Here is a 115,343-nt window from a genome sequence, read left to right as displayed (position 1 = left end):
GCCTATGCCATTGCCCTGCAGCTAGTTATCTTAATTGCAAGCATCGCCCTTATTAGCGCCTTGACCGGCATTGGCCTGGGGTGGATCACAGGACAAGGCGGTGCGGCCTCCATCCGCTCATGGCTTTCGACCTCCACCGCCGTAGGCGTGGGTACCGGCTTCATTGGAATGCTGCTGGGTCTAGGTGACCACACCGAAGCGATTCTCACCGTTACCCGTACCTTTGGCGTGCTGGTGGCAGTAGCTTTCATGGCCCGCATGCTCTTTGCAACGTTGCGCGGCCGCATCCACCCTGTGGGAGGACTCGGCACCGCCTCCTTAGTGCTGGTTATCTTCTTTCCCGTCGTCCATCCGTGGTACATCCTGTGGGCGGTACTGCCTTTGGCCGCATGGGCCAACCGGCTTATCTTCCGTTTCTGCGTCGTGGCTTATTCGGCAGCTATGAGCTTCTTTGTGCTGCCACGCGGCCTCGGGTTGCCGCCCAGCACCATCATCGTCATCTACGTGTCGGCAGCCTGCACTTTCGCCGTCATCGCCGCCCTGTGGTGGGTTGCAGTGCGGCGCAGCGGAATCCGTGTCCTAAACTAATCCCACGTGAATTCCATTTCAGCCGATCGCCCAGCCCTCACCTTGGACAACGTGGTGAAAAAATATGGCTCCACCACCGCCGTTAATGGTCTGAGCCTTAGCGTTGCCGCAGGTGAGATCTTTTGCCTCCTTGGCCCCAATGGCGCTGGAAAGTCCACGACGATTGAGATGTCAGAGGGTTTTATCCACCCCACCAGCGGCACTATTGAGGTTCTAGGACTAGACCCGAGTTCCGCACCGGACAAGGTGCGCGAAAAGGTCGGCATCATGTTGCAGGGTGGTGGTTCCTACTCCGGCATCCGTGTTCTGGAGATGCTAGAACTTACCGCGAGCTACAGTGCTCATCCCCTCTCCCCGCACTGGTTACTGGAAACGCTCGGGCTTGAAGGAGTATCCCGGACTCCCTATCGCAGGCTTTCCGGCGGGCAACAGCAACGGCTTTCCCTTGCTTTAGCAATTATCGGTCGGCCCGAGCTAGTTTTTCTCGATGAGCCCACCGCCGGCATGGATGCACAATCCCGTTTGGCGGTGTGGGACCTTGTTCGAGCCCTAAGGCGCGATGGCGTCACCATTGTTCTTACCACCCACCTCATGGATGAAGCGGAGTCACTAGCGGACCGAGTAGCCATCATGGATCATGGCGAGCTGGTAGCCCACGGCACCCCCGCGGAACTTACCTCGCAGTCGGACTCGGCAGGACTTAGTTTCAGCACCGATATCGATGTTGATGTGGAGGCTTTGGCTGAGGCTGGAATTCGGGCGACCAAATCCCGGCCGCTGCATTACCGCTTGACCCAAGCCGGCACGCCCGAGACCATCGCTACGCTTACCGCCGAACTTGCCCGCCAAGGAGTCCTGCTGCGGCGCCTAGACGCGGCTCACCGCAACTTGGAGGAGGTCTTCCTTGACCTTACCGGCCGCCATTTGCGCAGCTAGCTGCCCCCTCCGACAGGATAGAATTCAATCAACCGCGTTGCGGAAAGAAGCCACCACATGAGCACTACCTTTAACCCCGGAACTTTTACCCCCGCCCCCAAACGGGCCAGCGCCGGCGCCATGTTGCTTGCGCAAGGAAAGATGGAAGCAAAACTCATGCTGCGCCACGGCGAGCAGCAATTACTCAGCGTCATCATACCGCTGGCCTTGCTCATTGGCGCGGCACACCTGGAGTCGCTCACCGGACACGGCTTGCACGAGGTATTTCCCATGGTGCTTGCAGTAGCGGCCACCTCCGCAGGCTTTACCGGTCAGGCCATTTCACTTGCCTTTGACCGGCGCTACGGGGCCCTTAAACGCACCGGCGCGTCCGGTGTGCCAGCATGGGCCATTATTGGCGGCAAGATCCTCGGCGTGCTCACCATGGTGGTATTCCAAATCCTCGTCTTGGGCATAGCTGCCTATATCCTGGGTCTCCGTATCAGCCCGGGCGGGGTGCTGCTCATGATCCTTTCGCTATTTTTTGGCGTTGCGGCTTTTACCGCCATGGGGCTGCTACTCGGCGGAACCCTCAGCTCTGAGGTAGTACTCGCACTGGCTAACCTCATCTGGTTCCTGCTCCTCGGCGTAGTCGGGTGGACCCTCTACTCCCAGGGCCTTGGCAATAATGGCGTCCTCAACGCAGTGCCGACTGTCGCCCTAGCAGGCGCGCTTACCGACGCCTCAAATTCCGCCTTCCCCAGCCTCGAGCTCCTATCCTTGTTGGCGTGGCTTGCGGTGACGTCGTTCGCGGCGGTCCGTTGGTTCCGCTTCGATGGCTAAATGTGACTTTTGTCCGGTTCCTTTCGAAACGAGAGGAATTTTTAGGCCCGAAATCTTCCGACTAGTAGGATGCTATGCGTGAATTACTGGACGAAGATCAAGCGCTTCTTTAAGGAAGCCGCCCCTACACTGCAACAGCAGCGCCTCATCGCGCTCATCCTTCTCTTGTGCCAGGGTGGCATCACCGTGTCTGGTTCCATTGTCCGCGTGACCGGCTCGGGATTGGGCTGTCCCACCTGGCCGGAATGCCAACCAGGCTCCCTTGTCCCTATGGAAGGCGCTGCGCCTGCTCTCCACCAGGCCATCGAGTTTGGTAACCGCCTGCTTACTTTCGTCGTAACCGCAGCGGCTGTCGCCGCCGTCATTGCCATGCGCATGGCGCGTCGCCGCGCAGAGCTCAAGGTATACGCCTGGCTCAACGTCGCCGGCATCGTCCTGCAGGCGATCATCGGCGGTATCTCTGTCCACCTAGACCTACGCTGGTGGTCGGTGGCACTGCACTTCCTGCCTTCCATGCTCTTGGTATGGCTAGCGGCAATGCTCTATTCCCGCATTTTGGAACCCGATGACGGAACGCCACGCGCTCGCTTCCCTCAGGCGATTCGCCTCCTTGCAGCGGTCGCAACCGTTGCCCTGAGCATTGTGCTGATCACCGGCACGATGGTTACCGGTTCGGGCGTTCACTCTGGCGATTCCGGGGTGGGAATGGAAGGCCGCCTGCAGGTAGATACCGAAGCCATGGCTGTCACCCACGCCATGTGCATGTACGTCTACCTGACGCTAACGGTTATTACCGTCTTCCTGCTTTATAAGAACCGCGCACCTCAAGACGCTAAGAAGGCTGGCTGGGTCCTCGTTGTATGCATCCTCATTCAGTGGGCAGTAGGCGTTTACCAGTTCTACATGAGCATTCCGCGCTGGACTGTCCCCTTCCATATTGGTCTCTCCTCCTTCGTCACCGCGTATACCGCCCTGCTTTGGGCGCACGGTGTACGCCGCACCGACGGCACCGCGGATCTCATCACCGGCTCTCCCAGCGGCGATGAGAAGTACGCGGCGCGCCAAGCATCACTCGAACAAGAGCGAGCGACCGCTTAACCCGTAATACTCCCAGCCGGCCGAAGTACTGCACTCGGCCGGCTTTTTGCGCTAGCCTGACCATATGCACGCAATTCAGGTCACAGAAACCGGCGGACCAGAAGTGCTTCGCTATACCGAAGTTCCCGCCCCCACCCCTAATGACGATGAGGTATTGGTGGACGTCATCATGGCTGGCGTCAACTACATCGATACCTATTATCGTGAGGGTATCTATAACGCGGCCACCCCGTTCATTCCCGGGTTCGAAGGCACCGGACGCGTAGTCCACGACCCCAAGGGGGAAATTGCCGAGGGCACAATGGTGGCCTGGAACCAGGCTTTTGGCTCCTACGCTGAGCAGGTCTGCGTCCCACGCGAGGCACTAGTAGCGGTCCCGGATGATTTCCAGCCAGAGGTCGCTGCCTCTATGCTGCTGCAAGGCATTACCGCACACTATTTGGCGCATGGCGTTTATCAACTGGGTGAAGGCGCTTCCTGCCTGATTACCGCCGGCGCCGGCGGTGTAGGCCAGATCCTCACCCAAATGGCATCGTCGCTCGGCGCTACCGTCTATACGGTGGTCTCCACGGACGAAAAGGAAGAACTCTCCTACGCAGCCGGTGCGGATAAGGTATTTCGCTATGGCGACGGACTCGCCGAGCAGGTCCGTCGCTACAACGGTGATCGGGGTGTTGACGTGGTCTATGACGGCGTCGGCAAGGCGACCTTCCAGGAATCGCTCGAAGCGGTGCGCCCCCGTGGCACCGTTGCGCTATTCGGCGCCGCCTCTGGCCCAGTCGAGCCTATCGACCCGCAGCTGCTGAACAAGCATGGGTCTATCTTCCTCACCCGGCCTTCCATCGGTGCATGGACAGCCCAAGAAGGCGAGTTCCAAATGCGTGCCCAGGCGGTCGTCCAAGCTGTGATCGACGGCGATCTGAGCTTCAACGTCACGGCCTCCTACCCACTGGAAGATGCCGCTGCGGCCCATCGCGACCTTCAGGAGCGCAAGACTACCGGTTCCATTGTGCTGCGCGTCCAAGCTGGCGATAAAGCCTAAACCCACCCACAAACGCCAAAAGCGCGGGAAAAGCAGCTGTGCTTTCTCCCGCGCTTTCGCTTTATCCTTGGGTAATTGGGCGCTGTTAGAATAACGTGGCCGACCAGCCGAGCATCCGGCCTAATGGCTCCCAGCCCAATACTGCGTCGATGGACAGCCCAATAAAGAGCACCGAAAGGTAGTTATTGGAGTAAATGAACAGTCGCATCGGCTTAACCTTGGCGCCGTTTTTGACTCCCTTGTGCAGGCGGATAGCCATCCACAGGAATACCGCGCCGGAGGCAAGTGCTGCGACCAAGTAAATCCACGATGCAGCGGGGACGATAAGTAGGGTCACGATAACCGTGCCCACGGTATACCACACGATCTGTCGAGTGACTTCCTTCTCATCAGCAACTACGGGCAGCATCGGCACGCCGGCCTTGCGGTAGTCTTCCTTGTACTTCATGGCCAGCGCCCACGTGTGTGGCGGAGTCCAAAAGAAGATGATGAGGAAGAGCACGATTGCCTGCCACCAGCGGTCAGGCTCTCCAGCAGGAGCATTATCACGGATAACCGCCCAGCCGACCATCGCGGGCATGCAGCCGGCCAAGCCGCCCCAGACGATATTTTGAGCATTGCGCATCTTCAAAAACTTGGTGTAGACGAAGACGTAGAAGAAGTTCGTCAAAACCACGAAAAAGGCCGCCAGCCATGAATGAGCAAGGACTCCCAACCACAGCACGGAGATGATCAGCATTACCCAAGCGAAAATTGCTGCATTCCGCTTAGAAATCGTGGCCCTTACCAGCGGGCGGGCCCTTGTGCGCTGCATTTTTTGATCCAGCTCGTAGTCCACGACGTTATTAAACGTGTGGGCGGCAGCAGCACCCATCCAACCGCCGAAAATGGTCGACACGATAAGCCAGATATTGTCTGAAACGGCCTCCACGCCGCGTTGTGCTTGGAGCATCGCCGGGATTGCGGCCACGAGGAGGAGTTCAATGATCCTCGGTTTCGTTAGCGCAAAATAGGCCTTGATGGTCTCCAAGGGATTCCTCCACTATCTGAACGTTGGTGAACTGTGCCCCGCACACTCCCTGCGCGCGGTCACCCCTAGCGGTCGCACAGGCCCGTGAAAAAGTTCCAGTTCTCTCACTCACAATTTTCGGCGCAAGGGCGAAAGACTACAGGCCTACGGCCGCTAGATTCAGTGCGCGCTCTAGCGCCCACGCGCACTCCACTTAGCCATGCCAGCATACCGTTTATGCCGAGCTTTCTATAATTGCGCACCGCCGGTTAAAAAATTACTAGACTGAATAAAGTTAAGTACTTTTTGCCTAGACGTAAGCGAGGCTTTCCTGTGTCGAAAGATAAGTTGTCCCCAGAACTCCAAACTATGGTCGAGCGCCGTCATCCGGAGGATTGGTCGGAGTTTGACACCCGCGCCGTCGACACCGTGCGAGTACTAGCCGCAGATGCTGTACAAAAATGCGGTTCCGGCCACCCCGGCACCGCTATGTCCCTCGCGCCCCTCGCCTACACCTTGTACCAGCGTGTCATTAACCATGATCCCGCCGATGTACACTGGGCCGGCCGCGACCGCTTCGTTCTGTCAGTTGGCCACTCTTCCCTCACCCAGTACATCCAGCTTTACCTGGGCGGCTTTGGCTTGGAAATGGACGATCTCAAGCAGCTGCGCACGTGGGGATCGCGCACGCCTGGCCACCCTGAGGTGCACCACACCGATGGCGTGGAAATCACCACCGGACCGCTTGGCCAAGGCCTTGCTTCCTCCGTGGGCATGGCAATGGCGGCACGGAAGGAGCGCGGCCTTTTCGATCCTAAGGCACCGGCCGGCGAGTCTCCCTTCGACCACTACGTCTACACCATTGCTTCCGATGGTGACCTACAGGAGGGCGTTACCGCCGAGGCCTCTTCCCTGGCGGGTACGCAAAAGCTCGGCAACTTGATTGTCTTCTGGGACGATAACCGCATCTCTATTGAGGACGATACGAATATTGCTTTCAACGAAGACGTGGTAGCCCGCTACGAGGCCTACGGCTGGCACGTCCAAACGGTCGAATCCGGAGAAGACGTCGTAGCCATTGAGGAGGCTGTCAAGGCCGCTCAGGCAGAGACCGAGCGCCCTTCCTTCATCCGCGTGAAGACCGTCATCGGCTACCCGGCCCCGAATAAGATGAATACCGGCGGCGTTCATGGCGCTGCACTGGGCGATGACGAGGTAGCTGCCACCAAGGAGGTCTTGGGCTTCGACCCCGAGCGCAGCTTCCACATCGACGACGAGGTCATCGAACATACCCGCAAGCTGCGCGAGCGCGGCGCCGAGAAGCACGCCGCGTGGCAGAAGAAGTTCAACGAATGGGCTGCAGCCAATCCGGAGAACAAGGCACTCTTTGACCGCATGCAGGCGCGCGAATTGCCGCAAGGTTTCGACGCTGAATTGCCGGTGTGGGAACCGGGTGAATCTTTGGCCACCCGCAAGGCTTCTGAAGCCACCATCCAAGCATTGGCCGCTTCCCTTCCTGAGATGTGGGGTGGCTCTGCTGACCTTGCCGGCTCCAATAACACCGTGATTAAGGGCGCGGACTCCTTCGGCCCCGCAGCCATTACCACCGATATGTGGTCGGCTCAGCCATATGGCCGCAACCTCCACTTCGGCATTCGCGAGCACGCGATGTCTGCGATCATGAACGGTATTGCTCTGCATGGCAATACCCGCGTTTACGGAGGCACCTTCCTTATCTTCTCCGAGTACCAGTACCCCGCTGTGCGCCTGGGCTCGTTGATGTCTACCGATACCTACTATGTCTGGACCCACGACTCCATTGGCTTGGGCGAGGATGGCCCAACCCACCAGCCGGTAGAGACCCTTTCTGCCCTTCGCGCTATCCCGAACCTGTCCGTTATTCGCCCGGCCGATGCCAACGAAACCGCTCAGGCCTGGGCTGCAGCTCTCGAGTACAAGGCTGCGCCTAAGGGCCTGGCACTGAGCCGCCAAGGACTGCCGGTACTGGAAGGTACCAAGGAAAAGGCTCATGATGGCGTGCGCCGCGGCGCTTATGTTCTGGTGGAAGAGTCCAAGGAAACACCAGACGTGATCCTCCTCGCTACCGGCTCTGAGGTGCAGCTTGCTGTCGCCGCCGCTAAGGAACTGGAGGCCGCCGGAACAGCCACCCGCGTTGTCTCCGCACCGTGCCTTGAGTGGTTTGATGAGCAGGATGACGCATACCGCGAGTCCGTGCTTCCTAGCGAAGTGCAGGCCCGCGTTTCCATCGAAGCCGGCATCGCTATGCCGTGGCACAAGTACACCGGTTCTTTCGGCCGGACCATTTCCATCGAGCACTACGGCGCCTCTGCTCCTGCGGGCGAACTCTTTGAGAAATTTGGCTTCACCACTGCAGCGGTTGTTGAAGCGGCAAAGGAATCGCTCGCTGCCGCGAAGAAGTAAACCTCCAGGACTGGAAAAGGAGTAATCATGAACCACATTTCCGAACTTGCCCAGCTGGGAACCTCAACCTGGCTCGATGATCTTTCTCGCGAGCGCCTAGTTTCGGGCAATCTCAAGGAGATAATTTCCGCTAAGTCCATCGTGGGAGTTACCACCAACCCGGCGATCTTCGCCGCGGCGATGACCAACGGCACCGCCTACGACGCCGAGCTTTCCACGTTGAAGGAGACCAAGGCCACCGCCGATGAAGCGGTGTACGCATTGGCCATCGAGGACGTCAAGAATGCCTGCGACCTCTTTGCGGATATCTACTCCTCTACTAACGGTGCAGATGGCCGCGTGTCCATCGAGGTCGACCCACGCATTTCTGATGACGCGACTGCCACCCTTGAACAGGCGCGTGAGCTGTGGTCAAAGGTCGATCGTCCCAACGTAATGATTAAGATTCCGGCCACGACCGGCTCCCTCCCGGCCATCGAAGATGCCTTGGCAGAGGGAATCAGCGTCAACGTCACCCTTATTTTCTCCGTGGATCGCTACCGCGATGTCATTGAGGCTTTCCGGACCGGACTCAAGCGTGCCGCCGAAGCCGGCAAGGACGTCTCTACCATTCACTCCGTGGCTTCCTTCTTTGTTTCCCGTTTGGATACCGAAGTAGATAAGCGCTTGGAAGCCATTGGCAGCGAGATTGCTCTGGCACTGCGGGGTAAGGCGGGCGTCGCCAATGCACAGCGCGCCTATGCCCTCTTCCAGGACGCCTTGCTTGACGACGCCGACTTGCCCGAAGGCGCCCACCTCCAGCGTCCACTGTGGGCTTCTACCGGCGTAAAGAATCCGGAGTACCCAGCCACCTTGTACGTATCGGAGCTGGCTGGACCGCATACGGTCAACACCATGCCAGAAAAGACCATCGATGCGGTTCTTTCCGAGGGCAACCTTCACGGCGACGCCCTGTCTGATAGCCGCGAGGCTGCAGAGGACGTCTTTGCCCAGCTAGAAGAGGTCGGCATTGATTTCGATGATGTCTTTGCAGTGCTGGAGCGCGAGGGCGTAGATAAGTTTGTCGCTGCGTGGGAGGAACTGCTTGCTTCCATTCAGGAGCGACTCGCGTAAACTAGCCGTGTGACTTGTGCCCCGCCGAGAATTCGGCGGGGCATTCTGCCGCTAAAATATTAGCGAGCTTAAAGCCCATAAACTCAGGAAGGATTCTTCGTGACCGACTCAGCCGCTTGGGTCAACCCCTTGCGCAATGCCAGCGACAAGCGATTGCCGCGAATCGCAGGACCCGCGGGCATGGTCATCTTCGGCGTTACCGGTGACCTAGCATATAAAAAGCTACTGCCCGCCATCTACGACCTAGCGAGCCGTGGTCTCCTCCCCGCTGGCTTTACCCTTGTGGGTTATGGTCGCCGTGACTGGGACAAGGTCGCATTCTGTGACTACGTTCGCTCAGCCGTCATCGCTGGCTCACGTACCGAGTTCAATGAAGATGTCTGGCAGCATTTATCCCAGGGAATCGAATTTGTGCAAGGTTCCTTCGATGATGCTGGATTCGATCGCCTTTCGGCGCGTTTGGGCGAGCTTGATCGCGAGCGCGGCACCGGAAGCAACTGGGCATACTACCTTTCGGTTCCCCCGGAGTTCTTCTCCAATATCTGCCACCAGCTGGAGCGGGTGGGTATGGCCAACTCCGTCGAGGACTCGTGGCGCCGGGTAATCATTGAGAAGCCTTTTGGCCACGATCAAGAGTCTGCCCGCAAGCTCAATGAGATTGTCAACGCCGTCTTCCCCGAGTCCGCGGTCTTCCGCATTGACCATTATTTGGGCAAGGAGACGGTGCAAAACATCATGGCTTTGCGCTTTGCCAATCAAATTTTTGAGCCCATGTGGAACGCCCACTACATCGATCACGTCCAAATCACCATGGCCGAAGATATTGGCCTGGGCGGCCGCGCTGGCTACTATGACGGCATCGGTGCGGCTCGCGACGTCATCCAGAACCACCTGCTGCAGCTTTTGGCTCTGGTTGCGATGGAAGAACCCTCCTCCTTCGAGCCTGAGGCCCTGCAGGCAGAAAAAGTCAAGGTGCTGCGCGCTACCCACGCCGTGCACCCACTCAATAAAACAACTGCTCGCGGCCAGTACTCCGCCGGCTGGCAAGGCTCCGAGTTTGTCAAGGGCTTGCGCGAAGAAGAAGGCTTCGATCCGGAGTCCACGACGGAGACCTATGCAGCCTGTACCTTGGAAGTAAACTCCCGCCGCTGGGGAGGAGTACCTTTCTACCTGCGCACGGGCAAGCGCTTGGGCCGGCGCGTGACCGAGATTGCGCTGGTATTCAAGGCAGCGCCAAATCAACCATTCGTTGACGGCCAGACCGATGCGCTGGGACGAAACGCAGTGGTGATCCGCGTACAGCCGGATGAAGGTGTCACCATGCGCTTTGGCTCCAAGGTGCCCGGTTCCACCATGGAGGTCCGAGACGTCAATATGGACTTTGCTTATGCTGAGGCCTTTACCGAGGAATCTCCGGAAGCATACGAGCGCTTGATTTTGGATGCCCTCCTCGATGAGTCCTCGCTCTTCCCCACCAACGAAGAGGTGGAACTTTCCTGGTCGATTTTGGATCCCATCATCGATTACTGGGCCGAAGCTGGTCAGCCGGAGGAATACCGCGCTGGCACATGGGGCCCGGAATCCGCCGATAGAATGTTGCGCCGCCGGGGCCACTCCTGGCGCCGCCCATAGGAGGGACGCAGACAATGATTATTCCATTGCCCAACACCACTACGCGGGAAATCTCCAAGAAGCTAGTAGAGGCCCAAGAGCATTACACCCTTACTACCGGCCGAGTACTTACCCTAATCGTGGCTGCCCGCGAGGACGATGATCTGGAAAACATCCTGGCCTCCGTGCGCGATGCCTCCCACGAGCACCCGTCGCGCGTTCTGGTCGTCGTGACGGGCGACCCGCAGGCAGATACCCACCTGGACGCGCAGCTTCGCGTGGGTGGTGAAGCGGGTGCTTCTGAGATGGTCATCATGAAGTTGCACGGCGCCTTGGCAAACCAGGACGAGGCAATCGTTACTCCACTGCTGCTTCCCGATACCCCCTTGGTCGCCTGGTGGCCTACCTTGTGCCCGCCCGATCCAGCTGCCAGCTCTGTGGGCAAACTGGCTCAACGCCGCATCACCAACGTTGCCCATGACGGACGCGTCACTGGCGAAGATCTGCGCACCTTATCCGCCGGTTACACGCCGGGCGATTCCGATATGTCCTGGGCCGCCATCACTTTGTGGCGCGGCGTCGTGGCCTCCGCATTGGACCGCCATCCTCACGAGCCCGTGCAGTCCGTCGAGGTGGCGGGCCCTGCGGGCCACCCAGCGCCAGACTTCGCGGCCGGATGGCTCCTCGATCGTTTGGCAGTCCCCGTCCACCGCACTGTGACCGATTCTCAGGAGCTGCACTTCCCAGTGACCCACTTGCGGTTTAATCGGGAAACGAGCCACGTCGACGTTGATGTCGTCGACGAGCGCACGGTGCGGGTGTGCGTTCCAGGTTCCCCGGATTCCTTGGTGAGCCTTAGCAAGCGCTCCCAAGCTGAGGTTCTCTCTGAAGAATTGCGCCATCTGGATGCTGATAAGACTTATGCGCAAGCGCTCCGTGCGCTCGCCCAAGTAGACTACAGTAAGCAGTAAAACGGCTTAACTCTGATTCTTTGCAAAGGATAGCGATACCTCATGGTAACTCTTCACCGCGTAAGCGATGTGGATGACCTTATCTCCCAGGCCGCGCTGAAATTCGTGGATACCGTAGCGCGCATCCAAGCCGCCGGTGGCGGGCTCCACCACGATGGGGTCGCGCGAGTTGTCCTAACCGGCGGTGGCGCTGGAATTGGCGTTCTTCACGAGCTAGCTCGTTTGGATTTCGCGGCACAGCAACAAGGCGAGAATTTTCCCGCCCAACGCATCGATTGGTCGCGCGTTCACGTCTTCTTCGGCGATGAGCGTAATGTACCCGTCTCTGATGCAGATTCTAATGAGGGTCAAGCGCGCAGTGCCCTGCTCAACCACGTAGATATTCCAAACCAGAATATCCACGGTTTTGATCTGGGCGCGGTGTCTATGGAAGCCGCGGCGAGTGCGTATGAGCCAGAGCTGAAGGAATTTGCCCCGAACGGCTTCGATCTCCATCTGCTGGGCATGGGCGAAGAGGGCCATATCAATTCCTTGTTCCCCCATTCTGAGGCGGTTCGGGAGCAAGAAGAGCTAGCTGTTCCCGTTCATGACTCTCCCAAGCCGCCGAGCGAGCGCATCACCCTTACTCTTCCCGCAGTCAACAAGTCTGATCGGATCTGGCTTCTTGTAGCAGGCGAGGCCAAGGCGGAAGCTGCCAAGCACGTCGTTGAAGGCGCTGATCCTGAAGAATGGCCAGCTGCAGGCGTGCACGGTAAGGAAGAAACCATCCTCTTCCTTGCCGATGACGCTGCCTCCGAATTGTAGACACGGCTTCCTAGTGCGCAGCCGAGCTGAACTTGTGGCTCGGCGCCACGCAAAAAGCGCCGGTACCGCTTCCCCACCTACAGTTCCTACAGGAAACCAGGAGGTTGGAAGCCGGTACCGGCGCTTTCGCTATTCCAGCTGGTGGCTTAAGCGAATGCTTGGATGAGGTTGAGGCCTACGATGCACGCAAGCCAGATAATTACCATGACCACGGTGTAACGGTCCAGGTTCTTTTCCACGACGGTCGAGCCGGACAGGTTCGACTGCACGCCACCGCCAAAGAGGCTGGACAGGCCACCACCTTTGCCCTTGTGTAGCAGCACGAAGATGGACATCAAAATAGCTGCGATGACCAAGATGATTTCCAGTGCCAAGACCATGAGGATAATCCTTATATCTAACGTGCGCCCTGCGGGTAACTCTCGCCACCCGCTAGCGCGGAATCGTACTTTTAGGCTTCGCGTAGAGCGAAGCAATCACACCGGCCCACTGTACACGATGGCGCGGGCTGGAACCATTCCAACCCGCGCCTTAGCGCGAACCTGTGACGGGTGATAACTGCTGTTAGCTCAGGGCATTAGCTGCGTTGGCAGCCAACTTGGCAAACTCCTCGCCGACCAAGGAAGCGCCACCGATAAGGCCGCCATCGACGTCAGGCTTGCTGACGATCTCTGCAACGGAATCAACCTTGACGGAACCACCGTAGAGAATGCGGATACCTGCAGCAACCTCCTCGCCTGCGAGCTCCGTTACGAGCTCACGGATGGCGGCGCAGACTTCTTGGGCATCGTCTGCGGAGGCAACCTTGCCGGTGCCAATCGCCCAAACTGGCTCGTAGGCGATGACAGTCTTGGCAAGCTGGTCTGCGCTCAGGCCGGCCAAAGAATTGCGGGTCTGGTTAACCACGTAGTCCACATGGGTACCGGCCTCGCGTACAGCCAACGGCTCGCCTACGCACACGATGGGGCTGATGCCATTGTCCAATGCTGCAGCTGCCTTCTCTGCAACGAGCTTATCGGTCTCGCCGTGGTACTGACGGCGCTCCGAGTGGCCCACAACCACCCAGCTGCAGCCGAGCTTGGCCAACATCTTGCCAGATACTTCACCAGTGAATGCGCCGGACTCGTGCTTAGAAATGTCCTGCGCACCGTAGGTGACCTGCAGCTTGTCGCCCTCTACCAGCGTTTGGATAGTGCGGATATCAGTAAACGGGACCATGTAGGCCACGTCAACCTTCTCGTAGTAGTCCTTTGGCAGGGAAAAGGCGAACTTCTGAACGGAGCCGATGGCCTCGACGTGGTCGAGGTTCATCTTCCAGTTACCTGCGATAAGTGGGGTGCGTGCCATGAATTTTTCCTCTCTTTCTGGCAAATTAAGAAGGCAGTTTTAGGCTTCCAGGACAGATACGCCCGGAAGCTCCTTGCCCTCGAGGTACTCGAGGGAGGCACCGCCGCCGGTCGAGATATGGCTGAAGCCATCCTCATCCAAGCCAAGCATGCGCACGGAGGCAGCGGAGTCGCCGCCACCAACGACGGAGAAGGAACCGTTCTTTGCGGTGGCGTCGATAATAGCCTGCGCTACACCAGCAGTGCCCTTGGAGAAAGCTTCCATTTCGAATACGCCCATCGGGCCGTTCCAGAAGACGGTCTTGGAGGAAGCAAGCACCTCTGCAAACTTTTCCACAGACTTTGGTCCAATATCCAGGGACATCCAGCCTTCAGGGATGCTATCGAGCTCGACCACCTGGGTCTCTGCATCCGCTGCGAACTTGCTTGCAGCAGCGAGGTCAACCGGAAGCACCAGCTTGTCGCCAAAGCGCTCGAGCAGGTCCTTGCAGTTTTCGATCTGATCTTCTTGCAGCAGGGACTCTTGGACGTTATAGCCCTTGGCGGCCAGCAGGGTGTAGCACATGCCGCCACCAATGATGACCTTGTCTGCCTTGCCGGCCAGTGCTTCAATCACGCCGAGCTTATCCGAAACCTTGGCGCCGCCGAGGACAACCACGTACGGGTGCTCCGGCTCCTTGGCTACGGTGGACAGAACCGACAGTTCCTTTTCTACGAGCTTGCCCGCGTAAGCCGGCAGGCGCTTAGCGACGTCATACACAGATGCCTGCGCACGGTGGACAACGCCAAATCCATCAGAAACAAAAGCGCCGTTATCGGCTGCCAGAGCAACGAGCTCTTCAGCGAACTGGTCGCGCTCAGCCTCGTCCTTGGAGGTCTCACGGGGGTCGAAGCGGACGTTTTCGATCAACATCACATCGCCATCGTTGAGGCCGTTGGCACGCTCATGAGCGTCTTCTCCGGTGACGTCGCCGGCTAGGGCAACGTACTGGTCAAGCGCTTCAGACAGCGCTTCAGCTACTGGAGCCAAAGAGAACTTAGGGTTTACCTCACCCTTTGGACGACCCAGGTGTGCGGAAAGAATGACCTTTGCACCACCCTCTACCAGTGCTTTGATGGTCGGAAGAGAAGCGTTGATGCGTCCGGGATCGGTAATGTTTCCCTCTTCATCAAGTGGAACATTGAAGTCAGAGCGGACGAGGACGTGGCGGGATTCGACGCCCTCCTTGAGAAGATCGTCAAGAGTCTGGAAAGCCATTATTTACTCCTTAAACAATTCGGACGGGTTAAAAGGCTATAGATAAAAGAATACCGGCCGCGACGCAGCGCCGTTTAGGCTTGCATCGCGGCCGGATCCTCATTGCTAGAGCTCTAGTTTAGAGCTTGTCTGCCACCAGGTTGGTCAGGCGAACGAGCTGGGAGGTGTAGCCCCACTCGTTGTCGTACCAGCCCAGAACCTTGACCAGGTTGCCGTTGGAAACCTTGGTCATGCCGGAGTCGAAGATGCAGCCGTGCGGGGAAGTAACAATGTCGGTGGAAACCAGCGGATCCTCGGTGTATGCGAGGGTGTCCTTGAGCTCGCCCTCAGCAGCTTCCTTCAAGGCAGCGTTGATTTCCTCGGCAGTGACGTCGCGGGAAGCGGTGAAGGTCAGGTCGGTAGCGGAGCCGGTGATAACCGGAACGCGCATTGCGTAACCATCCAGCTTGCCGTCCAGCTCAGGCAGAACCAGGGATACGGCCTTAGCAGCGCCAGTGGAGGTAGGCACCATGTTTACTGCAGCGGCACGGGCGCGGCGCGGGTCCTTGTGCGGAGCGTCCTGGATGCGCTGGTCGCCGGTGTAAGCGTGAACGGTGGTCATCAGGCCCTTTTCAATGCCGAACTTGTCATTGAGAACCTTTGCCATCGGTGCCAGGCAGTTGGTGGTGCAGGATGCTGCAGAGATGACGTTGTGGTTTGCCGGATCATAGGTGTCAGAGTTGACGCCGTAGACGAAGGTTGCGTCTACTTCCTTGCCCGGGGCGGAGATGATGACCTTCTTGGCGCCAGCCTCGAGGTGAGCCTTGGCGTCGTTGCCGTTGGTAAAGCGGCCGGTGGACTCGATGACGAGGTCTACGTTGTACTCGCCCCACTTGAGCTGCTTCGGGTCCTTTTCTGCGGTTACCACGATGCGGTGACCATTAACGGTAATGGACTCATCGTCGTGAGTAATTTCGCCATCGAAGCGGCCCAGCACGGAGTCGTACTTCAGCAGGTTAGCCAGCGTGCCGTTGTCGGTCAGGTCGTTTACTGCAACAACTTCGAGGTTGTTGTCACCCTGAGCGACTGCACGGAAAAAGTTACGGCCAATGCGGCCAAAGCCATTGATACCTACGCGGATAGTCACTGTATTTCTCCTCAAAGAGTCGAGTAAATGTGTGTACGGGTATGTGCGCGGGTCCTTCGATGAAGCCTGTGTTTGAGAAGCGCCCGAGCGTTTTCCCTTACATGGCCGATACTACCGAGCGTTTTTTGTCAGCGCAGGCTCCCAGCGACCTTAAGAACTAGTGGATGACAGACTTTCCAAAAGCGCGTACACTCTTTCCGATCCTTTTTATTTCCCACATACATAACCGCTGGATAGGCCCGAACACGTGGGTTTATGTTGGGTTCACTCTGTTACCATGAGATATATCACTACTACACTTTAGGGGTTGCGCCCGCTTCTGTCCGATCGGACATTGAGAAATGCTGCCGTTGACTCCTATCAAGACGACCGTATTCTTTCCGTGACGCCCACCGCACGATATGCTTTCTTTACTCACTGGCTCACAAAGCGTTTAAGGCAACCCTTCCTGCTCTAGCGCCACCGTTAGTCACCGTGAGAATGCTTCAGGTGCCCGTAATTTCCTACGGGCAAGACCACCGTAGAAACCAAGGACTTCTCTTGTTCGAAATAAATACCTCTGCTGTGGGTGACAGCCTCGGGCTTACCGCCCTGGTGGCGATTCTCCCGCTCATTGCATTCTTTATCATGCTGCTTGGGGTTAAAGCACGCGCGCATACTTCTGGCGCCGTTGCCCTGGCAGTATCCCTCATTATTGCCATCGCCGGCTTCTCCATGCCGGTAGATATGGCTTTGTCCTCCGCCGTACGTGGCGGCCTATTCGGGCTCCTACCCATTGTCTGGGTCATCATTACCGCAATCTGGTTCTATGAAATCACCGTAGCCTCCGGGCGCTTCGAGGACCTGCGCAAGACCTTTGACCTTTTGGGTGACGGCGATATTCGCATCCAGGCTATCCTCATCGCCTTCTGTTTTGGCGGTTTGTTGGAGGCCCTCGCCGGTTTTGGTGCCCCCGTAGCCATTACCGCGACCATGATCATGGCCCTCGGTGTGAAGCCACTGCGCGCGGCTACAGTAGTTCTGATTGCTAATACCGCTCCGGTTGCTTTTGGCGCGGTTGGCATCCCGGTAACCACTGCGGGCGAGGTTGCCGGTCGCAGTGCCGAGCAAACCCACGACATTGCAGCACTTATCTCCTTGCAGGTGCTGCTCATCGCCGCCATCGTGCCATTCCTCATCGCCTTCATCTTGGACGGCTTCCGCGGTGTCAAGGAAACTGCCCCGGCCGCTGCCGTGATTGGCATTTCCTTCGCGTTGGCTCAGTGGTTGGCCGCGACTTTCTTTGCGTACCAGCTCACCAACGTCATCGCCTGCATCGTCTCTTTGGGCTGTGCTTTCGCCTTCCTCCGGGTATGGAAGCCGAAGGGCGTCAAGGAGTTGCGCGAGCGTCTCGAGCTTCCTGCCGCCGAGTCCACCACCGATCTCAACGGACGCCGTATCTGGATGGCGCTGCTTCCCTACGCCGTAGTGACCGTGGTCTTTGCCGTGGCCACCGCCGCCCCCGCTATCTTCGGATTCCTCAAGCTGCACTTTGCCTGGCCTTTGCTTGATGACGCGATTGTCGACGCCGACGGCAATCTCATGGATACCAGCTTCAGCTTCAATGTCTTTGGCAATCCAGGTACGCTCCTGCTGCTCTCGGGCATTATCGTTGCGGTTGTCTACCACTACTTCAATGAAAATGGCCGCTACAGCCTAAGCTTTGGGCAACCGGTGAGCGCCTTTGGGGACGTCGTCAGCCGCATGAAGTTCTCGGCCCTTACCATCATCTTGGTGCTGGCCTTGGCCTACACGATGAACTACTCCGGCCAGACTATTGCTATTGGTGAGTTCGTCTCTTCTGCCGGCAGCATCTTTGCGCTCTTCGCCCCAGTCCTGGGCTGGATTGGTACCGCGGTTACTGGCTCCGATACGTCTGCTAATGCCCTCTTTGCCAACCTGCAGGTTGCAGCGGCAGAGCGAATCAGCGTGAATCCTGACCTTATGCTCGCGGCCAATACCGCAGGCGGCGTTGTGGGCAAGATGATCTCCCCGCAGTCCCTTGCAATTGCGGCTACCGCCGTCAATATGGAGGGCAAGGAATCAGTCATCCTGAAGAACGTAGTGGGCTACTCCGTGGCTTTCCTAGCCATTGTATGCGTCATCGTGTTCTTGATGACCAACGTCCTAGGATTCCTCGTGCCCTAGTTCTTTAACGCTTCTGGCTAGCCGGTTGCGCACCTGCTAGCCGGGAAGGCACTAGAAATCTCCCCGCAGCTGCGTCTACCGCTTTGGTATCCGCACTGCGGGGAGTTCTTTTAATGTAAGCGAATCCGAGGGTCAGGATTCGTTGAAGAGGTCATCTGTAATCGCTTGGTTGGTATCGGGGATATCCAGCTCCTCGGCTCGCTTATCGGCCATCGACAGCAAGCGGCGAATACGCCCAGCTACTGCGTCCTTAGTCATAGGAGGCTCGGCCAAGCGACCCAGCTCTTCGAGCGAAGCCTCGCGGTGCTGAACTCGCAAGCGGCCCGCGTCTGCCAAGTGCTCAGGAACATCGTCACCTAAGATCTCCATGGCGCGGTCAACGCGCGCTGCCGCGGTAACCGCAGCGCGAGCAGAGCGCCGAAGGTTGGCGTCATCAAAATTGTCCAAGCGCCGAGACGTATCGTGCGCCTCCCGCTTAACTCGCTTCTTTTCCCAGCTCAATCGAGTCTCCTGAGCACCCATACGCGTAAGAAGCGCCCCGATAGCATCACCATCGCGTACAACGACGCGATCTTCACCGCGAGTTTCCTTGGTCTTCGCAGAGATACCAAGGCGGCGGGCGCAGCCCACCAGTGCCAACGCAGCCTCTTGGCACGGGCAGGTAACTTCCAGCGCGGAAGAGCGGCCTGGCTCCGTGAGACTGCCATGGGCAAGGAAGGCTCCGCGCCATGCTGCTTCGCTATCGGCGACGGTGCCGGAGATGACCTGCGGCGGCAGACCCACTACTGCATGGCCGGAGCGGGTGATAAGACCCAGCCGACGGGTCAACTCTTTCGCGCCGGTGGAAATGCGAACCGTTACGCGAGTCTTCTTGGTGGTTCCTGCCGGGCCGGCAACATGGCTATCGGCAGTGATCCCATAAAGGTCATCAAGAGCGTTCATGAAGCGCCGCGCAATGGCGTGGCTTTCTAGCTCCAGCTCATAGGACATGCTGTCACCGGAAATATCTAGTTCGCCGGCGAATCGCAACATCGCCGCCAGTTCGGCAGCGCGAGCGGACTGGCGTGGCACGACGACAGCCGTCAATTCTTCTTTGACCTGGTCGGTCAATGGTGTGGTCACCTAGTTCGCCCCATTTCTATTCTCACAGTCACAAAGTACGCATACCGGCTAGAGCCATTGCTTCCAGCCCAGTGCGGTGAAAGGATTTCTGACATCATACCGCGCGGGCTCGATCGCCGCGCGGTCGGTCGAGTGCGGCCGCTCGCACGATACCGCGGTGAATTAGCGCGCCGGTTCTAATCGCGAGTGCTGCGATAGTCCGAATATAGGTCCAAGAGCGCCGCAGACAGCTTTTCCGGATCGTGCTTATTGATGCTGCGACCATTGGCATCAACTTGGCTCACATCCGCGAAGGTAGCGCGAGCGCCTAGGGACTGCGCGGCGCGCTGAATATAGACGCGCTCACTATCGGTGGGCAAAGCCGCCTCGTCCACCAAAATACGGTCAATCCGCAGATCAGGGGCGTGCTGCGCGAGCACGTGCAAGTGACGCTCTGCGGAGAAGCCATGAGTTTCGCCCGGCTCGGCCGACAGGTTCAAAACAACGACGCGCAACGCATCGGAAGCAGAAATCGCATCCACTACCTGCGGCACGAGAGTATGCGGCAATACCGAGCTAAACCACGAGCCTGGGCCGATGGTAATGAGATCCGCGCGCTGGATGGCATCAAGGGCATCCGGATTCGCGCTGGGTTGTTCGGGCACGATGCGCACGCGCCGCACCTGGCCCGGTGTGGAAGCGACCGCAACCTGGCCGCGGACCTGGCGCATGACACGGGGGTCGTCGTCAAGCCCGGCAACATCCGCCTCAATCTCTAAGGCTTGATTGACCACTGGGAAAACTCGCCCCTGGGAATTAGTAAGTTCTGCGATGGTATCCAGGGCAGCTTGATAATCGCCGAGCACATCCGTTAATCCCGCAATCATCAGATTGCCCACCGCATGCCCTGCCATAGCGCCATTGCCACCGAAACGGTGTTGCAAGGTTCGCGCCCACAAGTCCCCCACTGGGTCACTATTGGCCAAGGCAGCCAGCGCCATGCGCAAGTCACCCGGGGGAATGATTTCCAGCTCGCGGCGCAAACGGCCAGAGGAGCCGCCATCATCCGCGACGGTAACGATCGCAGAAATATCGGTCGCCTCGCTAAAGCGTGCGGACAGAAGGGTTTGATAAAGTCCATGGCCGCCGCCGAGGCAGACCATGTGTGAAGGATTGGTCATAAAAGCGTTAAAACTCCTGTGCTCTAGCCTCGTGCGATATCCCTATGCAAGGTGCTGACGTCCAAAGTGTCATTGTCCCGCAGTCGCGCCGCTATAGCCTCTGCGATGGCGACGGAACGGTGGTGGCCGCCCGTGCAACCGACGCCAAGCGTGATGAAGTTCTTGCCCTCATGGCGGTAGCCATCCAGCATGGTAGAAAACATCTGCAAGAAAGTATCCACGAACTCCTGCGCCGCTGGCTGCGAGAGCACATAGTGGGCAACCGGTTCATCCGTGCCGCGGTATCCCCGCAGTTCTGGAACCCAATAGGGGTTGGGCAGGAAACGCACGTCTACCACTAAGTCAGCATCGCGGGGCGAGCCATTCTTAAATCCAAAGGACTCAACGGTGACATGTTGCTTTTCATTTTGCATCTCACCAAAGGCCGCCTCAATGGCGCGGCGGAGATCATGAATGGATAGGTTCGTCGTATCAATAATCATATCCGCATGGGAACGCACGTCTGCCACCGCCCGACGCTCGCGTTGGATACCTACTTTGAGCGTGTCGCCCTCCTGCAGTGGGTGGGTGCGACGCACCGAATCAAATCGGCGAATGAGCACATCATCACGAGCATCCAAAAAGAGCACGGTGGGCTTCATATTTAGTTCCGTAAGCTCATCCATAATCTCTAACAAAGACCCTGGAAACATGCGCGAGCGCACATCCGTTACGGCTGCTACCTTGCCCACCGGAGTTCCCTCTTGGTTGCACAGCTTGAGCAGGTCAACAATGGCGCGAGGCGGAATATTGTGGGCCACGTAGTAGCCCTTGTCCTCAAACACTTTGGCAGCGGAACTCAACCCGCCGCCGGACATGCCGGTTATCAAAATGGGTGGAGTTTCGAAATGCGTCATGCCCAACAGTCTAGCGCTTTAGGATTCGCCGCTTCTAGGAGAACTCCACTTAGTTGCCCGAAGAATCATGCAAAGTCTCGTAGACGGTCTGGGCCAGTTTTGGACCGAAGCCGTTTACCTCGCAGATCTCATCCACAGTGGCGGCCTTGAGCTTCTTCACCGAACCGAAATGCTTAACCAGATCGGTGCGCCGCTGCGGTCCCAATCCCGGCACGGAATCAAGAACTGAGGAACGCATCCGCTTTGAGCGCTGCTGCCGGTGGTAAGTAATGGCAAAGCGGTGGGCTTCATCGCGAATCTGCTGCAAGAGGAATAGCGCTTGCGAGTTTCGCGGCAGAATCACCGGCTCATCATCGCCGGGAACCCAGATTTCCTCGAGGCGCTTGGCCAGGCCCACCAGGGTTACATCCACGATGCCTAACTCATCAAATACCTCTTGAGCTGCGGCCACCTGGGGCGCGCCGCCATCCACAATGAAAAGCTGCGGTGGATACGCAAAGCGGCGCCCCGCCTCGGCGGATTCTTCCGCCACCTTCTCCTCTGCAAAGGACGACTCTTCTACTTCCTCATCCGGATGGGCCAGCTTATCTTGCTTGTGACGCTTAAACCGACGGCGCGTAATCTCTGCGATAGAACCGACGTCATCCGAGCGGCCATCACCAGCCGCTTCCTTGATGCGGTAGCGCCTATAGTCCGACTTCTTGGGCAGGCCATCTTCAAAGACCACCAGGGAAGCAACCACATCTGTGCCTTGAATGTGGGAGATATCAGTACATTCGATGCGCAATGGGGCTTGCTCCATACCCAGAGCTTCTTGAATATCCTGCAAGGCCGCCGAGCGTGCGGTGAGATCTCCTACCCGCTTGAGCTTATGCTGACGCAACTGCTCCTTGGCGTTTTTCTCCACCGTGGCCATAAGCTGCTTTTTATCGCCGCGCTGGGGAACGCGCAGGTCTACTTGAGCACCGCGCAGCTCCTCCAACAACGCGACGACCTGCTCCGGTTCATCCGGCAGGGCCTGAACCAAAATCTGGCGTGGAATAACCTGCACGCGGCGGGATTTCATGTGCGATTCTTGGTCCACCCCGCGCCGCTTCACGTCCGCGGCGAGCGCAGCGTCTTCCTGCGCTTCTTGCTTCTCACGCTCTACTGCATCGGAATAGAACTGGATGAGGAAGTTCTGTACCAACGCTGGCAGCGCGGGATCAGGCTGCCCCTCTTCCAAGGGCTCTGAGTTTGCCTGATCGCCAGCGCGTTCGACTACCCAACCGCGCTGACCACGAATGCGCCCATCGCGGACATGGAAGATCTGCACCGCTGCCTCAAGTTCATCGGAGTTAAAAGCAATGAGATCAGCATCCGTGCCGTCTGTGAAGACCACGGCCTGCTGTTCCATGATCTTGTCAATCGCGCCCAAGTCATCGCGCAGGCGCGCCGCGCGTTCAAACTCTAGGTTCTCGGCGGCCTGCTCCATGTCCTGGGTGAGTTTGCGGCGCACTGAACCGGTGTTGCCATTCATGAAGGACACGAGATCGTTGACCGTCTCGCGGTGGTCTTCCTTGCTTACTCGGCCAATGCAGGGTGCATCGCATTTGCCGATGTATCCCAAAAGGCACGGACGCCCGAGCCGCTCATGCCGGTTATACACACCCTTCGAGCAGGTGCGCATGGGAAAGATGCGGGTAAGCAAGTCCAAGCTTTCGCGCACGGCCCAGGCATGGGAATAGGGGCCGAAATAGCGCACGCCCTTGCGCCGCGGGCCACGGTAGAAAAAGGCACGAGGGACCGTCTCCCCGACCGAAACCGCGAGCATAGGATAGGTTTTATCATCGCGGTACATGACGTTGAAGTGTGGATCAAAACGCTTGATCCACGTGTACTCCAACTGCAAGGCTTCCACCTCGCTGGCAACTACCGTCCACTCCACCGAGTTGGCGGTGAGCACCATTTGGCGAGTACGCGGGTGCAGTTGCGTGATGTCCTGAAAATAGTTAGACAGCCGAGCGCGCAAGTTCTTGGCTTTGCCCACGTAGATAACGCGGCGGTTTTCATCGCGGAACTTATAGACGCCCGGGTCGGTGGGAATGGTTCCCGGAGCTGGGCGGTAGGTGGTGGGGTCAGCCAATTGTTAATCCTGGGGCATGTACTTGGCTTCCACGTCGCGGAAGCGGCGGACGTTGTCAATGACGGTGTCCTTATCGCCGGACTGCAACGCCCAGACGGGAACGAACTCGAACTCGGGCAGCTCAAGGCGTGCCATACGCTGGCCTACGGGGAAGGAAAGTCCGTAGACCACCTGCCACGGATAAAAGCGGGTGCCCACGATATTGCGGACCTCTACCCCATCCTCATTTGCGCGCAAGCGTGGACGGTTAAGAGCGATCCAGGACAAAACGGAAATGAGAACACCAACGCCAGGGAAGGCGAATTTGTCGATGGTAGTCACGTGCGCACCGGTAAAAGACACATCCAAGGTGATTCCCATGAAGATATGGATGGCCAGAACGAGGATCACCCAGGCGATAGCCACCTTGCGCAAGAAGGGCGAGGTCGCCGTAAATTCCCACGGTTTAGAGGTGGTCTGTGCGAAGGGATCGGCACTGGTATAGGCCAATACTTCGGCGTCGCTAAGCTGGTGGCTGTGCTGCGGGTTCTTTGGGGCCTGCGCCTCGTTCATGTGCATACTCCTTTGGGGCGCGCCCCGCCGGCCACCTTAGTGGTCAAGCATCGGGCGCTGACGCATTGCTAGAGGTTACTTCTGTGCTGCGTTTAGTGTACGCAACTGCAGCGCGGTATCTAAAGCCGCAATCATGGCTTCGGCGCCCTTGTTTTCTACCGAGTCTGCAAATCCGGCGCGGTCGATAGCTTGCTGCTGGTCGTTAACGGTCAGGACGCCGTTAGCTACCGGGGTGGATTCATCGAGGGAGATGCGGGTCAGCGCCTGGGTGACGGAATCGCATACGTAGTCAAAGTGCGGGGTGCCGCCACGGATAACGCAGCCTAGTGCCACCACGGCATCGTAGGCGCGGGCTGCTGCTTGGACGACAACGCCAAGTTCCAGGGCACCTACAACTCGGTATTCGGCAACCTCGGCACCATTATCGGTAGCGGTCTGCACTGCCTGGGCATGGAGCTGGTCGCAAATTTCTGCGTTCCACGTAGCAGTAACCACGGCAACGCGCAGTCCGCTGCCATCTACCTGGGCAATATCAGGTAGTCCTTCTTTACTCATCGCTATCCTTTCGATTGGACGTCAAAGTTCTACTTATGTTCGGCGTCCCACTGGGCAACCTGCGGAAGGTCGTGGCCCATGCGGTCGCGTTTAGTACGCAGGTAGTCAATATTATCCGCGTGGGCAGGGGTTGCCAGCGGCGTGTGGTGGCTGGCGTCCACTCCAAAGCCACTCAGCCCCTCGCCCTTATGCGGATTATTGGTTAAGAGGTTTGCGGATTCTATGCCGAGATCGCGAAGGATCTGCCCGGCCACGGAATACTCGCGGGCGTCCTCGGGCAGTCCCTGCTCCAGGTTGGCATCGACGGTATCCATGCCCGAATCCTGCAGGCGGTAGGCCTTCAACTTATGCAGAAGTCCGATTCCACGGCCCTCTTGACCGCGCAGGTAGATGACCACGCCGCGGCCTTCTTGGCTGATAAGGCGCATGGACTCATGCAGTTGGGGCCCGCAATCGCAGCGCCGTGAGCCAAAGGCATCACCAGTTAGGCATTCGGAATGGACGCGCACCATGACGTCGCGTGCGCCGCGCAGTTGGGCGGGATCCCCTGCGACCAATGCAACGTGTTCCTGCCCGTCTACCTCATGGCGGTAACCGATGGCGGTGAAGTGGCCGTATTCGGTGGGGAGCTCAGTGGCAACCTGGCGGGTGACCTGCGTTTCATTATGGCGGCGCCACTCGATGAGCTGCGCGATAGAGATCATGGAGAGTCCATGCGTATCGGCAAAGCGACGCAACTCTGGTGAGCGCGCCATGTCCGTGGGGTCATCTTCGGAGACGATCTCGCACAGCACACCGGCTGGGCGCAGGCCCGCTAAGCGGGCCAGATCAATGGAAGCCTCAGTATGTCCGTCCCGCTCCAGAACGCCGCCTGGGCGGGCGCACAGCGGCACGACGTGGCCTGGGCGGGTGAATTCGCCGGGCGTGGTGTTTGGGTCTGCCAGACGCCGGATGGTTTCTGCGCGCGAGGTCGCAGAAATACCGGTACTACCCGTCGCTGCATCCACGGTCACCGTGTAGGCGGTGCCGCGAACATCCTGGTTGACCGCCAGCATCGGCGGTAGGTTCAGCCGGTTGCAATCTTCTGGCAGCAAGGGTGCACAGATATATCCAGAGGAATAGCGCACCATGAAGGCCACAAGTTCCGGGGTGGCTAGCTCTGCGGCGAAAATCAGATCGCCTTCGTTTTCGCGATCCTCATCGTCGATGACAACAACCGGCTTACCAGCGGCGATATCCGCGATGGCCTGGTCGATGGAATCAAGACGGATGGAATTCTCACTCGCGCTCATAAGGTAGCAGTCTAGTCCTTAGCCTCAGGGGGTTTAGCTTCGGGGTGAAGCATCTTTTCTACATACTTGGCCAGCACATCCACCTCGAGGTTTACCTCTCCGCCCACTGGCAAGGCGCCATGAATGGTATCGCGCAAAGTGGTGGGGATAAGGGATACTTCGAACCAGTCGGGGCCCACGGCGCTCACGGTCAGCGAGGTGCCGCTCACGGCAATGGAGCCCTTTTCCACGACGTACCGGGAAAGCGCGGACGGCAAGCTAAACCGCAGCACATCCCAGTTCTCGGAGCTAGTTCGGCTCTGGAGCGTCGCGGTGCCGTCCACGTGTCCTTGCATGATGTGCCCACCCAGCCGGGTGGTGGGAAGCAGTGCCGGCTCTACATTGACCGGATCGCCCTCGGCAAGGCGCCCCAGGGCGGTGCGGTCAAGGGACTCCTGCATCACATCCGCACAGAATGTATCCGCAGACAGATCCGCCACGGTAAGACATACGCCGTTAATAGCAATGGAATCACCCAGTGCGGCCTCCGCAACGGTACGCGGGGCACGAATGCTCAACCGCAGCGCGTCTGCATGCGGTTCCATTGCCTCCACGGTGCCCAACTCTTGTACTAGACCAGTAAACACGTCCAACCTTTCTCGCTCACTGCTATGTCCAGCGCCTAGCGCACGTATTCAATAAGAACGTCATCACCCAGGGCCTTCATTCCCACCCGGTGGAAACGGGTGGCCCCTGCCAGCGTCTGGGTCACGGGGTGCGCGAGCACGCCACGGCCTTCGCCCAGCAAAAGCGGTGCAATATAGGCAGAGATCGCATCCACCAAGTCGGCCTTGAGGAAGCTGCTGGCCAGGCCTGCGCCTCCTTCCACGAGGACGTCGCGGGCCCCGGTGGCGTAGAGCTCGTAGAGAGCTTCTTCGATGCTGTCGTACTGCTCGTACCCTAAATCGCGCAGGTGGCTTGCTGCATCGCCCGCCGATTCCAAATCACGCTTGCCTATGACCACCCGGCGTGGCTGGTGCGCGCGCAAGCTGCCGTCGTTAAAGCGTGCGGTGAGCGAGGGATTATCAGCCAGCGCCGTGCCGGTGCCCACCACGATGGCATCGCGGTGCGCCCTATCGGCATGCACCCAGTCGCGCGCTTCCTCGCCCGTAATCCATTGGCTGGTTCCATCGGCCGCGGCCGTGAAACCGTCCAGCGTTTGCGCGAACTTCAAGGTGACGTGGGGACGTTGGGTGCGCACGGCGAATAGCCATGGCACCAAAGCATCCTCGGCGTGCGGGGGCTTTTCTAGCTTGGCGACGTCCACTCCAGCCTCCGCCAACACTTCTGCTCCACCCGCAGCCTGCGGGGTGGGATCGGCGTGGAGGTAGTACACGCGAGCCACGCCGGCATCGATAAGCGCCTGCGCGCAGGGACCCGTACGGCCGGTATGCGCGCAGGGTTCCAAGGTGACCACGGCCGTGGCCCCGCGTGCCTTACCTCCGGCCTCCTGCAACGCCATGACCTCAGCATGCGCGCCTCCCACGGGCTGGGTGGCGCCGACGCCCACAACCTCCCCAGCTGGGGACACGATGACCGCGCCTACCGGTGGGTTAGGGCTCGTGGTTCCACGAACTTCAGCACCCGCGGCCATTGCGCGCAATAGCGCTGCGGAGATGCTGCTGTCTTGTAACTCCGCGCCCATTAGGCACCAGCCGCCAGATCACGCAGCTGCTTGACGACGCCGGCGGGATCGTCCGACTTGAATACGGCTGAGCCTGCCACGAAAGCGTCGCAACCCGCCTCGGCGGCTGCCCCGATGGTCTCGGGTGAAATGCCGCCATCGATCTCGATGACGGTATCAAGGCCCTGCTCATCAATGCTGCGGCGCAGCTTACGGACCTTCTCCAGCATCTCCGGCATGAACTTTTGCCCGCCGAAGCCAGGCTCGACAGACATCACGAGCACCTCATCGAAATGGTGCAGCTTATCCAACCACGGCTCGATGGCGGTGCCTGGCTTGATGGAAAAGGCCGCACGCACGCCCAAATCGCGGATGCGCTGGGCCAAGTCCACTGCCGCTTGGTCATCGGCGACGGCCTCCACGTGGAAGATAATCGTATGCGCGCCCGCCTTGGCATAGGTCTCCACCCACTTTTCGGGTTCCTCAATCATGAGGTGGACATCTAGTGGCTTATCGGTGCTGCGATGGACCGTGGCCGTGATATCTGGGCCGAAAGACAGGTTGGGCACAAAGTGCCCATCCATAATGTCCACATGGACCCAGTCTGCGGTATCAATCGCCGCTAGTTCCTCGCCCAAGCGAGAAAAATCGGCGGCCAGGATGGAAGGGGAAATAATCGGTGCGGACATGCCCACCAGTCTATCGCGATTAGTCGGCTGCGCGGCGAAGGGCCGCAAAGAACATGGCGTCGGTACCGTGCCGATGCGGCCACATCTGCACGGATTTCTCATGGCCTACATCGCCCATATCAGGAATGAGAGCATGTGCGTCGAGTTCTTCCGCGCCAAGTTCGCGCACAGCGCGGTCAACGATGCCCCGGGTTTCGCGCAGATCTGGCGAACAGGTGGAATAGATGACCACGCCACCTGGACGCACTAGGTTTAATGCGGAAGACAAGAGCTCGAATTGCAGCTGGTTGAGCTCGGTAATGTCAGACTCGGACTTGCGCCACCGCGCCTCGGGGCGGCGACGGAGGGCACCGAGGCCGGAACAGGGGGCATCGACAAGCACGCGGTCAAAGCCCTCCCCCACGCCGGGATTGCGGCCATCTGCCACATGGACGTCCACAGGTAAATCGCTCACCGTCTTCCCAATCAGCGCCGCTCGGTGCGGGGATACCTCCACTGCATCGACGTGCGCGGAGTCGATGCGGGCAAGCGCGCCCATCAATGCCGCCTTACCGCCGGGACCGGCGCAGAGATCCAGCCACCGGCCGGTATCCTCGCCCTCGAGGGGCGCCTCGCATACCGCGCGAGCAATCAGCTGCGAGCCCTCGTCCTGCACGGCCGCCAATCCTTGGCGCACGGGTTCCAATTGGCCGGGGTCACCGGATTCCATGTACACCGCATAAGGGGAATAGCGCCCCTCCTCATTGCCGGTCATCAGGGCCAATTCCTCGGCCGAGATTTCCCCAGGGCGCGCCACCAGATGCACCGAAGGTCGATCCGAATCTGCCGCCAGGGCAGCCTCCAACTCCCCTAGGCCCAACACGCGGCTAAACGATTCCGCAATCCAGGTGGGGTGGGCATGCTTAAAGGCGATGCCGGCGATTTCCCCCTGTGGAGCGAGCTTGTCCAGCCAGGTCTTAGCTGGCGTGCGCGTAATGGTGCGCATGATGCCATTAGCAAAGCCCTTGGCTTTGACTTCACCGGCGGCTTCTACCAAACGAACGGTGGTATCAACCGCCGCGTGTGGCTCCACGCGGGTATAAAGAACTTGATAGGTGCCTAGGCGCAAGGCATCAACCACGGCTGGGGAAATGGCCTCGAGGCCGCGCGAAGAGCACTCTGCGATGACGGCATCAACTACGCCAAGGGTGCGCAGCGTCCCGTAGGTGATTTCGGTGGCGAAGGCGGCATCGCGCCCCTTGAGCTTTTGCTTGCGTAGTGCCTTGGGCAAAATGAGGTTGGCGAAAGCATCATCCTCGCTTACCCTGCGCACCACGTCGAAGGCGACCGCACGCGGCGCATCCACGCCCGCAGCCAGCGCGGCCTGAATCAGTCCGCTTTCCTGGCGCTTGCCGGGACGCTGGCCCTTAGCAGCAGCCTGCCGGCCACTGTGCTGCCCACCGCGGCTACCATGCTGCTGCCGTTGCGGGCGGCCGCCGCGACCCTTCACACCAGCGGATTTGTGGGAGTCCTGCGGCTTACCCGCCGGCGACTTATCCCCGGACTTGCTGCGGGAACGGAAACCACCACTCATTGAAACTTCACCTCGGCATCCTTGCCTAGTCCGCGGGCCCAATCGGCCGCGTTCATCATCTTCTTTCCCGGAGGCTGGATTTTACCCAGCTGGACTGGCTGCGTACCGGTACCGATGAATACGGCATTCTTGGCAATGTGCAGCTGCCCTGGTTCTAGTTCCTGTGGAACCGCCGCCTCATCTTTGAGGCTAACCGGTCCAATCTTCACGCGGGCCTCGTCCCACATGGTCCATGCACCCGGACCAGGCGTATGTGCGCGAATGTGCCGATCGATGGCAAATGCCGGTTGGGTCCACTCCACGCGGGCCTGCGCGGTAGAGATTTTCGGCGCATAGGTAGCCTCACCCTGCTGCGGTTGTGCCTCCAGCTGCCCCGCCGCTAAGCCATCCATGGTGGCCACGAGCAGATCGCCACCGGAATAGGCAAGGCGCGTCAACAGGTCATCAGCAGTATCGGTGCCTTTAATCTCCTCCGTCACGGTGCCGAGCACCGGGCCGGTATCAAGGCCCTCTTCAATGCGGAAGGTTGATGCGCCGGTCACGTCATCGCCTGCGGCAATGGCCGCCTGCACTGGTGCCGCGCCGCGCCATGCCGGAAGCAAGGAAAAATGCAGGTTTACCCAGCCATGCTGTGGTAGTTCCAGCAGGTCCTTAGTTACCAGATTGCCGTAGGCCACCACCGGAATCGCCTCTGGTTGCAATTCCTTTAAGCGGGAGCGCAGCGCCTGACCATCCTCCGAGTCAGGGCGCAGGGTGGTTGGAGTCAATACTTCAATGCCGCGTTCCTGGGCGAGCGCCTTCACTGGGCTCGGGTGAAGAGTGCGGCCGCGGCCCTTCTTCGCGTCTGGGCGAGTGATTACCGCCACCACCTCGTGCGACGAGGCAAGCAGCTTTTCCAAGGCCACAACGGCTGGCTCAGGGGTACCGGCAAAAATAATCCGCATGCGGGGAAACTCTCCTCTTAATGTCGTTCAAAATACTAGGCTACAACGCCGCAACGCTGCCGCCACAGCGAGCGGGCTACGAGGCGTTAAACCACTCGGATTCACGGATGGCGCGCATGGCCTCCTTGCGCACTAGCGCCTCCAAGCGTTGTAGGAAGAGCACCCCATCGAGGTGGTCCGTCTCATGCTGGATGCACCGAGCCATCAGTCCTGAGGCCACCATGGACACAGGGCGCCCCTCAATATCCTGGCCAGTCACAAAGACCTGGTTGAACCTCGTGGTTTCCGCGCTAATTCCCGGAATGGATAGGCATCCTTCCGGGCCTGTTTGCTGCTGCTCTCCCACCGGAGTCCAGACCGGATTGACAAGTGCCCCGCGCAGCCCAGATTGGGTATGCGAGCAGTCATAGACGAAGATTCGCTTCAAAATCCCCACCTGATTAGCCGCTAGCCCTACTCCCCCAGCTTTGTCCATGGTCTCGAGCATATCGCTCGCCAGAGCACGCAGACTAGCATCAAATTTACTAATCTCCTCCGCGCGGCTGCCCAAGACTGGGTCGCCGTAGATACGCAGCTCTCGAAGGGACATGGCAATCACACCTTTCTCATGGCACCGAGACCAAGCCGGCCGGCGGTGGCGGCTTCCTCCGTCGAGATTAGCGCATGAGCGCCTATGGCCCCGATATGGCTAACCCACGTGGATAGGGTCAACCACAATGCGCAAAGGCAGGTCATCCTTGCGGGCGCTGCGCGCGGCGTTGGCGCTGCGCAAAGCCCGCCCCAATTGGGACCGCGGCCCCAGCGGGGTGCGCACGACCAGCCGCTGCGGTGGGCCAAAGCGCTGGCTATCGTAGTCACCAGGCAGGCTCTGCCCCGGCGGAAGGGGAACTGGTCCTAATACCTCCGCGTGGTCTGGAAGATCCACAAGCTCGGCAAAGCCATCTAGGGATGCATCCGCACCGTCGATGGCAGCAAAATGCACCGCGGGTGGAAAGCGCACTTCGCGCCGGGCAGCAAGCTCTGCCGCGGCCGCGCCCACCATATCCCAACGCAGGAAATGCTGGACTACGGTAAGCGAGTCATCGGCCGCCAGGATTACTCGACCACCCTTGAAATGCGGCTGCACCAAGGTAGCCGCCTGCGCCCACTTCGCTAGGGTATCCTCCGTGGCGCGCAGGTCTTGCCGGTTGAGCAATGCCCCGGCATCCAAGAGCAACGCCGCGCCATAGGCTCCATCTTTTACTCTCGGTTCCGCACCAGGGGTGGCAATGACCAGCGCCGGCGCATTGTCCACCGCATCGAGCACCTTGTTTCCGCCTGAGACCACCACCCGCGTATTGGGAAAGGCTCGGCCCATTTCTTCCGCAGTGCGCTCCGAGCCCAACACGATGGCCCGCAGGCGCGGAGACCCACATTCGGTGCACCGATGCCGCGCCTCAATGCGACCGCACCAGCGGCAGGTAGGCATTCCCGCTTCGTCCGAGCCTGCGCTTGCCGACGCCCCCTTGGGCGGCAGCCCCAATGGCCCATTGCAATGCCGGCAGCGAGCCGGCGCTCGGCACTGGCCACAGGCCAAAATGGGCGCATACCCCTTGCGCGGGACCTGCACCAACACGGGCTCTCCTCTATCCAGCGCTTGGTGGGCGGCTTGGAAGGCCTGCGCCTGTACTTTTGTGGTGCCGCCCTGGAGGTCGCGGGCGATAGACAGACCGAACGACCCCACCGCCTCGATAGCCGGGCAACGCGCCGATATGGTCTGCTCTTTGGCCACCACGTCGTGCGCCCATCCTGATTCCACGAGGAGCTGTGTCTCCGCCGTCCGCGAATGGTTGGCCAAAACCATGCTGCAGCCTTCGAAGGCTGAGCGGGTGGTAAGTACTTCCCTCGCGTGGACATAGGGCTTGAGGTTGTCGACCAAATTATCATTGCCATCATCGAGGATCACCGCCAGTTGCAGGTCTTTGACCGGGGCAAAAGCGGCGGACCTGGTACCAATGACCACGCGGGCTTGGCCCACTAGAGCGGAGAGATAGCGGCGATAGCGCGCCTGCGGGCCCATGCTATTTGTCAGCACCGTAATCTGCTTTGCCCCAAGTACCTGGCGAAGCGCGGCATCTAAAGCATCAACGCCCTTCTGGTCCGGGGCGACGAGGAGAACCCCTCCTCCCCCAAGCGCCACTTTGGCAGCGAGTGCAGCCAGCGCATGTGCCCAATCATCGCCCGGGGCGATTTGCCAGGCGGCACGGGCGAGCTTGCCGGCCAGAATCGAGTCGACGAAAGCCTCGCCATGTTGATAGGCCGACCATCCTGATAGGTCGGGCTCGCTCGTGGTGCCGAGCTCCTCCCACGGGGTTTCTAGGTCGGATTCCTCCGCCTTGGCGTGCCGCGGCGGGATGGCGGAGCGGATAATGTCTGAGCGCACCCCGCCGTAGCGGTCAGCGAGGGCGTCGACAAGCCGGGCCAGTTGCGCCGGATAAACCTGGAAGGGTGAGATGATGCGCTCGATAAAGCGCAGGTTGCCGCCAAATTCAGAATCATGCCGGCGTTCTATGACAATCGCGTCCACCAAGCGCCCGTTGAAGCGGATGCGCACTTTAATCCCCGGTTGGACTTCTTCCGAGTCTGCCTCTTCAACGAGGTAATCAAATCCTCGGTCCAGGTGCGCAACCCCTAAAAGAGGCAACACCCGCGCAACCGGCTTCCGGGTGGCGGGTGTTTTCTTAGGCATAGGCCTCGATTCTACAGACCAGCGGCAGCACGCAATGCTTCCACTCGGTTCAACTGCTCCCACGGCAGCTCAACGTCGGTGCGGCCAAAGTGTCCGTAGGCCGCAGTTTGCGCATAGATGGGACGCAACAGGTCGAGCTCGCGAATGATAGCGGCCGGGCGCAGGTCAAATACCTGATTCACCGCAGCCTGGATATTCGCATCGCTCAAGCCTTCCTTGGCGGTACCGAAGGTCTCCACGTACAGACCCACCGGCTTGGCGCGGCCGATGGCGTAAGCCACCTGAACTTCAGCGCGATCTGCCAAGCCCGCGGCGACGATATTTTTAGCCACCCAGCGCATGGCATAAGCAGCGGAACGGTCCACCTTGCTTGGGTCCTTGCCGGAGAAGGCGCCGCCGCCGTGGCGAGCCATACCGCCGTAGGTATCGACGATGATCTTGCGGCCGGTAAGACCGGCATCGCCCATCGGTCCGCCAAGAATGAAGGAACCGGAAGGGTTGACCAACAAGGTCGTCTCTTCGGTGTAGTACTTGTCCAAGCCGGCGTCCTTGATAACCCATTCAAGGACCTCACTGCGCAAGGGACCTTCCAACCAAGCGCTATCGACCTCGGCATCGTGCTGCGTGGAAATGACCACGGTATCCAGGTGGGACGGCTCATTGTCGTCGGTATAGGCAAAGGTCACCTGGGTCTTGCCATCCGGGCGGAGGTGATCGACGATGCCTTCCTTACGTACCTGCGTCAGGCGGCGGGACAGGCGGTGCGCCAAAGCGATAGGCAGTGGCATGTACTCAGCGGTCTCATTGGAAGCATAGCCGAACATCAGGCCCTGGTCGCCTGCGCCAGCGGTATCGTTTTCGGCATCATAGTCCTCGTCATGGGCGCGGGCTTCAGTGGAGTTATCTACGCCCGCGCCAATTTCCTGGGACTGCTCGCCGATGGCGATATTCACACCGCAAGTGTTGCCATCAAAGCCGACTTCTGAAGAAGTAAAGCCGATGGATTTAAGGGTGTCACGCACCAGCGCCGGGATTTCTACGTATGCCTCGGTGCGAACCTCGCCCACCACGTGGACCTGGCCGGTGGTTACCAACGTCTCAACGGCCACGCGGGATGCTGGATCCTTTTCTAGCAGGGCATCAAGGATGGCGTCAGAAATGGCGTCACAAATCTTATCGGGATGGCCTTCCGTAACGGACTCGCTGGTAAAAAGACGAGTTGCCACTGCAGCGTTATCAGTCACAAAAACTTCCTTATGTTCTCACTGTTGATTCGATGCTGTGGGTTTTCTACGCCCAAGCCTAATACCTCGCAAGCCTAGACCAAGCGGTCTATAAAAGCAATTTTAGTTGCCTACCCTTGAAACATTTCATTCACGGCCGAAAGAATCTGAGCGGCGACAACCTGCTTCGAGCCATGCTCCACGCGTTGCGGCGCGGAATCCGGGCGCAAGATCCACCCCTCGCTGGACTTTTGACCAAAAGTCTTTCCGCGCCCGACCTCATTGGCCATGAGCACATCGCAGCCTTTACGCGCAAACTTTTCCTGGGCGTAGTCTAAGGCGGACTTCTGAGCATCACCGGTTTCGGCGGCGAACCCCACAATTACGCACTCGGCAGGGATTTCCGAGCGGTTGCGCGCAGCGACAAGCCCTTTGAGCACATCCGGGTTTTCCACCAGATGGAGCGTCGAGAGTGCATCGTCTGCCTGCCCCTTCTTCATCTTTGATTCGGCGACCACCGCCGGACGGAAGTCAGAGACTGCAGCGGCCATGATCACCACGTCCGCATCGCGGGACTCCTCGCGCATGGCGTCCTCCAACTCACGGGTGGAGACAATGTGCCGGAGCTTCGCGCCGCTTGGCACAGGAAGCTGGGCGGTATTACCCGCAACGAGGGTGACCTTGGCCCCCATCTGGGCGGCCCATTCCGCGAGCGCGAATCCCTGCCTGCCGGAAGAGCGATTACCCAAGTATCGGACCGGATCCAGCTCTTCCTGGGTACCGCCGGCTGATATGACGACTTTCTTGCCCTGCCAGGTGTGCTGCACTCGATAGCCTGCTAGTTCAGTACGGATAATCTCCGCGATTTGTTCCGGCTCCGGCAAACGACCCGGGCCAGAATCCTTGCCGGTAAGGCGTCCGTGGGCGGGCTCGATGACGGTAATACCGCGGCGCCGCAAAGTAGCCACGTTGTCCTGCGTAGCGGGGTTATGCCACATCTCAGTGTGCATGGCCGGGGCCACAATAACCGGGCACGTCGCGACCAATACGGTGGCCGTGAGCAAATCGTCTGCTCGGCCTGCAGCCAACCGCGCGATAAGATCCGCGGTGGCAGGCGCAATGACCACTGCATCCGCATGCTGTCCTACGTTGACGTGCTGCACCTCATCCACGGCCTGAAACACACTCGTGGCGACGGGATGGCCGGACAGTGCCTCAAACGTGGCCGCGCCCACGAAGTTCAGTGCACTTTCCGTGGGGACAACGCGGACGTCATCGCCCGCTTCTTTGAGGTGGCGCACGAGGTGGCACGCCTTGTAGGCAGCGATGCCGCCAGCGACGCCCAGAACAATATTGCGAGAGGTATCTTTATCAGTCACACCGCACGATGGTACCTGCCAACATAGACAAAGGCTCCACCCGCCGCGACCAAGAGGTGCACCCTAATTCGGGGATGCACATCCGTGGCGGCGCGTGGAGCCTTAAAGCTATTACACGCTTAGTGCTAGCTACTTGCCTTCCTCGTGGTCAAGCAGGCCAGCATCAATCTCGCGCAATGCGATGGACAAAGGCTTTTCGCCTGGCTCTGGGGTAACCAGCGGGCCTACGAACTCGAAGACACCTTCATCCTGCTCTTGGTAGTAGCTATTGATCTGGCGTGCGCGCTTAGCGGCAAAGATGACCAAAGCGTACTTAGAGGAAACCTTGTCCAAAAGCTCATCGATCGGGGGATCAGTAATGCCGATCGGATCATCAAATACTGGTTCCGCCTTTGCGGCTTCAGTGTTAGAAGGGGTGGTCACGTTAGTCACATGCACCTTTACATTGATTGAAGATGGTCAAAAAGGAGGTCTATGCCCGCAGGATATCACTAATGGCAGATACTGCCTCGTCCAGATCCTCGTTCACAACGACGTGATCGAACTCGTCCTGTGCGGCTAGTTCCTCATGCGCAGTTTGCAACCTACGGTCAATGACGTCTTGCGGCTCAGTACCGCGGCCGGTAAGCCGCTCCACAAGTACCTCCCATGACGGGGGTGCCAAAAAGACCAGGTCTGCCTCCGGCAGCGCTTTCTTAACACTCCGGGCACCCGCGAGATCCACCTCAACGAGTACCGGGCGGCCAGCGGCCAAAGCTTCCTCTACCGGCTGGGCGGGCGTTCCAGAGCGCTGCAATCCGCCGTGGATATCAGCCCATTCGAGCATCTCCCCGGCATCAATTCGCTCCTGGAAGGTTTCTGGGGTGACGAAGAAGTAGTCGACACCGTCCTGCTCCCCGGGGCGGGGCTGGCGCGTGGTCATAGACACGCTGAAATACAGCCCCTCGACGTCACTGCGCAGACGCGAAACTACGGTGGATTTTCCCACTGCGGAAGGCCCCGCCAATACGACGAGGCGCCCGCGTGCAGTTGCGTCAGCCATGGTTGTGACTATTCGCCGTAACCGAAACGCTCGAGGAGAGCACGACGCTGACGCTCACCTAGGCCGCGCAGACGACGGGTCTGAGCAATCTCCAGGTCCTCCATGATTTCCTTAGCCTTGACCTTGCCAACCTTCGGCAGAGCCTCGAGGAGTGCAGAAACCTTGGTCTTGCCGATGATCTCATCGGTCTCAGCCTTTTCGAGCACGTCCTTCAGGTCGGTCTCGCCGCGCTTGAGCGCAGCCTTGAGCTCGGCGCGAGCCTTGCGGGCCTCAGCGGCCTTTGCGAGAGCTTCCTTGCGCTGCTCATCAGTCAACTTTGGAAGGGCCACGGGTTTCCTCCGATTCATTAGATTGATTCTGTTACGTCTAGTACTTGGTACCAGATTACGGTTGCCTAACGCAGTTAATACACCGCGGAAAGTTATTAATAACCTTCGAGCAAACCGACTTCTGGCAATCCTAGCACTGCTCATTGAACGGTGACGATTAGCGGGTCCAAAAGCACGCCTATTTTAGCACGTCACCGCACATACCTTAAACAAAGTACCAGGTAAACGGCGCGGCTGTTAATCAGCCACGCCGCCCGTTCTAGTCCCGGAACTCCGCTGCCACCTGAGCAACTGCTTTGCGCAGGTCAGCGACGTCAGGACCTTGCTCCAGCACTGCTCGGGACACATTGGCGAATCCCAGCGATGGATGAGCAGAAACAATGCCGTGCACCTGCTTTGGGCCAGCGCCCTGGGCGCCGACACCGGGCAGAAGAACTGGACCATTGAGCGCATCGAGGCGCGGCGGATTGTCCAACGTAGCGCCGACGACTACGCCGACATCGCCAGGCTTGTCGGCCTTGTTCGCCTCGACATTGAACGCGGCGCATTCATCGACGACGCCCTGAGCGATAGTGCTCTCCTCGCCCACCGGGACCGACTGGATGTCACGCGCCTCCGGATTGGAGGTAGCGGCGAGGACGAATACACCGCGGCCAGTTTCTTCGGCCTTGGTGAATACCGGCCCCAGTGCGCCAACGCCTAGATAAGGCGACACGGTCACAGAATCTGCGCGCAGCGGCGAGCTATCGCCGAGCCACGCATCTGCATAGCCGGCCATGGTGGAGCCAATATCGCCGCGCTTGGCATCGGCAACAGTAAGGCACCCCGCTTCCCGCAAGGAAGCCAAGACTTCTTCCAGGACCGCGAAGCCCTGAGAGCCAAAGCGCTCAAAGAAAGCGACCTGTGGCTTTACCAAGGCGGCGGTATCGCTAAAGGCTTCAACGCAGCGCATGCTAAAGGTCCGCAGACCTTCAGCGGTGGGCTCCAGCCCCCATTTCTCCAAGAGATATGGATGCGGGTCGATGCCAACGCACAGGCGCCCACGTTCCTGCCCGGCTTCTTCTAGCCGCTCGCCAAATCCTTTAGTGCTGTGGGCCATGCTCAAGCTCCTGGAGTGCGCGTACCTGCAGGTTGCCAATACGCATCGCTTCGATGCCCTGGACGGCTGCGGTTACACCCTGCACGGTGGTCACCAGCGGGATCTCCATGTGTACGGCGGCGGCGCGGATATCGTAGCCATCGTGGCGGGCACCGGCGGAGCCGGCCGGGGTATTGAGAATCCAGTCAATCTCGCCGTTGAAAATCTTATCCACGATGGACTCTTCGCCTTCCTTGGCCTCAGAGACCTTGGCAGCAACCTCGCACTCGATACCGTTGCGGCGCAGCATCTGGGCGGTGCCGGCGGTAGCGACGATGTTGTAGCCCATGTTGGCTAGGCGCTGAATCGGGAAGATCAGGGTGCGCTTGTCGCGGTTGGCAACAGAAACGAAGACGGTGCCCTCCGTGGGCGGTACGGCAAAGGCTGCGATTTCGCCCTTGGCATAGGCCGCGCCAAAGTTGGTAGCCAAGCCCATGACCTCACCGGTGGACTTCATCTCTGGCGAGAGCAGCGTGTCGAGCAGGCTACCATCGGGACGGCGGAAGCGATTGAATGGCAAGACTGCTTCCTTGACGGCAATCGGGTGCTCCAGCGGCAAAGAGCCACCGTCGTATTCGGAAGGAATCATGCCTTCGGCACGCAGATCCGCGATGCTCGAGCCCATCATGACGCGAGAAGCTGCCTTAGCCAGTGGTACGCCGGTGGCCTTGGAGACGAACGGCACGGTACGGGAAGCACGTGGGTTGGCCTCGATGACATAGAGGATGTCGTCCTTCAAGGCGAATTGGACATTCATCAGGCCCTTGACGCCAATGCCCTCGGCGAGCAAGCGGGTGGACGTGCGGACCTTTTCAATGTCCTCGGGTCCAAGTGTCATCGGAGGCAGCGCACAGGAGGAGTCACCGGAGTGGATACCGGCCTCCTCGATGTGCTCCATGACGCCGCCCAGGTAGACCTCGGTGCCGTCGCACAGCGCATCAACATCAATCTCGATGGCGGAATCCAAGAAGCGGTCCACCAGAACCGGGTGGTCCGGAGACAGCTCGGTGGCGCGCTCGATGTAGTCTTCCAGCGCCTTTTCGTCGTAGACGATTTCCATACCGCGGCCGCCCAGCACGTAGGACGGACGAACCAGTACCGGGTAGCCGATGGAGGAAGCAACCTCGCGGGCCTCCGCGAAGGAGGTGGCGGTGCCGTATTCCGGTGCTGCCAATTCTGCCTCATCGAGGACCTTGCCGAATTCGCCGCGATCCTCGGCGGAGTCGATAGCTGCGGGGCTGGTGCCCACAACCGGAACGCCTGCCTCCTCCAAGCGGGCGGCAAGGCCCAGCGGAGTCTGGCCGCCCAGCTGGACAATCACGCCAGCAACGTCACCGGAAGCGGCCTCCGCGTGGTAGACCTCCATGACGTCCTCGAAGGTCAGCGGCTCGAAGTAGAGGCGGTCTGCGGTGTCATAGTCGGTGGAGACGGTCTCCGGGTTGCAGTTGACCATGACGGTCTCGTAGCCCTGATCCGAAAGTTCCAGGGCCGCGTGAACGCAGGAGTAGTCAAACTCGATACCTTGACCAATGCGGTTAGGGCCGGAGCCCAAAATGATGACCTTGCCCTTGGAGCCTTCCGGTGCCGGGCGAACCTCGGTCTCGGCATCCGGGTCAAGCTCATAGGAGCTGTAGTGGTACGGGGTCTGTGCTTCGAACTCGCCGGCACAGGTATCTACCGTCTTGTACACGGGGCGGATGCCCATGCGCCAGCGCAGGCTGCGTACGCCATCCTCGCCGTTGAATTCTGGGCGAAGGGCGGCGATTTGGGCGTCGGAAAGCCCAAAGACCTTGGCCTCGCGCAGCAGCTCCTCGGTGAGCACTGGGGCGTCGATAAGCTCCTGGCGGAAGGCCACCAACGTGGCCAGCTCAGCGATGAACCATGGGTCTACGCCGGAAGCCTCGTGGACCTCGTCTACAGAAGCGCCAAGACGAAGGGCTAGCTCGATGTCGTACATGCGGCCCTCGGTTGGGCGCTCCAGATCCTTGAGCACGGCCTGCAGGTCAGTGGCACGCTCGCCCGCGAAGTACTCATCCGGCTTGGTCCAGAAGCCATTCGGCTTGTTTTCCAAAGAACGCATGACCTTGTTCAGGCCCGCGATGTAGTTGCGGCCGATGCCCATGGCCTCGCCCACAGACTTCATGGTGGTAGTCAAGGTGTCATCGGCACCCGGGAACTTCTCAAAAGCAAAGCGTGGGGCCTTGACAATGACGTAGTCCAGGGTCGGCTCGAAAGCTGCCTTGGTCTCGCCGGTGATGTCGTTTTGCACCTCGTCCAAGGTGTAGCCAATGGCGAGCTTGGCAGCCAGCTTGGCAATCGGGAAACCGGTGGCCTTGGAGGCGAGCGCGGAGGAACGGGACACGCGCGGGTTCATCTCGATGACGATGATGCGGCCGTCGTCCGGGTTGACCGCGAACTGGATATTGCAGCCGCCGGTATCGACGCCGACCTCGCGGATGATGGCAATGCCCAAGTCACGCATCTTCTGGAACTCACGGTCAGTAAGCGTCAGCGCCGGGGCGACGGTGACGGAATCGCCGGTGTGCACGCCTAGGGCGTCGACGTTTTCGATGGAGGCAACGACCACGACATTGTCATCGCCATCGCGCATGAGCTCGAGCTCGTATTCCTTCCAGCCCAGAATGGATTCCTCAATGAGCACGTTGGCCTCAGGGGATGCGGCCAAGCCGCCGCCGGCGATGCGATCCAGGTCCTCATTATTGAAGGCCAGACCGGAGCCCAGGCCGCCCATGGTGAAGGAAGGGCGGACAACAACGGGCAGGCCAAGCTTGTCGACGGTCTCGTGGACCTCATCCATGTTGTGGCACACAGCGGAGCGGGCGGACTCACCGCCGATGGAGGCGACGATGTCCTTGAACTTCTGGCGGTCCTCGCCGCGCTCGATGGCGTCAATATCTGCGCCGATGAGCTCGATGCCGTACTTGTCCAAAATTCCTTGGCGGTCGAGCTGAACTGCGGCATTTAGCGCGGTCTGGCCGCCCAGGGTAGCCAGAACGGCGTCGATGGGGTGTCCCTCTTCGCGTTCCTTGACCAGAATCTTTTCGATGTATTCCGGCTCAATGGGCTCCACGTAGGTGTGGTCCGCAAACTCAGGGTCGGTCATGATGGTGGCCGGGTTGGAGTTGACCAGCGTTACGCGCAGGCCCTCCTCCTTGAGCACGCGGCAGGCCTGGGTACCGGAGTAGTCAAACTCGCAAGCCTGGCCGATGACGATCGGGCCGGAGCCGATGACCAGGACGTGGTTGATGTCGTTGCGCTTTGGCATAGTTATTCTTCCTTTTCCTGGTGGTCTACTTATTTGGGGTGTGGTTAGCCATCAGTTCTTCAAACTGATCGAATAGTGGGTTGGCATCGTGCGGGCCCGCCGCGGATTCTGGGTGGTACTGCACGGAGTAGGCCATGCCGTTGCGCAATGCCACGCCCTCGACGGTGTCGTCGTTGAGGCAGATATGGGTGACCTGGGCGGGGCCGAAGTCGGTGGCGAACTCGGCGTCCTTGCTGTCTAGGTCGTAGCCTTCCGGTGCCTTCAGCGCGAAGCCGTGGTTCTGAGAGGTGATATCAATCTTGCCGGTCACGTTATTGCGCACCGGCACGTTGATGCCACGGTGGCCGAACTTCATCTTGTAGGTGTCCAGGCCAAGCGCGCGGCCCAGGAGCTGGTTGCCAAAGCAGATGCCAAAGAACGGGATCTTGGCTTCGAGCACCTGCTTGATGATGCCCACCATTTCGTCGGCGGTAGCCGGGTCGCCCGGGCCGTTGGAGACGAAGACGCCGTCCGGGTTATAGGACTTCACCTTGTCAAAGGAGGTATTTGCGGGCACGACGATGGTTTCGATACCGCGCTGGGAGAAGTGGCGCGGGGTTGCGCTCTTCACACCCATGTCGAAGGCAACGACGGTGTACTTCTTCTCCCCTACGGCCTCAACCGTGTACGGCTCGTCGGTAGATACTTCTGCGGCAAGATCAGCGCCTTCCATAGAGTCCTGGGACTTAACTTCCTTGAGCAACTCTTCTACTGGGCGCTTTGCATCTTCGCCGGAGAACAGGCCGGCGGCAATGGAGCCGTAGTTGCGCAGGTGGCGAACCAAGGTGCGGGTATCGATGCCGCAGATGCCAATGACACCCTGCTTTTCCATTTCCTCGCTCAGGCTGCGCTCTGCGCGCCAGTTGGATACGCGCTGCGCGAGGTCGCGAATGACGAGGCCCGCAACCCAAATGTGGTTGCCGTGGGACTCATTGTCCTCGTCGTTCCAACCGGTATTGCCAATGTGCGGCGCTGCGGAAACCACAATCTGGCGGTGGTAAGACGGGTCCGTCATGGTCTCCTGGTAGCCGGTCATCGCCGTGGTGAATACGGCCTCGCCCAAGGTGGTGCCGGTGGCGCCAAAGCCATAACCGCGGAAGGTGCGCCCGTCCGCGAGAATGAGGATTGCTGGGGTTCTATCAGTCACGTCGTGGCCTTTCTCTGCCATATAGGTGGTCTCAGTGTGCAAGGTTAGTCTTCTTCGGAGGCTGCCAAGTCAAAAGTGACGGCACCTCGCAAAATGGTGTGGGTAACGCGGGCACCAAATTCTTCGCCAGCGTACGGGTTGTTTTCGGACTTGGAGGCCAGCTTCGAGGAATCAGAAACCCAATGGTGGTTTGGGTCCACGATGGTCAAGTTAGCCGGCTCACCTTCCGCGATGGGGCGGCCATGGCCCGGCAGGCGGGTAATTTCTGCGGGGCGTTCGGACATGACGCGAGCGACAAAGCGCCAATCAGCCAGGCCGGACTCGACGAAGATTTTGGCGATGACGGCCAAGGAAGATTCCAGGCCCAACATGCCTGGACGGGCATTTTCAAACTCCACGCACTTGTCTTCGGAGCCGTGCGGGGCGTGGTCGGTGGCGACGCAGTCAATAGTGCCGTTAAGCAGCGCCTCGCGCAGGGCTTCAGTATCGCGTTGTTCGCGCAGCGGCGGGTTGACGCGGAAGAGGCCATCGTAGGTGCGCAGCTTGTCATCGGTCATCAACAGGTGGTGCGGGGTTACCTCGGCGGTGAGAGGAATATCCTGCTCCTTTGCCCACTTCAGCAGCTCCACGGTGCCCTGGGTCGAAGCGTGGCAGATGTGCACGCGGTTGCCGTAGTCGCGCGCCAATAGGGCGTCTCGGGCCACGATGGATTCCTCCGCCACGCGCGGCCAACCGCGCAGGCCGAGCTTGGCCGCGGTCTCGCCTTCATGGGCGGAAGCACCGGCGGTCATGCGGTCATCCTCGGCGTGCTGAGCCAGCAGCACGTCCATGCCCTTGGCGTATTCCAGAGCACGACGCATGAGCTGCGGATCCTGGACGCACTTGCCGTCATCGGAGAACATGCGGACCTTGGCGTCCGAGCGCGCCATCATGCCGAACTCAGTGAGGGTCTTGCCTTCCAGGCGCTTGGTAATGGAGCCCACCGGGTGGACGTCGCACAGCGCTAGTGCTTGGGACTTGGCCCACACGGACTCAGCGATAATCGGCTGGTCGGTCACCGGGTTGGTATTAGCCATGGTGAACACGGCGGTGAAACCGCCCTTGGCGGCAGCCTTGGAGCCGGTCTCAATAGTCTCGGTATCCTCGCGGCCGGGCTCGCGCAGGTGCACGTGCATATCCACCAAGCCCGGCAGAAGTACGTTGCCCTGGCCGTCGATGACCTGTGCATCCTCGGCTTCTGCTGTGGCGCCGATGGCAGCGATAATGCCGTCCTTGATTACGACATCGGTGGGCTCGCCTTCGCCGTACAGGCGCACATTCTTAATCACCAGTGGGGTTTCCGCCGGCGCGGAAAGGCGACCGGTTTCCGGGTAAGTAGTCATTGTCTCTCCCTAAAGTTGAGTGTGGGTCGCGGGTTTAAATGCCGGCGTTTTCGCCATTGGTCAGCAGGGTAAACAGCACCGCCATGCGGGCGTGTACACCGTTGTGCACCTGCTGCAGGACCGCAGTCTTGTCCAAATCTGCGACGCCGTAGTTAATCTCCATGCCGCGCAGCATCGGGCCTGGGTGCATGACGATGGCGTCCTTATGCATGGCCGCCGCGCGATCCTTAGACAGGCCAAAGAGGTTGGCATACTCGCGGTGAGAGGGGAAGAAGCCGCCGTTCATGCGCTCCTGCTGCACGCGCAGCATCATGACGACGTCGGCGTCTGCGATTTCCGCATCAAAGTCATAGGACACGCGCACTGGCCAATTCTCTACCCCAAAGGGCATGAGGGTGGCTGGGCCCACGAGGGTTACCTCAGCACCAAGAGTGGTGAGCAAATCTACGTTGGAGCGTACGACGCGCGAGTGCAGGCAATCGCCCACAATCTTGACCTTCAGGCCGGCAAAGCCTTCGTCGCTATGCAGTCCCAGGCGCTGACGCACCGTGACGGCGTCGAGAAGCGCCTGCGTTGGGTGCTGGTGCGCGCCGTCGCCCGCGTTAATCACTGAAGGACCCTTGCCATTAGGGGCAACCCACTGGGCTAGCTGCTGGGGCGCACCAGAGGAAGGGTGGCGCATGATGATCGCATCGGCGCCGATGGCGGCCAAGGTAAGGCCCGTATCCTTCAGGGACTCGCCCTTCTTTACCGAGGAGGTGGAGGCAGACAGGTTAATGACGTCCGCGGACATCCACTTGCCGGCCGTTTCAAAGGAAGAGCGGGTGCGGGTGGAGTTTTCATAAAAGAGGGTATAGATAGTCCGCCCCCGCAGGGTCGGCAGCTTCTTTACTTCGCGGCCTTCTAGGGCCTCCCGGAAGCGATCCGCTTCATCCATCAGACCGATAATTTCGCTTCGGTCCAGCTCTGCCATATCGATGAGGTGCTTCATGGTTATGCCTCCCCCGTTTCGGAGCCAGCTCCGTCAGTTGTTGCGGCGGCTCGGGTCAATACGACCGCATCCCGGCCGTCAATCTCGCTGTTGTATACGGTGACGTCTTCTTCTCGCGCGGTGGGCAGATTCTTACCCACATAGTCGGCGCGGATAGGAACCTCGCGGTGGCCGCGATCTACCAAGACGGCCAGCTGAATAATGTCCGGACGGCCCACGTCACTCAACGCGTCCAAGGCGGCGCGGATTGTGCGGCCGGAATACAGCACATCGTCGACCAAGATGACGATGGCATTATCGATGCCACCGGTGGGAATCGTCGTCGGTTGGAGTGCGCGATGCGGCTTATTCAAAAGGTCATCGCGGTAGAGAGTGATATCGAGAGAGCCCCATGGGACTGCGACCCCGGAAAATTCTTCAATCTTGTGCGCTAGGCGCTGTGCAAGTGGCACGCCACCAGAGGGAATGCCAAGCAGAATGACCCGCGGTGCGTCCGCGGAATCGAGCGCCGTTTTTTCAATGATCTGGTGCGCGATGCGTGCAACGGTACGCGAAACATCATCGGAGCTTAAAAGCTCTAGCTGCTTCGCGGTAGCGTCAGTTCCACTCATCGTGACCTCCTTCCCCGCCTCACGGTGCGGTCTTTAAAGGATGCCGGTTGATGGTCTCAAAAATGTCTATGCTCTTAGACACAGAATATTCTAGCACCTTCCCCACCATTTGGGTGAGGGCGAAAAGAAGGAGGCGTATCAGTCAGTGAGTTTTTCCGCCGAACACATAGTCCCCGCCCCGCGCGAGCAGGTCTGGCAATGGCATACCCGCCAAGGCGCTTTAACCCGTCTGAACGCGCCCTTTGCCTTCATGAAACCCATCCAGCAAGCAGAGAATCTGGGCGATGGCACCTCCATCCTGGGCATTCCGGGCGGCCTGCGCTGGACTGCTCAGCATAAACTTTCCCAGTATCGCGAGGGCTATGAGTTCACCGATGTGTGCGTGAACTCGCCCATTCGCAAATTTGCCACATGGCAGCACCACCACACCTTTGCGGATCACCCGGACGGCACGCTCGTTCGCGATGAAGTCACTACCCGCATCCCTTCGGCGGCGCTGGAATCGGTCTTTGCTTATCGGCAGCACCAGCTCATTGAGGATTTTTCCTTTCTCCGGCGGCTTGCCGACGCCTCCTTAAACACCGAACCACTAACCATCGCCGTAACCGGCTCCCGCGGCAGCGTGGGTGCAGCGCTCAGCGCACAGCTGCGCACCGCCGGACACACGGTGATCCAGCTCGTGCGCGGCACGGCTTCCAAGGGCCAGCGCACCTGGCGCCCGGAGCAGCCCGATCCCGACCTCCTACGCGGCGTCGACGTCCTCGTCCACCTGGCGGGCGAGCCCATCTTCGGCCGCTTTAATGACGAGCACAAGGCCGCCATCCGCGATTCCCGCGTTGGCCCCACCGAGCGCCTAGCCCGTCTAGCGGGCACCACGGATTCCGTCGACACCATGGTCTGCGCCTCTGCCGTGGGCTACTACGGATCCGACCGCGGCGATGAGGTCCTCACCGAAGACTCCGCACCTGGCGAGGGCTTCCTGGCAGACGTGGTGGTCGACTGGGAGCGCGCCTGCGAACCCGCCCGCGCCGCGGGCACTCGCGTAGTCAATATTCGTACCGGCATCGCCATGTCGGGCGGTTCCGGCCTCCTGCCGCTGCTGCGTGCCCTCTTCTCCACCGGCCTAGGCGGCCCCTTCGGCGACGGTGAGTTCTGGTTCAGCTGGGTCGCCCTCGATGACCTGACAGATGCCTACTTCCGCGCCATCGTGGACGATTCGCTAGAAGGCCCCGTCAATGCGGCCTCGCCTAACCCGGTACTCAACAAGGACTTCGTCAAAGCCCTTGGTGCCGAGCTACATCGCCCAGCCCTGCTCCCCGTTCCACCCTTCGGTCCCGCAATCTTGCTGGGCAAGGAAGGCGCCCAAGAGTTGGCCTTGGCGCAACAACGCGTAAGCCCCACCGTTCTTCAAAACACCGGGCATACGTTCCGGTACCCCACGATCGATACTGCTCTCGCCCACGAACTTGGCGGCGAGCACCTATGGCAGTCCCAGTAGCTAGATAAGAACTTAGGTAAACTAGCAAAGGTTGACCTTTATCCCCGATTAGTACATGGATTGAGACTACTTAAGTGTCTGAAGAACCAACCCTGTATCCCGATACGCCGGTAGAGCCCGTAACTCTCGAGCGCATCGGCGAGATCTTTGCATCTGAGAACCTAGAATACCGCCTCGAAGAGCAGCCAGTGAGCGAGGAAGAAACCGTGCAGATTCTGCGCACGGGCTTCTCCAACGTCGCCATCGCCATGCAGGTGCGCGATGATGTGCTCGTGGCGGATTCCGTCTGGCGCGGCAATGTGCCTTCTTCTGAGGGCCCAAGCCTGCTGATGGTACTCAACCAATGGAACCAGCAGCACTTCGCGCCGACACTGCGCTTCTTTGAGTCAGCAGAGAATAACCTCGCCGTCTCCGGCGTGCGTGAGATCAACATTGCCCACGGTTTGTCCCGTAATCAGATCGGCGCCTTTGTGATGTCCACGCTGGATTCTATGCTGCAGTCCTTCGCCTTCGTGGAAGAACACTACCCACAGCTCGTGACTTGGGAGGAGCACAACCATGACTAATGCCTCTACCGAAAACAATCTGCCGGAGATCACCCTGGACCGCGTGGTCGAGGCCATGCGCACCTTCGACATCGAATTGACCAAGATGGACAGCGATATTGAGGCAGCTACCGCCAACCTCAACGGCCTGCCCACCATGTTCGCCGTTCTCGACTCCGTAGTTATTGTCCGTTGCGATGTGCCTACCGACGCCGCCTATTCCAAGGCCGACGCCGGCCTCTTCCTCGCGGCTAACCAGATCAACTCCGTGGCCTTCGGCGCCCGCGCAGTTATCTCGGAGCACGATGACATGCTCGTGGTGCGCACCGAGCGCGATATCCCTGCCGCCGCCGGCATGACCGATGAGCAGCTGCAGGCTGCCCTGAAGACCGCCGTAGATGGCGTCATCCGCGGCCAGGATGCCATGGTTTCTGCCGCCGAAGAGATGGCCAAGCTTGGCTCCGAGACCGCAGCCAAGGCTGGTTCTGACGATGTCGCCGCAGGCGACGCTGCGCAGAGCTAAGCCGCTCTAGTCTCCACTGCTCTCCCCTCTCCTTCCGCCTTAACAACGGCGCAAGGATGACGGGGAGAGTTCTTTTCCTCTTGGCCGTTCTGGGCACATGGAGACACGAAAATGGGCGTCGATTGGCTCTGTCTTGGCCATGAAAATACCGCCCGCCACAGCTCTTCACCATCGAGCTGGGCGGGCGGTTTAAGTATGCGGGCCAGTCTAAATCTGGCTATTCCGCAGTGGGGTCCTGCTGCGCAGAACCGTCTGCTACAGCCGAGCCGTCGGCCGCGGCAGCGGAGTCCGAAGCGGTGGATGCGGAGGTACCCTCGGCCGCATCTTCCGCGTTCTTAGAGTCTACCGACTCCTCGTCGGTCGTATCCTCGCCGTCGGCATCCGCATCGCTGCCCTGGTGTTCTGCGGACATCGGGTTTTCCGCAGAACGGGATTGCGCCACGTCATCCAACACAGCGTGGATATATGGCGCTGCTTGATCGTTGGAATACTGGGAGGCAATCTCCACGCCTTCCACGACTGCAGTAGCGGTGGGAATATCCGGGTTGAACAGCAGCTCCCACACCGATAGGCGCAGGATCGCACGGTCAACGGCCGGGATGCGGTGCAGTTCCCAGTCCTCGGCAAGGAAGCGAGAGATGGTGTCATCGATGGCATCCAGCTCTTCAGCGACGCCCTTGACAATGACCTGCGTGTATTCGGCGACAGGTGCTACCGCATTGCGATCCTCACGTGCCAATGCGATGCGATCCTCCACGATGGCAACGGGGTCAACGTCCCTGTTTTCTGCCTCGTAGAGGATATCGGCGGCACGACGACGCGCGCGGTACCGCGCGGTGTGCCGCTTGTAGTTGATATCGCGCTTAGGGGTGTTATCAGACACAGTCAGATGCCCTAGTTGTTAACGCGGGAGAGGTACTCGCCGGTACGGGTATCGATCTTGAGAACATTGCCGATCTCAATGAACAGCGGAACCTGGATCTCAGCGCCAGTTTCCAAGGTGGCGGGCTTGGTGCCGCCGGAAGAACGGTCACCCTGCAGGCCAGGCTCGGTGTGCTCGACCTTAAGGTCTACGGAGATAGGCAGTTCGGCAAACAGTGCCTCATCCTCGTAGAAGGAAACCTGAACGCGCATGTTCTCCAGCAGGAAGCGAGCGGCATCGCCGAACTTCTCCGGCGGGAGCTCGAACTGCTCAAAGGTCTTTTCATCCATAACAACGTAGCTGGTGCCATCGTTGTACAGGTAGGTCATATCGCGGCGGTCCACGGTAGCGGTCTCTACCTTAACGCCAGCATTCCAGGTCTTGTCCACGGTCTTACCGGAGACAACATCCTTGAGCTTGGTACGCACGAAGGCTGGGCCCTTGCCCGGCTTCACGTGCTGGAACTCAACGATCTGCATCAGTTTGTTGTCGATCTTCAGAACGAGGCCGTTCTTGAAATCAGTAGTATCAGCCATTGCGGTTAAACTCCCGAAAATTGTGGACTAAAGGTTGAAAACAATGTTTAAGCCTACCGGACAACTGCCCCTTGGGGTATTACCGGTCCCCCATTTCTTCCCCACAGTTACCAGCGGAGTGACTTTCGGGGCCTGTCGCCTGCCCTAAGCGGTCAGACACACGAGCAATCAAAGGTTTTTATCTAGCAATAACTCGCTGTACGATAAGGCTTTGCTTTATTGATTTTTCACATATCTACCAAGGATTTTTGCAATGTTTCTCAAGAAGCTCTACGCCGCGGCTACCGCTACTGGCGCAACCGTAGCAGCACTATCCGCTCCGCAGGCCATGGCGGCAGACGCCCAGACCGTGATGTTCGGCGATTCTGTCTTTGCCAACCCAACCTATGGCCAAATTGGCACTACCTCGAGCCTGTCCCCTTCGGCAGGCACTACGCTCTCGTCTGCCACCCACGGCATCGAAGACGCTCCTGGCGCGCCGTCCCCGCAGGGTTGCCCGCAGGGGCAGAGTAATGTTGGCCGCGAATTGGGGCGCGTTTCAGGCCAGCACGTAGCCAACTACGCATGCTCTGCGGCGAAGGCCGCTGGCCAGTCGCACCGCAAGGACTTCACTGAGCAGATCAACGGAGCCATTGCCAATAATGATCTCAATGGCGAAACGAAGAACGTATTGATTCAGTTTGGCGCCAATGATCTCCAGGAAATCGTGCGCCCATCTCTTTCTTCTTCCAACCCTTACTACGACGGCATGAAGCATTCGATCCAGCGGATTCGCCACGCCGCCCCGAATGCCCGCATCACCGTTGTAGGCTATCCCGCCATCTCCGCCCGCAATGGCGCGGTTTGCCCGCTGCGCACCTCCGCACCGGGATCCTCTGAAGCCGGGTTCAACATGGACTACGCGGGCCTAGTTCGCACCGGCGAGGACCAGGTCAATAGCGCCATGTACAAGGCAGCCCGCGCAAACGGCGTACAATATTACGACCTACGCGCCGACTCCATCGATCACGGCATGTGCGCCCCGGACAGCACCCGCTGGATTTCCGGCAAGTGGGAGTACTCCGTACCGCACAACCTCTTCAATCACCTCACACACCTGGGCAACCGCAATGTCGCCCAGCTGCTTAACTCCAAGGTGCTGGCCCACTAAGCGGGCAGTTCAGTAAATTCCTTCGTCGCGGCGGTAATGATTTTCGGCGCACCATCGGTAATGATGAGGGTGTCTTCGATGCGCACGCCGCCCTTGCCTGGCACATAGATGCCCGGCTCGATGGTCAGGGTCATGCCGGCAGCGAGTTCGCCCTTACCGGTTTGTGCCGCGAACGGGGCTTCGTGGACGTCTAGGCCCACGCCGTGGCCCGTCGAGTGCACAAAGTAGTCGCCATAGCCGGCGGCGGAGATGACATCGCGGCAGGCTGCGTCGACGTCGGCAAGCTTAGCGCCCGGCACCGACGCTGCCACGCCTGCCTTTTGGGCGCGGAGCACCACATCGTAGATTTCCTTGGCAAAATCATTCGCCGTGCCCACGACGTAGGTGCGGGTGCAGTCGGAGTTGAACCCGCGCAGGTGCGCACCGAAATCGATGGTCACTAGGTCGCCGTCCGCGATGACCCGGTCATCGGCACCATGGTGCGGCATCGCCGAGTTCGGGCCAGAAGCCACGATGGTATCGAAGCTCACTCGCTCCGAGCCGAGCTTGCGCATCCGATATTCCAAATCGGCAGCCACCTGGCGCTCGGTGCGGCCGGCACGCAACTCACCAGCGGCGAGCAACTCCTCCAGCGCCTGATTAGCCAGCGCGGCAATCTCTTCGAGCTTTTCTAGCTCGAGCGAATCCTTGACCAAGCGAATTTGTTCAATGACCCCGGCGATGGGAACCAAGGTAACCGACTCCGGGGCGGACTCTTCTAAGTCCTTCAGCTCAGAGACCGAGAGGTAGTCGGCTTCAAAACCGACTCGAACCGGCCCCTCGACATCGGCAAATTGCTGCAGGAGCACCTTTCCTACCGCGCGGCCTTGGATAGCCTCCAGATCGGGAACCTCGCGGGCGATCTGCGTGGTGTACCGGCCGTCGGTAGCAACCTGTGCGGTAAGGTCCTTACGCAGCAATAGCCCGCCATTCGAGCCGGAGAATCCCGAAAGGTAGCGCACGTGCGTGAGGTGGGTGACCAGAACGGCATCGATGCGCTGGCCGGCTAGCTCCGCGGCAAGCTTGCGGCGCCGGTCACTAAATCGGGTATCTGCCAAAGCCATGATTTCATCCTTTTAGGGTCGACTGCGGTGTAGAAAGTATCCACCCAGTATATCGACCCCGCCACCGCAGTTGGGCGGATTTCTTTCTGGGCGGATTTCTTTCTTTGCCGGCTGCCGCCCAGCCCGTTCGAGGGGTGCCTATTGGCAGAGGTAGTCCACTGCCGCCACGTAGCCGAAGACCCCCAACCCCGCGATGACGCCGCGGGCGATAGGGCTGAGATAGGAGTGATGGCGGAAGGGCTCGCGCGCATGCACATTAGAAATATGCACCTCTACGAATCCGGCGCCATCGGCTACCTCTGCTAGGGCATCCCGCAGGGCCACTGAAGTATGGGTAAAACCGCCGGGATTGATAATCACTGGGTGGCCCGCATCCGCGGCAGCATGCACCTTCTCAATGAGCTCACCCTCATGGTTGGACTGGAAGCACTCTACCTCTGCACCGTGCGTGGCGGCGCGCGAGGAGATCATCTGTTCTACATCCGCCAAGGTGGTGGAACCGTAGACATCCGGTTGCCGCTTTCCTAAGCGGTTCAAGTTCGGGCCGTTGAGGACAATAATCTTCATTTCTACTCCGAAATCGCGGCGTAGGCCGCCTCTAGCTCTTCCGTGGTGGGGCCTTCGAGACGGGTGGTCTCGCCCACCCTGGTCAAGGCTATGAACCGGATCTTTCCATCGCGGTTCTTCTTATCGTGGGTCATTGCCTCATACAGGTCCGCAAACTGGCCCGGCCTATACGTAGTTGGCAGCCCAATACTGTGCAGGATACGGCGGTGCTTTTCCACCAGTTCTGCGTCAATGAGGCCGCGCGCATGCGCCAGGTAGGCAATAAACATCATGCCCACCGCCACCGCGTTGCCATGGCGCCACTGATACTGTTCATGGCGCTCCACTGCATGGCCAAAGGTATGGCCGTAGTTGAGCGTTTCACGCAGGCCCAATTCTTTGAGGTCCTCGCCCACCACCGCGGCCTTCACCGCGATAGAGCGCTCAATCAATTCTGGAAGATAGCCCTGCGGGTCCACGCATGCACCGGGGTCACTGTCATAGCGTTCAAGGATCACCGGGTCATGGATGAATCCGGTTTTGATGATTTCTGCCGAGCCTGCAATGATCTCCGCCTCAGGCAGGGTATCGAGGCGCTCGAGATCCACAAACACAGAATCTGGCTCATGAAAGGCTCCAACGAGGTTCTTACCGGCTGCGGTATTGATGCCGGTTTTGCCGCCGACGGCCGCGTCAACCATGGCCAATAGCGTGGTAGGCACCTGAACAATTTTGATGCCGCGCATCCACCCGGCTGCGGCGAACCCAGCCAAATCGGTGGTGGCGCCACCGCCGAGGCCGATGATGACGTCACGGCGGTTAAAGCCCTTCTCTCCCAGCTGATCCCACACGCTGCCGATGATGTTGAGTTGCTTGGCGGCCTCGGCATCGGGGACATCGATAAGCGTAGGCTCCACCCCCTCAGCGGCGACGAGTTCTGCTAAGCGCTCGGCCGCGGCACGCAGGGGCGGCTGGCAGATAATGCCCGCCTGGCCTGCACCAATCTGCGCGCAGCGCTGCGCGATGTCCCGATTGAGATCGGCGCCAATGCGAACTTCATAGGGCTGTGGTCCATTAACGGCAATGCTGGGCATGATGGTCCTTTCCGTTCGCCGTCGAGGCAATGGGGCGAGAAACTAGTGTTAGCGCGGCGGGGAATCTACAGGGTATCGAGGAAGCCGAGAATATCGCCCACTACCTGCTGTGGGGTCCGGGCATCGGTGCGTACCCGGTAATCGGCCACCTCCTGGTAATACGGGCGACGCGCCTCCACAAGGTTGCGGTAGTGCTCGAGGGGATCGGCGGCCGCAAGCACTGGCCGATTGCTATCCCCGGACGTCCGCCGTGCACCTTCTTCAGGAGAGATATCCAAAAAGATGACACTATGGCGCTCCAGCAGCTCACGGGTGGAGTCCGTCAGCACTGCCCCGCCGCCGAGGCTGACTACTCCACCAGTGCGCAGCGCCGCAGCAACGTGCTCGGCTTCGAGCGCGCGAAAGTCTGGTTCACCCAGCTCGCTAAAGACTTCCCCGCACGGCTTGTCTTTATCCTGTTCAATGAGGTGATCCGAATCCACCAGTTCGCAGCTCAAGGCGTGGGAAAGGCGGCGGCCAATGGTGGATTTACCCGCACCTGGCGGGCCAACCAAAACAACGCGTGGACGGGGCAGGCCCGTAACGGCGGTTGGGGTGGTCATAACTTACTCCTGGTCAAAAGCAAGACGGTCCGAAACGTATTTATCATACGCGGCGATGGCTGCAGAGGTTTCTTCGAGGCTATCGCCACCGAACTTTTCTAGCACGGCGCGCGCAAGGACGAGGGCGACCATTGCCTCTGCAACGACGCCCGCCGCGGGAACCGCGCACACATCGGAGCGTTGGTGAATGGCAGTAGCTTCAGCGCCGGACTCCATATCAATAGTGCGCAAGGCACGCGGAACGGTAGAAATCGGCTTCATCGCCGCCCGCACGCGCAGCTGCTGCCCGTTCGTCATGCCGCCTTCCAGTCCGCCTGCACGGTTGCTAAGGCGGGATACGCCTTCTTCGGTTCGGACCATCTCATCGTGGGCAGCGGAACCGCGACGTCGGGCCTCGGCAAAGCCATCGCCAATTTCCACGCCCTTGATAGCCTGAATGCCCATCAACGCGCTGGCCAATTGGGCGTCCAAGCGGTCATCGCCGGAAATGTGCGAGCCCAGGCCGATGGGCAAGCCATCGACCACAACCTCAACGATGCCGCCCAAGGTATCGCCCTGCTTCTTTGCGGCCTCAATTTCCGCAATCATGGAGGCTTCAGCCGCCTTATCGCAGGCGCGGACCGGCGAATCATCGATAGCCTCGATGTCCGCGAAAGCTGGCGCAGGCCCCTCATAAGGCTCGGAAGCGCCAATGGAAATCACGTGGGAAAGGACCTCGACACCCAAGGTCTCGCGCAGGAAATTGCGCGCAACGGTAGCTGCGGCCACACGGGCCGCCGTCTCACGCGCAGAAGAGCGCTCGAGGATGGGGCGTGCTTCACTGTGGCGGTACTTCACCATTCCGGCAAAGTCCGCGTGCCCGGGGCGCGGCCTCGTCAAGGCGGCACCGCGGCCGGAGTTCATCGCTTTAATAGTGTCTTCATCGTCCATATCCAGCGGATCTGCCGACATAATGGTGGTCCACTTGGGCCACTCCGTATTGCCAATCATGATGGCGATGGGACTACCCAAGGTAAGCCCGTGGCGGACTCCACCCAGCACGGTGACCTCATCAGCCTCAAACTTCATACGGGCACCGCGGCCATAGCCTAGGCGGCGCCGGGAAAGCTGATGGGAAATATCGGCGCGGGTAATAGGGACCCCAGCGGGCATGTGCTCCAACATCGAAATAAGAGCTTGGCCGTGGGATTCACCTGCAGTAGTCCAACGAAGCATGCGGGTATTATCGCACGGCCTGGCCAATCCAGTACCAACTTGGCCCCGCAATATATTCTTCCACCCCCTCAAAGAGGGTGCGCACATGCGATAACGACCGTTGCCGCTAGCAACATTGCAGGACCATGCGGGCTCTCCTTCTGCCCACTGCACGCGGACCACAAAAGCGTCAGAAGGGACGCACTGCCACTTGCCGCTACCACGCCCATAAACCCGGCCACATGCCCCACCAGCATTCCCAAGGGCCAAGCGAGTTTGATGTCGCCTCCACCGACTCCTGCACGAGCTAGCCCTAGCACCAGGTACAGCCCCGGCCACCACAGCCCACTCCAATTGACAACGGCGAGCGACAGCACCGCAGATGGAAGGGTTAACCAGTCTGGCAATCGGCGCTGCCGAATATCCCACCAAGACAAGGCTGCTGCCCACAAACCATAAATAATTCCCCCGACTATTAGCACGGGGATCACTCTAAGGCACGCTGTGAGGAAGCGCTGGGCGTCAATGTCTACATGGCGAAGTCTGCAGTTCCTACGGCACGAGGGTTGCCGGCCCCGCTTGCCGACGCCCCTCCTACTTAGTCGTCTGCGACCGCTTCTGCAGCTCCTGGTTCAATGCCTTCAGCATGTCTTCCCGCGGGGCGGCCACCCCAGTAAATTGCTCGAACTGACTAAATGCTTGGTAGGCGAGCATGACATGCCCGCCCACAGTCTTGTACCCATTGGCCGCCGCACACGTGGTCAGCGGTGTAGGCCAGGGATCATAGATGACGTCCAGCACCGGTGCGTGGGCGAGGTCAAAGACATAGTCTTTCACCGCCGCTGACGGAACCGTGGACACAATGACATCGGCTTCCCGAGACAGCACGGATAAGTCCCCGTCGAAACTGATAAAGGAAAGCTCCAGCCCTAAGTTCTGGGCGAGCGGCAACAGTTCGGCGCTCCGGTCGGAACGATTGAGGACCGTAACCTTTTTCACCCCGCGCTCGGAAAGCGCCCACAACGCCGGACGGGCGGTGCCCCCAGCACCAATGAGCAGCGCATGACCTGCCGGACTATCCCCCAGGAGCTCGGCGAGCGCACCGCGTACGCCCTCGGTATCGGTATTGTCCGCAAACCAACCATCAGCCCTGCGCACCAAGGTGTTTGCCGAGCCAATCAGTTGGGCCCGGTCACTTACAATGTCCGCAAAGCTGAGGGCAGCAAACTTGCCGGGCATGGTCACGGAGAAACCAACAAACTCTGAGTCGCTTGCCGCCACCAATTCCGGCAGCCCCTCCGCCGATGACTCAAAGCGGGTGTAGTCCCAACCGGCCAGCCCGGCGGCCTCGTAGCCAGCATTGTGAAGCACCGGAGACAAGGAGTGCTCGATGGGGCTACCAAGGACAGCCGCACGTGGCATGACGTTCTACCTCTTTGTGGTCGTCGCGACTCTACTGGGCGGGCTGCTCGGCAGCGGCGTCACCGTTGCCGGAACCAGCGCCCTCGCCTTCGCGTTTGGAGTCAAGCACGCCGGAGCGGATGGCGTCATCAACGCGGCCCAAGTGCTCATCGTAGCTATCGGAGAAGACGGTAGTGCCTTCCTGGTCCACGGTGACGAAGAACTTCCAGTTGCCCTCAGCCGGCTCTTCCATGGCCTTGATTGCATCGTCCGAAGGAGAAGCAATCGGGGTATCCGGTAGACCTTCCTTCGCGTAGGTATTCCACGGGGTCTTCTCCCCACGGGCCTCATCGGTGGTGGCCAGCTCAACGTCTTCCAAGCCGTAGTTCACGGTGGAGTCAAACTCCAGGCGCATTGGCTCGTCCAAGCGGTTAAGGATAACGCGGGCAACCTTGTCGAACTCGCCTGCCGGTGCCTCGCGCTCCACCAGGGATGCGGAGGTGAGCAGCTCATAAGGGCTCAAACCGATAGCCTGCGCGCGTTCCTGAATATTGGTCTCGTTGTAGCGCTTGGTGGAGCGGGTGATGAGGTCCTTGAGGATGTCCTTGGCCTCCATATTGGGGTCCAAGACATACTGACCTGGGGCGATAAGGCCCTCAATGCGCTTGGGGTCATTACCGCGCTTGTTGATAGCGTCCAAGGCCCACTCCGGTGCGCCCAGCTCGGCTGGGTCGGTTTCCGCGGCAACCTTTTCCAGGTCCTCCTTCTTCAGGCAGTTGCCATCGTTGCAGCTGACCTCGGAAATCAGGGAGTAAATGCCGTAGCGGACGTCTCCGCCCACAACCTTGACGTCCTCCAAGGTGGCGCCGCCTTGCACCTCGAGCATGTCCACGCGGTTATTCTCATCCAACAGTGCCTCGACTGCGGCGTCCGCGCTCATCTCTTCCTGTAGGCGATAAAAGCCCGGCTGGATTTGGCTCGCGCTGTGGTTCATCGACGCAGCAGAATCGAAAGCGTCCTGCGTCTTCACCACGTTCTTTTCTACCAAAGCAGGTCCGAGCTCGGACATGGACGAGCCTTCCGGCACCTCCACCAGCTGGGTGGTACCGTTGCCGGTTCCTTCATAATCGGCGGAGGTATTGCCGAGGCGGAATCCGATGTAGATAAGGGCGCCAAGGATGACGATGATGGACGCAATGACAACGGCAATGCCGCGCTGGCGGCGCTTGACGTATTTCGGCTCCATCGATCGGCCGAGGCGTTCTTGGTTACGGCTCACGTGTTTTAGTCTCCTGAGTCTGAAGGCTGGTCTATTGCATCTTGGGTTCGTAGCGCGCTCGCACGCCCATCCAACCAAGTCTGCAATATCTCCACCGCTGCTGCTTGGTCGATGACTTTACGGCCCTTCTTCTCGGACACGCCAGACGCGCGCAGCGCGGTAGTTGCTGCCACGGTGGTCAGACGCTCATCAGCCAAACGTACTGGTGGTGGAACTTTATCTATATTTGCATCTCGATTCAACCGACGGCGGATCCGAAACGCAATTTCCTTAGCATGTTTTACGCTTTTTGAGCCATTTCCCTGCAGGTCCCGCGGCAGCCCTACGATGACCTCTACTGCGCCATAACAATCAATCAGTTCTAGGATGCGGTCAATATCGCCCTTATCGCGGTCCTTGAACCCGGTTTCCCGGTGCACGGTCTCCACTGGGGTGGCAAGCGTGGCTTCCCTATTGGACACTGCCACGCCAATGCGCACCGTGCCGACATCGAGTGCGAGCCGACGGCCCTGCCCCGGATCATCAACTCCGGGGGTATCTGGTTCCACTTTTGCCACGGTCGAACTCCTACAGGGACTCGAGCATGTCCTTGACGGCCTCGAAGCCGCGCTCAGCACCGGCCGCAGTAGAACCAGAGCCCTGAGCCATATCCGGCTTACCGCCGCCGCGTCCGTCAACGTACTGGCCAAACTGCTTGACGATGTCCCCGGACTTCACGCCGCGCCCAACGGCCTTGTCCGTGGCCGCCGCGATGAACGGGAACTTGCCTTTGTCCTCGGCGCCCAAGACGATGACGGCTTCTTCCTCGCGCAGGCGGTTGCGCAGGTCCGTAGCAACGGTGCGCAGGTCCCCGCCGGTGGTGCCTTCCGGCAAGGTCAGCGCAATGACCTTGAACCCATTGATGTCCTTAGCCGCGCTGACGAACTCGGAGGCACGCGCAGCCAGCTGCTGCTTGCGCAGGGTTTCAATTTCCTTCTCCGCTGCCTTGAGCTTTTCAGACAGCTGAGCAATGCGCTCCGGCAGGTCCTCGGTCTGTACCTTCAGCTCGCGAGAAACGCCTTCCACCAAGGCGGTCTCCTTGGAGTAGTAACGGAAGGCATCCAAACCGGAGTAGGCCTCGATGCGGCGAGCACCAGAGCCAACGGAGGACTCACCGAGCACGGACACCGGTCCGATTTCAGCGGAGGAACCAACGTGGGTACCGCCGCACAGCTCGATGGAGAACGGGCCACCGATCTCTACCACGCGGACTTCCTTGCCGTAGTTCTCACCGAATAGTGCCATAGCGCCCATGGCCTTGGCCTCCTCCAGGGAGGTCTCAATGGTATTGACGGCAAAGTTGGAGTCGATTGCCTGGTTAGTAATCAATGCAATCTCTTCCAACTGCGCCTGGCTGAGCTGCTCGGTGTAGTTGAAGTCAAAGCGTAGGTAGCCCGGGCGGTTCATGGAGCCGGCCTGGACGGCGGTGGGGCCAAGGACCTGGCGCAGTGCGGCGTGAATGAGGTGGGTTGCGGAGTGCGCCTGGGTGGCACCGTGGCGCCACTGCTCGTCGACGGCTGCTTCAACGGACATACCCAAGTCAAGGCCGCCGGCGGTAACTGTAGCCTTGTGTACCCACAGCTTCTTACCAATCTTTTGAACGTCGTTGACCTCCAGCAGGGATTCGCCGGCAATAATGCGGCCGCGGTCTGCCATCTGGCCGCCCGCTTCGGCGTACAGCGGGGTGTGGTCCAAGATGACCTCAACCTGGTCACCTTCATGCACCTGGTCGACCTTCTCGCCGCCGCGAACGAGGCCGATCACGCGGGCGTCGGAAGTAAGCTCCTCAAAGCCGGTGAAGACGGTGGGGTTATTGTCTACCCAGTCACGGTAGAGGGAAAGGTCAGTGTGGCCGTGCTTCTTGGCCTGATTATCGGCCTTGGCGCGGCGGCGCTGCTCGCCCATGGCATCGTTAAAGCCATCCATGTCGACCTCAAGGCCGGCCTCCTGGGCCATCTCCAAGGTCAAGTCGATGGGGAAACCGTAGGTATCGTGCAGCTCAAAGGCCTTCTCGCCCGGCAGGACCTTTGCGGTCTTCGCGCGGGAGGTGGACTTGAGCTCCTGGACGGCATCATCGAAGAGGCGGGTGCCGGACTCGAGGGTCTTCAGGAAGGCCTTTTCCTCATTCACAGCAACGCGCAGGATGCGCTCGCGGTTGTCTGCAATCTCCGGATAAGACGGGGTCATGGTGTCCATGACCGTATTCATGAAGCGCTCCATAGTCGCGCCCTTAGCGCCCAGCAGCTTGGCGGAACGGATAATGCGACGCAGCAGGCGGCGCAGGATGTACCCGCGGCCCTCGTTGCCCGGGGTCACGCCATCCAGGATGAGCATCATGCCGGTACGGGAGTGGTCAGCTACCACGCGGAAGCGGATATTGTCCTCGTGGGAGGCCTTGTCACCATAGGTGGCGCCGGTAAGCTCCTCGGCTACGTCAATAACTGGGCGCAGCAGGTCCGTTTCATAGACGTTGTCTACGTCCTGCAAAATGCAGGCCACGCGCTCGATGCCCAGGCCGGTATCGATATTCTTCTTGGGCAGCTCGCCGACGATCTCAAAGTTGCCCTTGCCAATGCCCTCGCCGCGCTCATTTTGCATGAAGACCAGGTTCCAGATCTCCATGTAGCGGTTGTCATCGGCGATCGGGCCGCCGTCCTTGCCGTACTCAGGACCACGGTCATAATAGATCTCGGAGCACGGGCCACAGGGCCCAGGGATACCCATGGACCAGTAGTTGTCCTCCATGCCGAGGCGCTGAATGCGCTCTTCAGGCACGCCGATCTTGTCGCGCCAAATTTCGGCGGCCTCATCATCATCCAGGTAAACGGTGACCCACAAGCGCTCTGGGTCTAGGCCAAAGCCGCCCTCATCAACGGAGCCGGTAAGCAAGGCCCACGCATTGGTGATGGCGCCTTCCTTGAAGTACTGGCCAAAGGAGAAGTTGCCGGCCATCTGGAAGAAGGTGTTGTGGCGGGTGGTAATACCCACCTCATCAATGTCCAAGGTACGCACGCACTTTTGGATGGAAGTGGCAAGGCCCTTGGCAAAGGGCGGGTTCTGCTGGCCCAAGAAGTAGGGCTTAAACGGAACCATGCCGGCATTAACGAAAAGCAGGTTAGGGTCATCCAGGATCAGCGAGGCGCTTGGTACTGCCTCGTGACCAGAATTGACGAAGTGCTGGGTAAACCGTTCCCGGATCTCATGAGTCTTCACGAGCAACAATCCTAACTGTCTGAGCTTTCATCTTCTATCAAGAAGTTTCTAACCCGCCCAACTCTACCCTTCGCTGCACAGCGATTTCCCATCGGTGGGGATCAGCGAGGCCGGCGCGCGTTTTTGCCGGGGCCGCGTTTGCCACGAATAATGCTGCGCAAGCGGCCTATATAGTCATAAACACGCTTCTCAGCCCCGTGATCGGTGGGTTCATAGTAAACCGAACCCTCCAGCTCATCGGGCAGGTACTGCTGCTCTACTACGCCGCGGGGATCATCGTGGGGGTAGACATAGCCCACGGCATTTCCCATCCGCTTGGCGCCCTCATAGTGCCCATCACGCAGGTGCGGTGGCACGTGGCCCACCTTGCCGGCGGCTACATCGGCTTGCGCCTGCGTGATGGCAGAAATGACCGAGGGAGACTTGGGCGCGGTGGCCAGGTGAATGGTGGCTTGCGCGAGCGGGATTCGGGCTTCTGGCATGCCAATGAGCTGAGCGGCCTCGGCCGCCGCCACGGCCACTTGGAGCGCGGTGGGATCGGCCATGCCAATGTCCTCGGAGGCGTGCACAATGAGCCGCCGGGCAATAAAGCGCGGGTCCTCCCCCGCTTCTACCATGCGGGCGAGATAATGCAGCGCAGCGTCAACATCGGAGCCGCGAATGGACTTAATAAACGCGGAAACCACGTCATAGTGTTGGTCGCCGTCGCGGTCATAGCGCACCACTGCCTTATTGACGTTGTCCGTGACCGTTTGTGGGGTAATTTCCCCGCCATCGTCAACCGCCTCGGCCGCGGCCTCGAGATAGGTCAGCGTGCGCCGCGCATCGCCACCGGCGAGGAGTACCAACTGATCCAAGGCTTCATCGGTAATCCGAATCTTGCGCTCGCCCAAGCCACGGTCGCTTTCGAGCGCGCGCTTGGCGACGCCCCTTAAGTCATCATCGCTTAGCGAATGCAACTGCAATAGCAGCGAGCGAGACAAAAGCGGCGCGACGACGGAGAAGGAAGGGTTTTCCGTCGTTGCCGCGACGAGCAATACCGTGCGATTCTCCACGGCCGCAAGGAGCGCGTCCTGCTGGGTTTTGGAAAATCGGTGTACCTCATCGATGAACAGCACCGTGCGTCGGCCATGAATGAGCTCTTGCCGGGCGTGGGTGATGACCTCGCGGACCTGCTTGACGCCCGAATCGAGGGCGGAGAGGCCCACGAAGTTCTGCCCCATTTGGCTGGCGATGAGCGAGGCAATGGTGGTCTTGCCGGTGCCCGGCGGCCCGTACAAGATGACGGAGGCCTCTCCTGATCCTTCCACGAGGCGGCGTAGTGGCTTGCCGGGGGCCAGAAGATGATCTTGTCCGACCACTTCATCGAGGTTTTGGGGACGCATGCGCGCTGCCAGTGGGGACCCAGCGTGGGTGGCGAAAAGGTTCTTCCCAGGCAGCGGCGACGCGCTGCGGTCCGGAGTGGGCCCGCCAAATAATGAGTCTTGAGACACTGGAAAGCTACCTCCTATAAGGGTGCGGGCACATCGTGATTGTCTATTCGTCATCCAAGCGGCGCGCAATGGCGCTGCCAAATTCCGCGATGGGCGCGCAGGCGGGGCCATCGCAGCGCGCGGCATATCGGGATAGCGCCTCAAAGGTTTCATAGAGGTCGCGGCGCACGAGCAATTCATCTTCCGTGAATGGGCCGTGATCGGCCGGGCGCAGGATGGAGCGCTGCGGATCGTGGACTACCTCGGCTTCTCCCCTGGCTAGGGCAACCAGCCCTTCGATGCCGCCGGCGTGCATCGTGGTCACGCTCGATAGCGCCCAGCCAATGAGCGAGGCCACGATAAGGCCGTGGATTTCTTCCGCATTGGAAAATAGCGGCCACACCTCAGATACGGCACGAGACCAAGCAGAGATGAAAATATCTGCCTCTTCGTCCGTAATCGGCTTGGAGAAGAGGAACTGCGGGAAGCCGGCGATAACGCAGGCTACGTCGAAGCCAACATTGCGGAATCCTGCCCATTCATAGTCCAAGAAGTGCAGGCGCTGGGACACAATGATGTTATCCGGTGAAAGGTCAAAGGGAGTAAAGGCCCGGTCTTTGCCGGATGCTAGGGAGCGTGCGGCTTGACCCGCAAGTTCCCGGAAGCTTGCCGGTGCTTCAAGCCCTGCCTTATCCAGCAAATCAAGGCCGATGCCAATGGAGCGCTCCAGCGCCTCATCGCGCACGGACTGGTGCGGGGCCAAGTCCGGATTCTTGCGCAGCATCCTAGTGAGCAGGGTTTCATAATCTTGCTCGTGGCCCGCGGTTCCAGCGTGCATGTGCCCCAACGCACTGCCCAGCGAGCGCAACACCTGTACGCGGTCATCATCGGTGGACTGTACGAGGACATCGGCAAGCGTTTCGCCCTCACCCAAGTCCGTCAACACAATAATGCGCTGCTCCAGATCGTGGGCAAGAAGTACGGGTCCCGGGCGCACGTCCTCGGATAACGCGGTGGTGAATTGATAAGCCACCACCTCGCGCAGCATCGCGGCATCATCGACGCCATAGCCGGTGACCGGGTTGTATTTAATGACTACCGAGCGATGCGGCAGGAAGGCTCCAGGGGCAATCCTGGCTCGCAGGACCAATGCATTGCCGGAACCGTCCAAGCGCTCCACGCTCGACATCTCCGGGGTGCCACCAAAACGGCGCGACAGCATCTCCGAGGCGGCTTTGATGACGTCCTCGGGTGACAGCACAGCTTCGTTATCAACCATAGTTCTATCCAGTATGCCCCCTCACACCAAAGCGGGGTCACAAGTTCGCCCGCAGCGAAATTGCCGCGGACTACGATGTGCCCCGCACGGTGCGCCTGAAAGGCCGAGGTTTAAGCTCCCGGTCTACTTCTCCTCAGCGGTTTCTTCCGTAGTGGAACCGGCCTTGTCCTGTTCCTTCTTCTTTTCCGGCTTGTAGTCTACGCCGGTCTCCTTACGCTGTGCGGCAGGGATTGCCGCCGGGGCGTCGGTAAGCGGATCCACGCCGCCGCCCGACTTCGGGAACGCAATGACGTCGCGGATGGAGTCGAAGCCGCCCAACAGGGAGACGATGCGGTCCCAGCCGAAGGCGATGCCGCCGTGTGGTGGGGCGCCGTACTGGAAAGCATCGAGCAGGAAGCCGAACTTCTCCTGAGCCTCCTCGTCACCGATTCCCATGACGTCGAAGACGCGCTTTTGCACGTCCTGCTGGTGGATACGGATGGAGCCGCCGCCAATCTCGTTGCCGTTGCAGACAATGTCATAGGCGTACGCCAGCGCCTCGCCCGGGTTCTGGTCAAAGTTGTCCAGGTACTCCGGCTTCGGGGAGGTAAAGGCGTGGTGAACCGCGGTCCACTTGGAGTGGCCCAGCGCGACGTCACCAGAAGCGGTCGCATCAGCGGAAGGCTCAAAGAGCGGAGCGTCTACAACCCAGGTAAAGGCCCAGTCGCCTTCCTTAATAAGGTCCAGCTTCTTTGCAATCTCGCCACGTGCAGCGCCCAACAGGGCGCGGGAAGACTTGGTGTCACCGGCGGCAAAGAAGATAGCGTCGCCCGGCTTAGCGCCGACGTGCTCTGCAATGCCCTCGCGCTCGGCGTCGGTAATGTTCTTAGCTACCGGACCGCCCAAGGTGCCGTCCTCGCCCACGGTGATGTAGGCGAGACCCTTGGCTCCACGCTGCTTTGCCCACTCCTGCCAAGCATCGAACTGACGGCGTGGCTGGGAGGCGCCGCCTTCCATGACCACGGCGCCGACGTATTCGTTCTGGAAGACGCGGAAAGTGGTGTCCTTGAAGAACTCGGTGCACTCTACAATCTTGATGTCGAAGCGCAGGTCCGGTTTATCGGAACCGTAGTACTTCATCGCATCGGCATAGGTCATGCGCGGGATTGGAGTCTTGATCTCGTAGCCGATGAGCTTCCACAGCTCGGTGACAATCTCTTCCGCCAAGGCGATGACATCGTCCTGGTCTACGAAGGACATCTCCACGTCCAACTGGGTAAATTCCGGCTGGCGGTCAGCGCGGAAGTCCTCATCGCGGTAGCAACGCGCGATTTGGTAGTAGCGCTCCATGCCGGAGACCATGAGCAGCTGCTTGAAAAGCTGCGGGGACTGCGGCAGTGCATACCAGGTGCCTGGCTTCAAACGCGCTGGTACCAGGAAGTCGCGTGCACCCTCCGGGGTGGAACGGGTCAAGGTTGGAGTCTCGATCTCAGCAAAGTCATGAGAATCCAGCACCTTGCGGGCCGCGCGGTTGGCAGCAGAACGAAGGCGCAGTGCCTTTGCCTGGCGCTCGCGGCGCAGGTCCAGGTAGCGGTACTTCAGACGAGTCTCCTCGCCTACCTCACCCGAGGTAGAAGGATCATCAATCTGGAATGGCAGCGCTGCGGACTTATTCAGAACCTCAAGATCCGCGACATTAACCTCAATCTCACCGGACGGCAGGTTGGGGTTTTCCGAGCCTTCTGGGCGAGGCTCCACGGTACCGGTGACCTTAACGCAGTATTCGGAACGCAGGTCGTGGGCGCGCTCCGCCACGTCAGATTCACGGAAGACAACCTGGGCAATGCCGGAGCGATCGCGCAGGTCAATGAAGATCACACCACCGTGATCGCGGCGGCGGGAAACCCAACCGGTTAGGGTGACGGTCTCTCCTGCGAGTTCTTTGCGGAGCTCACCTGCTAAGTGGGTACGCAGCACTGTTGTTCAATCCCTTCTGAAAATTGTGTCACTTGCGGGTCCCGCCACGCGTAAACAGCGCGCGCCAAACCAAGCACAAGACTAGGAACGCGCACAATTCTACATCCCTACCAGTACGCGGAGCGCAGTTAGGTGGACGCAAGCTAATCCCGAAGGTCGCAGAAGAACCACCGTTTCCCCTCCTTCAGCCTCTTTGCAACAATCTTCATCCTGTGTATGAGGGGACCATGTGGCACTATTTAGGCATGACTTTTAGATCAGGTGCCGATTTCGGCGGCAAGGAAGCGCGTTCGGGTGGCGGCGGCGGTGGCATCGCCATTGGCGGTGGCATCGGCTCGATTGTTCTCGTAGGCCTCTTCCTCCTCATGGGCGGCAACCCCTCAGACTTGGGCGCAATTCTGGGCAGCGAGCAGACCCAATCCGACGGCGCTGCACAGGGCGAAAGCCCCGAATGTGAAACTGCAGAAGATGGCAACACCAAGGATGAATGCCTTGTAGAGTTCACCGGTCGCAGCGTGGATAACGTCTGGTCAAAGGTCTTGCCGGAACAGGCAGATATCCAATACACCGAGCCGGAGCGCGTGGTCTTCCACGGCGGCGTTAATACCGGTTGTGGCGCGGCCTCTTCCTCTACTGGACCTTTCTACTGCCCGCGCGATGAGTCCGCTTATTTCGACACCGCATTCTTTGATTCCCTGCGCAACTTCGGCGCGGATAATGCCCCTTTGGCCCGCATGTACATCGTGGCGCACGAGTTCGGCCACCACATTCAAAACCTTGAGGGCACCCTCGGCCTGTCGGACTATAACGACCCAGGCGCCGATTCCAACGCGGTGAAGATCGAGCTCCAGGCTGACTGCTACGCAGGCCTGTGGGCTTCCTACGCCGACAAGGGCGATAACCCCTTGCTCGAGCCAATTACTAAGGAACAGGTCTCAGACGCGGTCGCGGCCGCCCAGGCGGTGGGCGATGACAATATCCAGCGCCGCTCCGGCGGCCAGGTCCAGCCCGACTCCTGGACGCATGGTTCCTCCGAGCAGCGTGAGAAGGCATTCCTTGCCGGATATAACTCTGGCAAAATGTCCCAGTGCGACACCCTGGAGCGCGGCGCCTACCGCGGCTAATACTGACAACGTGGCCGTCACCTAAAGCGGCGGCCATTATGTACGCAAATAGCCACATTGCTTTCACGAACTCCACATCTAGAGTTCACTTTCCCGACACCTAGAGCCTTTAGTCTAAGCGTGCATTCTCTACATAAGAATTTCCTTTGAGAATCCTTTTCGCCACGCTGACAAGCGCGGCCATACCCCTCGTGCACGCTTGACTGAAAGGTTCTTTCTGTGTCTACCCCTACCACCCAGATGACGGACATTGAGGCCGTCAATGGCAAGGGAAACGACTGGATTTGGCACGCCATCTTTGGCGGCCTTACCGCCGTTACCCTCATCGGTTTTATGATCTGGGGCCACGACTACGTCGATGGCTCTAAGCCCATTCTCCTTGGCACCGCCATTCTCTTCGCTCTTTTCATGGCCTTCAATATTGGTGGCAATGACGTCGCCAATTCCTTCGGTACCTCCGTAGGCGCCGGAACGCTATCCATGAAGCAGGCCCTCGTTGTCGCCGCCATCTTCGAGGTCTCCGGTGCCATCCTCGCCGGCGGCGAGGTCACCGATACTGTGCGTTCCGGCATCGTCGACCTTGACGCCATTGATGGGCTAGACCCCATGGAGTTCGTCTACATCATGATGGCGTCCCTTTTGGGTGCGGCCATCTGGCTTCTTGTTGCCACCCGTATGGGTTGGCCAGTGTCTACCACCCACTCCATCGTCGGCGGCATCGTCGGCGCCGCGCTCACCGTTGGCTTCGTCACCGGCAAGGGCGGCTTGGACATGGTGCAGTGGGGTGGGATTGGCACTATTGCCATCTCGTGGGTGCTCTCCCCTGTCCTCGGCGGTCTCGCCGCGTTCATCCTGTTCAAATGGATTAAGACCTCAATCTTGGTCTACAACGAAGAAGCGGACCAAAAACTGCGCGACATCAAGACCCGTCGCGCGGAGCTGCGCCAGGAGCACAAGACTCGCTTTGCTCGCCTCAATGAGATCCAGCAGATTAGCTACACCAACGCCATGGCTCGGGACGCCGCCTTGGTGGCGGAAGAAGACTTCGATCCGGATCAGCTGGAATCTGAGTACTACCGCGATCTGTATAACCTCAACAAGGACATGGATGATGTCAAGGCTCACCGCGCCCTGGAGAGCTGGGTACCGGTGCTAGCCGCCATTGGTGCCATCATCATTTCCGCCATGGTGATGTTCAAGGGTCTCAAGCACACTGGACTCGATTTCAGCGTTCTTCAGAACCTGTTGGTCATGGGCATGGTCGGCGCAGTGGTGTGGATGGCCGTCTTCATTTTCGCTCGCTCGCTGAAGAAGAAGTCGCTGGCTAAGTCCACCTTCCTTCTCTTTTCTTGGATGCAGGTATTTACCGCTTCTGCCTTCGCCTTCTCCCACGGTTCCAACGACATTGCCAATGCCATTGGCCCCTTCGCTGCGGTTATTGACGTCCTCAAGACCGACCAAGTCAGCGATGAGGCTGCCGTGCCGGTTGCCGTCATGATTGCCATGGGTGTCGCCCTGATTTCTGGCTTGTGGTTCATCGGCCGCTTCGTGATTCAGACCGTGGGCTCAGGCCTTACCCAAATGCACCCCTCCTCCGGCTTTGCTGCTGAGCTTGCCGCCGCCGCTGTGGTGATGGGTTCATCGATCTTGGGCCTGCCGGTTTCTTCCACCCACATCCTCATCGGTGCCGTGCTGGGCGTAGGCATTGTCAACAAGGCAGCTAATTGGAACCTGATGAAGCCTATCGCTTTGGCGTGGGTCATCACCCTGCCCGCCGCGGCAGTCATCGCTGCTATTACCGTGTCTGTGCTGCGCGTAGTCTTCTAGGGGTAGCTCAGCGCCGCATATCCTAGGCACCCCATTGCATCCGCTAGCCCCATCGGCCATCGAGCCGGGGTTAGCGGACTTTCCATTGGGTGGCTTGGACTAACACCCTGCTTGGCGACGCCCCCCTTCTCTACACTGGCCCATATGACCGCGCACCGAGCTACTGCATTCCTGGCCGCATTCAACGACATAGAACAACACTTGCGCTCGGCTCTCAACGCTGAGAACTCAGATTCCTTTTGGTGGATAGTAGATAAGGCACGAGATAAACACATGCTTTCTGGCAAGCAAGCCGAGGCACTGAAAGATTTTTGTAACCTTCGCAATGCCATTGCCCACGGGCGTTACTACAAATCGGAGCCCATCGCTGAACCGCACGAAGCAGTGGTCAAGCAAATCTCCGCCCTCCGAGACATAGTGGTTTCCCCACCCGACGCACTCCACGTTTTGCAGCCACAAAAGGTATTTACCTTGACATCTGCCACATCAATCATGGAGGCATTTAACGTCATAAAGGATAAGGACTTCTCCCAAATCCCCATCTATGATGAGGGCCGCTTCACCGCTTTGCTAACCACCAACACTATCGCTCGATGGGTAGCCAGAGACCTCAGCGATAATCACGTGCTCGATGCCGCGGACATCGCGGACATTGTGGAATACAAAGAACCCAGTGATCGCGCTATCTTTCTTGCCCGCACAGTAAGCGTGCAGGAAACGGTGGACGCCCTTTCAGAAACCGACAACCAAGGACATCACCCATGCGCCGCGGTCATCACGGAACACGGCAAGGTCACTGAGAAACCCCTGCGCCTCGTTGCACCGGCCGATCTACCGGCGCTTTTTGATGCCCTAGAATGGGAATAATTCTCCCGCAGTCGGCTTCTCCGGCGTTCGGCGACGCGTCTATCTTTACTCCTGTGCACCGCATAGAAAGGCAACCATGCAATTCGGTATCTTCAGTATTGGGGATTTGACCACTGACCCCATCTCAGGAAAGACCCCCACTGAGGCTGAGCGCATCCGCAACTTGACGGAGATTGCATTGAAAGCCGAAGAGGTTGGCCTTGATGTCTTTGCTACCGGCGAACACCACAACCCACCTTTCGTGCCGTCCTCTCCTACAACGCACTTGGCCTATATCGCGGCGCAAACAAAACGCTTGCAGCTATCTACTGCGACCACGCTCATTACTACCAATGACCCGGTGAAGATCGCAGAGGACTATGCATTTTTGCAGCACCTTGCTGACGGCCGCGTAGACCTCATGCTCGGCCGCGGAAATACCGGCCCGGTCTATCCCTGGTTTGGCAAAGACATCCAGCAAGGCATTCCTTTGGCTATTGAGAACTATCACCTGCTGCGCAGGCTGTGGCGTGAGCCAGTTGTTAATTGGCAAGGAAAGTTCCGCGCGGGATTAGAAGGGTTTACCGCTACTCCGGCACCGCTGGATGGAATTCCGCCCTTTGTCTGGCACGGCTCCATTCGTTCGCCGCAAATCGCTGAACAAGCCGCATACTACGGCGATGGCTTCTTCCACAACAATATCTTCTGGAATAAGGAACACACCGCCCAGATGGTAGACCTCTACCGCCGTCGCTTTGAAAGCTATGGCCATGGCCAAGCGGACCAAGCAATCGTCGGACTTGGCGGCCAAGTCTTCATTGGCGAAACCGAACAAGAAGCTAAAGACTTCTTCCGCCCCTACTTCGACAACGCCCCAGTCTATGGCCACGGGCCAAGCCTCGAGGACTTCACGGCGCAGACTCCACTGACCGTCGGCACCGTAGAACAAGTAATTGAAAAGACCCTCAGCTTCGCTGACTGGGCCGGTGACTACCAGCGCCAGCTATTCCTCATCGATCATGCCGGACTGCCCCAAGAGGTAGTTCTCCAGCAGATAGAAATTCTCGGCACGCAGGTTGTTCCCGAGCTGCGACGCCGCTTTGCGCAGCGCCGCCCGAGCCACGTGCCTTCTGACCCGCCGACGCACGCAAGCTTGCTCTCTGCGCCTCATCCTTCACACCTTCAGGTCAGCCCAGGAAAGGAGAACTAGTTATGCGCTCCCTCCTCGTTATCTCAGCTGGTCTTTCGCAGCCGTCATCCTCTCGCAGGCTGGCGGACATGCTCGCTGAAGCCACCCGCGCCAAAATCTCCGCGCGCGGTGAAGGAGTCCACATCGACGTCATTGAGGTCCGCGATCTCGCTTTCGAACTAGCTACCGCCATGACCGATCAGACTGCGCACACACCGCTTTTGGCTAGAGCCAAGCAGCAAGTTGCCGATGCCGATGGACTCATTGCCGTCACCCCTGTATTCCAAGGCAGCTATTCGGGTCTTTTCAAGATGTTCTTTGACACCTTGCAGCCCTATGCACTTGATAACCTACCCACCATCATTGCAGCTACGGCTGGTTCTTCGCGCCATGCCCTCATTTTGGACTACGCGCTCCGCCCGCTATTTAACCTACTCCACGCCAACATCGTGCCAACTGGCGTATTCCAGGCCACAGAAGACTTAGGCACTCCGGAAGGAGAGCGCATTGCCGCCCGAATTGAGCGCTCTGCCATCCAGCTGGCTGACCAGATAGTTGCCCCGCTGGACAGGGTGCCTGGAATTGCCGGCGATCCCACCGGGCTGGGAGGCCGCTCCACCATCCGGCTAGCAAAGGAGAACTTCATTCCCCTAGACAAGCTCCTGAATGGGTATGGCAGCTAAGCCAAAACGCGAGCAGTGCTACGCATAGACGGCGATTGATAGAAGGTGTGACTTTCGCTACCCTGGTCACATAAAATCTGCCTCTACTCTTCGGTTTCGGCTGTGACCGCAATAGCGGCACAGCACATGCGCCCAACAGCTATCCCTTCAGAAAGGTTCGGCACAGCTTAACTATGACAATTAGCGTCACGGACATCTTCTCCATCGGCATTGGCCCTTCTTCTTCGCACACCGTCGGCCCCATGCGCGCGGCTAAGCAATTCCTCGATTCACTAGAGAAACACCCAGCTAAGGTCTATACGGAGTTGCGCGGATCGCTTTCCGCCACCGGCCGGGGCCACGCTTCCGATCGCGCCGTCATCCTTGGGCTCGCCGGGTGGGATCCGCTGAGCGTGCCTATCGACGCCGAGCCCCACGCGGGCGGCTTTATCCCCAGCGAAGGAACCATATCTGGTCCCCGCGGCACGGTGGATTATGAGATCGTCTTTGATAATGAACCGCTGCCCCAGCACCCGAATGGCATGATTTTTAGCGCCTGGGATGACAACGGCAACCTCCTCGCAGAAAAGGAAGAATACTTCTCTGTCGGCGGCGGTTTTATCCTCTCCCGCGCCGAGCTCGATGCGGAAGTCGCCGAAAGCAATGAGGTTCCTGCCGGCGTAGCCGCCGCCCAGGTAGATGACTCCGTTCCCTATAAGTTCACCACGGGCGAACAATTGCTCAACCTCTGCGAGGCTCATGACAAAGCAATTTGGGAGATCGTACTTGCCAACGAGGAAGCCTTGCACCGCGATGAAGGCGGAGCGGAATACGTTCTGCGCCACCTTGATTTAGTCTGGGACATCATGCGTGAATGCGTAACCGAGGGTATTTCCACCAAGGGGCTTCTTCCAGGTGGCCTGCGTGTGGCACGCCGTGCCCCGAAGATGTATGCACAGTTGCTAGAAAACCAGGACGACACCAGCTGCGGTTTCTCCGCCATGGAGTGGGTTAACCTGTACGCCCTAGCGGTTAATGAGCAAAACGCTGCCGGTGGCCGCGTCATTACTGCACCTACCAACGGCGCGTGCGGCATCATTCCAGCAGTTCTGCACTATGCGCGCGATTTCCGCGCAGACTTCACCCGTTCCACAGCTCGGCGCTACCTATTGACCGCCGGTGCCATCGGCATGATTATCAAGGAAAACGCGTCCATCTCCGGAGCCGAGGTTGGCTGCCAAGGCGAGGTGGGGTCCGCCTCCGCTATGGCCGCCGCAGGCATGGCTGAGCTGCTGGGTGCAGCCCCGGCGCAGGTGGAAAACGCCGCGGAGATTGCTTTGGAGCATAATTTGGGCCTTACCTGCGACCCAGTGGGCGGATTGGTGCAAATTCCGTGTATTGAGCGCAATGCCATCGGCGCGGTAAAGTCCATCAACGCCGCGCGCATGGCCAAAATGGGCGAAGGCACTCACCACGTGACCTTGGATAATGCGGTACAAACCATGGCTGAAACCGGCCGCGATATGCTCTCCAAGTACAAGGAGACCTCCCTGGGCGGATTGGCCAAGACCATGGGCTTTAGCGTTTCGCAGGTGGAGTGCTAAAAAGGACTCCATGCGCGCAGATGCCCTTCATCGCCGTACCGCTATTATTGCCGCGGCGTGCCAGCTCTTTCGTACCCACGGCGATGATGTCGCTTTGGAAAAGGTGGCTACGCAGGCTGGCGTAAGCGTGGCTACGGTCTACCGCAACTTCCCCAACCGCGCGAGCCTTATCCGCGCGTGCGCGGAATATATGGGTAATGCCTTTGCCAAGTTTCAACAGCGCCTCATCGCGGACTTTGAAAACTCTACGCATTCTGGAGAAGACTACGTCCGCACTTACGCCACCCATATCCTGACAATGGGACTAAACACGCTCATTCCTGCGTTCGTCCCTCAGGATTTGGACTCTCTTAGCCCTGAGTTAATCGCCCAGCGCGACCTCCTGGAGCGCAACGGCCGACGGTTTATTGAGCTGGGCCAAAAGCAAGGCGACATTGGCCCCGGCGTCACCCACCTCGAATTCATTGTGGGACTGTTGAGCCTGGCACGACCCCGCGAGGTTGATATCGAGGCCTACCAGCCGGATATTCAGGAAAAAATCATTGATCTCTTTTTGGCGGGCATAAAAAGTGGGCACCGCGCCTAAGCGCGATGCCCACCGACCAAAGAAATTTAGGCTTCGCCGTTCATTTCCCGAGCAAGTACGGACACTAGGTCCGAAACCTTTACGTCGTGCTGCTCATGGGCGGCAAGGTCCTTGAGCGCAACCGTGCCATTTTCTAGCTCCTGCTCGCCCAAGACCAGCGCGAAGCGTGCACCGGCGCGGTCGGCGCCCTTCATCGCGCCCTTCAGGCCACGGTCTCCAAAGGACATATCCGCAGAGATTCCAGCCTTGCGGAGGTCATTAATCAGGGTGGTCATGGTGCGCTTGGCGGCCATACCCAGTGCAACGCCAAAGACGTCCACGCGGGACTCCACACCATCGAGGATGATGCCCTCAGCCTCCAGCGCCAGCAGGGCACGGTCGACTCCCAGACCGTAGCCGATACCAGATAGGTCTTGGCCGCCTAACTGAGCCATCAGTCCGTCGTAGCGGCCACCGCCGCCGATGCCGGACTGCGCGCCGAGTCCGTCATGAACGAACTCGAAGCAGGTCTTGGTGTAGTAGTCCAAGCCGCGGACCATACGGGGATTAATCTCGTAGGCTACGCCCATATCGTCCAGCATGCCGGTAACGGTTTCGAAGTGCTCGCGGCATTCGTCATTGAGGTGGTCGAGCATCAAGGGGGCGTCGGCAAGCTGCTCCTGGATCTCCGGGCGCTTGTCATCCAGCACACGCAAAGGGTTAATCTCTGCACGGTGGCGGGTCTCTTCATCCAAGTCGAGCTTAAAGAGGAATTCCTGCAGCTTCTCGCGGTAAGCTGGGCGGCAGTTGCGATCGCCCAAGCTGGTGAGCTCGAGGCGGAAGCCGCTAAGCCCCAGCGCGCGGAAGGAACGATCCGCCAAAGCGATGACCTCGGCGTCAAGCGCAGGATCGTCCACGCCAATAGCTTCTACACCGACCTGCTGTAGCTGCCGGTAGCGGCCAGCCTGGGGGCGCTCATAGCGGAAGAACGGACCAAAATAGTTGAGCTTCACGGGCAGCTGGCCGCGGTCCAGGTTGTGCTCAATGACCGAGCGCATCACGCCAGCGGTACCCTCTGGGCGCAAAGTAACGGAACGGTCGCCGCGATCAGCAAAGGTGTACATCTCCTTAGACACCACGTCGGTGGACTCGCCCACGCCACGGGCGAAAAGCGCGGTGTCTTCGAAAATGGGCAGCTCAATGTGCTGGAAGCCGGAGAGATGTGCCTGCTCCACCATGGTCTGGCGCACCTTATAGAATGCGGCCGACTGCGGTGGGAAATAGTCTGGGACACCTTTGGGGGCGGACAGGGCTTGGAACTGCTTCTTTTTACTCACGGGTATTACAGTACCTCCCTCAATGTTGCGAAGAAGGGATTGGTCGCCCTCTCCTTACGCATCGTGGTGGTAGGCCCGTGGCCGGGCAGAATGTCAAGGTTATCGGGCAGACTCCACACTGGGCCAGCAAGCGACTTCTGCATGGCATTGGGGTCCGAGTGAGGTAAGTCGGTGCGTCCAATGGCCCCGGCGAAGAGCACATCACCGGTGAGGGCAAAGTCCTCGGCGACGATCATCACGCAGCCCGGCGAATGCCCAGGCGCGTGTTTGAGAGCAAAGGTATGACCAAGAAGTTCCAGGGTTTCGCCATCATGGAGCTCGCGAAGGTCATCGATGGGGGTCATATGGGCGGCGTCGAAAAGCTCCTGGGCCTGGGGCGACACTCCTTCGCCGCTATCGAGCATAAACCTGTCAGCAGGGTGGATATAAACAGGGATGTCGAGCTTTTCTGCCAAAGACCCGGCGTCCCGGGTGTGGTCAATATGGCCGTGGGTGAGCACGATAGCCTCATAGTCCAAGTCATGCTCGAGGACTTTTTCCATCGCATCCATGCCGGGATCCACGATGAAGGCGCGGCGGCCTTCCGCAATCACATAAGTATTGGTCTGAAACGGACCGGCAGTAAAACCGAAGATTTCCATACCCACTACCCTAGCTGTCTCCATAAAAAGGAGCCGGCCTCCCCCATCTTCTTGATGAGCAGAGGCCGGCAGCACCGAACGGCTTAACGCAAAATGTCCCACACCTTGTCATAATCAAGCTGGGTAACAACGCCCGGTACCATTTGAGTGTGGATGACCTTGTGGTCTTCATCAGCCACCAGCACGGAGCGGGCAAGCAGGCCTTCCAGGACGGAATCGCGCACGGTCACACCGAACTTCTCACCAAAGTCAGAGCGAAATGCGGAGGCGGCGATGACATCATCAATGCCATCAGCTGCGCAAAAACGCTTGAGAGTAAAAGGCAAATCAAGAGAAACGGAAAGAAGCTTAGTGTTGCCTAGATGCGCCACCTGCTCATGGAAGCGGCGCAGCTGTTCTTGGCAGGCAGGGGTTTCAATAGAGGGCAAGATGGAAATAATAAGGCGCGTTCCCGCAAAAGTCTCATTGGTAATCTGACGCAGGTCGGTACCGATGAGTTCAAATTCGGGCAGCGGATCTCCCACTGCGGGAAGTTCACCAACGGTGGGCGTTGGCGGATCGATAAAATCTGGTTCAACCACAGATGCCGGCGTACTTATGATTTGGCCTAAAAGCTATTAACTTGCTCTATTTTCCATGCCAACGCTTTCTCAGCTGTAGGGAACCGCTAAACTCGGTCAGGTTGAATCATGCCACCGAAAATCGCTAGAAAGGTTGACTCCCGGTGCCAAATAATCAAAAACGCGGCGAAGAGGCGCTGAGCAAGCTCGAGCGCGAGCTAAAATCCCGCGAACGCAAGCAAAAGGCACGTCCGCTAGGCGTTGTTGCCGCCTCCCTCGTAGTAATCCTCGCCCTCGTCGGCGGCATCTACTTCTTGTCTACCCGCGAAGGCGACGATGAAAACGTACAGGCTGAGGAATCTTCCGCAGCTGAGACCTCGCAAGAAACGCCACAGGCGCAACCCATCGCTGACAAGCGCGCCAAGGCCCTGCCAGATACCGTGACCTGTAAGTATGAGGACAACGGTCAAGAGTCCAACGGCGCGAAGAAGCCGAACGGCAAGGATATTTCCACCAAGGGCACCGTCACCGTTTCCTTTGAGACCAATCAGGGCACCATTGAGATGGAAATGGACCGCGCCAAGGCGCCGTGTACCACCAATGCTATTTCTGAGCTGGCCAAGTCGGGCTACTACGACGACACCGTTTGCCACCGTATGACCTCAAGCGGGATCAACGTACTGCAGTGCGGCGACCCAACCGGTTCCGGTTCCGGCGGACCTGGCTTCAGCTTTGGCGATGAGTACCCCACCGACGAGGTGGATGAGAAGGACGCTCAGAACCCCGTTGTCTACCCGCGCGGTTCCGTCGCCATGGCCAACAGCGGCCCAGACACCAATGGTTCCCAGTTCTTCCTCAACTACGACGATTCTGAGCTGGCCCCGAGCTACACCTACTTCGCCACCATCACCGACAAGGGCATGAAGACGATGGATAAGATTGCCAAGAACGGCGTCGAAGGCGGCCAACCAGATGGCAAGCCCGCTAAGGAAGTCAAGATTAAGAAGGCAACCGTCAAGGCTTAAGCGGCAGAAAAGCCCTGCTTGGCGACGCCCCCTCTTAGCCCCACCGCACCATCCCCCCTAACGGGGGCGGGCACAAAGCCCCGGCCATTCACCACACACTCCGTGAATGAATGCGCCGGGGCTTCTCCTTTCCTTAAATTAAGCTGAGCCCGATTATGCGGGTTAAGCTGCAGAAACACGAGAACACTAAAATCCCCCCAGATCACAACAGTCACAGCAGTAAACACACAGCACACAGCGGACTTTCAGCTAGTTCAGCCAGTGAACAAAAACCTGCCAATACTGTTGCGGAAGGCTGTCAGCCTGTCTATTATTTGAAACGTCTTTGAACACACCAAGCTTGTTAGGAATCAAAAATGAAGCTTTTCTCCCGCAAGGCACTCGTTGCTGGCGCAACCGCTCTGTCCGTAGCTTTCGCAGGCACCACCGTTGCTAACGCTGAGGACACCACCTCCGACCTGTCCTCCAAGATCACCAACTCCGTCGAGGGCCTGTCTTCTTCCTCTGACAACGACTACGCAGCTGAAAAGTCCGACGACTCCAAGACTGACGACTCCAAGAAGGAAGATAACCGCACCTCCAAGGAGAAGGCTGACGACATCAAGGCTTGGATCGGCGTCTTCACCGCTATTATCGGCGCTCTGGGCACCCTGTTCGCATTCGCAAACAAGTACTTCGACCTGCCTTTCGGCACCAAGTAAGGTCACCGCTTCATAGCGATTCTTAAGCCGCTGCTTTCCTTAGTGGAAGGCGGCGGCTTTTTCGTGTGCTCTTGGGCAAAGGGAGCTCAGGGATGCTCTCTACGTTTCTTGCCAAGCTTTGGCGTGTGTCCTAAGCGTCTTTAGCGTCTTCGATGTATTCAGACCCCACGAGGTCCTTGAAAAGCTCCGGGTCGATGGCTTGACCGACCTTGATGACGGAGATATGGCCTGTAGGCTCAAGGATCATTATCTGTACGTCTTCCATGCGGCTAATGCCGGCCCTACGCGCCGCCGAGTAGATATCCGATTCAGTGATATGGGCCAGCGTCAGGTTATCTTCAACCATCTCGCCGCTAAAGACTAAGAGGATGGGACGACGGTCTAAAAAGCGCGTCCACTTCACTACCTTGCGAATGGTACCGAAAGCAGCTTCAAGCGCCATCAGCGTGGTCAGGCCGATGACACCGGCGGCTAGGGTCGGTGGATTGCCCACGATGACACGACCTGCAACCGCGCCAAACATAATAATGATGATGGCATCTGAGGCCGTCATGGACGTAAGTACCCGAGAGCCAAATACCTTCACCAAAACCATGAAGGATAGGTAGATACCCAAAGTAGCCAGCACGACAACGGGAATACGGTGCCATTCAATACCCAGCTGATAAGTAATTTCGCGCAGGAAGAGTTCTAGAGTATCCACGACTGCTAAGGTTACCCGGCAGCCGCGACACATACAGAAAAGGCGGAGCGTCACTCCCCCGTTCAGGAAGAGCCGCTCCGCCAAGTGCTGTGCTGTCTTAGACGTGGAACTGCTTGCGCAGGTCCTCAATCATCTTGCGAGCTGGGGCAGGAAGAATCTGCGGGTTCATGCCCACAACCGCAACGCCAGCTACCAGCGCTGCAACGATGGCGAATACTGCGCCGCCCACGGAAGAGCCGTTGGAGGACAAGGAAGAGCCCTTTGGCGCAGGCTTAGCTCCCGGCTCTTCGGAGCCCTCGCCGCTTACCTCGAGTGGCAAAGTTGCCTTAGTGCCGGCGTCCGTGGTGATTTCCAGGTTCTGGGTACCGCTCAGGTTCTCCGGAACGGTGAGCTTTACCGTTGCGCGACCACGCTCACCAAATTGCGCATCGCCTTCCTGTGCGGCGTTGTCGATATCTACGGTCTGCTCAGCGTCACCCAGCTTCACCGTTGCCTTCTTCGCCATCGGCTCACCGTCGGTGGAGTAATTGAGGCTGGACAGGTTCACCGTGATTTCCTCACCCGGCTTCACGTCCCCCTCAATGTGTGCACCGATCTGGCCCTGGCCCGTGCGGACCTCCGATTCACCCGACTTGATGTAGTCGATCATGGCCTGAGTGTCCATGTAGCCCACATCGTTCTTGTCCTTGATGGCACCAGCGTTGAAGTAGCCGTCGCCGCCTGCTTCTTCATCACTGGAAGCAAGGAAGGATGACAGCGCAATGGAGTAATCCTTCTTTGGATCGATTTGCTCGCCGTTGATGGTCACAGACTTTACGCGCTCGCCCTTGTCAGCCTTCTGGTCGTAGACCACCTGGACGTTATTGGAAAGACCCATGGCCAGGCGTGGACGGCTTCCCTCCTGCCACTGGTTTTCCAATGCCTTGATGAAATCTTCACCAGAAATCTTGGCGGTAATCACGGAGTTGCCAAAAGGCTGTACTTCAAAGATGTCCTTGTAGGTAACATCTCCGCCCTTTAGGTCGGCACGTACACCGCCGGCGTTCATAACACCGATTTCGATATCCTTGCCTACCTGCTCGCTCATGGCATAGCGTTGACCTTCTGCGATGAAGTTATTGAGGGTGGATTCTACGCCACGGTTGGAGCCTGCCTCTGCACCTTCGTCAGAGCCACGGAACAGGTCATGCTCCACATTGCCAGCGGTCTTAGCACCTTCAACCTCGGCTTCCTTCTGTGCCTTCTCAACGACGGCCGCGATCTCGGCGTCCGGCCCAACAGCGGCAGCATCCGTAGCATCGTACTGGCTAAGCTTGATGTCGGTTACCTTCTTGGCGGACTTGTCAAAGGTGATGTCGACGTCGTTAAGCAGCTTGCCATACTCATGCCCCTGCGACCACTGCAATGGAAGGGCACCTTCGCGGGGGATTTCGCCCTTGGTGCGCTGGTGGGTATCGCCGCCGAAGAGCACGTCTACGTCTTTATTGAAGCCCTCGGCATATTCTTGGGCATCCTCGTGGAAGAGCGCGATGACGACGTCCGCCTCGCCAGATTCCTTCAAGCGGGTGGCCTCTTCATTCGTTGCCTTTACTGGGTCTGTGAAGGTAACGCCCGGGATCTTCGCCGCGGATACCTTGTACTTGGTGTTCTCCGTTACGGTGCCAACGTAGCCCACCTTGACGCCGTCGACGTCTTCCACGTGAGAAGGCTCGAGCAAGGGTTGACCATCCTTAAGCACGTTTGCGCCCAGGATGGGGTACGTAGAGTTCGGCTGAATGCGCTCGGTGAGATCCTCGGTGCCCTTATCGAACTCGTGGTTACCCACTGCTGACACCTTCATGCCCATCTTGTTAAGGGCCTCGAGGGTGTACTTGTCATCAGAAATTGCAGATACGAAGGCGGAGCCACCCACGTTATCGCCCGAGGAGGTCAGGTTGAATTCCTGACCCTCATTTACCTGTTTAATGAGGGTCTGCAGACGAGCTACGCCGATCTCATCACCGGCCTTGGCTGGGTCACCAATCTTGTCTTCCAAGTGACCGTGAATATCGGTGATATTGGTGACGGAGATGGTGGTCTTGTTTTCCTGTGCCACCGCCTGCGCGCCGGAGAGAGCAACAGCGGAAACGGTAGTGGCGGCCACAAGCTGGCCGATGCGACGGAACTGCATTGAAGTACTCCTAGATAGTAGAAAGCGACAGGATAATTTATATCGCTTCGCTAACTACTTGGCAGGAGAAATTAAGCCCGCTTGCTGGAGTTTTACCTTGCAGCAGTCAAGAATTCACATACAAGTAACCTCCCCGATGCCTTTGCGTTGCTTGCCCCGCCCCTCCTTGAGGGTGGGGCACAGCGTCTTAGGCGGTTACTCGGTAAACGTCAAAGACGCCTTCGGTATTGCGCAGTGTGGTCATCAGGGTTCCCAATTGCTTGGTGTCCGAAACGGAGAATGTGAACCGTACCGTCGCGATATGGTCATCGCCGCGATTCGAGTTCATGGTCAAAACGTTGATGTTCTGATCGCTCATTACCCGAGTGAGCTCCGAAAGGAGGCCCTGACGGTCGAGGGCTTCCAATTGCAGCGTCGCCGAGAAAGCGCCCGTTGCAGAGGTACCAGAAGACCAGGCCACCTCCAACATGCGCTCTGGTTCTGCCTTGAGCTTTTCCGCGTTTGTGCAATCGGCTCGGTGCACGGAGACTCCCCCGCCGCGGGTAACGAAGCCGAAAATGGCATCGCCCGGCACGGGCTGGCAGCACTTGGCGAGCTTTGCCATCACATCGGGGCTACCTTCCACCAAGATGCCTGTGCCCGATGCCGAGTCTTCGGTGTGTTGGGCACGGGAGTGCTCAATTTCAGACAGTGGCGTGCGCGAGGCCAGGGTGTCGATGGCATCATCTTGGTCGCCGAACATGGCGACCAATTGGTTGGCCACGTGTTGAGCAGATACGTGGCCCGCGCCGATGGCGGTGTACAGCGAATCGACATCGGTATAGTGCAGCTGTTCCGCTACCTGCTTCATGGAGCTGGCAGTAAACAGGCGGTGCATAGGCAGGCCGCCGCGCTGGACTTCGGTGGCCAGGGCATCGCGGCCTGCTTCCAAGTGTTCTTCGCGGCGTTCCTTGGCAAACCACTGCCGCACCTTTGTCTTAGCTCGAGCAGACACAAGGAAGTCTTGCCAATCGCGGGACGGACCGGCGTTGGGATCCTTGGAGGTAAAGATTTCCACCTTGTCGCCGGACTTTAGCTTCGATTCGAGCGCGACGAGCTTGCCATTGACCTTGGCACCGATACACCTGTGCCCCACCTCAGTATGTACTGCGTAGGCAAAGTCCACCGGTGTAGAACCGGCAGGAAGGTTCACCACATCGCCCTTCGGGGTAAAGGCGAAGATTTGCTTGGCGGTCAGGTCGTAGCGAAGCGAGTCGAGGAACTCATTGGGATCGGCGGCTTCCTTCTGCCAGTCCAGAAGTTGGCGCATCCACGCCATCTGGTCCACTTCTTCCTGGTGACCCGAGTTCTTGCCCTTGGTTTCTTTGTAGCGCCAGTGAGCAGCCACACCGAATTCGGCGTTGTAGTGCATCTCGTGGGTACGTACCTGGACTTCCAAGGTAGCGCCGCCATTTGCCAGCACCGTGGTATGCAGGGACTGATACACGCCGAATCGCGGCGAGGAAATATAGTCCTTGAAGCGCCCCGGCAATGCCTGGTAGATCGAGTGCACCACACCGATAGCGGCATAACAGCTATTGACGTCCTCGACCAAGATGCGGATACCTACAAGGTCGAAGATCTCCGCAAAGTCACGGCCGCGCACGATCATCTTTTGATAGATGGACCAGTAGTGCTTTGGACGGCCCATGACCTCGGCTTCAATACCGTTTTCCTTCAGCGCCCCGCTGACCTGGCTAATGATCTCTTTCAGCGCGCGATCGCGCGAGGGGGCACGATCTGCCACCATCCGTACGATCTCGTCGTACTTCTTCGGATACAAGATGGCAAAGGACAGGTCTTCCAACTCCCACTTCACGCTGGCCATGCCTAGGCGGTGAGCTAGCGGCGCGATAACCTCTAGGGTCTGCCGCGCCTTCTTAGCCTGCTTTTCGGGCGGGAGGAACCGCATGGTACGCATATTGTGCAGGCGGTCGCTGACCTTGATGACCAGGACTCGAGGGTCGGTGGCCATGGCGACAATCATTTTACGAATGGTCTCGGCCTCTGCGGCCGAGCCCAGTGCCACCTTGTCCAGCTTGGTCACGCCATCGACCAAGCGAGCCACCTCCGGACCGAAATCTCGGGTGAGGTCCTCTAGTGAGTAGTCCGTATCCTCCACGGTGTCGTGCAGCAGTGCTGCAACGATGGTGGTGGTGTCCATACCGATCTCCGCTGCGATCGTCGCCACGGCGAGCGGGTGGGTGATATACGGTTCTCCGGATTTGCGAAAGACCCCCTCATGGAGCCGCTCCGCGGTGTCATAGGCGCGATTGAGCAGATCAGCATCGGCCTTGGGGTGAAACTTGCGGTGGATGGACATCAACGGGTCCAGCACCGGATTCACCTTCACTCGGCCGCCGGTGAGCGAACGAGCTAGGCGAGCCGACATACTGCGCATTCCGCCGCCGGACTGGCGCTTTACGGGTTTGTCCATGGCCAAATCTACCGCCCTTCACAGTGTCATGAGCCTTGTGGCCTCATGTCCAACTAGATCGTGCGATCCAGCTTAGACATCCCATCTTAGTCTGTGGCATTCAACACAATGAGCGGTGGGCCGGATAAACGCTCACGACCGTTGAGACCCTTGACCTCCAGCACCACCACATTGCCAGCTACTTCGGCACCTGCGGACTCAAGCAAAAGCTTGGCGCCGTGGAGGGTGCCACCGGTCGCCAGGACGTCGTCGACAAGCACTACGCGTTTGCCCTTGATGTCAACGCCGCTGGCTGGAATCTCCAGCGCCGCGGAGCCATACTCCAGCTCATATTCCTCGGTATATACCGGTGGGGGAAGCTTGCCCTTCTTGCGGATGGCCAAGATACCCAGGCCCATCTTGTAGGCGACAGCCGAGCCGAGGAGAAATCCACGGGCGTCTAGGCCGCCAATCATATCTGCGCCCAATTCCTCGCAGGCGGCAGCCAAGCCGTCCACTACGGTGCGAAATGCCTCTGGGTCCGCCAAGACTGGGGTGAGGTCCTCAAAGAGGATGCCCTCCTCTGGGAAGTCTTGAACGAGGCGAACCTTATCCTTGAGTGCCTGTGCTGCTGATTCGTAGTGCAAGCTCATAATCTTCCTTGAGAAATTTTTGCGAGAGGTCGTTAACGGCCGCTGTGTGCAGCCTAGTTCTTTTCAGCTGGGGCGGTGCTGTGCCAGCGGTCCATATTCCAACCGATGCCCGAGACGCCAGTGTACGGCAGGACACCTTCCACGTCGCGGCGGACGAGGAAAACGCGCGGCTGCGCGGAGAGCGGAATGGAAGGTACATCCTTCCACAGAGCCTCTTCTGTCTTCTTCAGCTCCGCAGAGTTCTTCATACTGGACTCCACCGTGGAATACTCCGTCTGAGGATCGACTGGACCGAGGAAGGCATCAACGGTAGGCGCCCAGGTTTCCGGATCCATTTCCAAGTAATGCTGGGACATGAACTCCGCAGACGCATCCTCGATGGTGATACCAGCCGGCTCACAGGATGCACGAAGTTGTTCCACCATGGCGGCGTAGCGTTTGTCTGGCCCTAAATAGCCGACCTTGATGGTCGTACCGTTGAGGTCGCCGGCCTTGGCTAAATCGGTGCCTTGGTGTTGCTTGCCCACCTTGTCTAGACCGCCGGCAACCGGGTTGGTCGCGGAAACGGTACGCAGGTAAGCCGGTGGCACCTCCACACCAGAGGCCGCTGAGCTTGCTTGCGCAACCGCCTGCTGATCGACGCAAGCAGCAAAGCTCTCGCGCGCCCACGGCTCCGCGAATACTCCGGCTTCAGATAGCGTGAGCGTATCGGTTAACTCGCCAACCATTGGAGTGGCCTCGTAGGGGGACTCCCCTGCCTCATCCTTCGTGCTGTCCAGCCAGTCAGGGTTTTGACTTGCGGCATCCACTACGCGCAACGCACCTTTATCTGCAAGCTTCTGAGCATCAGCATCCGAAGGCCAGACCACAACATGATCCTCGGCTGGGGCGTCTCCGAAGTACTTTTCGTTTGCTTTGAGAATAATCTCCCCTTCGTCGCCTACCTTGTCAATGACATAAGGTCCAAAGGAGACCTGCAGCTCGGAATCTAGTTGATCCTTGGCCACGGAAAAGCCATAGCGCCATTCCTTAGCAACCGGCGCAAGCGCCTGCATGTCTTCGACCGTGAGTGCCGCGTTGAGTTCGGCAATGCTCAACCCGGACTTTTTGGCCAGCGCATGGGCCGGCATGACCGTGCCGGCGCCAAACATGTGGCGCCAGCGCTGCCCCTGATCCTTGTTAAAGGTCAAGGTGAACGTTTTGCTTTGGGGCTCACAGCTAAAATCTGCGATGTCATTCATCAACGGCATATGGGAGGCAAATTCAGCTGGATGAGTACCGGCCACATACGCCAAAAAGTAGTCATCACAGGTAACGGGAGTGCCATCGGAGAATACGGCGTCCTCCTCTAAAGTGAGCTGGACGCTGCGCTGGTCACTGCCGGCAACGGGCGGAAGTTCCTCGGTCTCAACTAGATCCGCATTGGGAATTAATTCGCCAGAGGGACCGGGCACAAAAAGACCCGGATAGAGCCGCGTAGACAACAAACCGGCGGAGGTAGCGTCACCAAAGGAGGTGCCAGCATTAGTGGTGGCCAGGCGGGAATTTACTTGGTAGCCAAAGTATCCATAGGATTCTGGCTCCTGGGGAGCACTAGACGTGTCCTCTTCGCCGTCCTGCCCGCTACAGGCAGAAGCAGCTAGAGCTAGAGCTGAAACGCACGAGGCAATGGCCTTCCTTCCCCAGTGACGTTCGCTAGAACTGCTCTTTGATTTAAGCACCGTTATTTGCCCTCACTTCAGGTACAATTCCGCCAAAATCTTACTACCGGAGGTTACCGGCCCGGGCGCCAGGTTGCGCCAGGTTGCCCAGTGGACTCGGACGGATCATCTTCGATCTCAGCCGGGGTGGTCTTTGCACTCACTGGTGAGACCACGGTGCGGCCGGAGGATGCTGCGCCAGATTCTGCCGCGGCGTTCTCGTCCTTGCCAGCGCGGTAGTCCGCGACCCGCTTGTTGTGACGCTTGATCTTCTTGGACATGTTGGCGAGGGTCACGACCAGCGGCGTAGCGAAGAAGATGGAGGAGAAAATGCCCTCGACCACGCCGATGAGCTGAATGAGCGCCAGATCGCGGAGGGTACCGATACCCATGAGCCATACGGCCACCACGAAGAGCGCGATGATAGGCAGCGCGGAAATAACCGAGGTAGAAATCGAGCGCATGACCGTCTGGTTGATAGCCAAGTTTGTCAGCTCAGCATAGGTCTTCTTGCGCTGGCCTTCGAGGCCTTCCGTATTCTCGTTGATCTTGTCAAAGACGATGACCGAGTCATACATGGAGAAGGTCAAGACGGTAAGCAGACCAATAATGACGGCCGGGGAAACTTCGAAGCCAAAGAGGGCGTAAATACCGGCGATGATCACGCCGTCTGCAATCAGCGCGATGATGGCGGCAAAAGCCATGTTCTTCTGCAAGCGAATGGCCACGTAGACGGTCGCAGCCACCAAGAAGACCAGCATGGCAATGAGCATGCGCTGGGTAATAGAAGAACCCCAGGATTCGGATACTGTGGACGAGCCAATGGCATCCGGGGTGGCCTTGCCGTTTTCATCCTTCGGCTGGAAGTTGTCATAGATAGCCGCGCGGGCCGCATTCACGTCCTCTTGGCTCAAGCGCTCAGAAACGATTTCCAAGGTCTCGGAATCGCCAGCGCCCACAATGTGAACCTGCTCGGGTTCTACACCGGTGGAGTCTTCGAAGACCTGGCTTACCTCATCTTCCTTGAGGTCGCCTGCCGGCATCGACAACGTGGTGCCGCCTTCGAAGTCAATCGAGAGCGAGAAACCACGAATGAGGATTGCGGCCACTGCGGCCACGATCAACGCGGCGGTGATGCCGTACCACAGCTTGGTGCGACCGATGAAGTCATAACCGCGCTCGTCCTCGTAGAGGCGGTCCATCCGGGAAATCTTGTGCTTAGTCGAAACAGCCATGCTTATTTCTCCTCATCTTCCGCAGCATCTACGGGACGTGCGGTTCCTGCGGCAGAATGTCCTGCCGTTTCTTTGGTGGCTGACTCTTTAGCGTCGGAGGCTTCAGCAGTGCTTGCTTGACGACGTCCCGAGCCAAAGTAGCCGCGCTCACGGCGCTCTTCCACCAGTGCGTAGATTCCGCCGAGGCCATTCATCGAAGGTTTAGCAGCAGCCGGACGGCGGCCCACCATCTGCATCAGTGGTGCCATGACCAGGAAGGATACGACCAGGTCGAAGACCGTGGTCAGACCCATCGTAAAGGCGAAGCCCTTCACCTCACCGATGGCGAGGAAGTAGACCACAACAGAGCCAATCAGGGTCACCGCGTTACCGGTCACAATGGTGGCACGAGCGCGCTCCCACGCCTTTTGCGTAGCGGAGCGGAAAGTGCGTCCCTCGAGGAGCTCGTCCTTGATGCGCTCGTAGTAGACCACGAAGGAGTCAGCAGTTGCGCCCACACCGATGACCAGACCGGCGATGCCGGAAAGGTCCAGCGAATAACCGATCCAGCGGCCCAGCAGAACCAGGGAACCATAGGTCAGGAGGCCAGAGGCAATGAGGAAGATGAGGGATACGCCGGCCAGCGCGCGGAAGTAGTACAGCGAGTAGGCCATCACGAGTACCAGGCCAACGAGGCCTGCAATGAGGCCGGCCTGCAGTGCGGCCTTACCCAGTGTTGGTGGAATCGACTCTACGGTGCCACCCGGCTCGCCATTTTCACCGGCGAAGGACAACGGCAGTGCGCCATACTTCAGGTTATTAGCCAGGTTCTGTGCCTCTTCCTGGCTAAAGTCACCAGTAATGGAGGTAGCAGAGCCAACTGGAGTTGCTCCCTGAATAACCGGTGCGGAAATAACCCCAGAGTCAAGGGTGATGGCAACCTGGTCCTTGAGGTGTTCCTGCGTCAGGTCTGCCCAGGTCTGCGAACCGTTCGGGCCATCGCCGGTCTTGAAGGAGAAGTTGATCTCCATCTGGCCGGACTGACCGTTAAGGCCGCCTTCGATCGGAGAATTGGTATCGATCTCGTTGCCGGTGAGACGGGTGCCGTTTTCGTCCTTGATGCCATTGAGAAGCGGTGCGGGCTCCAGAACGTACGGGTTGCCGTTGGAGTAGTCACAGGTCACAAATGGCTTGGCAGGATCGTCGGCTCCGGCCAGTGGATCGCTGCTGCCCTGGCAGGTCATCAGCGCGGAGGCTGCTGCCTGGGTGGTCGGGTCCTCGGACTGACGGTCCTTCAGGAGCATCTCCGTAACTTCATCGCGGCGCTTAGTCTGCTCAATGGAGTTGCTTGGCTCCTCAAGCGGCTTGGCGCTGACCTTAGGAGCCTTCTGCTCCTTTGGCTCCTTGCCAGTCATCTGCGCTTCTTGCTGAGCGATGGCCTTGGTCATCTGTTCCATCTGCTTATTGGCCTCGTCTGCGCTCAGTACGTCGTACTTCACCCAGCGATTGGCCATATCTTCCAGCTCCTTATTGAGCTTTTCCATATCCGGCATGGAGGGCTTAGCCACCGGACGGAAGAACAGCTGCGAGGTCTGGCCCACAGCCTGTGCCTGGGAGGCGTCCTCACCTGGCACGGTAATGACCAGGGTATTGCCGTTGATGACAACCTCAGAACCAGAAACACCCATGCCGTTAACACGCTGTTCCAAAATGTTGCGTGCTTGCTTGAGTTGGTCTTGGGTGGGTTCCTCGCCTTGCGGCGCCAGTGTTACGCGGGTACCGCCCTGCAAGTCGATGCCAAGCTTTGGGGTGCTTTGACGGCTACCAGTTAAAAAGATAAGCGCATAGATAACAACCACAATGAGAACGAAGAGCGCGATCGCGCGCTTCGGCCATTGGCGTTTGCTATTTTTCATAGCGCCACGGGTTTTTGCGGACAACGATAATCTCCTGTGCTGCTTATAACAGGGTGTTTAAACATTAAATACGGCCCCGCCACATGGCGCAGGCACGTCAACAACGCACAATCGTACGTCATCAGGCGGAGTTTTCCTTAACGAGGTCCGGAAAAGACTCAAAGTGTGATGGGGTCTACGCTCCGCGAAGGCTCCACCCACCTAGCAAACGTTAAGGCAACTCTTAGGAAATAGCCGGCTATTCCTTCTCCTGGCCGTCAAACGGAGGGTACTTCTCATCAGGCAGGTTATCTGCCGCATCATTCTTCTCTTCCCCAGCAGCAGGGCGCGCAAGCTCATTGGCCTCCTGCTCAGTGCGAATGACCGCCATCTTGTCAAAAGTAACCACCACGCCAGGGGCGATTTCTAGATCCACATCCTTGTCGCCAGTGCTGCGCACTACGCCGTGCACGCCGCCCGCCGTAACGATGGCGTCGCCCGGCTGCAGGGAATTCTGGAGGGCCTGCATCTCATTTTGGCGCTGGCGCTGCTTTCGCATGGCCATAAACGAGGGAACGACGAAGAGGATGCCAATAATGATGAGAATGATGATTTCCATAGCACCCTAGTGTGCCAGACGGCGGTGCGCACAGAAACCCCAAGGGGGGCATCGCCAAGCAGGCTAGCCTCTGAATTAAAACAGCCCGGCCGCGCCCTCCGGCGGGGTAAGCCCCAGGTGCCGCCACGCAGCAGCGGTAGCTACACGGCCGCGTCCAGTGCGCGCAATCATTCCGGCACGCACCAGGTATGGCTCACACACCTCCTCGACAGTCGAGGGTTCCTCGCCCACTGCGATGGCTAGCGTGCTCACGCCTACCGGTCCGCCGCCGTGCCCCTTAATCAAGGCATTGAGCACCGCCCGGTCGAGGCAGTCAAGTCCCATGTCATCCACGTCAAAGACTTCGAGCGCTCCCTGGGCCGCACTGAGATCAATCAGGCCGGTGCCATTGACCTCGGCATAGTCACGCACGCGGCGCAGCAAACGGTTAGCAATACGTGGTGTTCCGCGCGAACGAGAGCCAATTTCTACTGCCGCATCGTGGTCAATTTCCACGTCCAAAATGTGGGCGGCGCGCTTGATCACCTGGGTAAGATCGGCCGTGTCGTAGTACTCCATCTGCGCGGTGAAACCGAAGCGGTCGCGCAATGGGCCGGTGAGCATGCCGGCGCGCGTAGTCGCACCTACCAGGGTAAATGGCGGGATCTCTAGCGGAATAGAAGTAGCGCCAGGTCCCTTGCCCACGATGACGTCAATGCGGAAGTCCTCCATTGCCATGTACAGCATTTCTTCTGCTGGCCGGGCAATGCGGTGAATCTCATCGATGAACAAGACATCGCCTTCCATAAGGTTGGAAAGCATTGCCGCCAAATCACCGGCGCGCTCCAAAGCGGGTCCGGAAGTCATACGCAGCGAGGTGCCCAGCTCCTGGGAAATAATCATCGCCATAGTGGTCTTGCCCAGGCCCGGTGGCCCCGAAAGCAAGACGTGGTCGGGCGTCACACCACGGTTCTTAGCGCCTTTGAGCACAAGGGAGAGCTGCTCGCGCACCTTGGGTTGGCCGATAAACTCCTCGAGCGATTTGGGACGCAAGGAGCGTTCAATATCATGCTCCTCGGAGTGTGCGGTGGCATCCACATCGCTATTGCGCTGGGTGGCGTGCGCGGCGTCGACGCCCTCAGGGAGATTAAACTCGGTGCGCTCAATATCGGACATGATTTTTCAGCCTTCCTGCCGGTTATTTCTTCTTGCCCAGCTGCGCCAGCGCCGCACGCAAGAGAGAGGACGTATCGGCATCGGGATTGTCCGCGTAGGCGGATTCCACCACGGGGCGCGCCCCCTTATCGGTAAACCCAAGGCCAATGAGTGCCTCAGTCACGCTTTCTACCACGGCACCACCGGTCGGCGCGACGGCGGTATCAACGGAGCCTGCGGCCGCGGGCGCGCTTGGCGCAAAGGCCGCTACCTTCTCCTTGAGCTCCAGCGCCAAGCGTTGGGCCATACGCTTGCCGACGCCCGGAATAGACTGCAGCGCCTTTACATCTTCCCCACCAATTGCCGCCGCGAGCTCCCCTGCCCCCATAACCGACAGCGCGGCCAAGGCCAGCTTGGGGCCTAGTCCGGACACGGACTGCAGCACATGGAACATCTCGCGATCCTCATCAGCGCTAAAGCCATAGAGAGTCAGAGAATCTTCCTTGACCACCAAGTTAGTAAGAACCGTGGCTTGTTCCCCGCGGCGCAAGGTACCCAGCGTTTTTGGGGTGGCTAAAAACTTGTACCCCACGCCTGCACAGTCGATAACCCCATGGTCGAGTCCAATATGGATTACCTCTCCACGCAGTGCAGCAATCATTGGCTTCCTATCCTTCCACTCTCAGTAAAATTCCCTAGCGCTTCTTGCCCTGGCCGCGCACGCCGCTGGTCTTAGCACCAAGCCCGAGACCGGTATGGTCCATACGCACAATAGCCGGGGCACGCCAGCAGTGGCAGACTGCCAACGCAAGAGCGTCGGCGGCGTCGGCAGGCTTGGGCGGTTCAGTCAACCCCAGAATACGGGTAATCATGGTGGTCATCTGCTTCTTATCCGCGCGCCCGTTTCCAGAGATGGCCTTTTTCACCTCGGACGGGGTGTACATGTAGACCGGAATATCGCGTTCGGCGGCAGCTAGCACCAGCACACCAACTACATGGGCCGTTTGCATGACTGTGGACACCTGACCGCGTTCGAAGACGCGCTCGATCGCAACCACATCTGGCGAATAGTCATCCATCCACTCTTTCGCCGCCACGGAAAGGCGCAGGAGGCGCTCCGTCAAGTCCTTATCGCTAGGGGTGCGCACCACACCGACAGAAACGGGAAGGATTGCTCGGCCACGACCAGCCTGAACCACCGAAAGCCCGCAGCGCGTCAAGCCTGGGTCAATTCCCATCACGCGCATTCCTTCTAGGTTCATCTCTCCCCCATTGTCATGTCGGCACCACTGAGCACCGCCTACCGCCCCATTATGGACTACACACAGGTGTTCTACAAGCGTAGCATCCAGTCAACCCATGGAAAAGCGCCGGCTACGTCTCCTGCGGGCAATACCCACGGAGCGCTACCGGCGCTAAGAGCCATCCTTGCGGCGAGGTGGTTAGTCCTCGTTCAGCTCGGCTAGAACCTCATCGGAGAGATCCATATTGGTGTAGACGTTTTGCACATCGTCGGAGTCTTCCAAGGCGTCGATGAGGCGGAAAATCTTCTTGGCGTCATTGGCCTCCAGCGGTACCTCGACAGACGCACGGAAGTCATTGTCGGAGTCATCGACCTGAATATCGGCGTCCTTGAGCGCGTCCTTGACTGCCTGCACGTCCGTCGGCGCGCAAACAATCTCAAACTTCTCGCCCTGGTCCTTGACCTCTTCCGCGCCTGCTTCCAGCACGGCCATCAAGACGTCATCCTCCGTCAGCTCGCCCTTTTCTACCAAGACGTAGCCGGTACGGGTGAACATGTAGGCCACAGAGCCCGACTCACCCAGGTTGCCGCCGTTCTTGGACATCGCGGTACGCACGTCGGTCGCCGCACGGTTGCGGTTATCCGTAAGGCACTCAATAAGCATGGCTACACCGTTCGGGCCGTAGCCTTCGTACATGATGGTTTCCCAATCGGCGCCGCCGGCTTCTTCACCGGAACCGCGCTTGCGAGCACGCTCAATATTGTCATTGGGGACGGAGGCCTTCTTGGCCTTCTTGATCATGTCATCAAGGGTTGGGTTAGCCGCTGGGTCACCACCGCCGGTACGAGCCGCCACTTCGATGTTCTTGATCAGCTTGGCAAATTCCTTGCCACGCTTGGCATCGTTGGCAGCCTTCTTATGCTTGGTAGTTGCCCATTTCGAGTGGCCTGACATGTAGTCCCTTTCTAATCGGGTGCTGAAACTGGTGGCAATTATACGTGTGCTGCACGAATGCGTGAAAGCGACCCCCTTATAAGCGGGACGTTCTTATACGTTGTGCCAATTGCCATGGGCAGAGCCGCTGCCCAAATTTTCATCTAAATAACGAATAAGACCCTCTTGATTCACCAACGCCACCAATTCACCCTGCTCGGTAAAAATCTTGCCACGCGCAACCGCCGTCGCATTCGACGCCGTAGGTGATACCTGCTCATATAGCAACCACTCATCCACGCGGAATGGGCGCAGAAACCATATCGCATGATCAAGGCTGGCCAATTGCACTTTCTCTCCCTGATGCGGAATCAGGGCCGAGCGAATCAGCGTCATATCAGACATAAAGGTCAACGCCGCACAATGGAAGGAAGAATCCGCAGGCAGTCTGCCAGTATTGCGGAACCAAATATGCCGATAGCCTGCACCGGTGCGCTCTGCAGCCACCGGATCGCGGCCCTTTTCTGGCACGAGGCGAATATCCCATTCCTCCCACTCCTTGAGGATAATCCTGGTGGAGTACGGGGCTCCGCCGCCAATCCGAGCTACTTCCTCGGGCCCTGGCACCTCTGGCGCAGGATCCTGATGCTGCGGGCCGCGATCCCCGTCGCGATGGAAACTAGCCATGAGAGTAAAAAGGAGCACGTCCCCCTGGTAGACACGCACCTGCCGGTTGGCAAATGATCTCCCCTCCCGAATGCGTTCGACACGGATCTCAATTGGCTGGCTCGCATTGCCAGGGCCTACAAAGTAGCCATGCAGGGAGTGGATGTCTTTGCCGGACACAGTGCGCTGGGCTGCGGCCACTGCTTGAGCAGCAATCTGCCCGCCGAAGGTACGTTCAATTCGCGACTCCACAGCAGGGCCTTTAAAGACATCGGCCATTGTCGTTTCCTCGACGGCCAAGACCTCGCGAATAGATGCCATCTGCACGCTCCTTATGCCCTATATCACTTTCCTAGCAATTGCCGTCCACACTACTCACTGGACGAGCCGTCAGTTTGTTTTTCCAATCCGTCCCCCACATCTGGGCGCAAAAGTGGAGGAATTTTCTAGAAGAAACTATGTCCGCTACCGAAGTAGGCGCGCATTGAATAAAGTCTTTCGAGTGAAACGCATCGCTTCTGTTCCAGCAGTATGGATTGGGTGGGTCATCGCCCGCCTTGTCCTTATTTACTTACTCAAGATTAACCACAATCCCAGGGGCGATGTCGCATATTATTTTGCTGGACGCTTTGGCGATGACCCGACAATGATGACCGAATACCCTCACGCGGGCACGTGGCCCACGGTGCTTTTAGGGTGGCTCACCGGCGAGAATATCACCGCATTCTATATCGGCTTCACCATCATGACCCTGCTTGTTGACGCCGCCTTTTTAGCTCTCCTTCTGCGCCACCACCCGACTCAACCGCGTAGTTTCCAGGCCGCCTGGTTCTGGGTGCTCTTCGGCACCGCAGCTGGCCACACCTTTGTGTGGCGTCTCGATATATTCCCCGCCCTAGCCGTAGCCGGGGCGGCTGCACTACTTGCTACCCGCCCACTCATCGCCTCGGCGATACTGGGCTTTGCCACCACAATGAAGCTATGGCCGGGAGTCCTCGCTGCAGGCCTGGTGGGCCGCTTCAACAAATCCGCGACCTGGCAGCGCCTACTCGCGTTTTTCTGCACCATCGTCGCGGTCTGCACCGTCACGATTGCTGCCTCTGGCACCGAGCGCCTGCTTTCACCGCTGAGTTATCAGGGCGTGCGCGGTCTCCAGTTGGAGTCCATCCCGGCGACGTTCCTGTTGCTGCAGGCACATCGCGCTCCGGGGCGGTGGCATCTGGGCTACGCGCCGTCCAAGAGCTTTGAAATTTCCGGGCCTGGAGTAGATACCGCAATGACCTGGAGCACAATTGCCACCATTGCCATGCTCGTCTTCGCAGTGGGATGGGCGCTGTACCGGCTGTGCGCCGGCGGATGGACCACCCGCACGACCATGGCGTTTTTTACCGTTACGGTCCTGCTTCTTATCGCGACGAATAAGGTTTTCTCCCCGCAATACATCGTCTGGCTGGGCCCCTTGCTTGCCGTGGTGATCCGCCAGCGCCTGCCGGAAGGATTCGCTCCCTTGCGGGTATTCCAAGCCTTGTTAGCGTCCTGCACCATTATCGCTGCCGTGCTGGGCACCTTGGTCTACCCATTCAACTATGACTACATCTGGAACCACGTGGGCGAGAACATGTTTGCCGTCTACCTATTGGTAGCCCGCAATATCCTCATCGTTGTCATGGCCATCATCGGACTTGTCTGGTTTGCAGTCGAGGTGGCCCTGGCGTCGAAGATCGAGCGGGCGCAGGTGCAGCAGCAAGCGCCTAACGCCCCGGAGCAAGACACGGCCGCCAGCACCGAGGCGAAGCCGGTATTCCGCCGCCGACGCGGCCGGCACGCACTTGCGTCCTAAATCTTGAGGTAGAACTGCTGGCTACTCAGCCAGCATATAATCAAAATACTCCGGCAGTTTTGCGGTGCCACCCAGATGAAAGAGGCGTACCGCAGGTCGCAGGCGTAGCGCGCGCGTGTCGCTGACCGCCTCGTTGTAGAAGCGGTGGGCAAGTTGGATGCGGCCCTCGGCGTCGGCAAGCGCGGCAGGGCGACGGTCCGCGGGAAACTCCCTCACAATGGCGGCAGATAGTTCCCGCTCGGCCATCGTGCGCGGTTCGAAATGGCCCTGATAGAGCTCGGTAGACTCTGCTCGCTGAGCTAGCGCCGCGAGCTCTGGTGCGACCACCGCTGTCACCGCTGCCCTGCGGTCTAGTGCCGCCTGTAGCTGGGCCAGCGAGGCATCAGTGCGGATGTGCAGCGAGTTAAGCCGCTGGGCGGTAAAAAGCGCCCACAAACCTACGATGATAAGTAGGAAGAGGATTAGGGCAATTTCAATGGCCATCAACGCTTTACCCTCACCTTGGTACCGTCTTGGACAGTCTCGTAGACCTGCATCACGGCTGCCGCTACATGGTCCCAGTCATAGGTGCTGGCGCGTTGGACGCCATTGCGCACCAACTGGGCCCGATACTCGGCATCATCAAGCACCTCGTTAAGGACGCGGGCCAGATCCTCACTGTCTTCATTGCGAAAGAGTGCGCCGGCAACCTCGTCGGAATCGGCATTGCACACAGCACGGAAGGCTTCCAGATCGGAAGCAACAACAGCCGCGCCGGCCGCCATGGCTTCTACCAGCACGATGCCGAAGCTTTCACCACCGGTATTTGGGGCCACATAGACATCGGCACGGCCCAGGATTCCTGCCTTTTCGGCGTCGCTGACCCGGCCTACAAAATCCACGCCCTCGACCTCGCGGGCGCGGCCGCCGCCCATGATGGTCACGCGAATATCGTGGTGTACTTGGCGCAGCGCGCTCAACAGGATATCGAGGCCTTTGCGAGGTTCGTCCAACCGTCCCAAGAAGACAACTTCCAGGGGATCGCCGGGGGCCTTAGCCGGGCTGCGGCGCCGAGCCTGCGCGTAGACCGACGTATCCACGCCGTTGGGAATGAGGACCGGGTCGCCACCCAATTGCTCCACCTGCCACCGCCGCGCCATATCGGATACCGCGATGCCACCCCGGATCTTTTCCAAAAAGGGAACGAGAAAAGGTTTGGCCAAGGTCAGCACCAGGGAGCTAGACGCGGAAGCGTGATACGTCGCCACCAGTGGGCCTTGTGCCACGGCCAACGCGGTCATGGAAAAGCTCGGGGAGTTAGGCTCATGGATGTGCAAGACATCGAAGTCGCCCTCCTTGATGAATTGCTTTACCTTGCGCGTGACGTGGGGGCCCACGGACAGGCGGGCCACCGACCCGTTATACGCGATGGGGAAAGCCGGCCCTCCCTTGACTACGAAATCCGGCAGCTGGGTGGATTCCGCAGCGGGGCCAATGACCTGAACGTGGTGCCCTTGCTCAATGAAGACTGTGGCTAGATCAAGGATATGGGCTTGAACTCCGCCTGGTTCATCGAAGGAGTAGGGGCATACGATTCCTATACGCACTAGCTCTCGCCTTCCTGTGATGGCCCGGTGTGGCGGGCATTGCGGGCACTTTTGGCCGCCCGCGCTTGCCGACGCCTCTCTATGTCCACATTCCACTGCGGTTGCAGCATATGCCAATCCTCCGGGTGGCGGCGGATATTGGCGGCGAAGCCATCGGCCATGCGCTGAGTTGTCTCCTGCAGGTCCGTTACCTCGAGCTCAGGAGACACAGAGAGCCCCCAGCCCTCACCCTCAAACCACGAATGCACGACGTGCAGGGCGGCGCCAGTCTCTAGGGCAAGCTGTGCGGGACCGGCGGCCATATTGGCCTTTTCCCCCATGAAATCCACGGTAACGCCGCTTCGGGTCAGGTCGCGCTCAGCCAGCAGGCAGACCACGCCACCGGCTTCCAGCACCTCTTTGAGGCGGGCAAAAGGCGAGGCTTCGCCGCCGGTGAGGGGAAGAACCTCAAAGCCGAGGGTTTCGCGGTAGTCCACAAAGGCGTCGAAAAGCACTGCGGGCTTAAGGCGCTCCGCAACGGTGGTGAACTGGCCATAATGACCGACGAGGAAGACACCCGCCATATCCCAATTACCGGAATGCGGCAGAGCCAAAATAGTACCGCGGCCGGATTGAGCCGAAGCATCAAAATGCTCAAGGCCTTGCAAGCCGCTGAGCAAGCGCTGATGCAACCCTGCATCACCGTGGATAGCTGGCAGGCGGAACGCCTCCATCCAATAGCGCATATAGGAGCGCACGGAATCGCGCACCAAGGCGCGGGTAACGTTTTCCGGGCCCACCACTCGCGCTAGGTTGCAGCGCAAGCCCTCCATTCCGCGACCGTTGCCACTTGCGTAGTCCGCACCCCAGCGAAAAAGCGTGCGCGCAATGGGCTCGGGCAGACGGCGCACCACCTTCCATCCCGCGAGGTAACCCGCCGCGGAGAGGTCTTCTCTATCCCACATGGTGTCACAACCTCCTGGTATTAGGTGGTGCAGTACGAGCTACTGCTGCTCCTGGCGGGCAGCAATAACCATACGCTGGCACACGGTAAAGACGGAGCCAACGGCCAAGATCCACAGCGCTACCTCAATGGCATGCGGTACGCCTAGGCCTTCGAGGCCGATGCCGCCCAAGCCCAAAATGAGCCGCTCGGGGCGCTCGATCAGGCCGCCAACCATCGTGAATCCGGACGCTTCTCCCCTAGCCTTGATATAGGAAATGACCTGGGAACATACCAAGGTGACAAAGCACGCAATAACCGTAATGCGGGAAGAATCCGCAGAATAAATCAGCCACCATGCAATAGCACTGAACAATGCGCCATCGGTGATGCGATCACAGGAGGCATCCAAGGTCGCACCAAAGGCAGTAGCCTTGCCGGTCAAGCGCGCCATGGTGCCATCGAGCATGTCGAAAGCGGCGAAGAGGCCGGACAAAACGGCAGCGGAAAAAAGATGGCCGGTAGGAATGAGGATCACCGAAATCGCAATGGTGACTATGGTACCCACAACCGTGACCACATTCGGGGTCAGACCTAGCTTCAAAAAGGCCTTGGCTATAGGTTCCACCACCACGGCAGCGGGCTTTCGCCCATGCACGCTAAGCACGCGAATCCTCCTCTTCCATCTCGCGCCATCCTTCTGCCAGTACGCGGCGCGTATCCTGCAGAAGCTGCGGTAATACCTTAGTCCCATCGAGGACAGTCATAAAGTTACTATCCCCGGGCCACCTTGGCACCACATGTAGGTGCAGGTGATCTCCCACCGAGCCGCCCGAAGCGCGCCCCAGGTTCAGGCCCACGTTGATGGCTTCTGGGTGCGAAACTCTCTTGAGTACCCGGACTGCTTTTTGCGCGAAGGCCATCAACTCGTGCGATTCCTCTTCCGTAAGGTTTTCGAGCTGGGATTCCTTACGGTACGGGACCACCATCAAGTGCCCGGCGTTATACGGAAACAGGTTCAGCAATGCATAGACCGTCTTGCCGCGAGCAATGATGAGCCCGTCTTCATCGCTGCCCTGTGGGGCTTCGACGAAGGGATCCTTTGATCGCTTGGCAATATAGGCCATGCGATAAGGCGCCCATAACCGCTCTAGGCGGTCCGGCTCGCCAGCACCTGAGTCAACGAAGGTCTCCACCGCAGCTTGGTTTTCAGCGACGGCGGAGCTGTCGGTTTCGTGTGTCTCCTTAGCGTCGGGCACTGATGAGCTCTTCGGTCGGCTGCTCGTTGTTGCGCTCTGCTACCCATGCGGCGATGAGCTCCACGGCTTCCTTTACTGGCACACCATTGACCTGGGTGCCGTCGAGGAAGCGGAAGGACACGGCATCAGCTTCTACGTCGCGTGCGCCAGCCACCAGCATGAACGGAACCTTACCGGTGGTGTGGTTGCGAATCTTCTTCTGCATGCGGTCATCAGAAGTATCCACATCGGCGCGGATACCCTTCTGACGCAGCTGGGCGGCAACCTCTTCGAGGTGCGGGGAGAATTCGTCAGCCACCGGAATGCCCACCACTTGGTGCGGTGCTAGCCATGCTGGGAAGGCACCGACGTAGTGCTCCAGCAGGACGCCAAAGAATCGCTCAATGGAGCCGAAGAGCGCACGGTGAATCATGATTGGGCGCTTCTTCGTGCCGTCCGACGCAGTGTATTCCAGCTCGAAGCGCTCCGGCAGGTTGAAGTCCAACTGCACGGTAGACATCTGCCAGGTACGGCCGATGGCGTCGCGCGCCTGCACAGAAATCTTCGGGCCGTAGAAGGCTGCACCTGCGGGATCCGGAACCAGCTCCAAGCCAGACTTTTCTGCGACCGACTGCAGGATAGACGTAGAGCGATCCCAGATCTCATCAGAACCGACGAACTTATTCGGGTCCTTGGTAGAAAGCTCCAGGTAGAAGTCAGACAGTCCGTAGTCCTTCAGCAAGGAAATGATGAAGTCGAGGACCTTGGTCAGCTCTTCTTCCAGCTGCTCTTCGGTGCAGTAGATGTGGGCATCGTCCTGGGTAAAGCCGCGGGCACGGGTCAGGCCGTGGACCACGCCGGACTTTTCGTAGCGGTAGACGGTGCCGAACTCAAATAGACGCAGCGGGAGCTCGCGGTAGGAACGGCCACGGGATGCAAAAATCAGGTTGTGCATCGGGCAGTTCATGGGCTTGGCGTAGTAGTCCTGCGGCTCCTTGACGGTATTGCCCTCTTCGTCATATTCGCCATCGAGCTGCATCGGTGGGAACATGCCGTCGGCGTAGAAGTCCAGGTGGCCAGACTTCTTGAATAGGTCACCCTTGGTGATATGCGGGGTATTAACAAAGGAGTACCCAGCCTGGACGTGGCGGTTGCGAGAGTGGTTTTCCATCTCCATGCGCACGGTCGCGCCATTCGGGTGGAATACCGGGAAGCCGGAGCCAATCTCATCCGGGAAGGAGAAGAGATCTAGTTCCTGTCCCAGGCGGCGGTGGTCGCGCTTTTCAGCCTCTTCCACCATGGTCTGGTAGGCCTCCAGCGCCTCCTTGGACTCAAAAGCGGTGCCGTAAATGCGCTGCAAGCCAGCCTTGGACTGGTCGCCGCGCCAGTAGGCAGCTGAAGAACGGGTCAGAGTAAAGGCCGGGATGTACTTGGTGGTCGGTACGTGCGGGCCGCGGCAGAGATCGAACCACTCTACTTCCCCGGTGCGCGGGTTGATGTTGTCATAGTGGGTGAGATCGCCGGAACCGACTTCTGCGGCCTCGTCGGAGTCAGGGTCAACGTTACCCTTGTCTTGGACCAGCTCGAGCTTGAAAGGCTCCTCGGCGAGGGCCTTTTCCGCTTCCTCCGCGGATTCATAGACGTGGCGCTCGAAGCGCTGGCCGCCCTTGATGATCTTCTTCATGCGCTTTTCAATCGCCTTGAGATCTTCCGGTGTGAAAGGCTCGGCGGTCTGGAAATCGAAGTAGAAGCCATTCTCAATGGCAGGGCCGATACCCAGCTTGGTGCCAGGGAACTCGGCCTGCACGGCTTGGGCCATAACGTGGCCGCAGGAGTGGCGGATGACGGCGCGGCCGTCTTCCTCGCAGGCGGCTACCGGGGTGAAGGTGGATTCCGTGTCTGGGGTGTGCGACAAATCAAAGAGAGTGCCGTCCTCACCGCGAACGACTACGACAGCCTCCGGGCCCTTATTGGGAAGGTTGAGCTCTCGCATTGCTGCGCCCACGGCCTGGCCGGCGGGCACGGTGAAGGAATCGTAATTGACCGGTACTGCGGGGATGAGTTCCGCCATAATCGCGCTCCTTTATGCGCTCGTGCGTCGGCGGCATACCTGGCCGCGTCCGCTATTTAAATTTACGGATAGCTATTCTACAACCCTGCATGCACGCAGAGCGATTTTGCCCACCATGATTCACGCCCATCGGCAGCAAGGGTGCCCGGCGGACAGAAATACATAGCGGAGCCAATATGGGTCAGCCATTCATTCATTAGGTCAGATTCATCCAATCGTGCCTGGATAGGCTCAAATTGTTTGGTGGGATCCTGCTGGTAGCAGATAAAAACCTGCCCAATATTGGATAGCTGCCCGTCCTTGCCATCGGGAGCTAACTCATAGTTATACGGGCGGCGTAGGATGCGCTGCTCTGGGTGGTCAGCGGGCGGGGCGGCCACGGCCATGTGTGAGTTCTTATCGATAACCGGCAGTCCATAGTCATCTACCGCATCGAAGTCCGCAGCGTCGAATTCATCCTTACCGGTAAGTGGGGCACCGGTATCGAGCTTGCGGCCGACAGCGTTCTCGCGGGAAGAGCGATCCAGCTTTTCCCATGTATCCACGTTCATGCGGATGCGGCGTACCACCATCGCCGTTCCCCCATTGGCCCACTGCGGGCCCTTATCGATCCACACCTGGGCCGCGAAGTCCTCCTCGCTGCGCGGGTTAACAGTGCCGTCCTTTTGTCCGAACATATTGCGCGCGGTGGCGCCCTTTTCCTGGCTGCCGTAGGCGTTAATAAAGCCCTGCTGCAACCACTTCACGCTGGCATAGTGCTCACCTGCGCGCACCATGTGCCGCAGGGCGTAGGTATTCATCAGTGGATCATCGCAGCAGATCTGCAAGACGATATCGCTTTGTCCCCACTTGGGCTCCAGCGCATCGCGTTGAAAAGAACGGACATCTCCCAGCCACTGGGGCTTGTCCACTCCGAGCAGGTTAAAAACCTCTTCGCCTAAACCGCACGTGATAGTCAGGTTCGCGGGTTGCTGCACCATTTCTGGCTCCAGCGTGCCCAGCGGCGCCTCCCCTGTACACAGCGCGCGCGCATCCTCGGTCCACAGCTTCATGAGGCTGGCGAACCCCCGCTTGTCGACGTCCCTTTTAAGGTCAAACCCCACCAAATTCAGGTGGGCCTGCGCTGCGGTAGCGATACCCGCTTGATGTTTACCGTCGAATGCCACGAGGGCGTCGGCAAGCGCAGGCCCATCCTGCGCCTGAGCATCCGGGGAAGAGCCCTGATCAGCGCAGCCAGCCAACGCGAAGGCGCTGGTCGATACCGCAGCGCCGGTGAGAAACCCCCTTCTGCTGAATCCAGACATAGCTAGTGTTCGTGTCCCTCCATCTGGTGGTCTTTCATATCGCCGTAGTCCTCATCGCCGGCGGGCATGCTGCGCGTTTGAATCTCGCCCAGATCGAGCTCTTCGCCGCCCTCTAGCTCCACTTTGAGATTGAGGGACTCCCCGGGGGCGATCTGGTTGTCCATCTTCATGAGCATGAAGTGGTCGCCACCTGGCGCAAGTTCGTGGGACTCGCCAGCCTTAACCACCAGCGGACTCGACATTTCCTGCATCTTTCCATCGACGGTCTCATGCATCTGGTTCACCTTGGCGTTGAGGCTGGTGGAAAATCCAATAATGGTGATGTCTTTATCGGAATGGTTGACCAAGGTGCCAAAAATGGCGGTCATGTCCTTGTCCTCATTGGCGCGCACGACGGCATCGTCAAAGGTCAGTTCCTTAGATTCTGCAGCGGAGGTTGTTTCCCCTGTGCTAGTGGCAGCATCCGTCTTCGACTCGGTGGAATCATTTTGGTTTTGCGGTGAGCACCCCGCCAGGGCGAGGCCGGCCGCAGTCAAGCCCACAAGGGCGATGCTAGAAATTTTGGACATTATTTTTCACCTTCCGAATCAATGCGACGATACTTGGCAATAAATAGGGCAACTACTGCGGCGATTGCCAATAAGCCACCGACGCCCAGGATGACTTTAAGCGCGGTCGGCAGGCCCTCATCCCCATCCTGGGACGACGATTCAGCAGCAGCTGCCTCGGTACTCTCGGTGGAGTCACCCTTGACGGAGAATTCCACTCCCCCGCGGGTAGCGTGCCCGTCCGAAGACGTGATCTGGAAGCCCACCTGGTAATTACCCGGCCCAGGGTGGACATCCGCAGGAGTTTCAATGGTGAGATCCCGCTCATGGAGCTTTGGTTCCTGGCTAAAGACTTTTTCACCAGTATCCACGTTGGTCACGGCAAAGGTGTTGAAGTCTTCTTTGGGGATACCAGAAAACTCGAGGGTGATTTCCTTCGGAAACTCGTCGAGTTGGTCGCCGTCTTTGACAGAACCGCCAATAACGGAATCGTGCGCGAAGGCGGCCGGCATTGACCCGCCCAAAACCAGTGCTGCAGTGCCTACTGCTGCCGCCGTGCGGCGCAGCCAAGGTACGCGGTAGCCCATAGATAGCTCCTTTTGTGTTGAAAATGCACAAGTTGAATTGTCAGACATACTAGCCGCGCGGTTTGCCTGAGCGGCAATCGCGATAAGCAGCGCGTCGAGTCATATGTCGGGCTGTAGTGCGCACAAGTTCCCCGCCTTGAATAAAAAGAGGCATTTATCACTATTTAAGGAATGCCAACTCAATGATTGGAGCTGCCTCCCTCAGCATTCCCCAGCACGCCTACTTTCAAATGCAGGACCAGTCAGCATCAAGGCAGTGACTATCGAAACCGTACCTGCAACGATGAGAGCGCAGGGCCAAATCGCGTTACCGGAATTGCCACCGGTATCCGCCTCCGATAGCCCCACAGCAAATAGTGCGCTTCCTACCAAGAGTGACAGGCAGCCTGAGGCACCCACCAGTAGCGGAACTAAAACATTGCGTGACATCGCTACCCCTTCCACTGTGGCTACTGCAACCAACAGCTGGTCACCCTGCGATCCTAGCTAGACATGCGAAAAGCCACCCTATTTCTAGGGCGGCTCACCTGAGCGGATGACGAGACTCGAACTCGCGACCCTCACCTTGGCAAGGTGATGCGCTACCAACTGCGCTACATCCGCATAACAAACCGGAGTTTGTTGCAGAGTCCCAAAGAGGACTCTCGTGCGCGATACTGGGATTGAACCAGTGACCTCTTCCGTGTCAGGGAAGCGCTCTCCCACTGAGCTAATCGCGCTTAATGCCCGAAGGCATTAAGAAGTTGAGGTGGAAACGGGAATCGAACCCGTGTGCACGGTTTTGCAGACCGTTGCCTCACCACTCGGCCATTCCACCGTGGCGATACCGCCTCACACAATACAGTGCTGGAGCGGATGACGAGACTCGAACTCGCGACCCTCACCTTGGCAAGGTGATGCGCTACCAACTGCGCTACATCCGCATGCGAAACCAGGCCCGGTTTCTAGGACAAAGTCCTTGTGCGCGATACTGGGATTGAACCAGTGACCTCTTCCGTGTCAGGGAAGCGCTCTCCCACTGAGCTAATCGCGCGCTATTCATTTAGAATCACTCTTCACAGGCGAACCCCTAGAAAAGCGTGGAGCGGATGACGAGACTCGAACTCGCGACCCTCACCTTGGCAAGGTGATGCGCTACCAACTGCGCTACATCCGCATTGCCCCGCAAACTTTGTACCGTTGCGGTGCGAGAAGAAACATTATCGTGCTCCGCGCCAGTTTCCAAATCCCCAGCCCAGCGGCATTCTTTCCGGCACCCGTTTTTCACATTCGGGCCGTCCCAAAACACACTGGTGTGATTCTCCGAAGGCAGTGAACCACAGGCCGCCTCCCTCTGATGTGCACCACTGCCCAGCCAATTAGGTGTTTGAATTTGGTGCGGTGTAGATTTAGCCACCGCAAGGTCCTATAGCTCAGTGGGAGAGCGTTCCGTTCACACCGGAAAGGTCACTGGTTCAATCCCAGTTAGGACCACAATATCCCGCCCACTGCTCCACTCCATAGGGGCTTGGGCGGGTTTCTTTATATGTCTGTAAAGTGTCCCGACGTGTTGTGGATTCTCTTAGGCATTATCGCCGGACTCGTTCTACCCGTTCAGACCCTGGTTAATACGCGCCTTCGCGCGTCTACTGGCACGCCGTTTTCCTCATCGCTCATTTCGTTTGCCGTGGGCACGTTGACGTTGCTTGTCATTGCGACAGCCGTCACCGGCGGCGAGTTTGGCATTTCCCGCGCTTTTGGGGAACCGCTGTGGATTTGGTTCGGTGGTCTGCTCGGCGTGGTTGCGCTTACTGGAAATATCCTGCTATTTCCTCATCTGGGCGCGGTTCAGACCGTAGTTCTTCCCATCGCGGGTCAAATCATGATGGGCCTTGCCATCGACCACTTTGGACTGTTTGACTCCCCCACTTCCCCACTGTCCCTGGTTCGCGCCCTTGGGGCACTAGTTGTTCTCGGTGGAGTGATTTCTATCGTCGCCAGCCCCGGCGCGCCGACGAAGCAAGAAGACAGCGCTATGGCGTTGTGGCTTTGGCGCCTCGCCGGCTTTGTCTTTGGTTGCTTTACCGCATGCCAATCCGCCATCAACGGCCACCTGGGGCAGATCACCGGATCGCCCGTTAGTGCGGCTTTGGTCTCTTTTAGCATCGGCGTTTCCGCGCTCGTAATGCTCAATATTGTTTTGCGCTGGCGCCCTCGCATTGAGCGTCCCGAGGGTAAGGCTAACCCGTGGTGGATGTGGGCAGGCGGCGCCTTGGGAGCCATGTTTGTCTTTGGCAACGCGGCCTTAGTACCGCAGATTGGCACTGGGCTTACTGTGGTGGCAACACTTCTTGGTTCCATGTTGGGCTCCGTGCTCATTGATCGGATGCGGGGTGCGCGCGTCGCCATGCGCCAGGTAGCCGGCATTGCAGTGATCTTGGTTGGCGTAATACTCATCCGCTTGGTGTAGGCCCCTCTCCTGTGGCTATGCCCGGTACTTTGCTGTGCTGGGCATCTGGTGCCTTGACTAGGCTGGGAAGGCATGGATATCTCTTCGCTATTGGGCCCCGATTCCGGTGATGCATTCACCGTCCGCACAAATATGGTCAGCACGCTAACCGGCTCGGCAACCATGAACCACGTTTCCGAAGACATGGGAAATGACACTGATGGGCAGCTTTTTGCCGCGCTACGTAATTGGGCAGACGTCGTGCTGGTGGGTGCGCAAACGGTGCGCGCGGAGGACTACTCCGGAGTAAAACCTAACGGGGATGGTTCGCGGCCGGCTCCGATTGCGGTGCCTTCCCGCAGCCTTGAGTTTGATGTCGCCTCGGATTTCTTCACGGATTTTACTACCCCTCCCATCATCCTGGTCCCCCATAGCAGCAGGGACGATCAAGAGCTCGCAAAGCGCATCGCGACCACCGAATCCACAGGCGCGGAAATCTGCGATGCTGGCGAAGGAACCGTGCAGGACTACATTTCCGTCTTAAAGGACCGCGGGTTTAAGCGCGTGCTCTGTGAGGGCGGGCCAGGAATGATAGGGCAGCTGGTAGACATCGATGCCATCGACCAGATGTATTTGACCCTGGACCCACATCTATCTACCGGCGTGGAAACTCCCATGGCGACCTTTAAGGGCGAGCATTCCCATCGCCGCATGCAGTTAGAAAATGTCGCGGCCGATCAGGATGGCACGGTGTTTCTGCGGTATTCCCGCGCCCGCTAGGCCGTAGACTAAGGGGCCGTGAATTCCCGAATCAATGCCGCCGCCTGGCCCGTGGCCATCCTGCTTGTTGTGCATCGCGTTTTCATCATCGCGCGCAATGGCACGCCGACGGATGATTTCACCACCGTGTATAACGCTGTGACACGCATGTCCACTGGCCAGCCAGTCTATGAGCAGGCTTATAACCACGTTGACCCGCTGTACCTGTATACCCCGGGAGCCACGTTGCTGCTCGCACCACTAGCGCACATCGATTTTTCGTTGGCACGGGGACTATTCATCGTCGCCAACGCGGCTGCAATCGTGGCAGCGCTAGCTGTGCTCACCCTTACGGTGGGCCGCACACTTACTTCGGCAGTATGGCCAGTATCCATCGCTTTGGCCTTTGTCACAGAATCGGTGACCAATACGCTCGCATTTACCAATATCAACGGCATTCTCTTGCTATGCATGGCCGTGTTCTTGTGGGCTTTCGTGCGCGCCGAGCGCACCCCATGGCTGGGCTGGGTGGCAGGCGTGGTCATTGGCTTGGCCATCGTCATTAAGCCGCAATTTGCGCCGTTGCTCTTCCTGCCCTTGGTCAAGCTGCAATGGCGCAGTCTCGCGACTGGCATTGGCCTACCGGTAATTCTCAACCTCCTAGCGTGGCCGCTCGTGCCGGGCGCTAGCGGCTTTGTGGATAACCTCCTGCCCTACCTCTCAGAAACCCGTGACTATGCCAATTCTTCCTGGGCAGGCTTCCACGCCTACGTTGACTTTGGCGCGGGACTGTATTGGACCGTGTGGTTGATATTTGCCGCGCTTTCGGCCGCAGCGATTCTCGGGCTTTTGCGTTGGCGCAACTCCGACCCGACCTTGTGGGCACTGACGACTAGCGGGGCGATCATGGTGGGTATCTTCTTCCTGTCTTCCCTTGGCCAGCAGTATTACTCCATGTGGCTATTCCCATTGATGTTTACCGTTGTACTCAAGCGTTCGGTTTTCCATTCCGCGGGCGCGTGGTTTGCGGCCTTTTTCTATTTGGCTCCCGTTTCTTGGGCGTCTACAGCGCACCCGGATGCTGGTCGCTGGATGAATTTTTTCACGGCAACGGTGGGATGGGCGCTGCTTATCGTCGCAATTTTCGCTACGGTCGCCGGCTGGTGGCGTGCCGCGCGCAGCACGGTTTAGACTCGGCCCATGACCGATTTCAAGCTCATTGCCGATACCGAATGGCGCCAGCGCTTAAGCCCCGAGGAATACTACGTCCTGCGCGAGGCCGGCACCGAGCCGCCCCACGTAGGCGAGTACACCAATACCACCACCGAGGGGGTCTATTCTTGCCGCGCGTGTGGAACCGAGCTTTTCCGCTCTACGGAAAAGTTTGAGTCCCACTGCGGCTGGCCATCCTTCTTCTCCCCACTCGCAGGGGACAAAATCATTGAGCGCGAAGACAATTCGCTAGGCATGCGCCGCGTAGAAGTTCTGTGCGCCAACTGCGAGTCTCACCTGGGGCACGTCTTTGAAGGCGAGGGCTACGATACCCCCACCGACTTGCGCTATTGCATCAACTCCATCTGCCTGGACTTGGAGGAAAAGCCGGTAGAAGGTGGCACCGCCTAAGGTGGCATGCACAAGAAAGAGCGCCCCGTCGGCAGCCTAACTTGCAGGCTAGTGACAGGGCGCAACAAAGGGACGTCGCCAAGCAGGGCTACTGCTAGGCGGCGTTTCTTTTAGGGCAGTACTGCGATGAGCTCTGCTACGTCCTTGACGCGGCGGCCGGTGTGGAAGGGAATCTCCTCGCGCACGTGGTGGCGGGCCTCGGTGTAGCGCATCAGGTACATCAGGTCGACGATGCGGTGGAGCTCATCCGCCTCGAAGGCCAAAATCCACTCATAGTCACCCAGGGCAAAGGCTGGGACGGTATTTGCACGCACATCCGGGTAGTCGCGCGCCTGCATACCGTGCTCCATGAGGATGCGGCGGCGCTTTTCATCGTCCATGGTGTACCAGTCATAAGAGCGCACGAAGGGGTATACCGAGATCCACTCCTTGGGCTCCTCGCCCATGATGAAGGAGGGCAGGTGGGACTTATTGAACTCTGCTGGACGGTGCAAGGCATTGCCTACCCAGGTCACTTCGCTGACTTGGCCCAGGGTGGTCTCGCGGCGGAAGTCCCCGAAGACCTTTTGCAGGTCAGAGAATTCCTCGGCGTGCCACCAGATCATGAAGTCGGCGGAATCACGCATAGCCGTGAGGTCGTAAATGCCGCGCACGGTTACCTTTCCGGCCTTTTCCACGCCGGCAAAGAACTCCTGAGCTTGGGCGATGATCTCCGCTCGCTCGGTGCCGAGCGCGCCCGGGATCACCTTAAAAACTGCGTGCTGGGAATATTGCTGAACCGCGTTGAGTTCCTTGTAGTCAAGCTTCGCCATTGCGTTCTCCTTTGCAGAAGCCTTTGGGTAAACGAACATATCCATCATAAGTTGGATATGAAACCTTGTCACTTTCCGGCCACGAGGAGGACGACACGCCCACGCATCGGCGCGCCTCCCCCAGCTAGAGGCCGCGAAACTATAGCTTGAACGTCGTGAGCAATTCCGAATCGACCACCCCACGCAGCACCGAGGCCTCCGCCCCCACCCCTTTGCACGGGCAGGCGGAAACCCACGAGCCAGCTACCCCCGCCGCTTTCACCCAAGCAGTGGAGTCCATGCACGCGGCCGACCTGCGCCCTGAGATCACCCTAGGCTCCATTCGCCCACCGCAACGCCTTGCGCCGTTTAGCCACGCAATCGGCCTCGAGGTGGGAAACGAAGACAACCCAGATATCGTGCCCACCGATGCAGAGGGCGACGCCTTTGGTCGCCTCATCCTGCTCCACGATCCGGGCGCTGAGGAGGCTTGGGAGGGCGCCATGCGCCTTGTGGCCTATATCCAGGCCGATATGGACGACGCCGTAGCCGGCGATCCGCTCTTGCCCGATGTGGCGTGGCAATGGCTCAACGAAGGCTTAGAACAGGAGGGTGCCGGCCACACCAATTTGGGCGGCACCGTCACGTCCACCGCGTCCGTGCGTTTTGGCGAGATTGGCGGGCCACCGCGCGCCTACCAGATTGAAATGCGCGCTTCGTGGACTGCCGAAGGCCTCGATCTCGCACCCCACGTACAGGCCTTTGCCCAGGTATTGGCCAACGTTGCCGGACTACCCCCTGAGGGCGTCACTGAGCTCGGCCGCTAATATGCCAGAATTGCGCAGCCGGCCGCTCGAAGGCGTCCCGCCGGTTCTTGCTACCCCGGAGGAGTTCACCGCTGCCGCAGCCCGCCTCGCCGCGGGTACGGGCCCCTTTGCCATCGATACCGAGCGCGCCTCCGGCTATCGCTACGATGATCGCGCCTTCCTAGTGCAAATTCGCCGCCGCGGCGCGGGCACGATGCTTTTTGCCCCTGAAGGACACCGCGAGGAGCTCACGGCCGCCCTTGCCCCAGTGCTCAACAGCGCGGAGTGGATTATTCACGCTGCCCATTCGGATTTGCCTTGTCTCGGGTGGCTCGGTCTCTTCCCTGGCTCCATCTTTGACACGGAACTGGCGGCACGGCTCGCGGGATTTGAACGGCCCAATCTGGGAACTATGGTCGCAGAGCTTTTTGACGTCGAATTGGAAAAGGGCTACGGCGACGCCGACTGGTCCACCCCGCAGCTCAGCGAGGAACTCAAGGCTTATGCCGCGCTCGATGTGGAACTACTCCTCGAGCTAGCCGACGCCCTGCGCGACATTTTGGCCGAACAGGACAAGATGGACTGGGCTTTAGAAGAATTTTCCGCCATAATCCAGGAACATTCCGGAGACTCTGCTCCCCAGCCACACACGTGGCGTGATCTGAAGGGCATCTCCAGTTTGCGCAGCGGCAGTCAGCTCGCTGCTGCTCGAGCACTGTGGGCCAAGCGCGACGCTATCGCTCGGCGCACGGACACTGCGCCCGGCCGGGTATTAGCGAATAAGACGCTGGTAGAAATTGCGCGCACCCTTCCCACCACCGCGGGCGATCTTGCCCGAGTCAAGGGATTTCCCCGCCGGCGCAAAGGCGCCACCGCCCAGTGGATGACTGTACTTAACCAAGCGCGCACCGTTCCCCCGCAGCAGCGGCCTCGCGTCCATCGCGCCCCACAACCGGTTCCTTCCAAAACCATCTGGGCCGAGGACTACCCAGACCTATGGGAGATTTACCAGACTATCCGCGCGGATATCGCCGATCTCGCTGCTGAACTCGGTATGCCTTCCGAGATCCTTATCCGCCCTGCCGCTGTGCGTGCAGCGGTATGGGCGAAGGTAGGTGTGCGCGCCGATAAGCGCCACCGCGGACCTGATTCTGTCGCCGGCGCCATCCGGCAGCCTGGCGACGTCGCTGCCTTCCTCCGCGCGGAGGGCGCGCGCGAATGGCAAATAGAAATGACCGCCCCGATTATCGTGGACGGTCTTTTCTACGAATATTTAGCAGGCTAAGGCTAGGATTAGTCCTTTTCTCCTCGCGCGTTGGCATCAGCAGTGAGGTTTTTTAGCCACTCGCTTATCGACGCCGCCATAAGCTCAGGCGTCAACCCGAACTCTTCCAAAACCTCGCCGCGAGAGCCGTGCTTAGGGAAGTATCCCGGAACGCCGAGTCGGCGCACAGGAGTATCGACCTCGGCTGCGCTGAGGGCCTCCGAAATCATGGAGCCAATACCGCCGCGGACAAGGCCGTCTTCTGCCGTAACCACCAAGTCGTGGTCAGCGGCGAGAGCCACCACAGAGCTTGCCACCGGCGCCACCCAACGCGGGTCAACAACGGTAACGTTTACGCCCTGTTCGCCCAGCTGCTTCGCAGCCTCGATGCTGCGAGCGGACATCGCACCGATAGAGACGATGAGCACTTCTGGGGTATCCTCGCCCGCATCGGCTTCGCCATAGTGCAGGATGTCTACGCCATCTCCCAACGTATCCACCGCTTCCATATCTGGCAGCAGGTTGCCCTTAGGGAAGCGGACCACGGACGGGCCAGATTCGATCTCTAGCGACTCGCGGAAGAGCTCCCGCAGGCGCGCGCCATCGCGCGGGGCGGCGATATGCATTCCCGGCACAATGCTCATAAGCGCCATATCCCACACACCATTGTGCGAAGCGCCATCGGAACCGGTAACTCCGGAGCGGTCAAGCACGATGGTTACCGGCAGCTTTAGCAGCGCAATATCCATAATGACTTGGTCCACGGCGCGGTTTAAGAAGGTGGAATATACCGCAACGACGGGGTGCATCCCGCCAAGCGCCAAACCAGAGGCAGAGGTCATTGCGTGCTGCTCGGCAATTCCCACATCAAAAAATCGCTCTGGGAAGCGCTCTTGGAAGGGAGCGAGCCCAGTAGGACCGGCCATGGCAGCGGTAATGGCCACGATGTCATCGCGCTTTTCGGCAGCGGCTAACAGCTCCTCTGAAAAGGCAGCCGTCCACCCAGGTTGCTTGGTGCCCTTAGCCACACCGGTAACCGGATCAATAGCACCGGTAGAGTGCATCTGGTCCTTCGGCTCATTGACGGCCGGGGCAAATCCGTGGCCCTTTTCGGTAACCACGTGCACGATGATGGGCCCGTCATAATCGCGGGCATAAGTCAGGGCATGTACCAAGCTATCGATATTGTGCCCGTTGATGGGGCCGATGTACTTCATGCCCAGTTCCGGGAACATCTCGGTAGGCAAGACGGTGGACTTGACGCCTTCCTTCATGGCGTGCAAGGCATCAAAGGCACGCTCGCCTACCCATCCCATTTGCTTCAGGCGGCGCTTGCCCTGTTCCATGAGCTCGTCGTAACCGTGCTGGGAGCGGATGCGGCCGAGGTTTTCGGAAATGCCACCGATAGTGGGCGAATAGCTACGGCCGTTGTCATTGACCACGATGACCGCATTGCGGCCCTTGTCCTCCGAGATATTGTTTAACGCCTCCCAGCACATGCCGCCGGTGAGGGCGCCATCGCCGACAACACCGATGACATTGCGGTGACCGTCGCCGCGAATCTTGAAGGCCTTAGACAAGCCATCGACCGTAGACAACGACGCCGAAGCGTGGGAGGACTCGGTCCAGTCATGCTCGGACTCGCCGCGGTCCGTATACCCCGAAAGGCCGTCCTTTTGCCGCAAGGTATCGAATTGATCCGTGCGCCCGGTCAGCATCTTATGCACATAGGACTGGTGCGAAGTGTCAAAAATAATGGGCTCACGCGGAGAATCAAATACACGGTGCAACGCAATGGTCAATTCCACCACGCCCAAGTTAGGCCCCAGATGTCCGCCCGTGACGGAGACCTTGTCAATGAGGCGCTGCCTAATCTCTGCCGCCAGCTCCTCAAGCTTGTCTGCAGACAGCGCCTTGAGGTCCTGCGGCGAGTTAATGGTATCCAAGATAGTCATGGAGCGGCCTTCAACTCCTTCTGTGCTTAGTTCTTCTTTTCTACCGTACCCGCGGCGGGCGGTGAATATTATATCGGTCAATGTTCCGAGAACGGCGCGGCAACGTGCAACACCCCGCCTCGGAGCCATAAAGGTTCATTAGGCAGGGGTAATGAGCGCAATCGTTTCAAAGTGGTGCGTTCCGGGGAACGCGTTAATGAGTGCCATCTTTTCTATTCCGTATCCGTGCTGGTTCCAGTATCCCAAGTCGCGCGCGAAGGTGGCGGGGTCACATCCCACGTGAACGACCGCCTGGGGTGCAGCGGCCGCCACGGAACGAATCACGTCCTCCCCTGCACCGGTGCGCGGCGGATCAAGGACTACAGCGCCAGGCTTGGGAAGCTGTGCGGCGACTTGCTCGACCTTCGCGGACTTTACTTCCACATCGCAGTCTGCAAGGGCGGCCTGTTCCCCGGCCGTAGCCGCCGGTGAATAGTCCACGGAGATAACTTTGCCCTGCACGGCATGGGCCAGTGCGGGAACGAATAGGCCAACGCCACCGTAGAGATCCCAGGCGGTGTGCTCTTGGTACTCGCGACCCCCGAGCCACTCCGCTATCAGATCGGTATACGCGGCCGGTGCGTGGCTGTGGGCCTGCCAGAAGGCGGTAGCAGGAAAGCTAAACGTCCGCCCGTCGACATGCTCGTGTACCTTGCCGCTGCCTTCTACCACCTCACGGATGGTCTCCACGCGGCGCCCGCGCGGGGCTTTGCGGGTTTCTACCACGTGGCGGTTGCCCTCGCCATCGAGAACGGCGATGACCTCGGCGCCTGGGGTAAACCGGCGCGCGCCCTCTCCAACGAGCCCCTCTGCCAATCCCGGAGCCAGCTGCGTACAAGCAGCGCCCGTAACAAGCTCATTGGACCGACGCTGACGGGTTCCGGCGCGCCCTTGCTTGTCGACGCCCCACCTCACCCGCGTGCGCCATCCCCGAACCGGCTCTAGGGTGTGCTGCTCAATGTTCAGTTCCTCGCCGGTGACAACGCCGGTGCGGCGCAGCTGCTCCGACAAGATCTCTGCCTTGATTCCGGTTTCGGCCGCGGGATCCAGCTCGGCGAAATCACAGCAGCCAGCTCCTTGCGCGGCTGCAGGACAAGACGATGGCACGCGCAACGACCCAGGACTTAGTACACTTTCCAGCTCTGCCTTAATGAACGACTTCTTTACACGGCCGGCCGTAGCCTTTACGACGTCGCCGGGAAAAGCGCGAGGAACGAATACCACTCGCCCATCCGGCGCCTGGCCAATTCCTTCCCCGCCGTGCGCCATGCGGTCAATGGTGACCTCAAGACTATCGCCGCGGCTCATCGTTGATTCAGTCATTTTCTGCCTCAAACTTTGGTTCTCGTTCTGCGTTAGTGTGCTCACCTGCGCCCGCCGCTGCGTCAACGGCTGCATCCGCGCGGCGCACCATCCACACGGTCAGCGCCGTAACTAGAAGCGTCAATGGCCACCCCATCAAGATTCGGGTCACCCCTAAGGCCGTGGTTGCATCCGCATCATAAATGGCGCGCTGAACAACAAAGCGGGCCAGGAAGATAACC

Annotated in this window: 105 protein-coding genes and 7 tRNA genes (2 of these 112 cut by a window edge); 32 read left to right on the top strand and 80 right to left on the bottom strand. The window is 59.1% G+C overall.

Going from position 1 to position 115,343, the window contains the following annotated elements:
• The 5 genes from mptB to QP965_RS01865 all read left to right on the top strand — a co-directional run.
• Positions 1 to 588, top strand: partial view of a polyprenol phosphomannose-dependent alpha 1,6 mannosyltransferase MptB gene (gene mptB, locus QP965_RS01885; protein ID WP_284843934.1) — the 3' end only. The gene continues 1,137 nt to the left of window position 1, outside the view; only the last 588 of its 1,725 coding nucleotides appear in the window; its start codon lies off the left edge, out of view; the stop codon is at positions 586 to 588.
• A 6-nt stretch (positions 589 to 594) separates the two neighbouring features.
• The gene (locus QP965_RS01880; RefSeq protein WP_284843933.1) at positions 595 to 1,524 is read left to right on the top strand and encodes an ABC transporter ATP-binding protein; all 930 of its coding nucleotides are present in this window, start codon (positions 595 to 597) and stop codon (positions 1,522 to 1,524) included.
• Between the two features lie 57 nt (positions 1,525 to 1,581).
• Positions 1,582 to 2,346, top strand: coding sequence for an ABC transporter permease (locus QP965_RS01875; RefSeq protein ID WP_284843932.1), 765 nt, complete (start codon positions 1,582 to 1,584; stop codon positions 2,344 to 2,346).
• A 69-nt stretch (positions 2,347 to 2,415) separates the two neighbouring features.
• Complete coding sequence (locus QP965_RS01870) at positions 2,416 to 3,444, top strand: COX15/CtaA family protein (protein WP_284843931.1); 1,029 nt, start codon at positions 2,416 to 2,418, stop codon at positions 3,442 to 3,444.
• Positions 3,445 to 3,508: 64 nt separating this feature from the next.
• Positions 3,509 to 4,486 carry a quinone oxidoreductase family protein gene (locus QP965_RS01865; protein WP_284766513.1) on the top strand — a complete coding sequence of 326 codons (978 nt, stop codon included), beginning with the start codon at positions 3,509 to 3,511 and terminating at the stop codon, positions 4,484 to 4,486.
• Between the two features lie 85 nt (positions 4,487 to 4,571).
• Here the strand turns inward: QP965_RS01865 and QP965_RS01860 are convergent, their stop codons facing one another.
• A complete protein-coding gene (locus tag QP965_RS01860) occupies positions 4,572 to 5,516 on the bottom strand; it encodes a heme o synthase (protein ID WP_239277702.1) in 945 nt (314 codons plus the stop codon).
• A 348-nt stretch (positions 5,517 to 5,864) separates the two neighbouring features.
• Here QP965_RS01860 and tkt point away from each other — a divergent pair, with 348 nt between their 5' ends.
• From tkt to pgl, 5 genes are all read left to right on the top strand, one after another.
• On the top strand, positions 5,865 to 7,937 hold the full coding sequence (tkt, locus tag QP965_RS01855) for a transketolase (RefSeq protein WP_284843952.1): 2,073 nt from the start codon (positions 5,865 to 5,867) through the stop codon (positions 7,935 to 7,937).
• A gap of 27 nt (positions 7,938 to 7,964) precedes the next feature.
• Positions 7,965 to 9,050, top strand: a complete 1,086-nt coding sequence (tal, locus tag QP965_RS01850) for a transaldolase (protein ID WP_284843930.1) — start codon at positions 7,965 to 7,967, stop codon at positions 9,048 to 9,050.
• A 99-nt stretch (positions 9,051 to 9,149) separates the two neighbouring features.
• Complete coding sequence (gene zwf, locus QP965_RS01845) at positions 9,150 to 10,682, top strand: glucose-6-phosphate dehydrogenase (RefSeq protein ID WP_005328410.1); 1,533 nt, start codon at positions 9,150 to 9,152, stop codon at positions 10,680 to 10,682.
• Positions 10,683 to 10,696: 14 nt separating this feature from the next.
• Positions 10,697 to 11,632, top strand: a complete 936-nt coding sequence (locus tag QP965_RS01840) for a glucose-6-phosphate dehydrogenase assembly protein OpcA (RefSeq protein ID WP_284843929.1) — start codon at positions 10,697 to 10,699, stop codon at positions 11,630 to 11,632.
• 42 nt (positions 11,633 to 11,674) lie between these two features.
• Positions 11,675 to 12,436, top strand: a complete 762-nt coding sequence (gene pgl / locus QP965_RS01835) for a 6-phosphogluconolactonase (RefSeq protein ID WP_284843928.1) — start codon at positions 11,675 to 11,677, stop codon at positions 12,434 to 12,436.
• Positions 12,437 to 12,582: 146 nt separating this feature from the next.
• Here pgl and secG read toward each other — a convergent pair whose 3' ends face one another.
• The 4 genes from secG to gap all read right to left on the bottom strand — a co-directional run bounded on the left by secG (position 12,583) and on the right by gap (position 16,166).
• Positions 12,583 to 12,816, bottom strand: coding sequence for a preprotein translocase subunit SecG (gene secG, locus QP965_RS01830; RefSeq protein WP_005324856.1), 234 nt, complete (start codon positions 12,814 to 12,816; stop codon positions 12,583 to 12,585).
• A 184-nt stretch (positions 12,817 to 13,000) separates the two neighbouring features.
• Positions 13,001 to 13,783 (bottom strand): triose-phosphate isomerase, encoded by a 783-nt coding sequence (gene tpiA / locus QP965_RS01825; RefSeq protein ID WP_225746913.1) that lies wholly within the window; start codon positions 13,781 to 13,783, stop codon positions 13,001 to 13,003.
• Between the two features lie 39 nt (positions 13,784 to 13,822).
• Positions 13,823 to 15,040 (bottom strand): phosphoglycerate kinase, encoded by a 1,218-nt coding sequence (locus QP965_RS01820; protein ID WP_284814731.1) that lies wholly within the window; start codon positions 15,038 to 15,040, stop codon positions 13,823 to 13,825.
• A gap of 118 nt (positions 15,041 to 15,158) precedes the next feature.
• Positions 15,159 to 16,166 (bottom strand): type I glyceraldehyde-3-phosphate dehydrogenase, encoded by a 1,008-nt coding sequence (gene gap / locus QP965_RS01815; protein WP_239277695.1) that lies wholly within the window; start codon positions 16,164 to 16,166, stop codon positions 15,159 to 15,161.
• Positions 16,167 to 16,706: 540 nt separating this feature from the next.
• Between gap and QP965_RS01810 the strand changes: the two genes are divergently transcribed.
• Positions 16,707 to 18,353 (top strand): L-lactate permease, encoded by a 1,647-nt coding sequence (locus QP965_RS01810; protein ID WP_502869192.1) that lies wholly within the window; start codon positions 16,707 to 16,709, stop codon positions 18,351 to 18,353.
• A 132-nt stretch (positions 18,354 to 18,485) separates the two neighbouring features.
• On the opposite strand, the gene whiA is transcribed toward QP965_RS01810, so the two are convergent.
• The 25 genes from whiA to pyrR all read right to left on the bottom strand — a co-directional run bounded on the left by whiA (position 18,486) and on the right by pyrR (position 46,219).
• The gene (whiA, locus tag QP965_RS01805) at positions 18,486 to 19,475 is read right to left on the bottom strand and encodes a DNA-binding protein WhiA (RefSeq protein ID WP_239228818.1); all 990 of its coding nucleotides are present in this window, start codon (positions 19,473 to 19,475) and stop codon (positions 18,486 to 18,488) included.
• Positions 19,476 to 19,651: 176 nt separating this feature from the next.
• The gene (locus QP965_RS01800; protein ID WP_284843927.1) at positions 19,652 to 20,635 is read right to left on the bottom strand and encodes a gluconeogenesis factor YvcK family protein; all 984 of its coding nucleotides are present in this window, start codon (positions 20,633 to 20,635) and stop codon (positions 19,652 to 19,654) included.
• Positions 20,636 to 20,658: 23 nt separating this feature from the next.
• Positions 20,659 to 21,540 carry an RNase adapter RapZ gene (gene rapZ / locus QP965_RS01795; RefSeq protein ID WP_284814805.1) on the bottom strand — a complete coding sequence of 294 codons (882 nt, stop codon included), beginning with the start codon at positions 21,538 to 21,540 and terminating at the stop codon, positions 20,659 to 20,661.
• Positions 21,541 to 21,580: 40 nt separating this feature from the next.
• Positions 21,581 to 23,656, bottom strand: a complete 2,076-nt coding sequence (gene uvrC / locus QP965_RS01790) for an excinuclease ABC subunit UvrC (protein WP_239277689.1) — start codon at positions 23,654 to 23,656, stop codon at positions 21,581 to 21,583.
• Positions 23,657 to 23,659: 3 nt separating this feature from the next.
• On the bottom strand, positions 23,660 to 24,208 hold the full coding sequence (locus QP965_RS01785; RefSeq protein WP_284769214.1) for a PH domain-containing protein: 549 nt from the start codon (positions 24,206 to 24,208) through the stop codon (positions 23,660 to 23,662).
• Between the two features lie 75 nt (positions 24,209 to 24,283).
• Positions 24,284 to 24,763 (bottom strand): 6,7-dimethyl-8-ribityllumazine synthase, encoded by a 480-nt coding sequence (ribH, locus tag QP965_RS01780; RefSeq protein WP_239277687.1) that lies wholly within the window; start codon positions 24,761 to 24,763, stop codon positions 24,284 to 24,286.
• A 29-nt stretch (positions 24,764 to 24,792) separates the two neighbouring features.
• The gene (locus QP965_RS01775) at positions 24,793 to 26,055 is read right to left on the bottom strand and encodes a bifunctional 3,4-dihydroxy-2-butanone-4-phosphate synthase/GTP cyclohydrolase II (protein ID WP_239277684.1); all 1,263 of its coding nucleotides are present in this window, start codon (positions 26,053 to 26,055) and stop codon (positions 24,793 to 24,795) included.
• Between the two features lie 11 nt (positions 26,056 to 26,066).
• Positions 26,067 to 26,681, bottom strand: coding sequence for a riboflavin synthase (locus QP965_RS01770; RefSeq protein WP_284843926.1), 615 nt, complete (start codon positions 26,679 to 26,681; stop codon positions 26,067 to 26,069).
• A 35-nt stretch (positions 26,682 to 26,716) separates the two neighbouring features.
• A complete protein-coding gene (gene ribD, locus QP965_RS01765; RefSeq protein WP_284843925.1) occupies positions 26,717 to 27,739 on the bottom strand; it encodes a bifunctional diaminohydroxyphosphoribosylaminopyrimidine deaminase/5-amino-6-(5-phosphoribosylamino)uracil reductase RibD in 1,023 nt (340 codons plus the stop codon).
• Positions 27,739 to 28,407, bottom strand: coding sequence for a ribulose-phosphate 3-epimerase (gene rpe, locus QP965_RS01760; RefSeq protein ID WP_284843924.1), 669 nt, complete (start codon positions 28,405 to 28,407; stop codon positions 27,739 to 27,741). The genes ribD and rpe overlap by 1 nt, the downstream gene beginning before the upstream one ends.
• Positions 28,408 to 28,426: 19 nt before the next feature.
• Positions 28,427 to 29,980, bottom strand: coding sequence for an RsmB/NOP family class I SAM-dependent RNA methyltransferase (locus QP965_RS01755; RefSeq protein WP_284843923.1), 1,554 nt, complete (start codon positions 29,978 to 29,980; stop codon positions 28,427 to 28,429).
• On the bottom strand, positions 29,977 to 30,924 hold the full coding sequence (fmt, locus tag QP965_RS01750; protein ID WP_284843922.1) for a methionyl-tRNA formyltransferase: 948 nt from the start codon (positions 30,922 to 30,924) through the stop codon (positions 29,977 to 29,979). The genes QP965_RS01755 and fmt overlap by 4 nt, the downstream gene beginning before the upstream one ends.
• Before the next feature lie 76 nt (positions 30,925 to 31,000).
• Positions 31,001 to 31,513: a peptide deformylase gene (gene def / locus QP965_RS01745; RefSeq protein WP_284843921.1), complete on the bottom strand. Its 513-nt coding sequence runs from the start codon at positions 31,511 to 31,513 to the stop codon at positions 31,001 to 31,003.
• Positions 31,514 to 31,612: 99 nt separating this feature from the next.
• Positions 31,613 to 33,652 (bottom strand): primosomal protein N', encoded by a 2,040-nt coding sequence (locus QP965_RS01740; protein WP_284843920.1) that lies wholly within the window; start codon positions 33,650 to 33,652, stop codon positions 31,613 to 31,615.
• 11 nt (positions 33,653 to 33,663) lie between these two features.
• Positions 33,664 to 34,896 (bottom strand): methionine adenosyltransferase, encoded by a 1,233-nt coding sequence (metK, locus tag QP965_RS01735; protein WP_239277672.1) that lies wholly within the window; start codon positions 34,894 to 34,896, stop codon positions 33,664 to 33,666.
• A 110-nt stretch (positions 34,897 to 35,006) separates the two neighbouring features.
• Entirely contained in the window at positions 35,007 to 36,254 is a 1,248-nt protein-coding gene (coaBC, locus tag QP965_RS01730) for a bifunctional phosphopantothenoylcysteine decarboxylase/phosphopantothenate--cysteine ligase CoaBC (protein WP_284843919.1), read from the bottom strand.
• Between the two features lie 129 nt (positions 36,255 to 36,383).
• Complete coding sequence (gene rpoZ / locus QP965_RS01725; protein WP_005324891.1) at positions 36,384 to 36,686, bottom strand: DNA-directed RNA polymerase subunit omega; 303 nt, start codon at positions 36,684 to 36,686, stop codon at positions 36,384 to 36,386.
• 40 nt (positions 36,687 to 36,726) lie between these two features.
• Positions 36,727 to 37,296, bottom strand: a complete 570-nt coding sequence (gmk, locus tag QP965_RS01720) for a guanylate kinase (RefSeq protein WP_005324892.1) — start codon at positions 37,294 to 37,296, stop codon at positions 36,727 to 36,729.
• 8 nt (positions 37,297 to 37,304) lie between these two features.
• Positions 37,305 to 37,625: an integration host factor, actinobacterial type gene (mihF, locus tag QP965_RS01715; RefSeq protein WP_005328460.1), complete on the bottom strand. Its 321-nt coding sequence runs from the start codon at positions 37,623 to 37,625 to the stop codon at positions 37,305 to 37,307.
• Positions 37,626 to 37,884: 259 nt separating this feature from the next.
• Positions 37,885 to 38,724 carry an orotidine-5'-phosphate decarboxylase gene (pyrF, locus tag QP965_RS01710; protein WP_284843918.1) on the bottom strand — a complete coding sequence of 280 codons (840 nt, stop codon included), beginning with the start codon at positions 38,722 to 38,724 and terminating at the stop codon, positions 37,885 to 37,887.
• Positions 38,708 to 42,049 carry a carbamoyl-phosphate synthase large subunit gene (gene carB, locus QP965_RS01705; protein ID WP_284843917.1) on the bottom strand — a complete coding sequence of 1,114 codons (3,342 nt, stop codon included), beginning with the start codon at positions 42,047 to 42,049 and terminating at the stop codon, positions 38,708 to 38,710. The genes pyrF and carB overlap by 17 nt, the downstream gene beginning before the upstream one ends.
• Positions 42,050 to 42,074: 25 nt before the next feature.
• On the bottom strand, positions 42,075 to 43,256 hold the full coding sequence (gene carA, locus QP965_RS01700) for a glutamine-hydrolyzing carbamoyl-phosphate synthase small subunit (RefSeq protein ID WP_284843951.1): 1,182 nt from the start codon (positions 43,254 to 43,256) through the stop codon (positions 42,075 to 42,077).
• A 23-nt stretch (positions 43,257 to 43,279) separates the two neighbouring features.
• Positions 43,280 to 44,617: a dihydroorotase gene (locus QP965_RS01695; protein ID WP_284843916.1), complete on the bottom strand. Its 1,338-nt coding sequence runs from the start codon at positions 44,615 to 44,617 to the stop codon at positions 43,280 to 43,282.
• A 34-nt stretch (positions 44,618 to 44,651) separates the two neighbouring features.
• The gene (locus tag QP965_RS01690; protein WP_284814700.1) at positions 44,652 to 45,608 is read right to left on the bottom strand and encodes an aspartate carbamoyltransferase catalytic subunit; all 957 of its coding nucleotides are present in this window, start codon (positions 45,606 to 45,608) and stop codon (positions 44,652 to 44,654) included.
• A gap of 2 nt (positions 45,609 to 45,610) precedes the next feature.
• Positions 45,611 to 46,219 carry a bifunctional pyr operon transcriptional regulator/uracil phosphoribosyltransferase PyrR gene (gene pyrR, locus QP965_RS01685; protein WP_239277663.1) on the bottom strand — a complete coding sequence of 203 codons (609 nt, stop codon included), beginning with the start codon at positions 46,217 to 46,219 and terminating at the stop codon, positions 45,611 to 45,613.
• A gap of 145 nt (positions 46,220 to 46,364) precedes the next feature.
• Here pyrR and QP965_RS01680 point away from each other — a divergent pair, with 145 nt between their 5' ends.
• From QP965_RS01680 to QP965_RS01670, 3 genes are all read left to right on the top strand, one after another.
• Positions 46,365 to 47,717 carry a TIGR01777 family oxidoreductase gene (locus QP965_RS01680; protein ID WP_284843915.1) on the top strand — a complete coding sequence of 451 codons (1,353 nt, stop codon included), beginning with the start codon at positions 46,365 to 46,367 and terminating at the stop codon, positions 47,715 to 47,717.
• A 74-nt stretch (positions 47,718 to 47,791) separates the two neighbouring features.
• A complete protein-coding gene (locus QP965_RS01675) occupies positions 47,792 to 48,283 on the top strand; it encodes a YbjN domain-containing protein (RefSeq protein WP_086587601.1) in 492 nt (163 codons plus the stop codon).
• Positions 48,276 to 48,785: a YbjN domain-containing protein gene (locus tag QP965_RS01670; RefSeq protein ID WP_239277660.1), complete on the top strand. Its 510-nt coding sequence runs from the start codon at positions 48,276 to 48,278 to the stop codon at positions 48,783 to 48,785. Before QP965_RS01675 ends, QP965_RS01670 begins: the two co-directional genes overlap by 8 nt.
• A 217-nt stretch (positions 48,786 to 49,002) precedes the next feature.
• Here the strand turns inward: QP965_RS01670 and nusB are convergent, their stop codons facing one another.
• Together nusB and efp are read right to left on the bottom strand one after the other, a co-directional pair.
• Positions 49,003 to 49,641 (bottom strand): transcription antitermination factor NusB, encoded by a 639-nt coding sequence (gene nusB, locus QP965_RS01665; RefSeq protein ID WP_502869231.1) that lies wholly within the window; start codon positions 49,639 to 49,641, stop codon positions 49,003 to 49,005.
• A 38-nt stretch (positions 49,642 to 49,679) separates the two neighbouring features.
• Positions 49,680 to 50,243, bottom strand: a complete 564-nt coding sequence (efp, locus tag QP965_RS01660) for an elongation factor P (RefSeq protein WP_023021466.1) — start codon at positions 50,241 to 50,243, stop codon at positions 49,680 to 49,682.
• A gap of 253 nt (positions 50,244 to 50,496) precedes the next feature.
• On the opposite strand from efp, the gene QP965_RS01655 reads away from it, so the two are divergent.
• Entirely contained in the window at positions 50,497 to 51,393 is an 897-nt protein-coding gene (locus QP965_RS01655) for a GDSL-type esterase/lipase family protein (RefSeq protein ID WP_284843913.1), read from the top strand.
• On the opposite strand, the gene QP965_RS01650 is transcribed toward QP965_RS01655, so the two are convergent.
• The 13 genes from QP965_RS01650 to aspS all read right to left on the bottom strand — a co-directional run bounded on the left by QP965_RS01650 (position 51,390) and on the right by aspS (position 66,571).
• Complete coding sequence (locus tag QP965_RS01650; RefSeq protein ID WP_284843912.1) at positions 51,390 to 52,496, bottom strand: M24 family metallopeptidase; 1,107 nt, start codon at positions 52,494 to 52,496, stop codon at positions 51,390 to 51,392. The two genes, QP965_RS01655 and QP965_RS01650, sit on opposite strands and share 4 nt — an antisense overlap.
• Positions 52,497 to 52,634: 138 nt before the next feature.
• Positions 52,635 to 53,063, bottom strand: coding sequence for a type II 3-dehydroquinate dehydratase (gene aroQ, locus QP965_RS01645; RefSeq protein WP_284814674.1), 429 nt, complete (start codon positions 53,061 to 53,063; stop codon positions 52,635 to 52,637).
• A gap of 2 nt (positions 53,064 to 53,065) precedes the next feature.
• Positions 53,066 to 54,136, bottom strand: coding sequence for a 3-dehydroquinate synthase (aroB, locus tag QP965_RS01640; RefSeq protein WP_284843911.1), 1,071 nt, complete (start codon positions 54,134 to 54,136; stop codon positions 53,066 to 53,068).
• A gap of 65 nt (positions 54,137 to 54,201) precedes the next feature.
• Complete coding sequence (locus tag QP965_RS01635) at positions 54,202 to 54,738, bottom strand: shikimate kinase (protein WP_284814671.1); 537 nt, start codon at positions 54,736 to 54,738, stop codon at positions 54,202 to 54,204.
• Between the two features lie 3 nt (positions 54,739 to 54,741).
• Entirely contained in the window at positions 54,742 to 55,953 is a 1,212-nt protein-coding gene (aroC, locus tag QP965_RS01630; RefSeq protein WP_284843910.1) for a chorismate synthase, read from the bottom strand.
• Positions 55,954 to 56,021: 68 nt separating this feature from the next.
• The gene (locus tag QP965_RS01625; RefSeq protein ID WP_284843909.1) at positions 56,022 to 56,414 is read right to left on the bottom strand and encodes a prepilin peptidase; all 393 of its coding nucleotides are present in this window, start codon (positions 56,412 to 56,414) and stop codon (positions 56,022 to 56,024) included.
• A 112-nt stretch (positions 56,415 to 56,526) separates the two neighbouring features.
• A complete protein-coding gene (locus QP965_RS01620; RefSeq protein WP_239277647.1) occupies positions 56,527 to 57,354 on the bottom strand; it encodes a shikimate dehydrogenase in 828 nt (275 codons plus the stop codon).
• A gap of 31 nt (positions 57,355 to 57,385) precedes the next feature.
• A complete protein-coding gene (gene mltG, locus QP965_RS01615; protein ID WP_239277765.1) occupies positions 57,386 to 58,579 on the bottom strand; it encodes an endolytic transglycosylase MltG in 1,194 nt (397 codons plus the stop codon).
• 38 nt (positions 58,580 to 58,617) lie between these two features.
• A complete protein-coding gene (gene ruvX, locus QP965_RS01610) occupies positions 58,618 to 59,169 on the bottom strand; it encodes a Holliday junction resolvase RuvX (RefSeq protein WP_239277646.1) in 552 nt (183 codons plus the stop codon).
• 10 nt (positions 59,170 to 59,179) lie between these two features.
• The gene (gene alaS / locus QP965_RS01605) at positions 59,180 to 61,864 is read right to left on the bottom strand and encodes an alanine--tRNA ligase (RefSeq protein ID WP_284843908.1); all 2,685 of its coding nucleotides are present in this window, start codon (positions 61,862 to 61,864) and stop codon (positions 59,180 to 59,182) included.
• Positions 61,865 to 61,965: 101 nt separating this feature from the next.
• Positions 61,966 to 63,357 carry a replication-associated recombination protein A gene (locus tag QP965_RS01600; RefSeq protein ID WP_005324949.1) on the bottom strand — a complete coding sequence of 464 codons (1,392 nt, stop codon included), beginning with the start codon at positions 63,355 to 63,357 and terminating at the stop codon, positions 61,966 to 61,968.
• Positions 63,358 to 63,400: 43 nt separating this feature from the next.
• Positions 63,401 to 64,615, bottom strand: coding sequence for a phosphotransferase (locus tag QP965_RS01595; protein ID WP_284843907.1), 1,215 nt, complete (start codon positions 64,613 to 64,615; stop codon positions 63,401 to 63,403).
• Positions 64,616 to 64,738: 123 nt separating this feature from the next.
• On the bottom strand, positions 64,739 to 66,571 hold the full coding sequence (gene aspS / locus QP965_RS01590; RefSeq protein ID WP_284843906.1) for an aspartate--tRNA ligase: 1,833 nt from the start codon (positions 66,569 to 66,571) through the stop codon (positions 64,739 to 64,741).
• 245 nt (positions 66,572 to 66,816) lie between these two features.
• On the opposite strand from aspS, the gene ypfJ reads away from it, so the two are divergent.
• From ypfJ to QP965_RS01555, 7 genes are all read left to right on the top strand, one after another.
• Positions 66,817 to 67,695: a KPN_02809 family neutral zinc metallopeptidase gene (gene ypfJ / locus QP965_RS01585; RefSeq protein WP_284769346.1), complete on the top strand. Its 879-nt coding sequence runs from the start codon at positions 66,817 to 66,819 to the stop codon at positions 67,693 to 67,695.
• 240 nt (positions 67,696 to 67,935) lie between these two features.
• Positions 67,936 to 69,522 carry an inorganic phosphate transporter gene (locus QP965_RS01580; RefSeq protein WP_284843950.1) on the top strand — a complete coding sequence of 529 codons (1,587 nt, stop codon included), beginning with the start codon at positions 67,936 to 67,938 and terminating at the stop codon, positions 69,520 to 69,522.
• A gap of 144 nt (positions 69,523 to 69,666) precedes the next feature.
• Positions 69,667 to 70,389, top strand: coding sequence for a CBS domain-containing protein (locus QP965_RS01575; protein WP_284843905.1), 723 nt, complete (start codon positions 69,667 to 69,669; stop codon positions 70,387 to 70,389).
• Between the two features lie 76 nt (positions 70,390 to 70,465).
• Positions 70,466 to 71,578 (top strand): LLM class flavin-dependent oxidoreductase, encoded by a 1,113-nt coding sequence (locus tag QP965_RS01570; protein ID WP_284843904.1) that lies wholly within the window; start codon positions 70,466 to 70,468, stop codon positions 71,576 to 71,578.
• A 2-nt stretch (positions 71,579 to 71,580) separates the two neighbouring features.
• Positions 71,581 to 72,240: an FMN reductase gene (locus QP965_RS01565; protein ID WP_284843903.1), complete on the top strand. Its 660-nt coding sequence runs from the start codon at positions 71,581 to 71,583 to the stop codon at positions 72,238 to 72,240.
• A gap of 173 nt (positions 72,241 to 72,413) precedes the next feature.
• Positions 72,414 to 73,823: an L-serine ammonia-lyase gene (locus tag QP965_RS01560; protein WP_284814202.1), complete on the top strand. Its 1,410-nt coding sequence runs from the start codon at positions 72,414 to 72,416 to the stop codon at positions 73,821 to 73,823.
• A gap of 10 nt (positions 73,824 to 73,833) precedes the next feature.
• Positions 73,834 to 74,409 (top strand): TetR/AcrR family transcriptional regulator, encoded by a 576-nt coding sequence (locus tag QP965_RS01555; RefSeq protein WP_284843902.1) that lies wholly within the window; start codon positions 73,834 to 73,836, stop codon positions 74,407 to 74,409.
• A gap of 26 nt (positions 74,410 to 74,435) precedes the next feature.
• Here QP965_RS01555 and hisS read toward each other — a convergent pair whose 3' ends face one another.
• From hisS to tpx, 3 genes are all read right to left on the bottom strand, one after another.
• Positions 74,436 to 75,725, bottom strand: a complete 1,290-nt coding sequence (gene hisS, locus QP965_RS01550) for a histidine--tRNA ligase (RefSeq protein ID WP_284843901.1) — start codon at positions 75,723 to 75,725, stop codon at positions 74,436 to 74,438.
• A gap of 5 nt (positions 75,726 to 75,730) precedes the next feature.
• Positions 75,731 to 76,366, bottom strand: coding sequence for an MBL fold metallo-hydrolase (locus tag QP965_RS01545; RefSeq protein WP_284843900.1), 636 nt, complete (start codon positions 76,364 to 76,366; stop codon positions 75,731 to 75,733).
• An 83-nt stretch (positions 76,367 to 76,449) separates the two neighbouring features.
• Entirely contained in the window at positions 76,450 to 76,947 is a 498-nt protein-coding gene (gene tpx, locus QP965_RS01540) for a thiol peroxidase (RefSeq protein WP_284843899.1), read from the bottom strand.
• A gap of 143 nt (positions 76,948 to 77,090) precedes the next feature.
• Between tpx and QP965_RS01535 the strand changes: the two genes are divergently transcribed.
• Complete coding sequence (locus QP965_RS01535; protein WP_284843898.1) at positions 77,091 to 77,951, top strand: peptidylprolyl isomerase; 861 nt, start codon at positions 77,091 to 77,093, stop codon at positions 77,949 to 77,951.
• 356 nt (positions 77,952 to 78,307) lie between these two features.
• The gene (locus tag QP965_RS01530; RefSeq protein WP_284843897.1) at positions 78,308 to 78,652 is read left to right on the top strand and encodes a hypothetical protein; all 345 of its coding nucleotides are present in this window, start codon (positions 78,308 to 78,310) and stop codon (positions 78,650 to 78,652) included.
• A 130-nt stretch (positions 78,653 to 78,782) separates the two neighbouring features.
• On the opposite strand, the gene QP965_RS01525 is transcribed toward QP965_RS01530, so the two are convergent.
• From QP965_RS01525 to QP965_RS01465, 13 genes are all read right to left on the bottom strand, one after another.
• Positions 78,783 to 79,355 (bottom strand): DUF421 domain-containing protein, encoded by a 573-nt coding sequence (locus QP965_RS01525; RefSeq protein ID WP_239277624.1) that lies wholly within the window; start codon positions 79,353 to 79,355, stop codon positions 78,783 to 78,785.
• Between the two features lie 97 nt (positions 79,356 to 79,452).
• A complete protein-coding gene (locus QP965_RS01520) occupies positions 79,453 to 81,525 on the bottom strand; it encodes a bifunctional metallophosphatase/5'-nucleotidase (protein ID WP_284843896.1) in 2,073 nt (690 codons plus the stop codon).
• A gap of 187 nt (positions 81,526 to 81,712) precedes the next feature.
• Positions 81,713 to 84,001: a RelA/SpoT family protein gene (locus QP965_RS01515; protein ID WP_250410623.1), complete on the bottom strand. Its 2,289-nt coding sequence runs from the start codon at positions 83,999 to 84,001 to the stop codon at positions 81,713 to 81,715.
• An 86-nt stretch (positions 84,002 to 84,087) separates the two neighbouring features.
• On the bottom strand, positions 84,088 to 84,633 hold the full coding sequence (locus tag QP965_RS01510; RefSeq protein WP_284843895.1) for an adenine phosphoribosyltransferase: 546 nt from the start codon (positions 84,631 to 84,633) through the stop codon (positions 84,088 to 84,090).
• A 53-nt stretch (positions 84,634 to 84,686) separates the two neighbouring features.
• Positions 84,687 to 86,354 carry an ABC transporter substrate-binding protein gene (locus tag QP965_RS01505; RefSeq protein ID WP_284843894.1) on the bottom strand — a complete coding sequence of 556 codons (1,668 nt, stop codon included), beginning with the start codon at positions 86,352 to 86,354 and terminating at the stop codon, positions 84,687 to 84,689.
• 53 nt (positions 86,355 to 86,407) lie between these two features.
• A complete protein-coding gene (secF, locus tag QP965_RS01500) occupies positions 86,408 to 87,568 on the bottom strand; it encodes a protein translocase subunit SecF (protein WP_284843893.1) in 1,161 nt (386 codons plus the stop codon).
• A 2-nt stretch (positions 87,569 to 87,570) separates the two neighbouring features.
• A complete protein-coding gene (secD, locus tag QP965_RS01495; RefSeq protein WP_239277616.1) occupies positions 87,571 to 89,463 on the bottom strand; it encodes a protein translocase subunit SecD in 1,893 nt (630 codons plus the stop codon).
• A gap of 238 nt (positions 89,464 to 89,701) precedes the next feature.
• A complete protein-coding gene (gene yajC, locus QP965_RS01490) occupies positions 89,702 to 90,061 on the bottom strand; it encodes a preprotein translocase subunit YajC (RefSeq protein ID WP_239277614.1) in 360 nt (119 codons plus the stop codon).
• A gap of 75 nt (positions 90,062 to 90,136) precedes the next feature.
• Positions 90,137 to 91,216, bottom strand: a complete 1,080-nt coding sequence (ruvB, locus tag QP965_RS01485; protein ID WP_284843892.1) for a Holliday junction branch migration DNA helicase RuvB — start codon at positions 91,214 to 91,216, stop codon at positions 90,137 to 90,139.
• Between the two features lie 22 nt (positions 91,217 to 91,238).
• The gene (ruvA, locus tag QP965_RS01480) at positions 91,239 to 91,856 is read right to left on the bottom strand and encodes a Holliday junction branch migration protein RuvA (RefSeq protein WP_284843891.1); all 618 of its coding nucleotides are present in this window, start codon (positions 91,854 to 91,856) and stop codon (positions 91,239 to 91,241) included.
• A 34-nt stretch (positions 91,857 to 91,890) separates the two neighbouring features.
• Positions 91,891 to 92,457 (bottom strand): crossover junction endodeoxyribonuclease RuvC, encoded by a 567-nt coding sequence (ruvC, locus tag QP965_RS01475; protein WP_040425252.1) that lies wholly within the window; start codon positions 92,455 to 92,457, stop codon positions 91,891 to 91,893.
• 180 nt (positions 92,458 to 92,637) lie between these two features.
• Positions 92,638 to 93,393 carry a YebC/PmpR family DNA-binding transcriptional regulator gene (locus QP965_RS01470; RefSeq protein ID WP_150851185.1) on the bottom strand — a complete coding sequence of 252 codons (756 nt, stop codon included), beginning with the start codon at positions 93,391 to 93,393 and terminating at the stop codon, positions 92,638 to 92,640.
• 93 nt (positions 93,394 to 93,486) lie between these two features.
• Entirely contained in the window at positions 93,487 to 94,359 is an 873-nt protein-coding gene (locus QP965_RS01465; RefSeq protein WP_284843890.1) for an acyl-CoA thioesterase, read from the bottom strand.
• Between the two features lie 181 nt (positions 94,360 to 94,540).
• Between QP965_RS01465 and QP965_RS01460 the strand changes: the two genes are divergently transcribed.
• The gene (locus tag QP965_RS01460; RefSeq protein ID WP_284843889.1) at positions 94,541 to 95,878 is read left to right on the top strand and encodes a glycosyltransferase family protein; all 1,338 of its coding nucleotides are present in this window, start codon (positions 94,541 to 94,543) and stop codon (positions 95,876 to 95,878) included.
• Positions 95,879 to 95,899: 21 nt separating this feature from the next.
• Here the strand turns inward: QP965_RS01460 and QP965_RS01455 are convergent, their stop codons facing one another.
• The 15 genes from QP965_RS01455 to QP965_RS01385 form a co-directional block, all read right to left on the bottom strand.
• Positions 95,900 to 96,361: a hypothetical protein gene (locus QP965_RS01455; protein ID WP_284766574.1), complete on the bottom strand. Its 462-nt coding sequence runs from the start codon at positions 96,359 to 96,361 to the stop codon at positions 95,900 to 95,902.
• Positions 96,361 to 97,464: a glycosyltransferase family 4 protein gene (locus tag QP965_RS01450; RefSeq protein WP_284843888.1), complete on the bottom strand. Its 1,104-nt coding sequence runs from the start codon at positions 97,462 to 97,464 to the stop codon at positions 96,361 to 96,363. The genes QP965_RS01455 and QP965_RS01450 overlap by 1 nt, the downstream gene beginning before the upstream one ends.
• Positions 97,464 to 98,408: a phosphatidylinositol mannoside acyltransferase gene (locus QP965_RS01445; protein WP_284843887.1), complete on the bottom strand. Its 945-nt coding sequence runs from the start codon at positions 98,406 to 98,408 to the stop codon at positions 97,464 to 97,466. The genes QP965_RS01450 and QP965_RS01445 overlap by 1 nt, the downstream gene beginning before the upstream one ends.
• A 39-nt stretch (positions 98,409 to 98,447) precedes the next feature.
• The gene (gene pgsA / locus QP965_RS01440) at positions 98,448 to 99,053 is read right to left on the bottom strand and encodes a phosphatidylinositol phosphate synthase (RefSeq protein ID WP_239277599.1); all 606 of its coding nucleotides are present in this window, start codon (positions 99,051 to 99,053) and stop codon (positions 98,448 to 98,450) included.
• Entirely contained in the window at positions 99,046 to 99,582 is a 537-nt protein-coding gene (locus QP965_RS01435) for an HIT family protein (RefSeq protein ID WP_284843949.1), read from the bottom strand. Before QP965_RS01435 ends, pgsA begins: the two co-directional genes overlap by 8 nt.
• Positions 99,583 to 99,631: 49 nt before the next feature.
• The gene (gene thrS / locus QP965_RS01430; protein WP_284843886.1) at positions 99,632 to 101,695 is read right to left on the bottom strand and encodes a threonine--tRNA ligase; all 2,064 of its coding nucleotides are present in this window, start codon (positions 101,693 to 101,695) and stop codon (positions 99,632 to 99,634) included.
• 77 nt (positions 101,696 to 101,772) lie between these two features.
• On the bottom strand, positions 101,773 to 102,999 hold the full coding sequence (locus QP965_RS01425; protein ID WP_284843885.1) for a Dyp-type peroxidase: 1,227 nt from the start codon (positions 102,997 to 102,999) through the stop codon (positions 101,773 to 101,775).
• A 2-nt stretch (positions 103,000 to 103,001) separates the two neighbouring features.
• Complete coding sequence (locus QP965_RS01420; RefSeq protein ID WP_284843884.1) at positions 103,002 to 103,568, bottom strand: copper chaperone PCu(A)C; 567 nt, start codon at positions 103,566 to 103,568, stop codon at positions 103,002 to 103,004.
• Positions 103,568 to 104,134, bottom strand: coding sequence for a copper resistance CopC family protein (locus QP965_RS01415; RefSeq protein WP_284843883.1), 567 nt, complete (start codon positions 104,132 to 104,134; stop codon positions 103,568 to 103,570). Before QP965_RS01415 ends, QP965_RS01420 begins: the two co-directional genes overlap by 1 nt.
• A gap of 530 nt (positions 104,135 to 104,664) precedes the next feature.
• Positions 104,665 to 104,737: transfer RNA gene (locus QP965_RS01410), tRNA-Gly, on the bottom strand.
• A gap of 44 nt (positions 104,738 to 104,781) precedes the next feature.
• Positions 104,782 to 104,853, bottom strand: a tRNA-Val gene (locus QP965_RS01405).
• Positions 104,854 to 104,880: 27 nt separating this feature from the next.
• Positions 104,881 to 104,951: transfer RNA gene (locus tag QP965_RS01400), tRNA-Cys, on the bottom strand.
• Between the two features lie 30 nt (positions 104,952 to 104,981).
• Positions 104,982 to 105,057, bottom strand: a tRNA-Gly gene (locus QP965_RS01395).
• Between the two features lie 38 nt (positions 105,058 to 105,095).
• Positions 105,096 to 105,167 (bottom strand) — tRNA-Val (locus QP965_RS01390).
• Between the two features lie 47 nt (positions 105,168 to 105,214).
• Positions 105,215 to 105,290 (bottom strand) — tRNA-Gly (locus tag QP965_RS01385).
• A gap of 245 nt (positions 105,291 to 105,535) precedes the next feature.
• Between QP965_RS01385 and QP965_RS01380 the strand changes: the two genes are divergently transcribed.
• The 5 genes from QP965_RS01380 to msrB all read left to right on the top strand — a co-directional run bounded on the left by QP965_RS01380 (position 105,536) and on the right by msrB (position 108,944).
• Positions 105,536 to 105,607, top strand: a tRNA-Val gene (locus tag QP965_RS01380).
• 73 nt (positions 105,608 to 105,680) lie between these two features.
• Positions 105,681 to 106,583 carry a DMT family transporter gene (locus tag QP965_RS01375; protein WP_284843882.1) on the top strand — a complete coding sequence of 301 codons (903 nt, stop codon included), beginning with the start codon at positions 105,681 to 105,683 and terminating at the stop codon, positions 106,581 to 106,583.
• A 72-nt stretch (positions 106,584 to 106,655) separates the two neighbouring features.
• Entirely contained in the window at positions 106,656 to 107,342 is a 687-nt protein-coding gene (locus QP965_RS01370; protein ID WP_284843881.1) for a pyrimidine reductase family protein, read from the top strand.
• 18 nt (positions 107,343 to 107,360) lie between these two features.
• Complete coding sequence (locus tag QP965_RS01365) at positions 107,361 to 108,512, top strand: glycosyltransferase family 87 protein (RefSeq protein WP_284843880.1); 1,152 nt, start codon at positions 107,361 to 107,363, stop codon at positions 108,510 to 108,512.
• Positions 108,513 to 108,521: 9 nt separating this feature from the next.
• A complete protein-coding gene (msrB, locus tag QP965_RS01360; RefSeq protein WP_005328550.1) occupies positions 108,522 to 108,944 on the top strand; it encodes a peptide-methionine (R)-S-oxide reductase MsrB in 423 nt (140 codons plus the stop codon).
• A 110-nt stretch (positions 108,945 to 109,054) separates the two neighbouring features.
• On the opposite strand, the gene hemQ is transcribed toward msrB, so the two are convergent.
• Complete coding sequence (gene hemQ / locus QP965_RS01355) at positions 109,055 to 109,756, bottom strand: hydrogen peroxide-dependent heme synthase (protein WP_204608795.1); 702 nt, start codon at positions 109,754 to 109,756, stop codon at positions 109,055 to 109,057.
• A 146-nt stretch (positions 109,757 to 109,902) separates the two neighbouring features.
• Between hemQ and QP965_RS01350 the strand changes: the two genes are divergently transcribed.
• The gene (locus tag QP965_RS01350) at positions 109,903 to 110,562 is read left to right on the top strand and encodes a DUF3000 domain-containing protein (protein ID WP_502869227.1); all 660 of its coding nucleotides are present in this window, start codon (positions 109,903 to 109,905) and stop codon (positions 110,560 to 110,562) included.
• A 1-nt stretch (position 110,563) separates the two neighbouring features.
• A complete protein-coding gene (locus QP965_RS01345) occupies positions 110,564 to 111,826 on the top strand; it encodes an HRDC domain-containing protein (protein WP_239277577.1) in 1,263 nt (420 codons plus the stop codon).
• A gap of 8 nt (positions 111,827 to 111,834) precedes the next feature.
• Here QP965_RS01345 and dxs read toward each other — a convergent pair whose 3' ends face one another.
• From dxs to QP965_RS01330, 3 genes are all read right to left on the bottom strand, one after another.
• On the bottom strand, positions 111,835 to 113,760 hold the full coding sequence (dxs, locus tag QP965_RS01340; RefSeq protein ID WP_284814162.1) for a 1-deoxy-D-xylulose-5-phosphate synthase: 1,926 nt from the start codon (positions 113,758 to 113,760) through the stop codon (positions 111,835 to 111,837).
• 138 nt (positions 113,761 to 113,898) lie between these two features.
• The gene (locus tag QP965_RS01335) at positions 113,899 to 115,122 is read right to left on the bottom strand and encodes a class I SAM-dependent RNA methyltransferase (protein ID WP_284843879.1); all 1,224 of its coding nucleotides are present in this window, start codon (positions 115,120 to 115,122) and stop codon (positions 113,899 to 113,901) included.
• On the bottom strand, positions 115,115 to 115,343 hold the 3' end of the coding sequence (locus QP965_RS01330; protein ID WP_502869225.1) for a DUF3159 domain-containing protein. Its footprint extends 494 nt past the window's final position; the window shows 229 of its 723 coding nt (coding positions 495-723); its start codon lies off the right edge, out of view; the stop codon is at positions 115,115 to 115,117. The genes QP965_RS01335 and QP965_RS01330 overlap by 8 nt, the downstream gene beginning before the upstream one ends.

It is taken from the genome of Corynebacterium sp. MSK074 (genome assembly GCF_030229735.1).
GTDB lineage: Bacteria > Actinomycetota > Actinomycetes > Mycobacteriales > Mycobacteriaceae > Corynebacterium.
The sequence above is the reverse complement of the archived record's forward strand: the minus strand, read 5'-3'. Positions and strand labels throughout refer to the sequence as shown.

Excerpts from the sequence above, each read along its gene's own strand:
- QP965_RS01875 (WP_284843932.1), top strand. The coding sequence starts at position 1,582 with ATGAGCACTACCTTTAACCCCGGAACTTTTACCCCCGCCCCCAAACGG.
- QP965_RS01870 (WP_284843931.1), top strand. The coding sequence starts at position 2,416 with ATGCTATGCGTGAATTACTGGACGAAGATCAAGCGCTTCTTTAAGGAA.
- QP965_RS01865 (WP_284766513.1), top strand. The coding sequence starts at position 3,509 with ATGCACGCAATTCAGGTCACAGAAACCGGCGGACCAGAAGTGCTTCGC.
- tkt (WP_284843952.1), top strand. The coding sequence starts at position 5,865 with ATGGTCGAGCGCCGTCATCCGGAGGATTGGTCGGAGTTTGACACCCGC.
- tal (WP_284843930.1), top strand. The coding sequence starts at position 7,965 with ATGAACCACATTTCCGAACTTGCCCAGCTGGGAACCTCAACCTGGCTC.
- QP965_RS01840 (WP_284843929.1), top strand. The coding sequence starts at position 10,697 with ATGATTATTCCATTGCCCAACACCACTACGCGGGAAATCTCCAAGAAG.
- pgl (WP_284843928.1), top strand. The coding sequence starts at position 11,675 with ATGGTAACTCTTCACCGCGTAAGCGATGTGGATGACCTTATCTCCCAG.
- secG (WP_005324856.1), bottom strand. The coding sequence starts at position 12,816 with ATGGTCTTGGCACTGGAAATCATCTTGGTCATCGCAGCTATTTTGATG.
- tpiA (WP_225746913.1), bottom strand. The coding sequence starts at position 13,783 with ATGGCACGCACCCCACTTATCGCAGGTAACTGGAAGATGAACCTCGAC.
- QP965_RS01820 (WP_284814731.1), bottom strand. The coding sequence starts at position 15,040 with ATGGCTTTCCAGACTCTTGACGATCTTCTCAAGGAGGGCGTCGAATCC.
- QP965_RS01800 (WP_284843927.1), bottom strand. The coding sequence starts at position 20,635 with ATGACCAATCCTTCACACATGGTCTGCCTCGGCGGCGGCCATGGACTT.
- QP965_RS01785 (WP_284769214.1), bottom strand. The coding sequence starts at position 24,208 with ATGAACGAGGCGCAGGCCCCAAAGAACCCGCAGCACAGCCACCAGCTT.
- ribH (WP_239277687.1), bottom strand. The coding sequence starts at position 24,763 with ATGAGTAAAGAAGGACTACCTGATATTGCCCAGGTAGATGGCAGCGGA.
- QP965_RS01775 (WP_239277684.1), bottom strand. The coding sequence starts at position 26,055 with ATGAGCGCGAGTGAGAATTCCATCCGTCTTGATTCCATCGACCAGGCC.
- ribD (WP_284843925.1), bottom strand. The coding sequence starts at position 27,739 with ATGGGCGCGGAGTTACAAGACAGCAGCATCTCCGCAGCGCTATTGCGC.
- rpe (WP_284843924.1), bottom strand. The coding sequence starts at position 28,407 with ATGTCCGCACCGATTATTTCCCCTTCCATCCTGGCCGCCGATTTTTCT.
- QP965_RS01755 (WP_284843923.1), bottom strand. The coding sequence starts at position 29,980 with ATGAGTGGTGGTTTCCGTTCCCGCAGCAAGTCCGGGGATAAGTCGCCG.
- fmt (WP_284843922.1), bottom strand. The coding sequence starts at position 30,924 with ATGCGGATTATTTTTGCCGGTACCCCTGAGCCAGCCGTTGTGGCCTTG.
- def (WP_284843921.1), bottom strand. The coding sequence starts at position 31,513 with ATGTCCCTTCGAGAGCTGCGTATCTACGGCGACCCAGTCTTGGGCAGC.
- QP965_RS01740 (WP_284843920.1), bottom strand. The coding sequence starts at position 33,652 with ATGCCTAAGAAAACACCCGCCACCCGGAAGCCGGTTGCGCGGGTGTTG.
- gmk (WP_005324892.1), bottom strand. The coding sequence starts at position 37,296 with ATGGCTGACGCAACTGCACGCGGGCGCCTCGTCGTATTGGCGGGGCCT.
- pyrF (WP_284843918.1), bottom strand. The coding sequence starts at position 38,724 with ATGGCCCACAGCACTAAAGGATTTGGCGAGCGGCTAGAAGAAGCCGGG.
- carB (WP_284843917.1), bottom strand. The coding sequence starts at position 42,049 with ATGCCAAAGCGCAACGACATCAACCACGTCCTGGTCATCGGCTCCGGC.
- carA (WP_284843951.1), bottom strand. The coding sequence starts at position 43,256 with ATGGCAGAGAAAGGCCACGACGTGACTGATAGAACCCCAGCAATCCTC.
- QP965_RS01695 (WP_284843916.1), bottom strand. The coding sequence starts at position 44,617 with ATGACTACTTACCCGGAAACCGGTCGCCTTTCCGCGCCGGCGGAAACC.
- QP965_RS01690 (WP_284814700.1), bottom strand. The coding sequence starts at position 45,608 with ATGAAGCACCTCATCGATATGGCAGAGCTGGACCGAAGCGAAATTATC.
- pyrR (WP_239277663.1), bottom strand. The coding sequence starts at position 46,219 with ATGAGTGGAACTGACGCTACCGCGAAGCAGCTAGAGCTTTTAAGCTCC.
- QP965_RS01670 (WP_239277660.1), top strand. The coding sequence starts at position 48,276 with ATGACTAATGCCTCTACCGAAAACAATCTGCCGGAGATCACCCTGGAC.
- efp (WP_023021466.1), bottom strand. The coding sequence starts at position 50,243 with ATGGCTGATACTACTGATTTCAAGAACGGCCTCGTTCTGAAGATCGAC.
- QP965_RS01655 (WP_284843913.1), top strand. The coding sequence starts at position 50,497 with ATGTTTCTCAAGAAGCTCTACGCCGCGGCTACCGCTACTGGCGCAACC.
- QP965_RS01650 (WP_284843912.1), bottom strand. The coding sequence starts at position 52,496 with ATGGCTTTGGCAGATACCCGATTTAGTGACCGGCGCCGCAAGCTTGCC.
- aroQ (WP_284814674.1), bottom strand. The coding sequence starts at position 53,063 with ATGAAGATTATTGTCCTCAACGGCCCGAACTTGAACCGCTTAGGAAAG.
- aroB (WP_284843911.1), bottom strand. The coding sequence starts at position 54,136 with ATGCCCAGCATTGCCGTTAATGGACCACAGCCCTATGAAGTTCGCATT.
- QP965_RS01635 (WP_284814671.1), bottom strand. The coding sequence starts at position 54,738 with ATGACCACCCCAACCGCCGTTACGGGCCTGCCCCGTCCACGCGTTGTT.
- aroC (WP_284843910.1), bottom strand. The coding sequence starts at position 55,953 with ATGCTTCGTTGGACTACTGCAGGTGAATCCCACGGCCAAGCTCTTATT.
- QP965_RS01620 (WP_239277647.1), bottom strand. The coding sequence starts at position 57,354 with ATGCCACGTGCGGCTGTCCTTGGTAGCCCCATCGAGCACTCCTTGTCT.
- mltG (WP_239277765.1), bottom strand. The coding sequence starts at position 58,579 with ATGGAGCCGAAATACGTCAAGCGCCGCCAGCGCGGCATTGCCGTTGTC.
- QP965_RS01595 (WP_284843907.1), bottom strand. The coding sequence starts at position 64,615 with ATGGTTGATAACGAAGCTGTGCTGTCACCCGAGGACGTCATCAAAGCC.
- ypfJ (WP_284769346.1), top strand. The coding sequence starts at position 66,817 with ATGACTTTTAGATCAGGTGCCGATTTCGGCGGCAAGGAAGCGCGTTCG.
- QP965_RS01580 (WP_284843950.1), top strand. The coding sequence starts at position 67,936 with ATGACGGACATTGAGGCCGTCAATGGCAAGGGAAACGACTGGATTTGG.
- QP965_RS01575 (WP_284843905.1), top strand. The coding sequence starts at position 69,667 with ATGACCGCGCACCGAGCTACTGCATTCCTGGCCGCATTCAACGACATA.
- QP965_RS01570 (WP_284843904.1), top strand. The coding sequence starts at position 70,466 with ATGCAATTCGGTATCTTCAGTATTGGGGATTTGACCACTGACCCCATC.
- QP965_RS01565 (WP_284843903.1), top strand. The coding sequence starts at position 71,581 with ATGCGCTCCCTCCTCGTTATCTCAGCTGGTCTTTCGCAGCCGTCATCC.
- QP965_RS01560 (WP_284814202.1), top strand. The coding sequence starts at position 72,414 with ATGACAATTAGCGTCACGGACATCTTCTCCATCGGCATTGGCCCTTCT.
- QP965_RS01555 (WP_284843902.1), top strand. The coding sequence starts at position 73,834 with ATGCGCGCAGATGCCCTTCATCGCCGTACCGCTATTATTGCCGCGGCG.
- QP965_RS01545 (WP_284843900.1), bottom strand. The coding sequence starts at position 76,366 with ATGGAAATCTTCGGTTTTACTGCCGGTCCGTTTCAGACCAATACTTAT.
- QP965_RS01530 (WP_284843897.1), top strand. The coding sequence starts at position 78,308 with ATGAAGCTTTTCTCCCGCAAGGCACTCGTTGCTGGCGCAACCGCTCTG.
- QP965_RS01520 (WP_284843896.1), bottom strand. The coding sequence starts at position 81,525 with ATGCAGTTCCGTCGCATCGGCCAGCTTGTGGCCGCCACTACCGTTTCC.
- QP965_RS01515 (WP_250410623.1), bottom strand. The coding sequence starts at position 84,001 with ATGGACAAACCCGTAAAGCGCCAGTCCGGCGGCGGAATGCGCAGTATG.
- QP965_RS01510 (WP_284843895.1), bottom strand. The coding sequence starts at position 84,633 with ATGAGCTTGCACTACGAATCAGCAGCACAGGCACTCAAGGATAAGGTT.
- secF (WP_284843893.1), bottom strand. The coding sequence starts at position 87,568 with ATGGCTGTTTCGACTAAGCACAAGATTTCCCGGATGGACCGCCTCTAC.
- secD (WP_239277616.1), bottom strand. The coding sequence starts at position 89,463 with ATGAAAAATAGCAAACGCCAATGGCCGAAGCGCGCGATCGCGCTCTTC.
- yajC (WP_239277614.1), bottom strand. The coding sequence starts at position 90,061 with ATGGAAATCATCATTCTCATCATTATTGGCATCCTCTTCGTCGTTCCC.
- ruvB (WP_284843892.1), bottom strand. The coding sequence starts at position 91,216 with ATGTCCGATATTGAGCGCACCGAGTTTAATCTCCCTGAGGGCGTCGAC.
- ruvA (WP_284843891.1), bottom strand. The coding sequence starts at position 91,856 with ATGATTGCTGCACTGCGTGGAGAGGTAATCCATATTGGACTCGACCAT.
- ruvC (WP_040425252.1), bottom strand. The coding sequence starts at position 92,457 with ATGAACCTAGAAGGAATGCGCGTGATGGGAATTGACCCAGGCTTGACG.
- QP965_RS01470 (WP_150851185.1), bottom strand. The coding sequence starts at position 93,393 with ATGTCAGGCCACTCGAAATGGGCAACTACCAAGCATAAGAAGGCTGCC.
- QP965_RS01465 (WP_284843890.1), bottom strand. The coding sequence starts at position 94,359 with ATGGCATCTATTCGCGAGGTCTTGGCCGTCGAGGAAACGACAATGGCC.
- QP965_RS01455 (WP_284766574.1), bottom strand. The coding sequence starts at position 96,361 with ATGGCCATTGAAATTGCCCTAATCCTCTTCCTACTTATCATCGTAGGT.
- QP965_RS01445 (WP_284843887.1), bottom strand. The coding sequence starts at position 98,408 with ATGTGGGATAGAGAAGACCTCTCCGCGGCGGGTTACCTCGCGGGATGG.
- thrS (WP_284843886.1), bottom strand. The coding sequence starts at position 101,695 with ATGGCGGAACTCATCCCCGCAGTACCGGTCAATTACGATTCCTTCACC.
- QP965_RS01425 (WP_284843885.1), bottom strand. The coding sequence starts at position 102,999 with ATGTCTGGATTCAGCAGAAGGGGGTTTCTCACCGGCGCTGCGGTATCG.
- QP965_RS01420 (WP_284843884.1), bottom strand. The coding sequence starts at position 103,568 with ATGTCCAAAATTTCTAGCATCGCCCTTGTGGGCTTGACTGCGGCCGGC.
- QP965_RS01415 (WP_284843883.1), bottom strand. The coding sequence starts at position 104,134 with ATGGGCTACCGCGTACCTTGGCTGCGCCGCACGGCGGCAGCAGTAGGC.
- QP965_RS01370 (WP_284843881.1), top strand. The coding sequence starts at position 106,656 with ATGGATATCTCTTCGCTATTGGGCCCCGATTCCGGTGATGCATTCACC.
- msrB (WP_005328550.1), top strand. The coding sequence starts at position 108,522 with ATGACCGATTTCAAGCTCATTGCCGATACCGAATGGCGCCAGCGCTTA.
- hemQ (WP_204608795.1), bottom strand. The coding sequence starts at position 109,756 with ATGGCGAAGCTTGACTACAAGGAACTCAACGCGGTTCAGCAATATTCC.
- QP965_RS01345 (WP_239277577.1), top strand. The coding sequence starts at position 110,564 with ATGCCAGAATTGCGCAGCCGGCCGCTCGAAGGCGTCCCGCCGGTTCTT.
- dxs (WP_284814162.1), bottom strand. The coding sequence starts at position 113,760 with ATGACTATCTTGGATACCATTAACTCGCCGCAGGACCTCAAGGCGCTG.
- QP965_RS01335 (WP_284843879.1), bottom strand. The coding sequence starts at position 115,122 with ATGACTGAATCAACGATGAGCCGCGGCGATAGTCTTGAGGTCACCATT.